Below are 111,890 nucleotides of genomic sequence, written 5' to 3' on the forward strand. Positions count from 1 at the left end.
TGGTACGGGGAGTGGACGCGGGCCGACGGCGACCCCGCCGCCTCCGGGCTCCAGGAGGCCTACGCGGCCGGCTGCGCGACCCTCGGCCGCCGGGTCAGGGCCGAGCTGCCCGGCGAGCGGACCCTGGAGGGCGAGGCGATCGCCCTGGACGGCGACGGGCGCCTCGTGGTGGCCACGGAGGGCGGCGGCACGGAGGCGGTGGGCGCGGGCGACATCGTCCACGTGCGGACGCCGGAGGTCTGACGGGCCCGGGGCGAGGGGGAGGTTCCGGTACGGGCCGGGCCCGGTCGCGGGAGGGCCCGGGCCCGGTCGTGGGGCAATTCGGGCGTCGGTCGCGGGACGGTCCGGGCCCGGTCGCGGGACGGTCCGGGCTTCGGTCGCGGACGGTCCGGGCGTCGGCCACGGGGCGGAACGGCTCGCCGTCCGGGCGTGAGCCATTCCACACCTGTCGTATCGTGGAGCGCGATCCAGGCGACAGATCGGCAGGGCAAGTGGGCAGGGAACGGGCAGGAGGCGGCCGGTGACCGTCGACGACGAGAACGCGGGCGGCGCGCCCGAGCCGTCCGCGTACCCCACCCCCCACCACGAGGTCGACCACACGGCCGAGCCGACCGACGACCCCCTCGCGATCCGCCTCGAACAGCTCATCCTCGGCGCGGACCGCCGCTACACCCCCTTCCAGGCCGCCCGCACGGCCGGCGTCTCCATGGAGCTGGCCTCCCGCTTCTGGCGCGCCATGGGCTTCGCGGACATCGGGCAGGCCAAGGCGCTCACCGAGGCCGACGTGCTCGCCCTGCGGCGGCTCGCGGGCCTCGTCGAGGCCGGGCTCCTCAGCGAGCCGATGGCCGTGCAGGTCGCCCGCTCCACCGGCCAGACCACCGCCCGGCTCGCCGAGTGGCAGATCGACTCCTTCCTGGAGGGCCTCACCGAGCCGCCCGAGCCCGGCATGACCCGCACCGAGGTCACGTACCCCCTGGTCGAGCTGCTCCTGCCCGAGCTGGAGGAGTTCCTGATCTACGTGTGGCGCCGGCAGCTCGCCGCCGCCACCGGCCGGGTCGTGCAGGCCGCCGACGACGAGGAGATGGTCGACCGGCGGCTCGCCGTCGGCTTCGCGGACCTCGTCGGCTTCACCCGGCTCACCCGCCGCCTGGAGGAGGAGGAGCTCGGCGAGCTGGTCGAGGCCTTCGAGACCACCTGCGCCGACCTCGTCGCCGCGCACGGCGGCCGGCTCATCAAGACCCTCGGCGACGAGGTGCTCTACGCCGCGGACGACGCCGGCATCGCCGCCGAGATCGCGCTCCGCCTGATCGAGACCCTCGGCCACGACGAGACGATGCCCGCGCTGCGCGTCGGCATCGCCTTCGGCACCGTGACGACCCGGATGGGCGACGTCTTCGGCACCACCGTGAACCTGGCCAGCCGGCTCACCTCGATAGCCCCCAAGGACGCCGTCCTGGTCGACAGCGCCTTCGCGAAGGAGCTGACCAGGACCGGCGAGGCGCCCGTCTCGGAGGCGGAGGCGGCCGAGGAGGCGGCCCGCGCCGAGAAGGAGGGCCGCACCCCCGCCGCGTACCGCTTCGCGCTCCAGCCGATGTGGCAGCGCCCGGTCCGCGGCCTCGGCGTCATCGAACCCTGGCTCCTGGGCCGCCGTCCCACTTAGGATCTCCTCCGTGAACGCCGGTTAACAGCCGTTAACGGGCGGAGCCGGCTGGTGGGAGGGTGTGCGGTCATGTCCGAGCAGCGTTTCGGTGAGTTCGTGGTGGTCCGGCGGGAGGGGTACGTCGCGGAGCTGGTCCTCGACCGGCCCAAGGCGATGAACGCCGTCTCCTCCGAGATGGCCCGCTCCCTCGCGGCCGCCTGCGACGCGCTCGCCGCCGACGCCGCCGTCCGCGTCACCGTCCTCACCTCCTCGAACGACCGCGCCTTCTGCGTCGGCGCCGACCTCAAGGAGCGCAACTCCTTCACCGACGCCGAGCTGGTCCGCCAGCGCCCGACCGCCCGCGCCGCCTACACCGGCGTCCTGGAGCTGCCCATGCCGACCGTCGCCGCCGTGCACGGCTTCGCCCTCGGCGGCGGCTTCGAGCTGGCGCTCGCCTGCGACGTGATCGTCGCCGACGCGACCGCCGTCGTGGGCCTGCCCGAGGTCTCCGTGGGCGTCATCCCCGGCGGCGGCGGTACGCAGCTCCTCCCGCGCCGGGTGGGCGCGGCGCGCGCCGCCGAGCTGGTCTTCACGGCCCGCCGGGTGGAGGCGCCCGAGGCCCGCGAGCTCGGCCTGGTGGACCTCCTGGCGGAGGACGCCCGCACGGGCGCCCTGGAGCTCGCCGGGCGGATCGCGGCCAACTCCCCGGTGGGCCTGCGCGCCGCGAAGAGGGCCATGCGGCTCGGCCAGGGCCTGGACCTGCGGGCCGGCCTGGAGGTCGAGGACGCGGCCTGGCGCTCGGTGGCCTTCTCCGGCGACCGGGCCGAGGGCGTGGCGGCCTTCAACGAGAAGCGGAAGCCGGAGTGGCCGGGGGAGTGACCCGGCCGGTCCGCCCGGTGCCGGTTCGCCAGTGCCGGTCCGTGCTGCCGGTTCGCCAGTGCCGGTCCGTGCTGCCGGTCCGTGCTGCCGGTTCGTGCCGCCGGTCCGCCCCGGCGATTCGCTCGATGCCGGAACACCCGGTAGCGATTTGCCCGTTTCGTGACTTTCCGTGACGCCCCGAGGGGGAAAACGGTTCAAACCTCCCTAAGCTGGAGGAATGGGTGAGGACGGGCGGCTGCGGGCCGTAGTGGCGCTGGCGCAGGGGATGGCGGCGGCGCACACTCCACGGGAGTTCTGGCGGGCGGCTGCGCTCGGGGCCCGCGACGGGCTCGACGGGAGCTTCGCCGCCCTGTCCGTCTGGGAGCGGGACCACGGGCGGCTCAAGGTCCTGGTGAACGCCGGGGAGCGGGCCGTGGGGGAGGAGGAGTTCCCGGACGCGGAGACGTACCCGGTCCACCAGTTCCCCGAGATCACCGAGTTCCTGCACGAGCGGTGGGCGGGCGGCGGCGAGCCGGACGCCTGGGTGGAGACCGCCGCCGACCCCGTCCCCACCGGCCGGGTGACCGGTCTGCGGCGGCGCGGGCGCGGCTGCTGCGTGGTCGCCCCGATCGTGCTCCACGGGCGGGCCTGGGGCGAGCTGTACGTCGCCCGGCCGCCCGAGGCGAAACCTTTCACCAGCGCGGACGCGGGCTTCGCGACCGTGCTCGCGGCGGTCGTCGCGGCGGGCATCGCCCAGGCCGAGCGCCTGGAGGAGGTCCGCAAGCTCGCCTTCACCGACCCCCTGACCGGCCTGGCCAACCGGCGGGCCGTCGACACCCGTCTGGACGAGGCCGTCGAGCGCTACCGCACGGACGGCTCCGTGGTGAGCCTGGTGGTCTGCGACCTCAACGGCCTCAAGCGGGTCAACGACACCCACGGCCACGCGGTCGGCGACCGCCTCCTCGAACGCTTCGGCTCCGTCCTCTCCCGCTGCGGCGCCCGGCTCCCCGGCGCCCTCTCGGCCCGTCTCGGCGGCGACGAGTTCTGCCTCCTGACGGTCGGCCCGACGGCGGACGAGGTGGTCGCGGTCGCCGAGGAGCTGTGCGTACGGGCGGCGGAGCTGGAGCTGGGCGAGGGCGTGGCCTGCGGGGTGGCGTCCACGGGCGACCCCATCGGGCCCCTCAAGTCGGCCCGCCGCCTCTTCCGGCTCGCGGACGCCGCCCAGTACCAGGCCAAGGCCGGGCGCTCGGCGAAGCCCGTGGTGGCGGGGCGCGACGGCACGGTGGTGCGCCTCGCGGACGCCCCGCCGGGCGCCCGCGACCGCCGCCGCTTCCGCGACGCGCCGACGGTGGAGCTGCCGGCTCCGGGCCCGCCGGACCCGGAGCCGGATCCGCGCACGGCTCCGGACCCGGCGGACCGGGGCCCCGGGGCCTGGCCCGTCGAGCCCCCGGGCGAGGAGCCGACGGAGACGGCCCTCCGGCCCGAGGAGCCCACGGAGACCGCTCTCCGGCCCGAGGAGCCCACGGAGACCGCTCTCCGCCCCGGGGAGCCCGCCGCCCGCCCCGGGGAGCCCCCGTCGGCGGACCGGTGAGACGAGGGCCGGCCGCCCGTCGGGGACCTGCGCATCGGTAAGGGACGACCCCCTGCCGGGACGGTGACGAAATCCCCTAGTGACAGGTCGGTCTTCAATCCGTAGGGTGCTGAATATGGATATGCAGACAGTCGTCCTCGGCACGTCCGGCACGACCCCGCAGGACGTCGTCGACGTCGCCCGCCACGGCGCCCGCGTCGAGCTGTCGACCGAGGCCGTGCAGGCCCTCGCCGCCGCCCGGGAGGTCATCGACGCGCTCGCCGCCAAGCCCGAGCCCGTCTACGGCGTCTCCACCGGCTTCGGCGCCCTCGCCACCCGCCACATCGGCCACGAGCTCCGCGCGCAGCTCCAGCGCAACATCGTGCGCTCGCACGCCGCCGGCATGGGCCCCCGCGTCGAGCGCGAGGTCGTGCGCGCCCTGATGTTCCTGCGCCTGAAGACCGTCGCCTCCGGCCACACCGGCGTCCGCCCCGAGGTCGCCCGGACCATGGCCGACGTCCTCAACGCCGGCATCACCCCGGTCGTGCACGAGTACGGCTCCCTCGGCTGCTCCGGCGACCTCGCCCCGCTCTCCCACTGCGCCCTGGCCCTCATGGGCGAGGGCGACGCCGAGGGCCCCGACGGGCGGGTCCGCCCCGCCGGCGAGCTGCTCGCCGAGCACGGCATCGCACCCGTCGAGCTCAAGGAGAAGGAGGGCCTCGCCCTCCTCAACGGCACCGACGGCATGCTCGGCATGCTGGTCATGGCCCTCGCCGACCTCGACCTCCTCTACAAGTCGGCCGACGTCACCGCCGCGCTCTCCCTCGAAGCCCTCCTCGGCACCGAGAAGGTCCTCGAACCCGAGCTGCACGCCATCCGCCCCCACCCCGGCCAGGCCGCCTCCGCCGCCAACATGCTGGCCGTGCTCAAGGGCTCCGGCCTCACCGGCCACTTCCAGGCCGGCGAGGCCCCCCGCGTCCAGGACGCCTACTCGATCCGCTGCGCCCCGCAGGTCGCCGGCGCCGGCCGCGACACCCTGGCCCACGCCCGGCTCGTCGCCGAGCGCGAGCTGGCCGCCGCCGTCGACAACCCGGTGGTCCTGTCGAACGGCGAGGTGCGCTCCAACGGCAACTTCCACGGCGCCCCCGTCGCGTACGTCCTCGACTTCCTCGCGATCGCCGCCGCCGACCTCGGCTCCATCGCCGAGCGCCGCACCGACCGGCTCCTCGACAAGAACCGCTCGCACGGCCTGCCGCCCTTCCTCGCCGACGACGCCGGCGTCGACTCGGGCCTGATGATCGCCCAGTACACGCAGGCCGCCCTGGTCAGCGAGATGAAGCGGCTCGCCGTCCCGGCCTCCGCCGACTCCATCCCGTCCTCCGCGATGCAGGAGGACCACGTCTCCATGGGCTGGTCCGCCGCCCGCAAGCTGCGCACCGCGATCGGCAACCTCACCCGGATCATCGCCGTCGAGCTGTACGCCGCCACCCGGGGCGTCGAGCTCCGCGCGGGCCTCACCCCGGCCCCCGCCTCGCAGGCCGTCATCGCCGCCCTGCGCGGGGCCGGCGTCCAGGGCCCCGGCCCGGACCGCTTCCTCGCCCCCGACCTGGCCGCCGCCGACGCGTTCGTGCGGGAGGGCGGGGTGGTCGCCGCCGTGGAGCCGGTCACCGGCCCGCTGGCGTAAGGACGTCGGAGCGACAGACGAGGGCCCGTCCCACCGGAGGATTCCGGAGGTGACGGGCCCTCACCCGTAAGTACGCGACGGAGGAGGGCGGTTCAGGAGGCCCGGCCCCGGCGGCGCATCGCGAGCACCACGAAGCTCGCCCCGACGCCCAGGAACGCCGTCCCGCCGAGCAGGTACGGCACCGTGTCCCGCTCCCCGGTCTCCGCGAGGCGCCCGTCGTCCACGGCGGGCCCGCCCCCGCCCACCCGCACCCCGTCGCCCCACCGGTCGGCGGCGTTCGCGGACGGCACGAACCACAGGGCGCACAGCAGCGTTCCCGCGACGGCGGCGGTCAGCAGGAGGCGTCGGGCGGCGGACACGGAGATTTCGATCCCCCTTGCGGAAACCACGAATTGATCGACGTGCAGATGCTAATGAACACAGCGGGTCGCGGGAAACCCGAGGCCCTCCGGACCCCTACGCTCCGACTCATGAACACTTCTGACACCGCACGCTATGTACGTCTTCGCGTCGATGTGGTCCTGGAGATCGACGGACCGGCCGAACTGGCCGAGGCCGCCGAGGCCCGGATCGGCGCCGACGAGTTCATGCCCGAGGAGGAACGGACGCACGCCCGCGCCGCCGCGCGCGAGGACGCCGCCGAGGCCCTCGCGTACCTCGTCGAACCCTTCGACCTGATCCGCGACGTCCCCGGCATCGAGATGGTCCAGGCGTCCTGGAGCAGCGAGGAGGTCGATTACGACCCCGATGCGCTGGAATGGGACCTCGGGGAGGAAGATGGGGCGGAGGAGGACGACGACGACCAGCCGTGAGGCCGGTGTCCTCCCTGCTCGCGGGTCCCGGGGCGCCGTCCCGGGGCCGCCGCACGCCACCGGGCGCACGGCGGGGAACCGAACGCTCCGCCGGCGCGTGTCGATCAGTGGTGTTCCCCACAAACCGTCCGGTTCCCGAACCGAACGGGTTGTGATGGGTAGGGAAGCAATCGTTCACAGGGAATCGGCGACGATGGAGAAGCGTGTGATGACGGACGGCAAGCGCCGCAGGAGCCTGGCCGCCGCGGCTGTCGTGCTCAGCGGTGTGTTGGTGCTCTCGGCGTGTGACGACGGCGACAAGGGCGGCAGCGGTGCCTCCGGAACCGCGACCCCGCAGTCGCAGGAGCAGGTCGACGAGGCGGCCGCGCAGAAGACCTCGAAGGCCAGGATCACCATCTCGCCGAAGAACGGCGCCCAGAACGCCTCCATCAACAACGACGCCAAGGTCACCGTCGCCGACGGCAAGCTCACCGAGGTCGTCATGACCTCCGCCGAGGGCGACGCGGTCAAGGGCGAGATAGCGGCCGACGGCCTGAGCTGGAAGCCGACCGTCGCGCTCAAGCGGGCCACCGTCTACAAGATCACCGCCACCGCCGCGGACGCGGGCGGCCTGGTGGCCCACGAGAACTCCTCCTTCACCACCGTCTCGCAGGCCAACAGCTTCATCGGCAACTTCACGCCCGAGGACGGCTCGACCGTCGGCGTCGGCATGCCGGTCTCGATCACCTTCAACAAGGCGATCACCGACAAGAAGGCCGTCCAGAGCGCCGTCACCGTCACCTCCAGCTCCGGCCAGGAGGTCGTCGGGCACTGGTTCAACACCCAGCGCCTCGACTTCCGCCCCGACGCCTACTGGACCGAGGGCTCGACCGTCACGCTGAAGCTGGACCTCGACGGCGTCGAGGGCGCCGAGGGCGTCTACGGCGTCCAGCAGAAGACCGTCACCTTCAAGATCGGCCGCAACCAGGTCTCCACCGTCGACGTCGCCACCAAGACCATGACGGTCAAGCAGGACGGCAAGACGGTCAAGACCATCCCGGTCTCCGCCGGCTCCCCGGAGAACCCGACCTACAACGGTCAGATGGTGATCTCCGAGAAGTTCAAGGAGACCCGGATGAACGGCGCCACCGTCGGCTTCACGGACGACGACGGCAAGGGCGAGTACGACATCAAGGACGTGCCGCACGCCATGCGCCTGTCCAGCTCGGGCACCTTCATCCACGGCAACTACTGGGGCCCGGACTCGATCTTCGGCTCCACGAACACCAGCCACGGCTGCGTGGGCCTCAACGACGTCAAGGGCGCCGGCGACCCGAACCAGTCGGCCGCCTGGTTCTACGACCACTCGCTCATCGGCGACGTCGTGATCGTCAAGAACTCCAAGGACAAGACGATCGCCCCCGACAACGGCCTCAACGGCTGGAACATGAGCTGGTCGGAGTGGAAGGCCGGCTCGGCCGTCTGACCCGCCCGGTCCGCGCACGAGAGGGCCCCTCCGGGTGGAGGGGCCCTCTCGCGTACGCGCCCGGCCCTACCGCGCGTCCACGGCCTCGTCCACGCCCCACTGCGCGAGCAGCCGCAGCGCCTCCGCCGAGGGCGTGCCCGGCTCCGCGTGGTACGTCACGAGCACCAGGTCCGGATCGTCGCCCGACACCTTCAGCGTCTCGTACGACAGCGTCATCTCGCCCACCAGCGGATGCCGCATCCGCTTCGTGCCGTGCCCCTTGTCCGCCACCGTGTGCGCCGCCCACAGCGAGCGGAACTCCTCGCTGCGCACCGACAGCTCGCCCACGAGCGCGAGCAGCAGCGGATCGTCCGGGTAGCACCCCGCGTACAGCCGCAGCACGCTCACCACCTCGGTCGCCTTGCACTCCCAGTCGAGGTAGAGCGAGCGCGCGTTCGGGTCGAGGAAGACCATCCGGGCCATGTTCCGCTCGTGCGGCTCCCAGGCGGCGAAGTCGCCGAGCAGCGCCCGCGCCATCCGGTTCCAGGCGAGCAGGTCGAGCCGGCGCCCCACGACGACGGCGGGCACCCCGTCCATCGAGTCCAGCAGGTACGAGAGCCCCGGCCGCACCTGCTGCGGACGGGAGATCGCCGCCCGCTGCCGCTTCTTCACCGTCGGCCTCGCCAGGTGCGTCAGATGCGCCCGCTCGCTGTCGCTCAGGCGCAGCGCCCGCGCGATCGAGTCCAGGACCTCCATGGACACGTTGCGGCCGTTGCCCTGTTCGAGCCGGGTGTAGTACGCCACCGAGACCCCGGCCAGCTGCGCCAGCTCCTCGCGGCGCAGCCCCGGCACCCGCCGGTGCCGCCCGAACTCGGGCAGCCCCACGTCCTGCGGCTTCAGCCGGGCCCTGCGGGAGCGCAGGAATTCACTGAGTTCGGCACTGGGGTCCATGCGACCCCATTATCGCCGCCGGGCCGGGCCCGCGGACGTACGTTCCTGACCCTGCCAGTGGTAGGCACGGCAGTCGTAGGTAGAACAGGTGTCTGGGTGACGGCGGCTTTCCCGGGCAGGCTCGGAGCCATGACCACGAACGCGACCACCGTCCCCGCCTACGCCGCACCCGCCGCCAACGCCCCGCTGGAGCGCACCACCGTGCCGCGCCGCCCGGTCGGCGAGCACGACGTCCTCATCGAGATCAAGTACGCCGGCATCTGCCACTCCGACATCCACCAGGCGCGCGACGGCTGGGGCGAGGGCATCTACCCGATGGTCCCCGGCCACGAGATCGCCGGCGTCGTCGCCGAGACCGGCCCCGGCGTCACGAAGTTCCGGGTCGGCGACCGGGTCGGCGTCGGCTGCTTCGTCGACTCCTGCCGGGAGTGCGACCACTGCCGCCAGGGCCTGGAGCAGTACTGCGTCCAGGGCGGCACCGGCACGTACAACGCCCGCGACAAGGACGGCGAGCCGACCTACGGCGGCTACTCCACCCACATCGTCGTCGACGAGAACTACACCCTGCGCATCCCCGAGGGCATCGGCCTCGACGAGGCCGCCCCGCTGCTCTGCGCCGGCATCACCCTCTACTCGCCGCTCGCCCACTGGCAGGCCGGCCCCGGCAAGAAGGTCGCGATCGTCGGCCTCGGCGGCCTCGGCCACATGGGCGTCAAGATCGCGCACGCGCTCGGCGCCGAGGTGACCGTCCTCAGCCAGTCCGAGAAGAAGCGGGAGGACGCCCTGAGGCTGGGCGCCGACCACTACCACGCGACGAGCGACCCGGAGACCTTCACCGCGCTCGCCGGCACCTTCGACCTGGTGGTCTCCACCGTCTCGGCGCCGCTCGACTTCGACGCCTACCTGAGCCTGGTGCGCACGGACGGCGCCCTGGTGAACGTGGGCGCGCCCGAGGAGCCGGTCAAGGTCAACCTGTTCTCCTTGATCGGCGGCCGCAAGACCCTCGCCGGCTCGATGATCGGCTCCATCGCCGAGACGCAGGAGATGCTCGACTTCTGCGCCGCGCACGGCCTGGGCGCCGAGATCGAGGTGATCGCCGCGGACCGGATCAACGAGGCGTACGAGCGGGTGATCGCCAGCGACGTCCGCTACCGCTTCGTGATCGACGCGTCGACCATCTGACGCGCGCACGGCAGCCGGGGCACGGCAGCCGGGGCACGACGGCCGGGGCATGACGTCGGGGGTAATCGACCCGTACGGCACGCCCCGGCACGCTGTCCCCATGACCGCCTACGCCCTCGGAAACCTGCACCCGAAGCCCGTCCTCGACGAGGAGGTCTTCACGTACATGGAGCACGTCCAGGCCACCCTGGCCCCCTACGGAGGCCGTTTCCTCGTCCACGGCGCCCCCACCCGCGAGGTCCCGGAGGGCACCTGGCCCGGCGCCCTCGTGATCATCGCCTTCCCGACCTACGAGAACGCCCGCGCCTGGTACGCCTCCGACCCCTACCAGGCCCTGATCCCCCTCCGCACCCGCCACATGACCGGCGACGTCCTCCTGATCGACGGAGTCCCGGAGGGCTACGACCCGGCGGCGACGGCGGCCGCGCTGAGGGGGGCGGCGGGGTGACGGCGGCAGACCTGCGGTCCGGGGGCACCGGTCAGGGCGCAATCCGCCGTGGTCGTGCGCGTTCGGGCGGGTCGGGTCGGGGCGTCCTGCTGGTGTGGGCCGGGAACGATCCGGGCGGGCCGCCGCCGGGATCGGCCGCGGCGCGGGCTCAGCCGTCCGCCTTCGCCACCCCGATCGGGCACGAGACGCCCGTGCCGCCGATGCCGCAGTAGCCCGCCGGGTTCTTGTCCAGGTACTGCTGGTGGTACGCCTCCGCCGGGTAGAACGGGCGGTCGTCGGCCGGCAGGACGTGGGTGGTGATCTCGCCGTAGCCCGAGCCCGTCAGGACCTTCTGGTAGGCCTCGCGGGACGCCTCGGCCGCCGCCGCCTGGGCGGGGGAGTGGGTGTAGACCGCCGAGCGGTACTGGGTGCCCACGTCGTTGCCCTGGCGGAAGCCCTGCGTCGGGTCGTGGGACTCCCAGAACAGCTTCAGGAGCGACGCGTACGAGACCTCCGACGGGTCGAAGACCACCCGGACGACCTCCGTGTGACCGGTCAGGCCCGAGCAGACCTCCTCGTAGGAGGGGTTCCGCGTGAAGCCGCCCTGGTAGCCGACGAGGGTCGTCCAGACGCCCCCGGTCTGCCAGAACTTGCGCTCGGCGCCCCAGAAGCAGCCCAGGGCGAAGTCGGCGACCTCCAGGCCCTCCGGGTACGGGCCGACGAGCGGGTTGCCGAGGACCGTGTGGCGCGCGGGCACGGAGAACTCCGGCTCGGCGCGGCCGGGCAGGGCCTGCTCGGGGGTGGGGAGGACGGGGGTGCGGGACAGGAACATGCTGCATCTCTCCTCGACGGTCGTCGGCAGTCCGCACAACACCGGCGGACCGGAAGGGATTCCCCCGTCAGCGCGGCAGCGTCAGCGGGCTGCCGCCGTTCGCCTCGTACCCCGCCACCGCCAGGTTCCGGAAGACCGTGTACTCCGCCGCCGGGTCCGCGCTCAGCGTCCACGGCACCGCGCCCACGTGCCCGTCCACCTTCACGAACTGGTGCATGGCCTCCGCCCAGCGCTCGCCCCGCACCAGGAACCAGACCAGCAGGTGGCGGACGTGCGCCGCCATCGGGTCGTCCGGGCGGGCGGAGTGCACCGCGTACAGCGCGCCCTCCACCGCCTTCGCCACCACCCGCGTACGGAAGAAGTCCTGCACGAGCACCACGTCCGGCACGTGCTCGTACACCGCGAACAGCGGCAGCGCGGCGAGCAGCGAGCCGCGCGGGGCGCGCGCCGCGGCCGTCGTCGCGAAGTGGTCGGCCTCCTCGCGCGAACCGTGCCACTTCTCGCACCAGTAGTGCAGGGCCGCCAGGTGCGCCCCCATGTGCTGCGGCGCCCGGTCGATCACCTTCGCCCACACCTGGTCGAACCGCTCGTGCCCGTAGCCCAGACCGCGCGCCACCGCGAGCCGCGTGATGTACGGGACGGGGTCGCCCGGGGCGAGCAGCGCCGCCTCCTCGGTGACCTTCAGCGCCTCCTCCAGGATGATCCGGAAGTCGTCGGTCCCGGCCGCCGAGGAGCGCCACGCCTGCTGCACCAGGAACTCCGCGTGCACCGCCGCCCCGCCCGGGTCCTTCGGCGCGTCCGCCCGCCAGGCCCGCAGCCAGGCCCCGCCGACGCCCGGCCGCTCCTGGAGCTCCAGGGACGCCGCGCCCGCGAACGCCTGCACGCGCTGCCAGCGCAGCTCGCCGTCCTCGCCGGTGCCCGCGAGGAGCTGCGAGGCCGCCTTCCAGTCCTGGGTGGCCTGCACGACGTTCAGCACGTCCAGCAGGTCCTCGTCCGCCCCCGGCAGCCGCACGTCCTGGTCCTCCTGCGGCACGAACCCGTACGCCGCCGGGTCCGCCGCGTCGGGCGCCCCCGGCGCGGCCAGCCGGATGCCGCCGCCCCTGCGGCGCAGCACGTAGGGGCCGAGGACGCCGAACAGCAGCCCGAGCGCGATGAGGAACCAGAGAATCTCCATGTGTCCATTGTCCAGGACACCCCCTGAGACGAACGCGGCACCGGAGGTCCCGCGGCACTACGCTCCTGAACCATGAGCGACCAGCACATCCACCAGAGCTTCGAGACCCGCGCGATCCACGCGGGCAACACCGCCGACCCGCTGACCGGCGCGGTCGTGCCGCCCATCTACCAGGTGTCCACGTACAAGCAGGACGGCGTGGGCGGGCTGCGCGGCGGTTACGAGTACAGCCGCAGCGCCAACCCGACCCGCACCGCCCTGGAGGAGAACCTGGCGGCCCTGGAGGGCGGCCGGCGCGGCCTCGCCTTCGCCTCCGGCCTCGCCGCCGAGGACTGCCTGCTGCGCGCCCTGCTGGTCCCCGGCGACCACGTCGTCATCCCGAACGACGCCTACGGCGGCACCTTCCGGCTCTTCGCCAAGGTCGTCGAGCGCTGGGGCGTGGACTTCTCGGTCGCGGACACCTCCGACGTCGCCGCCGTGCGGGACGCGATCAACGACCGCACGAAGCTGGTCTGGGTCGAGACCCCCTCGAACCCGCTCCTCGGCATCACCGACATCGAGGCCGTCGCGGGCGTCGCCCGCCAGGCCGGCGTGAAGCTCGTCGTCGACAACACCTTCGCCTCGCCCTACCTCCAGCAGCCGCTGGCGCTCGGCGCGGACGTCGTCGTGCACTCGCTCACCAAGTACATGGGCGGCCACTCGGACGTCGTCGGCGGCGCCCTGGTGACGGCCGACGCGGCCCTCGGCGAGGAGCTGGCGTACCACCAGAACGCGATGGGCGCGGTCGCCGGGCCGTTCGACTCGTGGATCGTGCTGCGCGGCATCAAGACCCTCGCCGTGCGCATGGACCGGCACAGCGAGAACGCCGAGAAGGTCGTCGAGATGCTGACCCAGCACCCGAAGGTGACCCAGGTCCTCTACCCGGGCCTCCCGGAGCACCCGGGCCACGAGATCGCCGCCAAGCAGATGCGGTCCTTCGGCGGCATGATCTCCTTCCGCGTGCAGGGCGGCGAGGAGGCGGCCGTCGAGGTCTGCAACCGCGCGAAGCTCTTCACCCTGGGCGAGTCCCTGGGCGGCGTCGAGTCCCTCATCGAGCACCCGGGCCGGATGACGCACGCGAGCGTCGCGGGCTCCGCCCTGGAGGTCCCGGCCGACCTCGTCCGCCTCTCGGTGGGCATCGAGAACGCCGACGACCTGCTCGCCGACCTGCGCCAGGCGCTGGGCTAGAGCCGCAAGGGAACGGCCGGGCGGGACCTCGAACGGTCCCGCCCGGCCGTTCCCCCGTCCTCAGGCCGGGACCTTCTCGTCCTCCAGCTCCTCGCGGACCATCGCCCGCAGTTCGGCGGTGTCCTCGTGGCCGTGGACGGAGACCGCGTGCTCGGCGGCGGCCCGCACCACTTCCTCCTCCTCACCGGTGATGGTGAGGGTGCAGTTCATGACGCTCGGCGTCCTGCGGCAGTCGGCGACTTTCCTGGTCATGACAGCCTCCTCGGCACCCGGTACGCGTGCCGTCTCCCCTCCAGCCTAGATCCGTCCTCACCAGGCTTCGAGCGGCGGCGTCGTCCCGGTCGGCGGGGGCTCCCACGGGCGGGCCGCCGACGCCCACACCACGAACGCGAGCAGGGCGAGCGCGGCCAGGGTCCACAGCAGGCGCCGGGTCCGCCGGGCCCTGCGGAGCCGTCTCCCGCCGAGGGCCGCCGCCCGGGTCACGAGGTCGTGGGGGACCGGCGGGTGCGGGGTGTCGAGGAGCCGCCGGACCGTCGTCTCCCGGTCCTCCCGGCGCCGCGCGGGACCGCCGCCCAGCGCGACGACCGCGCGGGCGCAGACCGCCAGGACGTGCGCCTCGGTCACCCCGAGCAGCGCCGCGACCTGCTCCTCCGCGATCCCCTCGTACAGGCGCAGGACGACGACGAGCCGCTCCTCGGAGCCCAGGGCCGCCAGGGCGCCGCCGCGGCCGCCGCGGTGGCGGCGGGCGGCGCGCGCGAAGCGGGCCGTGAGCGCGCCGCGCGCGTACGCGTACGGGTCGTCGTCGCGCATTCCGTTCTCCGCCGCGCACGTCTGCGCGAGGACGTGCGTCAGGAGGGCGCGGGCGTACGGGTTCCGGGCGCGGGTCTCGGCCGTCAGGAGGGTCGCGACGTGCAGCAGCCGCCCCGCCGCCCCGGCCGCGAACGCGTCGAACTCCCGGGCGCGCGGGGCGCGTCGGACGTCCCGGCCGCTCCGCCGCTCTTGCATCCCCTCATCCGACGACAGCGCGGGGACGGGGTCAAGGGGTCGGGAGCGAGGAGCCGGGAGCGGGGTCAAGGGGTCGGGAGCGAGGAGCCGGGGTCGGGAGCGGGGCCGGAGTCGGGGCCGGGTGGACCGGTCAGGAGGCCGGGGCCGGAGTCGGGGCCGGAGTAGGGGGCGGGAGGACCGGTCAGGAGGCCGGGGCCGACTCGCCTCCGCCGGTGGTCCCGGACTCCGCCGGCATCTGACCCGTGTGCGCCGACTGGCGTGCGGACAGGGCGGTGTTGAAGCGGGTGAGCAGGGTGCAGAAGGCCTCCCGCTCCTCCGGCGTCCAGCCCTCCGTGACCTCGACCATCAACTGGCGGCGCGAGGAGCGGACCTCCTCCAGGCGCGCGAGCCCGCGCGGCGAGAGCTGGAGGACGACCGCCCGCCCGTCCTCCGGGTGCGAGGTGCGCTTCACCAGGCCGGTGTCCACGAGCGGGGCGACCTGGCGGGTGACCGTCGACGAGTCGATCCCCATGCCCGCCGCGAGCGCCTTGACGCCCATGGGGCCCTCCCGGTCGAGCCGGTTGAGGAGGAGGTACGCGGCCCGGTCCATGGAGTTGCGGAGCTGGCCGGTGCCGCCGAGGCGGGTCTGCTCGGCCCGGCGGGCGAAGACGGCCACCTGGTGCTGGAGGGCGTCGAGGAGACCGGGGTCGAGAGCGGTCGTCATGTCCTGGGACGGGGGCATGGCTGGAGGTCTCTCTCGTGCGGGAGCGGTCGGACGGTGGGGGACAGAGTACGCGGACCCGGGGGGGTCCGTACCGGGCCCGTCCAAACCCGTTCCGACGCCCGTCCGCCGGTCGGTCATCAGGGCCGTGAGCTGCGAGACTTGCTGTCATGAGCTTCCGTACACCACACCCCTTGCACCGGCTGATGCTCGACGACGTGCGCGGGGCGCAGAAGATGCTGTCCGGGGTGGCCCGCGTGACGGCGATGGAGGGCAGCCGGCACCTGTCCTCCCTGGTGGGGGCGCCGGTCCACCTCAAGTGCGAGAACCTCCAGCGGACCGGCTCCTTCAAGCTGCGCGGGGCGTACGTGCGGATCGCCGGGCTGCGGCCCGAGGAGAAGGCCGCCGGGGTCGTCGCCGCCTCCGCGGGCAACCACGCGCAGGGCGTCGCGCTCGCCTCGCAACTGCTCGGCGTGCGCGCCACCGTCTTCATGCCGGTCGGCGCCCCGCTGCCGAAGGTCGCGGCGACCCGGGAGTACGGCGCCGAGGTCCGGCTCCAGGGGCAGGTCGTGGACGAGACGCTCGCGGCGGCGGAGGAGTACGCGCGGGAGACCGGCGCCGTCCTCATCCACCCCTTCGACCACCCCGACGTCATCGTCGGGCAGGGCACGGTCGGCCTGGAGGTCCTGGAGCAGTGCCCCGAGGTCCGCACGATCGTGGTCGGCGTCGGCGGCGGCGGGCTCGCGGCCGGCATCGGCCTCGCGGTGAAGTCGCTGCGCCCGGACGTGAAGGTGATCGGGGTGCAGGCCGAGGGCGCCGCCGCCTATCCGCCCTCGCTGGCCGCCGGGCACCCGGTGGTCGTCGAGTCGCCGGTGACGATGGCCGACGGCATCAGGGTGGGGCGCCCCGGCGACGTGCCGTTCGACCTGGTCAGGGAGTACGTGGACGAGGTCCGCACGGTCACCGAGGACGCGCTCTCCTCCGCCCTGCTGCTCTGCCTGGAGCGGGCCAAGCTGGTCGTGGAACCGGCGGGCGCCAGCCCGGTCGCGGCCCTGCTCTCCGACCCGGAGTCCTTCCGGGGCCCGGTGGTCGCGGTCCTCTCCGGCGGGAACGTCGACCCGCTGCTCCTCCAGCGCGTGCTGCGGCACGGCATGGCCGCCGGGGGCCGCTACCTGAGCCTGCGGCTGCGCGTGACGGACCGGCCGGGGGTGCTCGCGTCGCTCCTCGCGGCCCTGACGGTGGTCGACGCCAACGTCCTGGACGTCAGCCACGTACGGACCGACCCGAGGCTCGGCCTGACCGAGGCGGAGGTCGAACTGCACCTGGAGACGAAGGGCCCGGAGCACTGCCGGGAGGTGACGGAGGCGCTGCGGGACGCCGGGTACACGGTCCTGGGCTGACCGCCGTACGGGACTGGGTTCACGGTCCCGGGCCGGCCCCGTGCGCCGGGTACACGGTCCTCGGCCGATCCCCGTACGCCCCTGACCTCGGATTGTGGCGCGGATCACCTATTCGGTGGGCGCGGGCCGCCCCCCAAACCTAGGATCGGTGGGAAAAAGTCCCGATCCATGGGGAGTATCGACATGCCAGGCGCGATCTACGCCGAGGGTCTGGTGAAGACCTTCGGCGACGTACGAGCCCTGGACGGGGTGGACCTCGACGTGCCCGAGGGCACCGTCCTGGGTCTGCTCGGCCCGAACGGCGCGGGGAAGACCACCACCGTGCGCGTCCTTACGACCCTCCTGCGGCCCGACAGCGGGCGGGCCGTCGTCGCCGGGATCGACGTCCTCGAACACCCCAACGAGGTGCGCCGCTCGATCGGCCTCTCCGGACAGTTCGCGGCCGTCGACGAGTACCTCACCGGCCGCGAGAACCTCCGGATGGTCGGGCAGCTCTACCAGATGAAGGCGAAGGCGGCGAAGGCGCGGGCGGGCGAGCTGCTCGAACGGTTCCACCTCGCCGAGGCCGCCGACCGGCCCGCCAAGACGTACTCGGGAGGCATGCGCCGCCGCCTCGACCTCGCGGCCGCGCTCGTGGTCTCCCCGCCGGTCATGTTCATGGACGAGCCGACCACCGGCCTCGACCCGCGCAACCGGCAGGAGCTCTGGGAGGTCATCAAGGAGCTCGTCGCCGGAGGCACGACCCTGCTGCTCACCACCCAGTACCTGGAGGAGGCCGACCACCTCGCCCACGACATCTGCGTGGTCGACCACGGCCGGGTCATCGCGCGCGGCACCTCCGACCAGCTCAAGGCCCGGACGGGCGGCGAGCGCGTCGAGGTCGTCGTCCGCGACCGGGAGATGCTCACCGGCGCCCGGGAGGTCCTCGGCCGCTACGGCGCCGCGCACACCGGCCCCGCCGCGGGCGCGGGGCACGGCGAGGTCTCCGTCGAGGAGCACACCCGCAGGCTCACCGTCCCCGTCACCGGCGGCGCCAAGCTGCTCGCCGAGGTCATCCGCGACCTGGACGCCGTCGGCGTCGAGATCGACGACATCGGCCTGCGCCGTCCCACCCTCGACGACGTCTTCATCTCCCTCACCGGCCACGCGGCCGAGCAGGAGGAGGCGAAGGAGGACGGCGCCCCGGACCGGCAGGGCGGCCGCGGCCGCAAGCACCCCACGAAGGAGGAGGCGAAGTGAGCACCGTGACCCCCGAGGCCCCGACCCGGGCGCCGCAGCCGCGCGGGGGCGTCGCCCAGGCCGTCGGCGACTCCCTCGTCGTCGCGAAGCGCAACCTCATCCGGATGACCCGGATCCCCGAGATGATCCTCTTCGGGCTCATCCAGCCGGTGATGTTCGTGGTGCTCTTCACGTACGTCTTCGGCGGCTCCATGACGATCGGCGGCACCACCGACGCCGGCGTCTACAAGGACTTCCTGATGGCGGGCATCTTCGCGCAGACCGTCACCTTCGCCACGGCCGGATCGGCGGCCGGCATCGCCGACGACATGCAGAAGGGGATCATCGACCGCTTCCGCTCCCTGCCGATGGCGCGGGGCGCCGTCCTCACCGGCCGCACCGTCGCCGACCTCGCGCAGACCTCCGTCACGCTGGTCGTCCTCGCGGTCGTCGCCCTCCTCGTGGGCTGGCGCACCGGCTCCGCCGAGCCGACCAACGCCGGCCGGGTCCTGGGCGGCTTCGCCCTGCTGCTCCTCCTCGGCTACGCCTTCACCTGGATCGGCGCCCTGATCGGCCTCTCCGTCCGCACCCCGGAGGCCGCCACCTCGGGCGGCATCATCTGGCTCTTCCCGGTCACGTTCATCTCGAACGCGTTCGTGGACTCGGACCAGATGACCCCCTGGCTGCGCCACATCGCCGAGTGGAACCCGTTCAGCGCCACCGTGCAGGCCTGCCGGGAGCTGTTCGGCAACCCCGGCGTCTCGACCTCCGACGCCTGGCCCATGCAGCACCCGGTCTGGGCGTCGGTCATCTGGTCGGTCCTGATCATCGTCCTCTTCCGGACCCTCGCGGTCCGCAAGTACCGCTCGGCGGCGTCCTGACCGCCCGGGCCCCGCGTCAGGGCAGGTAACCGGAGACGACGAGGCCGCCGGGGAGCGGCAGGAAGGCGGCGCCCCCGGCGACCAGCGGCTCCCCGGCGACCTCGGAGGCGAAGCCGGTGGGCAGGCTCAGCCGGTAGACCGCGCCCTGCTCCCCGCCGGTGGACAGGAAGGGGCCGGCGGCCGGATAGGTCCGGACCTCGTCCTCGTCCGTGGTCACGACCCGGTCGCCCGCCAGGTGGACGCGGTCCGCGGAGACGCCCGCCACCCGCCACCGCTCCCGGCCGCTCTCCAGGTCGTACGCGAAGAGCGTGCCCTCCGCGTCGACGAGGGCGACGAGCCCCGCGGCGTTCACCGCGGGACCGGCCACGACCCCGGAGCCCAGGGTCCGCACCGTCCGCAGCGTCCGGGCGTCGAGGACCCCGACGGCCCCGTCCTGCCGGGCGGAGCAGAGCACGGTGCCGCTCTCCTCCTGCTTCTCCCGGACGACGAAGCCGCCGCAGTACTCCGCCCCGCGCGCCGCCACCTTCCCGGTGCGGGCGTCCAGGGCCACCGGCTCCGTGCCCACCGGGACGAACACCCGCCCGGCCCCCGCGACCGGCTGCTCCGGCAGGCCGTCGAGCGGCGAGCGCCACAGCTCCTTCCCGTCGCGCAGGCGCACGGCCGTGACCAGACCGGTCCGCTCGTCCCGCATGTTGACGTACGTGGAGTACAGGACCCCGTCCCGCAGGTCGGTGCCCTTCACGGCCCAGTCGCTCCCGGGCCCGGGCAGGCGCCGCCGTTCCTTCCCGTCCGCGAGCCCGTACGCGACGACCCCGTCGGGGCCCGTGACGTACGCCGTGTCGCCGACGACCGCCGGGTACTGCGGCGCGCTGCGCAGCCCCTCGCCCCGGCCCGGCACCTTCCACCGCTCCTTGCCGTCCGCCGCGCCCAGGGCGGTGACCGCGCCGCCGTCCCCCGGGCAGACCAGGACCTCCGGGGAGAGCGCGCAGGCGCCGCCGCCCGGCTCCACCTCGGCCCGCCAGGGCGACCAGCCGGCCGGGCGCGAGGCCCGGTCCGTGCCCGCCGCGCCGAAGTCGCCGGCCCGGCCCGCGCCGCCGTACGGCAGGACGACCCGGCTCAGCGAGGCCGGAACCGGGGCCGGAGCCGGGGCCGCGGTCGCGCCGGCGGAAGGTCCATCCGGAGTCCCCGGGCCGCCCCCCTGCTCGTCCGTTCGGTTCAGGAGCACCGTGCCCGCCGTCGCCAGGACGGCCACCGCCACCGCGCCCGCCGCCAGGGCGCCCCAGCGGCGCGGCCGGCCCGCCAGGGCGGCGGCCGGGGCCACCGGCCGGTCCGGCACCGCCGTGGGGGAGTACGGCACCACGGGGCCGAGCGTCGGCAGGTCCGCCACGCCCGTGCCCGAGGCCGCCGCCTCCCCGACCGCCCGGGCCGCCTCCCTGGACTCCGCGACCAGCGAAAGGACCCCGCCCGGCCACGGAAAGGGCTCCGGCGCGCCCCCGCTACCGCCGAGGAGCTCCGCAAGCTCCGCCGCCGGGGGCCGCTCCGCCGGGTCGAGCCGCAGACAGCGCTCCAGTACGGGCCGCAACTCGCCGGGAACACCGTCCAGTTCGGCCTCCGCCCGGCTGATCCGGTAGATCACGGCGGCCATCTCGTCGTCCTGGAACGGCCCCCGGCCGCTCGCCGCGAACGCGAGCACCGCCCCCAGGCAGAACACGTCCGACGCGGGCACCACCGCCCGGCTCCCCACCAGGTGCTCCGGCGCCATGAAGCCGGGGGAGCCCACCACCAGGCCGGTCGACGTCAGCGCCGTCGCCTCGAAGGCCTGCGCGATCCCGAAGTCGATCAGCTTCGGACCGGCCGCGCCGAGCAGCACGTTCGCCGGCTTCAGGTCCCGGTGCAGCACCTGCACGCCGTGCACGGCCGCCAGGGCCCGGGCGAGCGCCGCCCCCAGGGCCCGCACGGCCCCGGCGGGCAGCGGGCCGGTCCGTACGACGGCCTCCGCGAGCGAGGGGCCCGGTACGTACTCGGTCGCCAGCCACGGCGAGGGCGCGTCCGGGCCGGCGTCCACGAGCCGCGCCACCCCCGGCCCGTCCACGGTCCGCGCCGCCGCGATCTCCCGCCGGAACCGGGTCCGGAAGTCCCCGTCGACCTCCAGGTCCTCCCGTACGGTCTTCACCGCGACCATCCGGTGCGGATCGGCCGTCGGCGCGTCCGTCCGGCAGGCGAGGTGGACCTCGCCCATGCCGCCCGCGCCGAGCCGGGCGAGCAGCCGGTAGGGGCCGACGAACCGGGGCGGCCGCCCCTGGGGCAGGGCTTCCAGCACGGGACCTACTCCTTCTCTTCAGCGGCCGAACCGGCGGCGGAACCGGCGGCCGAACCGACGGCCGAACCGGCGGCCTGGCCGGGCGCCGCGCCGAGAGCCTCGCGGGGAAGCTCGACGGAGACGACGACCCCGGTGTCGTACACGACGTGGGCCACCCCGCCCAGCGGCAGCACCTGGGGCGGCCGGACCTCGCGGTCCAGGTACGCCCCGGCCGGGCGGTCGTACTCTTCCTCGGCGCGCGGTCCGGGCGCGCCCGGCACCGGCACGACCCGCTCCTTCCCGGGCCTGCCGTCCGCGCCGAGCGGCACCACCCGCAGGGCCGAGAAGTCCGCGTACACGAGCGCGCTCCCCGTGATCAGCGGGTTCGAGAGGAGCTGCCGCCGGCCGTCCGCCGAGGTGAGCGCGGGGGCCGGGTAGTGGCCGAGGGACCTGCCGGTGGCCGGGTCGAGGACGTACACCCCGGCGGGCGCGTCCGTCTTCCCCCAGTCCGTCCAGGGCAGGGGGCCCGCGTCGAGGACGACGGCGGCGCGGTCGGAGACGGCGGCCGGCCAGGCGCCCGACTCCGCGACCCCGGCGGGCACCGCGAGCCGCCCCGGACCGACGGGGGAGAGCGTCACGGCGTCCAGGCGGTGGAGCACGAGCGGGCTCTCGTTCGTCGCGTCGAGCGGCGCGCAGTACGCGTACCGGCCCCGGACGAGCAGGGCGTCGCACGCCTTGGCCTCCGAAGGCACCTGGCCGCGCTGGTCGCCGGTCTTCGCGTCGTACGCCACGAAACCGGCGTCGCTCATCGCGTACACGAGCCCGTTCGCGGCGGCGACCGGCTCGAAGTCGCGGTACTCCACCCGCGCGAGGTCGGCGTTGGTGAGCGACTTGGACCACAGCTCGCGTCCGTCGGCGAGGGCGAAGGCCGCCATCCGGCCGCCCGCGTCGTCGCCGGTCGGGACGAAGACCGTCCCGTCGGCCACGACGGGCCGGGTCGCGAGCCCGCCGCCCGACGGGCCCTCCTTCTCCCAGCGCACCGCGCCGCTCCGGGCGTCCCGGACCTGGAGGCGCCCGCCGGAGAGCAGGACGGCGTACGGGCCGTGGACGGCGGGCACGGCGGTGCCGCCCGCGACGAAGACGCCGCCGGTGGGGCCGATGAAGCTCTGGTCGTCGCGCGGGTCCTCGACCAGGTCGGCGGTCCACAGCCGCTTCCCGCCCGCCGGGTCGAGCGCCTCGTACCGGCCGTCCGTCGTCCGGCAGACGAGCGCCTGTTCGCCCGCCGAGCAGCCGAACGCCGGCGCGCCCAGCTCCGCCCGCCAGGGCTTCCACCCGGCCGGGCGCTGGGCCGCGTTCTGCGCGACGAACCCGGACCCGTCGGCCGGGCCGCGGTCGTCGACGCCCGGCACCCGGGGCCCGGCGGCCTTCGCGGGCGCCTTCCCCTCCCCGCCGCCGTCCTCCGGCCACAGCAGGTACGCGCCGGTGCCGCCGGCCGCGACCGCCAGTGCCAGGACGGCGGCGAGCAGCCGCCCCCGGCGCGGGGGACCGGTGGGCACGGCGGCCGGACTCCCGGGGGCGAGCGTCGGTACGGAGTGGAGGCCCGGGACGTCCGGGACGACGACCGGCCCGAAGCCGGCCGGCACCTCCAGGAGCGGCCCGCCCGACGCCACGAGCCGCGCCAGCTCCCCGCCGTACTCCCCGATGTGCTCCCGTACGCCCTCCGGCCACGGGAAGGCCTTCGCGGGGACCGGCCCGAGCAGCTCCGCGAGCCGCTCCGGGGCCGGCCGGTCCGCCGGGTCCGCGGCCAGACAGGCGGCGAGCGTCCCGCGCAGCTCCTCCGGGACCCGGGACAGGTCGGCATCGGCCCGCGAGACCCGGTACAGGACGGCGGCGAGGGGGCCGTCGCCGAAGGGGTCCTCGCCGGTCGACGCGTAACAGAGCAGCGAGCCGAGGCAGAAGACGTCGGAGGCGGCCGTGACGCGCCGGGCCCCGGCCACGTGCTCGGGGGACATGAAGGAGGGGGTGCCGACCATCAGGCCGGTGGCGGTCATGGCGGTGGCGGCGCTGCTGCGGGCGATGCCGAAGTCGATGAGGCGGGGGCCGTCGACGGACAGCATGACGTTCCCCGGCTTGAGGTCCCGGTGCAGCACCCCGGCCCGGTGCAGGTCGGCCAGGGCGCGGGCGATCCCGGCGCCGAGCGCGCGCACGGCGGGGACGGGCAGCGGGCCGCCGCGCCGCACGGCCTGCGCGAGGCTGGGCCCGGGGACGTACTCGGTCGCCAGCCAGGGCGTCCCGGCGTCGGCGTCCCCGCCGACGGGCGCGGCGGCGTACGGGCTGTCGACGAGCGAGGCGACCCTGATCTCCCGCCGGAACCGGTCCCGGAAGGCGGGCTCCCCGGCGACGTCCCGCCGCACGGTCTTGACGGCGACGAAGACGCCCGGGACGGGCGCGGCGGCCCCGCCGCCGGGGGCCCCGCCACCGGAGGCCCCCTCACCGGAGGTCCCGTCACGGGAGGCTCCGCCACCGGAGGTCCCGTCACGGGAGGCTCCGCCACCGGAGGCCCCCTCACCGGCCCCGGCGGCTCCCTCACCGGCGCTCCCGCCCGTACCCGCACCCGGGACGGCGCCCGGAGACCCCGTACCCGCACCCGGCCCCGTGTCCGGCAGCCCCGCCCCCCTGGCGAGGAACACCTCGCCCATCCCGCCCGCTCCGAGCCGTGCGAGGACCTCGTACGGTCCGATCCGGCGCGGCGCGTCCGCGCGCAGTGGTTCCAGCATCTCGTCGCCCCCCTGTGACGTGATCGTCGGCGCGGCCTCATCGTACGGAGGCGCGCGCACGACGGAGGGCCGGACCCCCCGGGGTCCGGCCCTCCGTGGAAGAGCGGGGGTCTCAGCCGGTGTACGGCTTCGCGCTGAGGATCTTCACCGCGGCCTTCTTGCCGTTCGGCAGCTCGTACTCGGCCTGGTCGCCGGCCTTCTTGCCGTTGACGCCGACGCCCAGCGGGGACTGCGGCGAGTAGGTCTCGACGTCACCGCTCGCGTACTCGCGGGAGGCGAGGAGGAAGGTCAGGGTGTCGTCCTCGTCGCCGTCGAAGGCGATCGTGACGACCATGCCGGGCTCGACGACGCCGTCGTCCGCCGGGGCCTCGCCCACCTTGGCGTGCTGGAGCAGCTGGGTGAGCTGACGGACCCGGAGCTCCTGCTTGCCCTGCTCCTCCTTGGCCGCGTGGTACCCGCCGTTCTCGCGCAGATCGCCCTCTTCGCGCGCGGCGGCGATCTTGGCGGCGATCTCGGTACGCGCGGGACCAGACAGGTACTCAAGCTCGTCCTTGAGCTTGTTGTACGCCTCCTGGGTGAGCCAGGTGACGTTGTCGCTGGTCTGGGTCACAGGTGCTCCTCGTAGGTACTGGGAATACAAAGCATCGCCCTACACGGGAATGCTGTGCTGTCCCGGGTGGGCGAAACCACGAGCCTAACAATGAGTGGCGGAAAGCGGGAGGACATAAACCACCGGAATGGCGTCGCCCCAGCTCACAGCGGTGACCCGCCGGGACTAGTCACCGGCTCCCTACCCACCGCTACCGGGTCGTACACCCGATCAGCTCGGCGCTCGTCGCGCGGGCGGTGGTGCGCAGGGAGAAGACCTGGTCGACCCGGGCGGCGGGGTCGTCGATCCGCACGTCCTTGCGGGCCACCTCGGTGCCGTCCTCGGAGCGCGAGCGCAGGGTGCAGACGCCCTCGACGCCCTCGTCCTTGCGGACCTCCAGGTGCACCTGGACCTCGGAGGCGCTCACCACGTCGAACTTGATCAGCTCGGCGCTGATCCTGCTGTCGACGACGTAGTACCAGCCGAACCAGCCGAGGACGGCGAGGAAGAGGACCCCGAGCACGGACCCGACGATCCTGAGCTTGCGGTCGGCCCGCTCGTCCGCGGAACGCCCGTAGCGTCCCTCGGGCGGCTGCTCTCGCACCGCGCTCATGATCGATCCTCTCGAAGCCGGGGGGTGGCGGAATTTTCGGCCCCCCGATTCCGTCACTATAGAGACCTCCCTCCGCGACCAATCACTGAGGATCGAGTCTTGACTGAGCAGCTCCGACTGATGGCCGTTCACGCCCACCCCGACGACGAGTCGAGCAAGGGTGCGGCCACCATGGCCAAGTACGTGTCCGAGGGGGTGGACGTCCTGGTGGTGACGTGCACGGGCGGCGAGCGCGGCTCGGTCCTCAACCCCAAGCTCCAGGGCGACCCCGAGATCGAGGCGAACATCCACGAGGTGCGCCGCAAGGAGATGGACGCGGCCCGCGAGATCCTCGGCGTCTCCCAGGAGTGGCTGGGCTTCGTCGACTCGGGCCTGCCCGAGGGCGACCCGCTGCCCCCGCTGCCCGAGGGGTGCTTCGCGCTCCAGGACGTCGACGAGGCGGCCGGCCGGCTGGTCCGCAGCATCCGCTCCTTCCGTCCCCAGGTCGTCACGACCTACGACGAGAACGGCGGCTACCCGCACCCCGACCACATCATGACCCACAAGATCACGATGGTGGCCTTCGACGGCGCGGGCGACCCCGAGGCGTTCCCCGAGGACGAGTTCGGCCCGGTCTGGCAGCCCCTGAAGCTCTACTACAACCAGGGCTTCAACCGCCCCCGCACCGAGGCGCTGCACCAGGCGCTCCTCGACCAGGGCCTGGAGTCCCCCTACGGGGAGTGGCTGGAGCGCTGGAAGGAGTTCGAGCGCAAGGAGCGGACCCTGACCACCTTCGTGCCCTGCGCCGACTTCTTCGAGACCCGGGACCGGGCGCTGATCGCCCACGCCACCCAGATCGACCCCGACGGCGGCTGGTTCCGCGTGCCCATGGAGATCCAGAAGAAGGTCTGGCCGACGGAGGAGTACGAGCTCAGCAAGGCGCTGGTGCCGACCTCCCTCCCCGAGGAAGATCTCTTCGCGGGCATCCGCGACAATGCCTGACATGAGCGCACACCTGGCACTGACCCAGCTTGTCCCCTTCGCCGCCGAAGAGCTGGACAAGAACAAGGTGACCCCCGGCGTCCTCGGCTTCGTCGTCTTCGCGGTCCTGGCCCTGGCGGTCTGGATGCTGATGAAGTCGATGAACCGCCACATGGGCCGGGTCTCCTTCGAGGAGGCCCCGGACCCGGCGGCCGCGCCGAAGACCCCGGCCGAGACCCCGAAGAAGTAGCGGCTCCCGGACCACCGGAGCCCCGCCCCGCCCTCCGGGCCGTACCCCCGCGGTACGCCCCGGGGGGCGTCCGCGCGTCCGGACGGTCCGCTCACTCGGTACTTTCACGCCGACGAGCGGCGAGCGGTACGGATCGGGGTACGGCCCCGGCGGGGGAGGCCCCGACGCCCGGCTCCGGTCGGAGGCCCTACGCCCCCGGCACCCCCAGCACCTCCCGGGACCGGCGGTTCGGGACCAGGCCCAGGTCCCAGGCCTGCCACGGCGTTCCCGGGGCCACGCCGCGCGCCAGGACCGCGCCGTACGCCTCGGCGCAGTCGACCAGGCGCGGGTCGCGCGCCGGGTGCCGGTCCGCGACCAGGGCCGCCAGCTCCTCGCGGGCCGTCTCCGTCCCCGGCTCCGGGGAGCCCGGGACGGCGTGCGGGAGCAGGGTGCAGCGCAGGAAGCGGGCCCAGTCCGCGCCGCGCAGGTCGCCGTACGAGGCGAACAGCGCCCGCGCCTCGTCGCACAGGCCCAGCGCCTGCGGCACGCGCGCGTTGCCCGCGTCGACGACCGCCAGCTCCAGGCAGGTCCAGGCCTCCCCGTGGGCCACTCCGATCCGGTGGTAGTCCGCCCGCGCGTCCACGAGGAGCTGCCGGGCGAAGCCCGAGTTCCGCAGGCCGCCCGTGCGGGCGGCCGCCTGGTCGCGGGTGACCCGGCCCGAGTGGTGCCGGGCGCCGGCGAGCCCGTACACGTCCCGCATCCGGGAGAACATCGTCCGCGCCCGCCCCAGCTCCCGCACCGCCTCGTCGCGGTCGCCGCGCTCCTCCAGGGCGTGCCCCAGGTGGTACAGCGTCCACGCCTCGCCCCGCGCGTCCTCCTGCTCCCGGTGGCGGGCGAGGGCGCCGCGCAGCTCCTCCACGGCCGGCTCGGCGTCCCCGGCGGCGAGCCGGGCCCGGGCCAGCTGGGTCAGCGCCCAGGCCTCGCCGCGCCCGTCGTGGATCCGCCCGTACCCGTCGAGGGCGGCCCGCAGCTCGGTCCCGGCGCCCGGCACGTCACCGCGCAGCAGCAGCACCTGTCCGTACTGGAAGTGCGCCCACGCCTCGCCGTGCGGAGACTCGTGCGCCCGGTGCAGCGCGAGGGAGCGGTCGAGGAGCGCCGCCGCCTCCGCGAGCCGCCCCCGGTCCCGCTCCACGGCCGCGAGCGCGTGCAGCGTCCAGCCCCGGTCGGCGGCGAGCGCCTCCGGCTCCTGGAGCGCGAGCGCCTCCCGCAGCCGGTCCGCCGCCTCCGCGAGCTTCCCCTGGTGGTGCAGGGTGATGCCGAGCGAGCAGAGCGCGAGGGCCGCGCCCGGGTCCTGGTGGTCCTCCCGGTACGAGGAGACGACCGAGGCCAGGGTGGTGCGCGCCTTGTCCAGCTCGCCGATCTGCCGGGCCGCGATGCCGGTCCGCCACCGCACCGAGCGCGACAGCGGCGCCTGCCCGACGGACGCGGCCAGCTCGTCGATCTCCCCGAGCCGGTAGAGGTCGCCGCGCAGCAGGCAGTAGTCGCAGAGCGCGCCGAGCAGGTCCAGGACGGCCCGCTGGTCGACGCCCCGGCTGTGCCGCAGCGCGGCCGTGATGAAGCTGGTCTCCTCGTCGAGCCAGCTCAGGGCCGCCTCCAGGGAGCCGAAGCCGTGTCCGCCGAACCGGTCGGCGCGGGTCGACATCTTGCCGTCGACCATCCGGATCACCGCGTCCGCCAGCTCCGCGTAGTTGCGGACGAGGCGCTCCTGCGCCGCCGCGGCCTCCGCCGCGTCCTCCTCGTCGAGGAGCCGGGCCGCCGCGAAGCCGCGTACGGCGTCGTGCAGCCGGTACCGCTCCCCGCGCACGTGGTCCAGGAGCCCCGCGTCGGCGAGACCGCGCAGCAGCCGCGCGCCCTCGGCGCCGTCCGCGCCGAGCAGCGCCCCGGCCGCCGCCGCGCCGAGCGAGGCCCGCCCGGCGAGCGCGAGCCGCCGCAGGAGCCGCCGGGAGTCGTCGTCGAGGTCGAGGAAGTAGCGTGCGTCCAGGGCGCGTTCGACGGGGCCGGCGCCCCGGCCGGGCCGGCCGAGCAGCCCCGCCACCTCGTCCATGGACCGCCGCCCGAGCAGGGAGCCCGCCGCCCGCAGCGCCAGCGGGAGCCCGCCGCACAGCTCCCGGATCCGCCCGGCGGCCTCCGCGTCGTACGGCCCGGGGTCGCCCGCCCCGCCCGCCGCCCGCAGCAGCTCCTCCGCCCCGGCCGCGTCGAGCGCCGCCACCGGCAGCGCGTGCACGGCGGCCGGCACGTCCGGGCCGAGGTCCAGCGGCTCCCGGCAGGTCACCAGGACCAGGCTCTCCGAGCGCCCGGGCAGCAGGGCCCGCACCTGGGCCGCGTCCACGGCGTCGTCCAGGACCACCGCCACCGGCGTCCCGGCCAGCTGCCGGTGGTACGCCTCCGTAAGTCTCTGTACTTGTTGCTCCACCGAAGCGCCCTCCCGGAAGAGCAGCCGCTCGCGCGGGGCGCCGAGCCGGTTCAGCAGGTGCAGCAGCGCCTCCCGGGTCGCGACCGGCCCCTCGCCCGCCGTGCCCGGCACGGCGGTGGCGTTCCCCCGCAGGTCCACCACGCACGCCCCGCGGAACCGCTCGCGCAGCGCGTGCGCGGCCCGGACCGCGAGCGCGGTACGCCCCGAGCCCGGCGCCCCGTGCAGCAGGACCACCGTCGGCCGGGTCTCCACCGAGGCCCTGCCCTCCCGCACCCACCCGGCGATCCGCTCCAGCTCCTCCCGGCGCCCCGCGAACACCCCGACCGGCTCGGGCAGTTGCCCGAAGGACCGCTCCAGGACGGTACGGCTCCGGGCCGCGGCACTCCGATCGACCCCCCGCAACGGCCGCGCGACGGGGGCGGGGGCGGCCGGCTCCCGCTGCCGCTCCAGGAAGGGCCGTATCCCACGGCTCTCCAGGGCCGCCAGCCACCGCGCCCGCGCCTCCTCGACGCCCCCGGGGGCCGCCGCCCGGGACCCGGACGCCGACTTCAGCACGGTCGCGGCCGCCCCGGCCACCGCCACCACGGCGCCCGCGCCGAGGGCCGTCCCCGCCGACGTACCGAGGGCCAGGTCGGCGCCGACCGCCGCGATCCCGGCGACCAGCACGGGCACACCCGCACGGGACCCGCCACCCCGCCCGCCCGCCGCCTCCGCAGCCTCCGCGACCCGCAGGAACTCCGCGTACTCCCCACCGGCCCCCGCCGCCATCGCGTCCAACTCGGCCCGCCCCCGCGCGAGCAGCGCCCCGGCGTCCCCCCGGCCCCCGCCACCGCGCACCTCCTCCGCCACGACCCGCTCCAACAACCGCTCGGCCTCGGCCCGGTGACTCTCCCTCATCCGCGTTCCCCCTCCACACGCACCCGACGAAACGACCCCAGTCTCCTGCGCGACACGCTCCGACGCGAGGGAACGGGGGAGCGCGAAGAAGAGACCGACCGGTGGCAGAGGGAGCCCGCGGCCTTTCGGCCGCCTGTGCCGGTCGGCTGAGCCAAGTAACGGCTAGTTCGCACTGTTGCCCTCATACCGGCCGCGGGGTGACGAGTTCACCACCACGGACTTTCCCGAAGCGGTTGAGACGGCCCGTGACATCCTGGCGGAGCCGGACAGCGAGTCATGTAGGCGGCCGAGCATCGATATCGGGGCGAGCTCTTTGTGCTCTGCAGGACCTTGAGATCGACCGTGAGAGAGAAAGGAACGCTGGTGAGCGGGACGTCCTGCAGGCGGACGTCGAAGTCCGTGTCGGCGTTCCGGTCCGGTCCCGCGGCGGCGTCCAGGGCATTGGCCAGGAGCCGAGCCGGCCGGTTGTGCCGCTTCGAGGCGCTCGGGCTCACGACGACCATCCCGTCCACGATCTCGATGCCGGCGCACTGCTCCTCGGACCAGGAGTCGTACTGCTCCGCGCCGATCTGCGTGCGCATCCACGCGGGCGCCACCATCTCGGCGGAGATGGTGTACCTCCTTCGAGGAGCCTCGGCAGGTCCGGCGCTACTGCGCCCAGTCTGCTGTTCGGGGATGCCGGGCCGCCCGACTCCGCGAACAGCAGGCGGGTTCGTACCGCTTCCATCGGCCGCACCAGGCGCTGTGAGAGGCTGGATCACATGAACCGGCTGGCTGGTGTGACCTCCCCGTATCTGCTTCAGCACGCTGAGAACCCGGTCGACTGGTGGCCGTGGGGACCGGAGGCGTTCGAAGAGGCGCGACGGCGCGACGTGCCCGTCCTCCTGAGCGTCGGCTACAGCGCCTGCCACTGGTGCCACGTCATGGCCCACGAGTCCTTCGAGGACGACGCCACCGCCGCCCTGATCAACGACGGCTTCGTCGCGGTCAAGGTCGACCGTGAGGAGCGGCCCGACGTCGACGCCGTCTACATGGAGGCCGTCCAGGCCGCCACCGGGCAGGGCGGCTGGCCGATGACCGTGTTCCTGACCCCGGACGCCGCCCCCTTCTACTTCGGTACGTACTTCCCGCCCGAGCCCCGCCACGGCATGCCCTCCTTCTCCGAGGTCCTGACCGGCGTCCGGGACGCCTGGGCCGGGCGGCGCGGGGAGGTCGACGAGGTCGCGGACCGGATCGTCAAGGAGCTCGCCGGCCGCTCCCTCGCGTACGGCGGCGACGGCGTCCCCGGCGAGGAGGACCTCGCCCAGGCCCTGCTCGGCCTCACCCGCGAGTACGACGCCACCCGCGGCGGCTTCGGCGGCGCCCCCAAGTTCCCGCCGTCGATGGTCCTGGAGTTCCTGCTCCGCCACCACGCCCGCACGGGCTCCGAGGGCGCCCTCCAGATGGCCTCCGACACCTGCGAGGCCATGGCCCGCGGCGGCATCTACGACCAGCTCGGCGGCGGCTTCGCGCGCTACGCGGTCGACCGCACCTGGACGGTCCCGCACTTCGAGAAGATGCTCTACGACAACGCCCTGCTCTGCCGGGTGTACGCCCACCTCTGGAAGGCCACCGGCAGCGACCTGGCCCGCCGGGTCGCCCTGGAGACCGCCGACTTCCTGGTACGGGAACTGCGCACCCCCGAGGGCGGTTTCGCCTCCGCGCTCGACGCCGACTCCGACGACGGCACCGGAAGGCACGTCGAGGGCGCCTACTACGCCTGGACCCCCGAGCGGCTCGCCGAGGTGCTCGGCCCCGAGGACGCCGCCGTCGCCGCCGCCCACTACGGCGTCACCGAGGACGGCACCTTCGAGGAGGGCAGCTCCGTCCTCCAGCTCCCGCAGGACGCGGGCGTGGCCGACGCCGAGCGGATCGCGTCGATCGCGGACCGGCTCCGCGCCGCCCGCGACGAACGCCCGCGCCCGGGCCGGGACGACAAGGTCGTCGCCGCCTGGAACGGCCTCGCGATCGCCGCGCTCGCCGAGACCGGCGCCCTCTTCGACCGCCCCGACCTGGTCGAGCGCGCCACCGAGGCCGCCGACCTCCTCGTCCGGGTCCACATGGACGAGGGCGCCCGCCTCACCCGTACGTCCAAGGACGGCAGGGCCGGCACCAACGCGGGCGTCCTGGAGGACTACGCCGACGTCGCCGAGGGCTTCCTCGCCCTCGCCGCCGTCACCGGCGAGGGCGCCTGGCTGCAGTTCGCCGGCTTCCTCCTCGACCTCGTCCTCGACCGCTTCACCGCCGAGGGCGGCGCGCTGTACGACACGGCCCACGACGCCGAGACCCTCATCCGGCGCCCCCAGGACCCCACCGACAACGCCACCCCGTCCGGCTGGACCGCCGCCGCCGGAGCCCTGCTCTCGTACGCGGCCCACACCGGCTCCGAGGCCCACCGGGCCGCCGCCGAAGGGGCCCTCGGCGTCGTCAAGGCCCTCGGCCCGCGCGCCCCCCGCTTCATCGGCTGGGGCCTGGCCGTCGCCGAGGCCCTCCTCGACGGGCCCCGGGAGATCGCCGTCGTGGGCGCCCCCGACGACGAGGCCTTCCGGGAGCTGCGCCGTACCGCCCTCCTGGCCGCCACCCCCGGCGCGGTCCTCGCCACCGGCGCCCCCGGCGGCGACGAGTTCCCGCTCCTGCGGGACCGGCCGCTGGTGGACGGGCGGCCCGCCGCGTACGTCTGCCGCCGCTTCACCTGCGACGCGCCGGTCACCGACCCGGAGGCCCTGCGCCGGAAGCTCTGAGGGCCCGGAACGGGGACGGCCCCGCCACCCCTCCGAAGAGGGGCGGCGGGGCCGCACCGGAACCGGGGCCGGAGGCTCAGCCGTTGCCGGCGCCGTTGCCGGACAGGACCGGGATGTCGCTGAGGATGTGCGACAGCGCCTCGTCACCCTTGGCCTGGGTGGAGTTCTCGACGCACTGCTGGTTCTGCGGGGAGGACAGGACGTTGATGTCCTGGACCGTGATCGGGACGAGACCGATCAGCGAACCGGCGTTGACCTTGGCCGGCAGGCCCACGCACGGCTTGTTCAGGGAGCCCTGGACCAGCGCCAGCTGCGGGCTCATGTTGCCGTAGGTGGCGGAGTTGCCGTACACCTGGCTGGCACCGTTGCCGCTGAGCGAGGTGGTGCCGGTGTCGTCGGCGATCGCGAGCGCCTGCCCGGCACCCGTCGCCGTCGCGCCGAGGACCGACGCGGCCACAGCAGCCGTAGCGAACAGCTTCTTCATCAGTTCAGGCCTTTCGAATACTGGCTCGCCGATTGCCGAGCCGCACTGATCAACAGGTCAGGGTCCCGGAGGTTCCGGGAAGTCCACCGGACGGACTACGGGCAGATGAGCGAAATCCCCTGGACCGCACCGTATTTCGACCCGCTCGCACACAGGTGCGCGACGCGACATGGAGAGGACGAATCACCCTCCCGAGGCCTTTGTGTAATGATGCGGGAATCGCAGCGGAAGGAGCGAAGATGGCGCCGGACCCCGGGAAATGGGAACGGATGGCCTTCATTCCGAAGAGCCGGTACGTGAGCGACCCGACCCCCGCCGACCGCACCCCCTTCCCCCTCTACTCCGCCCTGGTGGCGCAGTGGACGCAGGCGGGCCGCGCGGTGCCGGGGATGCCGGACCGGGAGTGGGAGCGCCTGATGGCCGCTCCGGTCTGGCCGCGCTGAACGACCCGGAGGACCGAGGACGACGAAAGGGGCCGCTCCCGAGGGAGCGGCCCCTGACGCGTGGACGGGGAACGTCAGTTGTTGCCGACGCCGTTGCCCGACAGGACCGGGATGTCCTCCAGGAGGTGCGACAGCGGCTCGTCGCCCTTGGCCTGGGTGGAGTTCTCGACGCACTGCTGGTTCTGCGGGGAGGACAGGACGTTGATGTCCTGGACGGTGATCGGGACGAGGCCGATCAGCGAACCGGCGTTGACCTTGGCCGGCAGACCGATGCAGGGCTTGTTCAGGGAGCCCTGGACCAGCGCCATCTGGGGGCTCATGTTGCCGTAGGTGGCGGAGTTGCCGAACGCCTGGCTGGCACCGTTGCCGCTGAACGAGGTGGTACCGGTGTCGTTGCTGGTGGCGAGCGCCGGGGAGGCCACGGCGGCGGTGGCGCCGACGATGGAGACGGCCGCGGCCGCGGTGGCCATAACCTTCTTGATCACGGGAGTTCCCTTCTAGAACCGGCTCCGTGCAGGGAGCGACCTGATCAACAGGGGCTCGGACGCCGGGGTTCCGCCGTGTCACCCTCATGGCGGAGCGCACGCGGCAGCGCGAAGGGAGGCGCCCTTCGAACGGGTGAAGCGCCGGAACCTAACCCTCCGAGGGCAGTTGAGCCGGGCGCATCAATCAGGTCGATTGGTGGGAACAGGAACGGAATCACCGTGATCAAGAAGATTGTGGCGGCTGCGGCTGTTGCGGCCTCCGTCGTCGGCGCTTCTGCCGCGGCGGCCTCCCCGGCGCTGGCCATCGCCGACGACACCGGCACCACCTCGCTCAGCGGCAACGGTGCCACCTCGGCGTTCGGCAACTCGGAGACCGCGGGCGACCAGAGCCCCCAGCTCACCCTGGTCCAGGGCTCCCTGAACAAGCTCTGCCTCGGCGTTCCGGTCAAGGGCAACCTCGGATCCCTCGTCGGTCTCGTCCCGATCACCGTCCAGGACGTCAACGTGCTGTCCTCCCCGCAGAACCAGCAGTGCGCGGAGAACTCCACCCAGGGCAAGGGCGACGAGGCGCTCTCGCACCTGGTGGACGACATCCCGGTCCTCTCCGGGAACGGCATCGGCAACAACTGACCGGCAGCGCGTGCGACGGGGCCGGCGGAGAACGGTGACGTTCTCCGCCGGCCCTGTTTCGTGCGGAGGATTCTGTGCGGAGGAGTTCGCGCGGGCTGTTCCGTGCGGGCTGTTCCGTGTGGGCGATTCCGTGCGGGCAATGGGGTGAAACGTTCCCCGTCCGCGTTATTCAGGTTTCCTTTGTGCGGGATGTTCGTTGTGTTGTGTACAGCGGAGGCCGGGGAGCTTTCCTCCCCGGGCATCACGAGATCCGTGAGAATTCTTCCGCCGAGGAAAGGATCCAGACGAAATGAACTGTAAGAAGGCTGCGGCCGTCGTCGCCGGAATCGTCCTGGCCATGGGTGTGGCGTCGCCCGCCTTCGCGGACGCCGACGCGGAGGGTGCGGCCGTCGGCTCGCCCGGCGTCCTGTCCGGCAACGTCATCCAGGTCCCGATCCACATCCCGGTCAACCTCTGCGGCAACAGCGTGAACGTCGTCGCGCTGCTGAACCCGGCCTTCGGCAACGTCTGCGCCAACGACTGACCCGACGCGGTTCGCGGACAGGCACGGGGTCGGCCCCGGGGAGCACCCGCTCCCCGGGGCCGGCCCTCGTCGTGCCCCGGCCGGACGTCCACCGCCGCCGCAGCGCCCCCAGGGCCTTGCGCAGCAGGTGCGCGAGCCAGGCGCGGCCCATGGCGAGCGCGGGCAGCGGGTCGTCGGCCGCGCACCAGGCCCACTCGGTCCGCCGCCGCACCCCGCCGGTCTCGGCCGCCCACCGCCGGCGCGGGACGGCGAGCAGCGAGAGCAGCGCGTAGTTCTCGGCCACGAACCGGCGCCCGTACGCGGGGGAGGGCGGGGGCACGGGGCGGCCGGTGAGGTCCAGGTGGAGCGCCCGGACCGCGTCCAGGCCGTCCTGGTCGGTGAAGAGCCGGAACTGCGCGCCGGGCCGGGGGTTGAAGTCCAGCAGGTGGTAGGCGCCGGTCGCCCGGTCGAGCCGGAAGTCCAGGTCGCACACGCCCCGGTAGCCGAGCGCGTCGAGCAGGGTCCGGGCCGCCCGGTCCACGGCCGGGTTCACGGTCCAGCGGCCCGCGGCGGTCAGCCCGGCCCCGGTGGGCCAGGCGCGTTCCTTGCGCCCGGTGGCCCCGGTCGGGCAGCGGCCCGCGGAGTCCACGTACCCCTGGAAGAACCAGTCCAGGTCGCGGCCCGCCGGGAGGAGCTCCTGGAGCAGCAGCCGGCTGCCGGCCTCGGGGGAGCGGGCGTACAGCTCCCGCACCTCGGCGAGGGAGCGCACGATCGACGTGCTGCGCAGCCCGGCACCGGCCGGCAGCAGCCAGGGCCGGCTCCACTTGGCGACCACCGGCAGGCCGAGCGCCCGGGCCATGGCGGCGGCCTCGTCGGCGTCGGTGGGGAGCGCGGTACGGGGGTGGGGCAGGCCCAGGGCCGCGCAGGTCTCGGCGAGCGCCGCCTTGTCGGCGACCCGCAGCAGCTGCGCCTCGGTCTGCTCGGGCAGCAGGAAGCGCGGGGTCAGCTCGGTGCGGCGGCGGGCCAGGGCGAGCGCGGTGACGTCGTCCAGCGGAACGGCGAGCAGCGGGGACGACGGCCCCTCGGAGATCTCGTCCCCGACCCGCAGGAGGAAGTCGGCCAGCTCCGCCGGGGAGGCGGCGGCGGGGCCGGGGCGGGCCGAGCTGAGGTGGCGGGAGCGGGCCACCGGACTGGTCCGCGATTCGACGACGGCGTGGACCGGAATTCCCGCCCGGCCCAGTGAGCGGACCGCCCCGAGGGTGCCGTGGTGAAAGGGGTTCCGGTCGAGCCGCACGAGGACGGCCGGGACGCGGGTGTCAAAACTCGGCACGGCATGCCCTTCGTCTCGGTGCACCAACCGGGCGATCAAATCCTCCAATGGACTAGCGAGCGAGGGAAAGTCGAGTTCACGGACGGCTCATTAGGAATACTTTCTGAACATCGGATTGACGATCCCTCACCTATCGTGCGACGCGGAGGAACGGCCATGAAAGCTGCGTACCGGAGAACGTCGAGGGCGTGGCTGGGGGTGTGCGCCGCCGGTCTGCTCGCCTCGGGTTCCCTCGCACTGACGCCCCTCGCCCACGCCGAGGGATCCGCGACGACGCGGGACGCACGCGGGGTGGAGGCGCGGGAAGGGGAGGCGCGGGACCCCGGGCCGTCCGTCGCCGGCGCCATGGGGGCCTTCCTCTCCTCCGGCGCGTACGGCGTCGCCCGCATCGGCGAGCTCGAACGCTGGCTCGGCGGCCGCGAGCTCCGCGTCGGCCACACCTACCTGCCCGGCGACCGCTGGCGGAACATCGAGGGACCCCCCGGCTTCCTCGACGCCTGGGCGGACTGGCGCAACGAGAAGGCCGACCGCCTCTTCGTCCTCAACGTCCCCATGATGGAGCGCAACGAGGCCCGCGTCCCCGACGCCGAGGTCCGCCGCCTGCTCCGGCTCGCCGCGTCCGGGTACTACGACCACCACTTCAGGACCCTCGCCCGGCGCCTCGTCGAGCTGAAGGCGAACGACACCGTCGTCGTCCTCGGCTGGGAGATGAACGGCACCACCTACACCCACCGGTGCGGCCCCGACCCCGAGGCCTGGAAGGCGTACTGGAACCGCATCGTCGCCGCCATGCGCTCCGTCCCCGGCCAGAAGTTCCGCTTCGACTTCAACCCGAGCCGCGGCCGCGACGCCGTCCCGTGGACCGAGTGCTACCCGGGCGACGACGTCGTCGACATCATCGGCATGGATTCGTACGACCAGCCGCCGGGAAGCAGTTTCGACGAACACGTCAACGAGCCGTACGGACTGCGGAAGCAGGTCGATTTCGCGGCCGAGCACGGAAAGCTGATCTCCTATCCGGAATGGGGCCTCTTCCGGAACGGCGACAACCCGGAATACATGCGGCGCATGCTGGAATGGATGGACCTCCACAAGCCGCTGTACCACACGATCACCGATTACTGCCCGCACGGCGTCTGGCAGTGCGACGACAACCCGAGGTCGTCGCTGGTGTTCCGTCAGATGCTGTACGGGAAGGAGCCGGAGGTCCCGACGCAGCCGGAGCCCGTACCGACGCCGACGCCCACGCCGCCGCAGCCCACACCGGTGCCGACGCCCACGCCCACGCCCACGCCGAAGCCGGAACCCACGCCGACGCCGACGCCGACTCCCACCCCGACGCCGACTCCCACCCCGACGCAGCCGGAGCCGAAGCCCGCGCCGACGACGCCGGTCCCCACGCCGACGCCGACACAGCCGACGCCGACACAGCCGACGCCGACACAGCCGACGCCGACGCAGCCGACACCGGTACCGACGCCCACGCCGACTCCCACCCCCACACCGCCGGATCCCGAGCCCAAGCCCGCGCCCACGCCGACTCCGACGTCCGAGCCCACGCCCGTGCCCCTGCCCACGCCCGTGCCCCAGGCGAACTGCCGGCCCGTCGACCTCGGGTCCTGGGTCGAGAGCTGGCTCGGCGGGCCCGTCTGCGTCCCGGAGTCCTGGAAGGAGGAGGCCGACCTCGACTGGAAGGAGGCGCTCAAGGGCGTCTGGCCCTTCTGACCGGGGCGGAACTCAGCCGCCGCGGGGCGGGCGACCCTTCACCCGGTCGAGCGCCCGCCCCGCCCAGGCCCGTTCGCGCGCCTGACGGGCCGCCCAGCTCCGCGCGCCGGCCGCGCCCGCGCGGAGCCAGAGCAGCGGGGCCGTACCGGGCCCGGCGAGGAGCAGCCGGCGGTTGCGCACGGGCTCCGGGCGCCAGTGGTGCTTGTACGCCTCGCTGCCCCGCAGCATGCTCAGCGTGGCCCGCCCGCCCGCGCTGGTCTCCCGGGCCCCGTGCCGCAGCAGCATCGTCGCCACGTCGACCTTGCGGGCCCGCAGCGCCGGATCGGCCCCGTACAGATAGCCGCCGGCCAGGCGCGGCGACATCAGCGTCAGGTCGGCGGCGACCACGTCCCCGGCCAGCCGGAACTCGGTGACCATCGCGTCCCCCCGCTCCACCATGGGCCGCACGGCCCGGTTCAGGTGCTGGGCGAACCGCTCGCTGGTGTGCTCGGCGGTGACGCCCCGGCCCTGCCACTGGAGCCGGTGCAGGGCCAGGAGCCGGTCCAGGGCGGCCGGGACCTCCTCGCCGGTCACCACGCGCGCGTCGATGCCGAGCGCGTCCAGCTTGCGCAGCTTGGCGCGCACCCGCTGGGCCTTCCCGGAGGGGATCCGTTCGAGCAGGCCCTCCATCGGGACGGCCGGCAGTTCCAGGCACAGCGAGTCGGGCAGCCGCCGGCGCGGCCCCCGCCAGTGGGCGAAGACCCGGTCGCCGGCCGCGCCCGGCCGGACCTCCCGCAGGTCGACCACCGCGCCCCGGGCGGTCCGCGCGACCGCCCGGGCCAGGGCGGGCGCCGCCTCCGGGCAGCCGTCGTCGAGGAGGACGTCCGTGAAGTCGGTGATCGAGCCGCCGAGCAGGGTGAGGACGGGCAGCGGGCCCCGGGCCCGCATCAGGGGCGCGGCGGCGACCAGTGCGCCGTCCCCGCGCCGTACGAGCACCACCCGCAGCGCACCGGGCCGCCCGTACGAGAGCCACCAGGAGTGCAGCCAGGAGTGGGACTGGAAGGGGGTGGCGGAGGAGCAGCGGCCGTACAGCGCCGTCCACTCGGCCGCGAGCCGCCCGAACCCCTCCTCGTCACGGCAGACCTCCGTCCGCAGGGCGCCCGCGGTCACACCGTCTCCGGCTGGTGCGCGCCGGACACGGCCGGGGCGGGTACCGGGGCCCCGGCCCGGCGGGAGTGGCGGGACTCGCCGCGCGCGGCGGCGCGCTTCGGGCGGACCAGCAGGGCCAGGCCGCCGAGCAGGCCGCCCGCGCAGCCGCCGACGAGCGCGGAGAGCGGCGCGGACGGGGAGACCGGGTCGACGGGCTTCGTGGCGCGGGAGAACTGCACGACCTTCACGCCCGTGCTGGCCGCCACGTGCGAGCTGTCGAGGATGAGCGCCCGGGCCACCCCGTCGGCCATGGACACGGCCTTCGCGGGCCGCTCGGCCCGCGCGGTGATGGAGATCATCGGGGCGTCCGGGGAGGTCTCCGCCGTCACCTGCCTCCGCAGCGTCGCGGCGGTCACCCCGGCCCACACCTGGGCGTCACCGGTCACCGCGATGTCGGTGGCGACCCGCCCGTACGCCTGGGCGAAGCCGAGCGCCCCCGCCGGGTCGGACTTCCCGTCCGGTACGACGATGACGTAGCTGGTCGCCGCGTACTCCGGCGTCTTCAGGGCCCCGTAGCCGCCGCCGAGCACGGCCCCGGCGAGGACGGCGGCGGGCAGCACGGCCCAGCGGCCGGGGAGGCGGAGCCCGGCGGACGGGAAGGCGCGGGACGGTGTGGTGGTCTTCATGGACGGGCTTCTCTCACTTCACGGATGCTTGGTGGTGCTGCACGGGCGACGGTGTGCCGTGGACGGCCTGGTCGTAGAGGGACATCAGCTGCCGGGCGCTGCGCGCGATGTCGTAGTGGCGGGCGGCCTCCGGGACGGGGAGGCGGCCGGGCCGGGACTCGCCGGTGCCGCGCAGGGCGGCGGCCAGTTCGGGGACGGAGCCGCCGGTCCGGCGCGCGCCCGGGGCCGCGTCCGCCGGCAGGTCCTCGATCGCCGGGCAGGCCGCGTACAGGACGGGCAGGCCCGCCGCGAGCGCCTCGACGACCGCGAGCCCGAAGGCCTCGTCCGGGGAGGCGGAGACGAAGACGTCCATCGCGGCGAGCAGGTCCGGCAGCGAGGGCCCGGTCGCGCCGGCGGGCGGCGGGTCCGCGCAGGCCCCGGTCAGCAGCACCCGGTCGGCCGCCCCGAGTGCGCGGGCGAGCCGCAGCAGCTCCTCCCGCTCGCCGCCCTCCCCGACGAGCAGCAGCCGGGCCTCCGGGACCGCCGCCACCGCCCGTACGAGCCTGTCGAACCGCTTCCCGGGGGCCAGCCGCCCCACCCCGCCGACGACGTACGCGTCCTCGGGGAGCCCGAGCGCCGCCCGGGTCCGGCGGCGGGCCGCCGGGTCGAAGGCGAACCGGCCGGTCTCGATGCCGTTCGGCACCACCCGGATGCGCTCCTCGGGCACCCCCCAGTCCGCGAGCCGGCGGGCCACGCTGGGCGACACGGCGACCGTGGAGGTGCCGAGCCGCTCGGACGCCAGGTACAGGGCGCGGGTGCCCGCCGACAGCGGCCGGCCCTCGATCTGGTGCGCGCCGAGGGAGTGCTCGGTGGCGACGATCCGGCGCACCCCGGCGATCCGGGCCGCCGTCCTGCCGTACACGCACGCCCGGTACAGGTGCGTGTGCACGAGGTCGTAGCGGCCCTGCCGGACGATCCGGGCCAGGCGGGGGAGCGCCCCGAGGTCGCGGTTGCCGGTCATGCCGAGGTGGGTGACGGGGGTGCCGTCCGCCTCGATGCCCGCGGCGACCGCGCCCGGGTTGGTGAGCGTCACCACCCGGCCCTGTACGGGGAGGTGGCGCAGCAGCAGCCGGAGCTGCTGCTCGGCGCCGCCGATGCCGAGGCCGGTGATGACGTGCAGGACCCTCATCGCGCACCCACCACGGCCGGGCCGTACGGGACGGGGACCGGCAGGTCGGCGGGCCGGCGGCGGCGCAGCGGGTGCAGCACGCGCTTGGCGGCGAGCCGCCAGGAGGTGTCGTTCTCGCCGATGTGGACGCGGGGCAGGGCGTACGCGCCGGTGTGCGGCCCCGGGTCGATCGCGCAGGCGTAGCGGTAGCCGGCCCGGCGCACGGCGCGCATCGCGCGCGGGTCGACCCGCCCGTACGGGTAGCAGAAGCCCTCCACCGGGCGGCCCGTCATCTCCTCCAGGAGCTCGCGGCTGCGCCGGGTCTCGGCGGCGAGCGTCCGGTCGTCGGCCTCGGGCAGCGCCACGTGCGTCAGGCCGTGCGAGCCGATCTCCATCCCGGCGTCGGAGATCCGCCGGATCTCCTCCCCGGAGAGCAACCGCTTGCGCGGGCCGGCCGTGTCCCAGCCGTTCTCGCCGCCGAGCCGGCCCGGCAGGACGTACACCGTGGCCGTGAAGCCGTGGCCGCGGAGCAGCGGCAGCGCCGAGTCGACGAAGTCGGCGTAGCCGTCGTCGAAGGTCAGGCCCACCAGGCCCCGGGCGCGCCCCTCGGCGGTCGCGGCGAGCAGCTCCCGCACCGACACCCCGCGCAGTCCCCGGTCGCCCAGCCAGCGCAGTTGCCGGGCGAAGCGCGCCGGGGAGACGGTCACCCGGTACGGATCATCGGCGGTGTCCGTGATCGAGTGGTACATCGCCACCCACAGGGGAGGCCTTCCCCACAGGGGCGACCCGCCCCGCGGGGGGAGGCTCCTCCGCAGGGGCGGCTTCGGCAGCAGACGGCTCAGCGCGGTGACGGCGGGCATGGGGGGTCCTCCGGTAGGCGGAGCGGGGAAGGGACGGAAGGCCGGACGCCTCGGGGGCGCAGACCAGGAAGAGCGCGAAGACGCCGGTGGCGGCGAGGGCGGCGACGGCGACGGCGGGGAGGGCGGGGCCGACCGCGACCGAGGAGACCCAGCCGGCCCCGGTGGCGCCCGCGCCGGCGGCGGTGAGCCGGAGCAGCCCCGCGCCGAGCCGGCCGGCCCGGACCGGGACGGACTGGCGGTGCGCGCCCCGCAGCAGCAGGACGGCGGTCAGGGTGATGCCCAGCGCGTTGGCGGCGGCGATGCCGACCGCCCCCCAGTGCTGGGCGCCGGGCACGCCCGCGGCGCCGGTCGCCACGAGCCCCGCGCCCATGGCCGCGGCCGGGTACCAGAGCGGGCGGGCGGCGGAGAAGTAGCAGCGGACCAGGGCCCCGACCACCGTCTGGCCCAGCAGGCCGAGGGCGTACACCCGCATGACGGCGGCGGTCGCGGTGGTGTCGGAGCCGCCGAACTCCCCCCGCTCGAAGAGGACCTCGACGATCCGGGGGGCGGCGGCGATCACCGTCGAGGCGCCGACGAGCACGACGACGGCGGCGAGCAGCAGGTCCCGCTCGACCCGGTGGCGGGCCGTCTCCGCGTCGCCCGCCGCGAGGGCGCGGGCGACCACCGGGAAGCTGACCGTGCACAGCATCAGGGAGAGGATCATCGGCATCTGCGCGACCTTCTGCGCGTAGTTCAGGTGCGAGATGGCCCCGGCGGGCAGCGGCGAGGCGAGGAACCGCTCGATCAGCGTCTGGGACTGGCGGCACAGCGAGAACGCGACGACCGGAGCGATCAGTCCGAGCACCAGGATCCGCCCGTCCTGCCCGCCCCGGGGCGCGGCCGCCCGCGGCGGGGGCACGGAGCCGGAGCGCAGCTCCCGGACGAGGGAGGGGGCCTGGACCAGGACCATCAGGACCCCGCCGACCGCGACCCCGGCGGCGGCCGACCGCACCCCCCAGGGCTCGCGGAGCACCAGGATCGTGCCGATGATCCCCACGTTGTACGCCGTGTAGATCGTGGCCGGCGGCAGGAAGCGGCCGTGCGCGCGCAGCGCGGCCGAGCAGTAGCCGACCAGGGCGAACGAGAGCACGCAGGTCGCGGTGAGGCGCGTGCAGTCGACCGCGAGCGCCGGGTCGGGGAGGCCGGGGGCGAGGGCCGCGACGAGCAGCGGGGCGGCGACGACGAGGACGGCGGCGGCGATCCCGACGGCGAGGGCGAGCCGGGGGAGCGTCCCGCGCACGAGCGCGCGCACCGGGTCGTCGAACACGCCGTCGCCGCGCCGGGCCAGGGCGCGGGAGAACGCGGGCACCAGGATCAGGGCCATCGCGTCCTCGATGAGCAGCGTCGAGGCGAACTCGGGGACCGTCCACGCCACCAGGAACGCGTCGGTGGCGGCCCCGGCCCCGAAGTACCCGGCCAGGATCTGGTCCCGTACGAGCCCGAGCACCGCCCCGACGGCGGTGAGCCCCGCCGTCACGGCCGCCGCCTTCGCCAGGAACCCCCGCCCCTGCGTCCGGTCGCCCCCGGCCACGCGCCCGCGCGCGTGGGCCCGGCGGCCGGCGCGGGGGGCGGGGGGCGTCGTCGGCGTCGTAGTCGGGTCCGTGGGCGTGGCCGTGGGCGTACTTCCGGACCGGCCGCGCGCGGCGACGCGGCGGGCCCCGGCGAGGCCGCCCGTGGGCGGGGCGCCGGCGGGGCGGCCGGGCCCGGGGGGCCGCGGAGGCTCCGTACCCCTCCGCCCGGAGGTCTCCGCCCCCGGCGGCACGACGGCCCCCGGACCCCACGGGGAGTCCGTGGGGCTCAGGGGCGAGGTCGACCAGGGGTCGGCCGGCGGGGTGCCGCAGGGTTGCCGGGGCGACCGCGACACGGGGTGCGGCCCGTCGGACCGCGGCGGGTCCACGGGCCCGGCCGGCTCCGGCCACCCCGCGTCCGTGGGCTCCGGTTCCCCGGCCCACGGGTCACGCACGTCTCGCCCCCACCAGCGACCACCAGGCCGCCAGGCCGAACACGACCGCCATCAGCACCGTCGAGGGGCCGCCGATGTCCGCGTAGAAGAAGTCGACGAGCTGCCAGACGAGCAGGCCCGTCGCGACGAGCGCGCAGTCCGCGCCGGACCCGGACCCGGGGCCGAAGCCGCCGCGCCGTCGCAGCGCGCCCACGAGGAGCGCCGTCCAGCTCCCGACCAGGGCGAGCAGCCCCACCAGGCCCTGCTCGCTCAGGACGAGCAGGTACATGTTGTGCGGGGAGAGCAGCGGCTGCCGCTGGAAGCCGGCGCCCGCGCCCGCCGTGTCGCTGCCCGAGGACAGCGCGACCGAGGCGTGCGCGTCGCGGTACTGCGGGAAGCCCTTCAGGCCGACGCCCGTGAGCGGCTCCGCGCGCCACATCTCCCCGGCCGCCGCCCACATCGTGTACCGGTCCGTCACCGACTGGTCCGGCGCCGCCGTCACCCGCGTGATGCTGGCGACCCGCTCCTCCACCAGCTCCGAACCGATCCCGAGGCCGCCCACGAGGACCACCCCGAGCGCGCCCGCCGCGAGCGCGACCCGCGCCGCCCGGCGCGGCCCCGCCAGGAGCAGCTGGAGCGCGCAGGCGAGCACGGTCGCGATCCACGCGCCCCGGCTGAAGGAGAGGACCAGCGGGAGGAACAGCAGCCCCGCGCAGACCAGGGCCGCCGTCCGCGCCCGCCCCGGACGGCGGCCGAGCGCGATCCCGGTGACGACGACGAGCCCGTACGAGACGACGGTCGCCATGCCCATCACGTCGGTCGCCCCGAACGTGCCGACCGCCCGGATGTCCTCGCCCTGGTACGAGGCGCCCGTGCCGGTCAGGTACTGGGCGACGCCCACCGCCCCCTGGAGCAGGGCGAGTCCGACCAGGGCCCAGGCGACCACGGCGAAGTCCCGCCGGTCGCGGACCGTCAGGAGCACGGCCGCCGGGACCAGGACGAAGACCTGGACGTACCGGGCGACGCCCGGCAGGCTCGACGCCGGGTCGTTCGAGGTGATCGCGGCCAGGCAGACCCCGAGGACCGGGAGGCCGAGGACGACGGCGGCGGTACGGGTCAGCGGCCGGGCCCGGCCGCGCGCCACCCGCACCAGGCAGACCAGGACGAGGAGCCCGGAGGCCGCGTCGGCGACCGTGCCCGTGCCGCCGGTGCCGCCCTGCGCGCCGCCGTCGCCGCCCGGGACGAGCAGCAGCGCGACCACGGCGAGGACCGGGGAGAGCGCCCCCGCCCTGCGGAGCAGGTCCCGCGCCCCCGGGCCGACCACGGGGAGCATCGCGGCCGTGGCCATCCTCAGCTCCCCGTGGGTCGGACGAGCTCGGCGGCCGTGCGCAGCAGGATGCAGACGTCCTGCCAGAGCGACCAGTGGTCGATGTAGTGGTTGTCGAAGCGGCAGCGGTCCTCGATCGAGGTGTCGCCGCGCAGTCCGTGCACCTGCGCGAGCCCGGTGAGCCCCACCGGCATCCGGTGGCGGGCCGCGTACCCGGCGTGGGTCTTGCTGAACTGCGCCACGAAGTACGGGCGTTCCGGCCGGGGCCCGACCAGGCTCATGTCCCCGCGCAGCACGTTCCACAGCTGCGGCAGCTCGTCGAGCGAGGTCTTCCGCAGGAACCCCCCGGCCGCGCTCATCCGCCGGTCGCCCGCCACGTTCCAGCGGGTCGCCGACTCGGTGTCGTCCGAGGGGCGGAGCGTACGGAACTTGAGCAGCGTGAAGGGGCGTCCGTGCTGGCCCACCCGCTCCTGCCGGAACAGGATCCCGGGGCCGTCGGAGAGGCGCACGGCCAGCGCGCAGAGCAGCAGCACGGGCAGCGCGAGCACGAGCGCGGGGGCGGCGAGGGCGATGTCGAGGGCCCGCTTGGCGGTCAGGCCGCGGCGCTCGTCCAGCGGGACGACGCGGTGCCAGGCGTACCCCCACATGTGCTCGCCCATCGGGCCGTCCCGGTGCCGCCCGCCGACCCGCCAGGTGGTGCAGCCGTACTGCTGGAAGAGCGTCACCAGACCCGGGTCGTCGTCCAGGAACACGGCGTCGCGCACGGCGTTCTGGATGACGGCCCGGTGGATCTCCTCGGTCGTCGTGAGCACCGGGAGACCGGCCTCCCCGGGCGTCCGGGGGACGCCCTGCTCGGGCACGCCGACGATCCCGACCGGCCGCACCCCGTACTCGGGGTGCTGGACGGCCGCCGCCGCGAACCGGCGTGCGGCCCCCGTCCCGCCGACGACCAGCGCCGACCGGGGGCGGGCCCGCGCGACCCGGCGCCGCCGGCCGAGGACGAGGGCGCGGACCGCGCAGACGAGGACGACGTGGACGGCGTACGCGGCGCACAGCCGCAGCGGCCCGATGGCCAGGTGCGCGGAGTACGCGGCGACTCCCGCCGCCGCCAGGCACCAGGCGACCCCGGCGCGGGAGGCGAGCGCGGGCAGCTCGTCCAGGGCCCGGACGTGCGCGGCCGGGCGGTGGAGCCCGGCGTGCCCGTCGAGGACCAGGACGAGCGCCAGGACCGGCAGGACGAGCCGGAGGTCGTGGTGGGCGGCGCTCAGCACCGAGGCGGCCGCGACGACCGCCAGGGCGTCGACCGCCACGAGCGGTGCCGCGCCGGACCGCGGGCGGGTCCGGGAGCGGCGCCGGCGCTGCGGCGCGAGCCGGCCGGGGGCGCCGCGGGGCGGTGCGAGGGAGGCGAGGCCGAAGGCCCGGCCCTGGCCCGCCGCGGGCCAGGGGCCCGGCGAGGAGGGGACGCTGGTGCTTTCCGTGGTCACTGTGCGATCGGCTCTCTGTGCTCGGCCCCCCGCACCCCGGCCAGCTCGCGGTAGAGGTCCGCGACGGCCGCGCCGGTGCGCCGGACGTCGAAACTGCTGAGGACGTGCTCGTGGGCCTCCCGGCCCAGGCGGTGCCGCAGCTCCGGCCTGCCGAGGAGGCGGCCGAGTGCGGCGGCGAGCGCGGCCGGGTCCTCGGGCGGGACCAGGCACAGGTGTTCGTGGGCGGGTGGCAGGCTCTCCCGGGCCCCGTCGACGTCGCTGACGACGACGGGCCGGCCGCTCGCCATGGCCTCCAGGGGCGCGAGCGCCATGCCCTCCCAGCGGGACGGCAGGACGACCACGTCGGCGGCCCGGTACCAGGGGGCGGTGTCCCCGACGGCCCCGGCGAACCGCACCGAGGGGCCCGCGGCGGCCCGCAGCCCCTCCGCGTCCGGGCCGTCGCCGACCAGGACGAGCCGGGCCGCGGGGACCTCCGCGAGGACGGCGGGCCAGGCGGCCAGCAGCACGTCCTGTCCCTTCTGGCGGCAGAGCCGGCCCACGCAGACGACCGTGGGGGCCGGGTTGCGAGGCGGGCCGTCGTTCGCGAACCGGGCCGTGTCCACACCGTTGTGGACGACCGACCAGTCCGCCTCGACCCCGGCCGCCTCGCCGGTGCGCCGCTCGGCCTCGCTCACGCAGAGGACCCGGTCGGTCCAGCGGGCGCCGAACCGCTCCCAGCTCCGGGCGAGCGCGGCGGTCGTCCCCCGCACCGCCTCGAAGGACCAGGCGTGCGGCTGGTACACCGTGGGGATCCGCCCCCGCACGACGAGCCGGGCGCACAGTCCCGCCTTGGCGCTGTGCGCGTGGACGAGGTCGGGCCCGACCGCGCGGACGAGCCGGGCCAGGGACGCCGTCTCGCGGACGAGGGCGGGGCCGGGGTCGCGGGCGGCCCGCCAGTCGTGGACCTCCGCCCCCTCGGCCCGGGCGGCGGCGGACAGGTCGGTGCCGGGCGGGCAGGCGACCGCGACCCGCAGGCCGGCGGCGCGCTGGGCGCGGACGAGGTCGACGACGACGCGGGCGACCCCGCCGTCGCCGGGCTGGACCGCGTGCAGGACGGTGACGGACCCCGGGCCCGTGTCGGATGGTGTCAGCACGTCAGCTCCGCACGTCCGCCCGGGCGGCCGACGCGCCCCGGGGCGCGTCGAGAACCGCTGAATTCCGCATACAGGTTCTCCGCTTTGATGAGAGGAGGAAGGGAAGACCCGCGAAGGCCGGGAGGGGGGAAGATGTGGTCCGCACGAAATGGATGAACGCGCGGCCGGCCCGGAAGCAACGTTCGGGAAAGTTATAACCCCGAAGCGGGGCGATAGTAAGCATGAGATGACCGGTATCGCTAACTCCCGTATCTCCGTGGCCCGTTCCTCGTTGTGCGTGTTGCGCCATTTCGCGCCCGGACCCTCGAACGACCCCCTTACGGCCCAAAGGACGGCCGGGCGTCACCCGTTCGGGAGAGCAACCGATGGAAATCGGAGGCGTTGTTGAGGGAGTCGGACCGTTCAGTCCGCGCAGTCCGAGCCGTATGAATTCGATCGAGGAGCACATCTCCATGTCCCGTATCGCCAAGGCCGTTGTCCTGACCGCGAGCGCCGCCGCGGCCGTCGCCGGTACCGCGGGTGCCGCCGTCGCCGACGCCGGCGCCGAGGCCGCGGCCGTGCACTCCCCCGGCGTCCTCTCGGGCAACATCGCCCAGGTCCCGGTCCACATCCCGGTCAACGTCTGCGGCAACACCGTCGACGTCATCGGCCTCCTGAACCCGGCCTTCGGCAACGTCTGCGCCAACGACTGATCCGGCACGTCCGTTCGGTCCTTTCGAGGCCGGTGCGCCCGCCCCCACCAGGGACGGGCGCACCGGCCTTTTCCTCGTCGTCGGGGGGCGGCACTCGCTCGGGCGCACTTCCGCGCGCCGCCCGGTGCAACGGCGTACGCCCCTCTCCGGGGCAGGGCGGGAGGGTGGATTCACCCGAACGGATGCGTGGCGCTCAGTAGTTCTCCGGTCGCGGAGGGCTATAGCCGCAGGCCCTCCGCGGTGGCGGTCCGCCGGTCCGCACGGAGGGGGAACGCGTGTGCGGTCGGCGCGCGGAACCGGTCTCATCGATCGGGTGCAGTGTCGAGAAATCCCTCCTCCCGGAGTTTCCGGAAAGCCGACTTCTCGTTACAGGAAGAGAACGGCGCACGGGATTCACCCAAGAACCTTGTGCGAGAAGTGACTTGAAAAACAGAGGAAGGATTCACCCCATGAAGCCCACCAAGGTCGCCGCGGTCGTCGCAGGTTCGCTGATGGCCCTGGGTGCCGCCGCGCCCGCCATGGCCACGGAGGCGCTCACCCCCACCAGCCTGAACGGCGGCCTGGAGGCGATCGCCGCCAACGGCCTGAAGACGGACGTGCTGAGCAGCACCACCGAGGGCTCCCCGGTGAAGTCCGTCACGGACGCGGCGGGCCAGCTCAACGAGGTCACCAAGGGCGCTCCGCTGCTCGGCGGCCTCCCGGTCGCCGGCGCCCTCCCGCTGGGCGGCTGACGACCCTTCAGCAGGGCTGTTCCCAGGGGCATTCCCGGAGGCCAGCGCGCCCCGTTCCTCACGGTCGGCTGATCGAATGATTTTCAGATCATCTGCCGTGTGGCCCATGCTCCGCACCCCGCTCCGACTCCTACTCTCTCGCCAGTCCCACGCGCACGTCAGTGGGTACCGGGCCGGTCGGAGCGAGGGGGGAGCCTCGTCGGCCTCTCCTTTTCTCAGAGGAAGAGCGGTATGCGGTCCATCATCAGCAGGAAAGTACTCACCGCGGCGGCAGCGACCGGAATCCTGTCGCTGAGCGGCGGATTCGCCCTTGCCGCGAGCTCCCCCACCGGCACGGGCGACGGACCGGGCCCGAGCACGGCCGGCCACGTCCAGGCCCCCCTGTCGGCCGGCGTCTGCGGCAGGCTCGCGGAGAAGGGCGGCGCCGCGGCGGCGGCCGCCGGGAACCTCTGCGGCCACGCGGGAGTCCAGGACGACGGCTACAGCCAGGACGACGGCGGTTACGGCGAGGACGACGACGGAGGTTACGGCGAGGACGACGGAGGTTACGGCGAGGAGCCCTCGCACCCGCCGACGAAGCCCCCGACCACGCCTCCCACGCACCCGCCGACCACGCCCCCCACCACCCCGCCCACCACCCCGCCGACGACGCCCCCCACGACGCCGCCGACGACCACTCCGCCCACCACCCCGCCGTCGTACCCGCCGAAGCCGGGGGACTGCGAGCACCCCGAGCCCGGTCGTCCGAAGCCGAGCTGTGGTCCCACGACGCCGCCGACGAAGCCGCCGACCACCCCGCCGACGAAGCCGCCGACGACGCCTCCCACCACGCCGTCCACGACTCCGCCGACGACCGTCCCGCCCACGACCACGCCGCCCGCGACGCCTCCCGCCACCCCGCCGACGAAGCCCCCCACCACCCCGCCGCAGCTCCCCGAGACCGGTAGCGAGTCCGCGCTCGTGGGAGCGGCCGCGATCAGCGCCGCGCTCGTCATCGGCGGTGCGGTGGTCCGCGTCCGCGGCGGACGGGTCGCCCGCCGCCACTGATCCCGGTCACCGACCCCCGTCACCGCCGACCGCGCGGGTGAAGGGACGGTCCCTCCCGCCACCCCGGGGGCCGTCGATCGTTGCAGGAGAAGGCTCGTCGCATGGCCGCGGCCCGCGGACCGGAGCCGTCCCGTCGTATCCGGCGGCGGACGGAATTCCGGTCCGCGGGCCATTTTTTCTTTTTTCCTTCTTCCCGTTCGGCCCAATGGCCGTGACCCGTAACGGCGCACGGCGTTGAACGGGTATGACGGCCGTGATTCCTGCGGTCGCTTTCCACGTCCAAGGAGTTCTTGATGTCTCGCATCGCGAAGGCTGCCGCTGTTCTCGCCGGCACGGGTGCCGTGGCCCTCAGCGGAGCCGGCCTGGCCGTCGCCGACGCCGGCGCCGAGGCCGCGGCCGTCGGCTCGCCCGGTGTCGCCTCCGGCAACGTCCTGCAGGTCCCGGTCCACGTCCCGGTCAACCTCTGCGGCAACACCGTCAACGTCATCGGCCTGCTGAACCCGGCCTTCGGCAACACCTGCGCCAACGTCAGCGACGGCGAGGACGACCGTGACGAGGACGGCGGCTACGGCGGCTGATCCTCCGCTTCCCCCTCGCTTCCCCGCGTGTCCCCCCGCTCCAACCGGACCGGGGGGACACGTGCGTACGGGCCCGTGCGCGGCGGATCAGGCGTACGTGTAGATCCGGCTGTGGTCGAACATCGAGGCCGGGGTCACCCCCCACGGAGCCATCGCCTGGTGCCGGGCGACCACCTTGCGGTACTGCCCGTCGCCGAGCGGCGGCGGCTCCGCCGGGAGGTAGGCGGCCCCGGGGTTCCGCTGCTGCCAGCGCGACCAGACCAGGTCCACGAAAGCGTGGTGCAGCCAGAAGACCGGGTCGTTCACCGAGCCGCCGCCGAGCATCAGGCCGCCGACCCAGCGGTGCACCCGGTTGTGGATCCGGAAGCGGTCGTTGCCCTGCCCCGACGACCAGCCCTCCAGGCGGTTGCGGAAGCCGGACGGACTCGTCGAGTTCCAGGGCGTCACGTCGTACACCCGCTCCCGCATCACCTCCTCCAGCTGGGCCTGGGTGGGGAGCGTGATCGGATCGCGGGGGCGCCCGAAGTCCCTGGTCAGGAAGCGTCCCTCGGTCATCGACTGGGTGATGCTCCAGCGGCCGGAGGAGTGCGCGAAGGGGCCGGTCATCACCTGGAGGTCGGACCGGCGCCCGTTGCCGCCCATGAAGTCCTCGCCCCAGATCGACGAGGCCGGGCTGTTGTCCCGGGTCCAGTCCCAGTACGGGACGGTCACCCTGGAGTCGATCCGGCGCAGCGCCGTCTCGAACTCGAGCAGGAACTTCCGGTGCCAGGGCAGGAAGCTCGGCGTCATGTGCGCGACCCGCAGCCCGCCCTCCCCGTCGGCCACGTAGTGGTCGATGTGGGTGCGGACGAAGCGGTCGTACGCCCCGGTGCGCTTGAGCTCCAGGACGGCGGCGACGAACGTGCGGCGCTCGGCGCCGGTCAGGTCGCGCTGGTTCTTACGCGTGTACACCACGCGGGCTCCCTCCCGTCGGGTCCGTGGACGTGCCGTGGGCGCCCGCCAGGGGGGAGAGCGGGGCGGTGCCCAGCTCGTCCACGGCCGCGCGGACCGCGGCCAGCGGCGTCGGACAGGACTCGTAGTGGTCGATCGGGGTGACGTAGCCGCCGTCGGCGCAGCGCATCAGGTGCAGCGGCCGGCCGTCGACGAAGGCCGTCGGCCCGCCGTCGGGGCCGGAGAGGCCCAGGAGCCGGCGGCCCCGGTACATCTCGTCGAAGGCGTGGGGGTCGGCCGGCCCTCCGGCGGGGGCGCGGAGCGCGACACGGCCGAGGGCGCCGCCCGTGAAGGCGGTGACGGCCAGGGCGAAGAAGGACCGCAGGGCGACCCGGCGCGGGACGATCATCGGTGATCTCCAGGTGGTCGGCTGGGGGTTCTCCCGCCACGGGCAGGGGGAGCCCTCAGGGCACAACGAGGAAATCCCGGGTTCGTTGCGCCGGAAGGGCCAGTCGCGTGAATGTCGGCCGTTCGGGTGAAGGGGGCGCGGGGAAAGGGGGGTTGGAGCACTAGCATCCGATTCATGACCACTTCCAACGTCGTTTCCTCGGCGCGCAGCGCCTCTCCGCTGGGAACCCTCACGGTGATCCCGTGGTCCAGCGAGCCCTCCGCCGAGTCGGCGGGCACGCCGTTCCTCATGGCGTACTCGCTCGGCGACGGCCGGGACGGACCGGAGGCCGGTCAGCAGGCGATGCGGACCGCCCTGGAGACCATGGGCCTCTCGGTCGGCGACCGCCTCTTCGACCTGGAGAAGGACGCCGGGATCAACGCCTCGCTGCTCGTCGAGGGCGGTTCGGCCGTGCTCAGCCTGCCGTTCCTGAAGGTGCAGTGCCCGGTGCCGGACGAGTGGCAGGCGGCGGCCCGCGAGAGCGGCAAGGTCTATCTGATCTGCTCGGTGCGGCCCTGGCCCGAGGCGGTCCCCGGCCGGCCCGTCGACGAGGCGCGGCTGCGGGCCTTCGTCTCCGACGAGGAGATGCTCGGGGAGAGCGCCCACGTCCTGATGCCGGTCCGCCGCGTCCAGGCCTGAACGGAAGAACCGGGAAGAGGGGTCGCGCCATGGCGACGGTGGACGTACGGGGCGGGGTGCCGGGGCAGCGGCGGGAGGAGGCCTCCCGGGAGGCCGGCGGCCCGGTCGGCGCGGGCCGGGCCCTCGCCTGGCTCCTGGTGGTCACCGGCGCGGCGGGCGTCCTGGCCGGCTGGGTGATCACGCTCGACAAGTTCCTGCTCCTGGAGGACCCCGGCTTCACCCCGGGGTGCAGCCTGAACCCGGTGGTCTCCTGCGGCAGCGTCATGAAGAGCGAGCAGGCGGCGGTGTTCGGGTTCCCCAACCCGATGCTCGGGATCGCGACGTACGCCGTCGTCGTCGCGATCGGGGCCGGGCTGCTCGCCGGGGCCCGCTACCGGGGCTGGTTCTGGCTCGGCCTGAACGCCGGGACGCTCTTCGGGGTCGGCTTCTGCACCTGGCTGATGCACCAGTCGCTGTACGAGATCAACGCGCTCTGCCTGTGGTGCTGCCTGGCCTGGGTCGCGACGCTCCTGATGTTCTGGTCCGTCACCGCGCACAACGTGCGGACCGGGGTGCTGCCCGCCCCGGCGGGGGTGCGGACCTTCTTCGGCGAGTTCGCCTTCGCCCCGCCCCTCCTGCACGTCGGGATCATCGGGATGCTGGTCCTGACCCGGTGGTGGGACTTCTGGACGAGCTGACGTGAGTCCCCTTCCCTTCCGGCCGCGAGCCGCACTGACCGTGCTGCTCGCGGCCGTTCTCGTCCTCCTCCTGCCGTACGACCGGCTCGCGCCCGGCGGGCGGCACGTCGGCGAGCGGCCGTCGCCGGGGGTGCCCTCGGGGTTCTTCACCGGCTCCGACGAGGCCGGGGTGCGCCGGATCGCCCAGGTGCAGGCCTGGCTCGGCGGCGCGGCGCTGACCGTCGGGCACACGTACCTGCCGGGGGACCGGTGGTCCAACATCGAGGGGCATCCGGCGCTCTTCGGTCCGTGGGCGCGCTGGAAGGAGGAGCGGCCCGGGCGGCTCTTCGTGCTCAACGTGCCGCTGCTCGACCGCAGCGAGGCGGGCCTGCCCGACGCCGAGGTGCGCGACGGGCTGCGGCGGGGTGCGGAGGGCGCGTTCGACGGGCACTTCCGGACGCTGGGGGAGCGGCTGGTGGAGCACCGGCTCGGGGACGCGGTCCTGGTCCTGGGCTGGGAGATGAACGGCACCACGTACAGCCACCGCTGCGGCCCGGACCCGGAGGCGTGGAAGGCGTACTGGCGGCGGACGGTGGAGGTGCTGCGGGCGGTGCCGGGGCAGCGGTTCCGCTTCGACTTCACGCCGAGCCGGGGGCGCGACGCCGTGCCGTGGCCGCTCTGCTACCCCGGGGACGACGTCGTCGACGTCATCGGCATGGACGCCTACGACCAGCCCGAGGGCCTCTCCTTCGAGGGCCAGGTGGACGAGGAGTACGGCCTCGCCCACCACGTCCGGTTCGCGGCGGAGCACGGCAAGCCCGTCTCGTACCCGGAGTGGGGCCTCTTCCGCAACGGCGACAACCCGGCGTACGTCCGCGGGATGCTCGACTGGTTCGCCGTCCACCGGCCGGTCTACCAGACGGTGACGGACTACTGCCCGCACGGGGTGTGGGAGTGCGCGGACAATCCGGAGTCGGCGCGGGTGATCAGGGGCGCGTGGGGAGTGCCGGGCCGCCCTTGAGGGTGTCGAGGGTGCGGTCCAGGAGGGACACGAGGTCGTCGGTGCGGCCGTGTTCGGCCCAGTGGACGGTGGTCTCGCGCAGGGCGCCGAGGACGGCGGCGGTGAAGACGCGGACCTCCAGGGCGTCGGGGGCGCGGCCGGTGCGGTCGGCGAGGACGCGGGTGAGGCGGCGGCCGGTCTCGGCGGTGGTCTCGGTGAGGCGGGCGCGCACGGCGGGGATCTCCACCATGAGCCGGGCGCGCAGCCGGGTCTCCTCCGGCTCCTCCGCGAGGGCGGTGCGGACCGCTTCGAGGAGGACCGCGCGCAGGGACTCCAGGGGGTCCTCGCCGGCGGGGCGGGCGCGCAGCCGGGCTTCGAGGAGGTCGTCGTCCTCGTCGGTGAGGAGGATGTCCTCGCGGACCGGGAAGTAGCGGACGACGGTCGAGGGGGAGACCTCGGCCGCCGCCGCGATCCGCTCGGTGGTGGCCGCCTCCCAGCCGTGCTCGGCGGCGAGCCGGTAGGTGGCCCTCCGGATCGCCGCGCGGGTCTTCGCCTTCTTGCGTTCGCGGAGGCTGGGGCGGGTGGGGACGTCGGCGGCCATGCCGCCATTCTCCCGGGTCAGGCGTGCTGGTACGCGACCAGCGAGATGCCGACGTAGTGGACGATGAAGGCCGCCAGGGTCAGCGTGTGGAAGACCTCGTGGAAGCCGAACCAGCGCGGGGAGGGGTTCGGGCGCTTGATGCCGTAGATGATCCCGCCCGCGCTGTAGAGCAGGCCGCCGACGACGACCAGGACGAGGACGGCGATGCCGCCCGTGCGCAGGAAGTCGGGCAGGAAGAAGACGGCGGCCCAGCCCATCGCGATGTAGCAGGGGGTGTAGAGCCAGCGGGGCGCGCCGACCCAGAAGACGCGGAAGGCGATGCCGGCGAGGGCCGCCGCCCAGACCGCCCACAGGAGCGGTTTCGCCGTGGAGTCGGGGAGCAGGAGCAGGGTGAGCGGGGTGTAGGTGCCCGCGATGATCAGGAAGATGTTGGCGTGGTCGAGGCGCCGCAGCACGGCCTCGCCGCGCGGGCCCCAGGTGCCGCGGTGGTAGAGCGCGCTGATGCCGAAGAGCAGGCACGCGGTCAGGACGTAGATCCCGCAGGCGACGCGGGCGCGGGGGGAGTCGGAGAGGGCGACCAGGACGAGGCCCGCGACGATCACGGCGGGGAACATGCCCGCGTGCAGCCAGCCTCGCAGCAGGGGCTTCAGCGGGAGCGCCGGGGAGGGGTCGACCGGGGTCACTTCCGGAGGAGCTGCAGTCATGGGGGAATCGTACCTACGGGCCCGTAAGTCCCGGGTGTGAGTGGCGATGCTCACATGTGCGGCCCTCTGGACATATGGGCGGATCCATCGGATGATCAAATGAGTGCGGTCGGCACCGGATGAGCAAGCTACGAAGCATCCGGGTCGCGGCCCCCACGGGGCAAACATCTAAAAAACCCCTCAAAAGGAGCAATCGTGGCGCGCGACAACGCGGCTCCCACCACCGTCCCCACCCAGCACCAGGAGCTCGTCTCCTGGGTGAACGAGATCGCCGAGATCACCCAGCCGGACACCATCGTCTGGTGTGACGGCTCCGAGGCCGAGTACGAGCGCCTGTGCGAGGAGCTCGTCGCCAAGGGGACGTTCAAGAAGCTCGACCCGACCCTGCGCCCGAACTCCTACTACGCCGCCTCCGACCCCTCCGACGTCGCGCGCGTCGAGGACCGCACCTTCATCTGCTCCGAGAAGGAGGAGGACGCGGGCCCGACCAACCACTGGAAGGCCCCGGCGGAGATGAAGGACGTCTTCGCGGGCGAGGACGGCATCTTCCGCGGCTCGATGCGCGGCCGCACCATGTACGTCGTGCCCTTCTGCATGGGCCCCGTCGGCTCCCCGCTCTCCGCCATCGGCGTCGAGATCACCGACTCCGCGTACGTCGCCGTCTCCATGCGCACCATGACCCGCATGGGACAGGCCGTCCTCGACGAGCTGGGCGACGACGGCTTCTTCGTCAAGGCCGTCCACACCCTCGGCGCCCCCCTCGCCGAGGGCGAGCAGGACGTGCCGTGGCCCTGCAACTCCACCAAGTACATCTCGCACTTCCCCGAGACCCGCGAGATCTGGTCGTACGGCTCGGGCTACGGCGGCAACGCCCTGCTCGGCAAGAAGTGCTACGCGCTCCGCATCGCCTCCGTCATGGCGCGTGACGAGGGCTGGCTCGCCGAGCACATGCTGATCCTCAAGCTGACTCCGCCCCCCTCCACCTCCGGTCGGGTTGAGCCGAAGTACGTCGCCGCCGCCTTCCCGTCGGCCTGCGGCAAGACCAACCTGGCCATGCTGGAGCCCACGATCTCCGGCTGGACCGTCGAGACCATCGGCGACGACATCGCCTGGATGCGCTTCGGCGAGGACGGGCGGCTCTACGCCATCAACCCCGAGGCCGGCTTCTTCGGCGTCGCGCCCGGCACCGGCGAGCACACCAACGCCAACGCCATGAAGACCCTCTGGGGCAACTCCGTCTTCACCAACGTCGCCCTCACCGACGACGGCGACGTGTGGTGGGAGGGCATGACCGAGGAGGCCCCGGCCCACCTCACGGACTGGAAGGGCAACGACTGGACGCCCGCGTCCGAGGCGCCCGCCGCCCACCCCAACGCCCGCTTCACCGTCCCCGCCGGACAGTGCCCGACCATCGCGCCGGAGTGGGAGGACCCGAAGGGCGTGCCGATCTCGGCCATCCTCTTCGGCGGCCGCCGCGCCTCCGCCGTCCCGCTGGTCACCGAGTCCTTCGACTGGAACCACGGCGTCTTCCTCGGGGCCAACGTCGCCTCCGAGAAGACCGCCGCCGCCGAGGGCAAGGTCGGCGAGCTGCGCCGCGACCCCTTCGCCATGCTGCCCTTCTGCGGCTACAACATGGGCGACTACATGGCCCACTGGGTCAAGGTCGGTGCGAACGCGGACCAGGCGAAGCTGCCGAAGATCTACTACGTGAACTGGTTCCGCAAGAACGACGCCGGAAAGTTCGTCTGGCCCGGCTTCGGCGAGAACAGCCGCGTCCTCAAGTGGATCGTCGAGCGCCTCGACGGCAAGGCGGAGGGCGTCGAGACCCCGATCGGCATCCTGCCGACCGCGGAGTCCCTCGACACCGACGGCCTGGACCTGCCGGCCGAGGACCTGGAGTTCCTCCTCAAGGTCGACCGTGACGTGTGGCGCGAGGAGGCCGCCCTCGTCCCCGACCACCTGAACACCTTCGGCGACCACACGCCGAAGGAGCTGTGGGACGAGTACCGCGCGCTCGTGGAGCGCCTGGGCTGATCCCTCCCCCCGAACTCGTGGTGGGTTGCCCCGAAATTCCGCCCTGACCAGTGGGGTCACGACGGCCCACCACGATCCGCCCGGCCCCCGGAGCCCCCTCAGGCCCCGGGGGCCGGCGCATTCTCCCGGTCAGCCGCGCCCCCGGTCCTCCAGATAGCGGGTGTGCGTCCGCTGCCGGAGCTCCTCCGCCTCCTGGAGCGCGGCGGCGATCCCGGCCGCCTCCGCGTGCAGCGCGTCCACCTGGCGCTCCAGGTGCCGCTCCGGCGGCTCCGTGCCCGGCGCCACGCGCGACCACCACCGCGTCCGTACGAAGGTGTCGACCGCCTCCGGAACGTCCTGGCGGACCGCGCGGGCCAGCACGTGCAGATGGTCCGGGTCGCTCACCCAGCCCGGTTCCAGGAGCGCTTCGAGCAGCGCGTCCAGGGCGTCGAGCCGCTCGCGGGCGGCGGCCGGCAGGTCCACCTCCGCCAGGTACGCCCGCAGGGTCGCGAAGTCCGCCCGCAGCGAGTCGAGCCGCTCGCCCCCGTCCTCGAAGTCCGGCGCGTCCGGCCGCTCGGGCGGGGCGATCAGCGCCCCCGCCCCGTACAGGCCCGCCACGACCAGCGGCCAGAGTCCGCCCGCCGCGCCGGTGAGGGCGATCCCCACGCCGGCCAGGCCGCCGAGGCAGCCCGCCAGGTTCTTGCGGGACTCCGCGTACCGCAGCAGGCGCTCACTGGTAGCCACGGATCTCCTCGAAGGCGCCGTCCAGGGAACCCCCGGTGGCGTCGAAGAGCTTCCCGCCGGTCAGCTCCGCGATCCCCTCCAGCTCGGCGCGGTCGGAGTCCCCGAAGAGGATCGGGAAGACCGGAGTGCGGCGCTGGTCGGCCGGGAGGGAGCGGTGGAAGGCGTCGAAGGCGGCGGCCGTGTCGCCGTCGGTGTTCTCGCCGTCCGTCATCAGGACCACCGAGGTGAAGGTGTCGCCCGGCGACCGCCCGAGGAAGCGGTAGGCCTCCTGGAGACTGGAGTAGATCGCCGTGCCGCCGGAGGCCGAGAGGTCCGCCGCCCCGGCCCTGATCGCGTCGAGCGCCGCCTTCGGGGACGCCGGGTCGACCGTGTGCGTCCGCACCTCCGACCGCTTCACCGAGGAGCCGAACGGCATCAGGGTGACCTCCTCGCGGTCCCGGAAGTCCCCGGTCAGCTCGGTGAGGGCCGCCTTGAGGCGGTCGAGCCGCCCACCCCGCATGGAGCCCGAGGTGTCGAGCACGTAGACCGTGCGGGAGGGCCTGCGCAGGGTGTTGTCGTACGCGTCGAGCAGCCCGTCCGCGACGGCCCGGCTGCCGGGGAAGGGGAGCTCGCGGCGCTGGTCGCGGGCGAGCGCGGGGGCCGGGGCGACCCCGGCGACGACCGGGCGGCGCAGGGTCGTCTCCGTGATCCGCCGCTGGACGTCCGGGGTGCGCAGGTGCGCGGTGAGCTTCCCGGCCGCCTCCTTCGCCTCCGGGCGGGCGGAGGCGAGCAGGGTGAGCGGATAGTCGGCGGTGACGACGCCGTCGGCCGGCCGGATCACGGTCAGCTCCCCGGCCGGGAACGAGGAGAGCAGCACCGACTCGTAGTTGACGAGCGCGTCGACGTCGGTGCGGCGGCCGTAGGCGGTGGCCAGCCAGCCCGAGGAGCCCGAGGTCAGCTTCTGCCCGGTGAAGAACTCCTTCAGCTTCGGGGTGGCCCGGCGCACGTCCTCGCCGGTCAGCGCGGACTGGGCCCCCGAGAGGCCGGAGGCGACCGAGACGAGGGCGGAGAAGCCGGAGTTGGAGCGCTTCGGGTCCGTCATGCCGTACGTCAGCCTGCCGTCGGCGACGGCCCGGTGCAGTTGCGACCAGGTGACCTCCGCCGGGTCCCAGCCGAGCCGGGAGAGGGCGGCGGGCCGTATCCCGAGTGCCACCGGGGAGGTCATGACCGGGGTCTCACCGGTGATCCTCCTCGCGGTGTCGGGGCGCAGTCGCAGGTAGTCGTCGGAGGAGAGCCAGACCGCGTCGAAGTCCTTCCCGGCCTCGCCGGACGCGATCCGTTCGACGGCGTCGAGGGTGCCGGCGTAGGTGGGGCGGACGGTGATCCCGGTCGCCTTCCGGGCCTCTTCGAGGACCGGGGCCATGTCGGCCAGTTCGGAGGAGGCGAGGACGCGGAGGGTGCCGGGCTGGAACGCCGTGGCCCCGTCGTCCTTCCCGGGCCGGTCGCCGGGCCCGCAGGAGCCGCCGGTGGCGGTGACGAGCAGGGCGAGGGCGAGGGCGGCGAGCGCGCGCCGCAGGGGGCGGGGGGAGCGGGTCACGAGGAGGCCCCGCCTTCCGGCGCGTTCGCGCGGCGGCTGCGCTCCAGGTGGGCGCTCGCCTCCTGGAGCTCCGCCGTCAGGGACCCGACCGTCGCCGCCATCGTCTCCGTCGCCCGCGCCTTGTACGCGTCGATGGCGTCGAGCGTCCGGTGGATCTGCTGGAAGGCGGTGCGGAGCGTCTCCGCGCCCACCGCCGGGTCCGCCGCGATCCGCTGGATCTCGCCGGCCTGGGTCGCCAGCATCTCGGCGTTGCCCCGGACCAGGTCCTCGGTGGTGGAGCGCAGCACGTTCACCTGCTCGGTGACCTTGCGCTGGTTCTCCAGGGCGGAGGCGAGCATCACCGCGATCCGCAGCGCCGACAGGGTCGTCGTCGCGGCCCGCTCCACGCCCTTGATCAGCTCGTCGTTGTTCCGGCGGACCACGTCCATCGCCAGGTACCCCTGGGCGCAGACGGCGAGCTGGGTGAGGAGGTCCTGGTGCTTCTGCCGGACCGGGAAGAGCAGGTCGGCGCGGAGGGCGTCCGCCCGGGACGGGTCGGGGGTGCGGACGATCCGCTCCTCCACGGCCGCGTCGAGGGCCTCGGTGAGCACCGCGTACTCCTGGAGCCCGGTCATGGTCTCCCACAGCCGGGTCCGCTCGGTCTCCAGCGCGGCGTTGTCGCGGCGCAGTTCGTCCTGGCCGCCGCGCAGCGCGCCGACGATCCGGTTCAGGGTGGCCTGCGAGGAGGCGTACGCGGCGACGTGGTCGCGCAGCCGGTTGCCGCCGGGGAGCTTCGCCAGGAGTCCCTTGAACCCCTTGGCGGGGGTGTCGCGGGGGTCCAGGTCCTCGACCGCGCGCCGGAGTTCGACGAGGGAGGAGCCGACCCGGGTCTGCGGGTCGCCGCCGGGGGCCCCGCCTCCGAGGGAGCGGACCGTGCGGTCCAGCATGCGGTTCGTCTGCTGGGCGGCGGAGCGCATCTCGCCCGCGCCGAGCGCCGTGATCTCGCCGACGCGGCCCGCGAACTCGGGGGAGCGCGGGTCGAGTCCCTCGATCGAGCCGACGTACTCGGCGGCCCGGCGGGCCGTCTCCGTACGGACCGACTCGTCGAGCGGCACGAGGCCGGAGGCCTGCGCGGCGCGGACGGGCGGCACGGGGGCGGGCGGGGTGAGGACGAGCGGGGTGTCGTGCTCGGCCGGTGTCGGTGCGGGTGTCAGGGCCATGGTGCGTCTCGGGTCCTCTGGCGTCGTCATGCGGTGTCCCCCTGGTCGCGGGCCCGCAGCGCCATCTCGTGCAGCACCTCGCCGGTGGGCACGGGCGCCTGGCGGACTCCGCTCAGCGTCTGGTTGAGGTAGGCGGTGTGGCCGTCGGTCGCGGCGGTGAACTCGCTCGCCGCGCCCTGCGGCCGGAAGCCGTGGCGGACCGCGAGCCGGCGCAGCTCGGGGTCGCTGGAGAGGAGTTCGCCGAGCGCCCGGCCGTTCTCGGTGAGCGGTACGAGGGTGTGGTCGCTGTTGACCGTGGTGTCCGGGTAGAGGACGACGAGGTCGCCCATGGGCCGCCCGGCCAGGAGCTGCGCGGCGACCTGGGACTCGTACACCAGGACCAGCGGGTTGCCGACGCCGCTGACGAAGTCCCGGAAGGGGGCGTCGGAGCCGGACTGCTGGGCGCCCTGGACCTGGATCAGCTTGCGCAGGAGCGGGGCCGTGCGGGCGACGGCGGCCTCGTCGCCCGCGACCCGCCCGCCGTCGGCCACGTAGCTCGCGGCGGCCAGGTAGAGGGCGCCGGAGCTGGAGGCGACCGGGTCGGTGGAGGTGACGAAGAGGGTGCCGCGCAGTTCGGCGTGGCCCTCGGCCCCCTTGAGCTGCTGCCAGGTGCGGTCGGCGCGGGCCGCCGCCAGATAGGCCTCCATCCGCAGGGTGCCGCTGGTGCCGCGCGGGCCGAGGGCCGCCAGGCCGTTGGAGGCGAGGATCCGGGCGGCGGTGCTGTGGGCGACGACGACGAGCGGCGAGTAGAAGGGCCGCAGCGGGGCGGTGACCGCCCTGTCCTTCACCCGCCCGGCGGCCTTCGCGCGCAGGCCGTCGGCCGGGGCCTTCGAGGACGGGAAGGCGAAGTCGTAGCCGTCGAGGGGCAGTTCCTCCATGTCCCAGGACCCGGAGGTCTCGGTGCCCACGGTGAAGCCCCGGGCGGCCAGGGCCTTCACCACCTGCGGATCGGCGAAGAACTCGGCCTTCTCCGATCCGATGACTCCCCGCACGGTCTTCGTCGCCGTGCCCGTGTCCTTCTCGCCGCCCGTCACGAGGACGGTGGCCACGCCGCCGAGGAGCAGGACGGCGAGGACGATTCCCAGGATGCGTCTCACGCGGGAAGCGTGCTCGCGGAAGTCCACGTTCCGGGGCGGGGCGGGTGGACGGGGGGTGAAGGAGCGATCCCGGTACCGAACCGGAGGAACCGGTACCGCGGCTTCCCCGGACCGAGGGGGGTGGTTGGCGCCCGGTCCGCGCGGTTCGTGCCGCGCGGACCGGGGCCGTCAGGGGGTGGCCGTGGCCAGGGTGGGTTCCCCGGCCAGCGCCGCGGTGTGCGCGTCCATCCGCTCGGCGGAGAGGATCGCGGCGGCCGTGTCGGCCCGGGAGGCGGCGACGACCAGGGCGCGGCCCGCGAGGGCGTGGGCCTTTCCGTGCAGCTCCCGCGCGGACGCGCCGCTGAGGGCCGCGTGCCGTGCGGGCGGTGCGCCGCGCAGCCGTGCCACCTGCCGGGCGATGAGCTCGCCGGCCTCCGTGTCGCCCAGCTCGTCGGTGACGGCGAGCAGGGCCGCGAGGTGTCCGGCGAGCTGGATGTCCAGCTCCTCCTCGCGGGAGCGGTGCGGATACGCGTCGTGGGCGTCGTCGGCCATCCGGTGGACCGACTTGGTGCGGATCGGTTCGTACATGGGACGGCCTCCTGAGTGCTCTGGAGCCATCCTAGCTTAGATCGTGTCTAAAGTTGAGTCGGGTCTCGTGTGCGGGGGGCTACGGCTGGCTGTAGCCGTCCAGGAACCGCCCGATCCGCGTCACCGCGTCCGCCAGGTCCGCCGCCGCCGGCAGCGTGACGATCCGGAAGTGGTCCGGCTCGTGCCAGTTGAAGCCCGTCCCGTGCACCACCATGATCTTCTCGGCCTGCAGCAGGTCCAGGACCATCTGCCGGTCGTCCTTGATCTTGTAGACGTTCGGGTCGAGCCGCGGGAAGAGGTACAGCGCCCCCTTCGGCTTCACGCACGTCACGCCCGGGATCCGCGTGAGCAGCTCGTACGCCGTGTCCCGCTGCTCCAGGAGCCGCCCGCCCGGCAGCACCAGGTCCTCGATCGACTGCCGGCCCTGGAGGGCGGCGGCCACCGCGTGCTGCGCCGGCATGTTCGCGCACAGGCGCATGTTGGCGAGGATCGTGAGGCCCTCGATGTACGAGGACGCGTGGTGCTTCGGGCCGCAGACCGCGAGCCAGCCGGAGCGGAATCCGGCCACCCGGTAGTTCTTGCTCATCCCGTTGAAGGTGAGGCAGAGCAGGTCGGGGGCGATGGCGGCGGTCGGGGTGTGCGTGGTGCCGTCGTAGAGGATCTTGTCGTAGATCTCGTCCGAGCAGACGACCAGGCCGTGCCGCCGGGCGATCTCCGTCAGGGAGCGGAGCATCTCGTCGTCGTAGACGGCGCCCGTCGGGTTGTTCGGGTTGATGATCACGATCGCCTTGGTGCGGTCGGTGATCTTCCGCTCGATGTCCGCGAGGTCCGGCATCCAGTCGGCCTGCTCGTCGCAGCGGTAGTGCACGGCCGTACCGCCCGCGAGCGACACCGAGGCCGTCCACAGCGGATAGTCCGGGGCCGGGACGAGGACCTCGTCGCCGTCGTCGAGGAGCGCCTGCATCGCCATCTGGATCAGCTCGGAGACGCCGTTGCCGAGGTAGATGTCCTCGACGGAGAGCGGGATGCCCTTGGTCTCGTAGTGGCTCATCACCGCCCGGCGGGCCGAGAGCAGGCCCTTCGCGTCGCCGTAGCCGTGCGCGTCGGCGAGGTTGCGCAGCACGTCTTCCAGGATGGCGGGCGGGCACTCGAAGCCGAAGGCGGCCGGGTTGCCCGTGTTGAGCTTGAGGATGCGATGACCCGCGGCTTCGAGCCGCATCGCCTCTTCGAGCACCGGACCCCGGATTTCGTAACAGACGTTGGCGAGCTTCGTGGACTGGATCACCTGCATGACGAGAGCTTACGGCCGGGGCGGCCGGGACGCTTCGTGTTTTGGGCCACGTCGGGGGTGGTGCGGTTCCGGGCGGCCGGGTGCGGTGCGGGCCGGCGGGGCCGGATAGGTTGGCACGCCATGTGGGTCTTCAGTGCCTCCGGATGCCGGTGGCTGGGTGCGGGCGGGTCGCTCGCCGTCGCCGTGGGCGGATGGTTCGCCGGGACGCTGCCGGTGCGCGGCGGCGGGGGACCGTGGGAGCGGCACGGCCCGGCGCCCACGGCCGCCGGGGCCCTCCTCGCGTACCTCGGCCTGACCCTGCTCGTCGCCGCGTGGGGGCGGTACGGGGTGCTGCTCGTCCGGGGCGACGGGGCCGCGCGGGACGGGGTCCTCGGGACCCTCGTCCGCTGGACCGCGCCGCTGCTCCTCGCCCCGCCGCTGCACAGCGCCGACGTGTACAGCTACGTCGCCCAGGGCGCGATGGTCCTCGAAGGGCACGACGTGTACGGCGCCGGGCCCTCCGTCCTCGGCCCCGGCGACCTCGGCGCCGAGGCGGCGGCGAGCGTCGGCGGGCACTGGACCGACACCCCCGCCCCGTACGGCCCCGCCTTCCTGCTCCTCGCGGCGGCCGTCGTGAAGCTCACCGGCGGCGCCGTCGTGCCCGCCGTCCTCGGCATGCGCCTGATCGCCCTCGGCGCGCTCGCGCTCACCGCGTGGGCGGTGCGGGGACTCGGCGGCGGGCCCGGCGGCCGGACGGGCGCGCTCTGGCTGGCCGTCCTCAACCCGCTCTTCCTGATCCACGTCGTCGGCGGCACGCACAACGACGGCCTGATGATCGGCCTCGTCCTCGCCGGCGTCCTGCTCGCGACGCGGGGCCGGTGGGTGCTCGGCTGCGTCCTCGTCGGCTGCGCCGTGATGGTGAAGTCCCCGGCGGCGGTCGCCCTGCTCTTCATCGGGATCCTCGTCGCCCGCCGGGCCGGGGGCGGCGCCCGGGGCCTGGCGAAGGGCCTCGTGCTGCCCGGGGCCGTCGCGGGGGCCGTGGCGGCGGGGGCGACGGTGCTCGCCGGGACCGGGTTCGGGTGGCTGCGCACGCAGAGCGTCGCCGGGACCATCCACACCGCCCTGTCCGTCACCAGCGACCTCGGACTCGGGCTCGGGCTGCTCCTGGGGGACGACCCCGGCCCGGTCAAGGACCTCGTGCAGAAGCTGGGCCTCGCCGCCGCGCTCGTCCTCATCGCGGTCCTCGCGTGGCGCGCGTGGCGGGGGCTCCTCGACCCGGTCCTCGGCCTCGGCCTCTCCCTGGTGGCCCTGGTCGCGCTCTCGCCGATGGTCCAGCCCTGGTACCTGCTGTGGGGGACGGCCGTCGTCGCGTCGGCGGCCTGGTACGGCCGGGCGGGGCAGGTCCTCGCGGTCCTCTCGGCGGCGCTCGTGTACGAGACGGCGCCATCGGGGCGGACGCCCTGGTACGGGTTCGTGCTGGCCGGGGTCGTGGCCGCGCTCGGGCTGCTGTGGGCGCGGCGGGACCCGTGGCGGGCCGGCGCCACCGGGAGCGCCGACCCCGTGGGCGCGCCTACCGGCCCACCGGCGTCCGCCTGATCGCGCGCCCCGCCAGCACGTCCGTCCGGCTGCCGTCCTCGATCACGAACCTCCCCCCGACCAGGACGTGCGGGATGCCCGTCGGGAGGGTCCTCGGGTGCTCGTACGTCGCGCCCGCGGCGACCGTCGCCGGGTCGAAGAGGACCAGGTCGGCCACGTACCCCTCGCGGACCAGGCCCCGGTCGGGGAGGCGGAGGCGGGCGGCCGGGCGGGAGGTCAGGTGGGCGACGCACTCCTCCAGGGAGAGGACGCCCAGCTCGCGCACGTACCGCCCCAGGTACTCGGGGAACGTGCCGTACGCGCGCGGGTGCGGCTTGAGGCCCTGGAGGATGCCGTCCGAGCCGCCGGTGTGCACCCGGTGGCGCATGATCGTCCGGACGTTCTCCTCGTGGCCCACGTGCTGGAGGATCGTCGTGCCGAGCCGGTCCTCCAGGAGGAGCCGGCGGGCCGTGGCCCAGCCGTCGACGCGGCGGCCGACGAACTCCGCGAGCGCGGGCCCGTTCACCCCCGAGACCTCGATCGTGTCCCAGTCGACGGGGACGCCGTGGCAGCCGTCCGAGCCGACCTCCTCCAGGTCGTGCCTGATCCGCTCGGCCGTCGCGTCGTCCCGGAGCCGCGCGAGCACCGCCTCCGGGCCGCCCTCGCTCGCCCAGCTCGGCAGCAGGGCCGCCAGGGTCGTGCAGCCGGGGGTGTACGGGTACGTGTCGAGGCTGATGTCCGCGCCGGCGTCCAGGGCCCCGTCCAGGAGGGCGAGCAGCTCGGGGGCCCTGCCCGCGTTCACGCCGAAGTTCATGCCGGCGTGGGCCAGGTGCAGGGCGCACCCGGCCTCGCGGGCGAGGTCGATCATCTCCGCGTACGCCTCCAGGGCCCCGGCCCCGTACGAGCGGTGGTGCGGGCAGTAGTAGCCGCCGTACTCCGCGACGACCCGGCACAGCTCGGTCAGCTCGGCGTCCGACGCGTACATCCCCGGGGTGTAGGTCAGGCCGGAGGACATGCCGACCGCGCCCTGCTCCAGGCCCTCGGCGACGAGCCGCCGCATCCGCTCCAGCTCGGCCTCCGTCGCCGGGCGGTCCTCCCAGCCGACCACCTGCGCCCGGACCGTCCCCTGGGGGACGAGGTAGGCGGCGTTGACGGCGACGCCCCGGCCGCCGTGCGCGCCGTCGAGCCGGTCCAGGTACTCGCCGACCGTGCGCCAGTCCAGGTCCGGGCCGGAGCCGTCGCCGTTCCAGCCGGTGATCGCCCGCCGCACCTCCGCGAGGGTGCGGTCGTCGACCGGGGCGTACGACAGGCCGTCCTGGCCCAGGACCTCCAGGGTCACGCCCTGCGCGGCCTTCGCGGAGTGGTCCGGGTCGCGGAGCAGCGCGAGGTCGCTGTGGGCGTGCATGTCGACGAAGCCGGGGGAGAGGACGAGCCCCTCGGCGTCCAGGATCCGGCGGCCGGTGGGCCGCTGGCAGCCCGCGGCGGCGGCCTCCCGGACGATCGTGGTGATCCGGCCGTCCTCGACGCCGACGTCGGCCCGGTAGGAGGGGCCGCCGCTGCCGTCGACGACCTCGGCGTCGCGGATGACGAGTTCCATCACTGTCCCGACTCCCCGGTGCCTAGAAGAACGTGCGGATGTGGTCGACCACCGTGCCGTCGGCCTCGACGAGCGGGATGAGCTGCCACTTGTCGAACGACGTGCACGGGTGGGAGAGGCCCATCCCCACCCAGTCCCCGACCTCCAGGTCCGCCCCCGGCTCCGTGCGGAGCCAGGCGTGCTGGTCGGAGAGGCCCGTCACGCGGATGCCCCCGGCGGCCCGGACCTCACCCGTGCGGGCGTCGCGGACCACCTGCGCCTCCGGGAGGTCCAGGTCGTGGGCGGCGTCCCGCTTGCCCGCGTTGGTGAAGGCCTGCTCGCCGGTGGGCCGGGAGACGACCTGCGACCAGAGGCGGAACGCGGGCTGGAGCGCGCCCTCCTCGGGAACCCGGTTGAAGGGGGTGAGGTCCCGGTAACGGCCGTCGTCGTGCGAGACGTACGCGCCGGAGCGCAGCAGCTTCAGGACCGGGAGGGAGAGCGCGGGGATCTCCGCGAAGACCCCGGCGACCGCGTCGAACCAGGCGCTGCCGCCCGCGCTCACCACGATCTCGCCGATGCCGGCGTCGAAGCGGCCCTCCGCGTCGAAGGCGGCGGCGAGGCCGGTGAGCCGCAGCAGCCAGTCCCGGACCCGCTCCGGGTCCGCCTCCGGCACCTCGCCCTCGTACCCGGCGACGCCGACGAGCCGCAGGGTGGCGGTGGCGGCGACCGCGTCCGCGACGGCGGCGCACTCCGCCTCCGTACGGACGCCGGTGCGGGCCCCCTCGCCCGCGCCCAGCTCGACGACGACGTCCACCGGGCGCCCGGCCCCGGCGGCGCGCAGGGCCTCGTCCATCAGCTCGACGCCGCGCACGGAGTCGACGTAGCAGACGAGGCGGAAGTCCGGGTCGGCGTCGAGCTCGGCGGCGAGCCAGCGCAGGGCGACGGGGTCGACCAGCTCGTTGGCGAGGAAGATCCGGGCGATGCCGTGGGCGCGGTAGACGCGGGCCTGGTGGGGCACGGCCGCGGTGATGCCCCAGGCGCCGTGCGCGAGCTGCCGTTCGAAGAGCCGGGGGGCCATGGAGGTCTTGCCGTGCGGGGCGAAGGCGAGGCCGTGGCGCTCGGCATACGTCTCCAGGAGGCGCAGGTTGTGCTCGACGGACTCGGCGGAGAGGGCGAGGACGGGGGTGGTGTAGCCGCCGGTGAAGAGGTTGCGGCGCTGGGCGGAGAGCTCGCCGACGGTCAGGCCCTCGGCGTCCGGGGGGAGGGCCTTGAAGCGGTGGTCGACGCGTTCGGCGGAGAGGTCGGGGATCTCGCGCTTCCGCGGCGCGTTCTCCCGCGCGGGCGTCTCGTTCACCGGCTCGGGCACGGGGCCTCCTCCTCATAGGTGTTGCAGATTGCGCAACGCTCATTGCGCACCTTGCTCACGGCTGTCTAACATCCGGGCCAAGGCCGGGTCAATGGACCCGTGGGAGTCGCAGGGAGCACGAGAGTGAGCGGACACGCGATCCCGGACGTCGTCCGCGCCGTGGACCCCGTGGACCCCGTGGACCCCGTGGATCCCGTGGACGTCGTCTGCCTCGGCGAGTCCATGGTCACCTTCCTGCCCTCCCGGCCGGGCCGCCTCGCGGACGTCCCCTCCTTCACGCGGGCGATCGGCGGCGCCGAGACCAACGTCGCCTGCGCCCTCGCCGCCGCCGGGCACCGCGCCAAGTGGGTCGGCCGCGTCGGCCGCGACGGCTTCGGCGACCACCTGGTCGAGGTCGTCGGCGGCCACGGCGTCGACGTCACGGCCGTCGGCCGCGACCCGCACCGGCCGACCGGGATCTACTTCCGCACGGACGAGGACCGGGCCGCCGACGCGCACGAGGTCGTCTACTACCGGGCCGGTTCCGCCGCCTCGGCCATGTCGCCCGCCACCGTCCCGTACGAGAGCGTCGCCGGCGCCCGGATCCTGCACCTCACCGGCATCACCGCCGCCCTCTCCGGGGACTGCCTGGCCCTGCTGCGGGAGCTCACCGCCCCGCGCCCCGGCCGGCCGCTGGTCTCCTTCGACGTCAACCACCGGCCGGCCCTGTGGCGCGACGGCGACGCCCCCGGCGTGCTGCTCGGCCTGGCCCGCCGCGCCGACGTCGTCTTCGTCGGCGCGGACGAGGCGGAGCGGCTGTGGGGGCTGGGGGACGCGCGGGCGGTCTTCGAGGCCCTGCCCGAACCGGGAACGGTCGTGGTCAAGCTGGGCGGTACGGGAGCCGTGGCCGTCGAGCGCGGCGGCGCGGACCGCGAGGGAACCGCGACCTCCGTCCCCGCCCCCCGCGTCGACGTCGTCTCGCCGATCGGCGCCGGGGACGCCTTCGCCGCCGGTTTCCTCTCCGCGACCCTCCGCGGCCTCGGCCTCCGCGGCCGGCTCCGCCACGGGCACCTGACGGCCGCCGCCGCCCTCACCGTCCCCGGCGACCTGGCCGTCCCGCCCCGCCGCGACCTGGCCGACCGCCTGGCCGCGCTCGACGACGCGGCCTGGGGGACACTTCACCTCGGCCCCGGCTGGACGGAGGCCGACGAGAAGGACCCCGGGCGGACGGGCGACGGCCCGGAGGGCCCCGGCCGCGCGGGGGACGACCAGGAGGTACGCACGCCATGAGCCAGACCGTCGACCGGGCGCTCAGCATCCTGCCGCTGCTCGCGCGGGGCCCCGCCGACCTCGGACAGGTCGCCGAGAGCCTCGGCGTCCACAAGTCCACGGCCCTGCGGCTGCTGCGCACGCTCCACGAGCACGGGCTCGTCCACCGCCAGCAGGACCAGCGCTACCGCCTGGGCGCCCGGCTCTTCGCGCTCGCGCAGGAGGCCGTCGAGAACCTCGACGTCCGGGAGATCGCCCACCCCTACCTCACCGCGCTCAACGAGCGGACCGGGCACACGGTCCACCTCGCGGTGTACGAGGAGGGCGAGGTGCTCTACATCGACAAGGTCGAGAGCCGCTACCCGGTCCGCATGTACTCGCGCATCGGCAGGCCCGTCGCGATCACCGTCGCCGCCGTCGCCAAGCTGCTCCTGGCCGACCTGCCCGAGGCCGAGCGGCGCGCGGTCGCCGCGAAGCTCGACTACCCCCCGTACACGCCCCGTTCGACGCCGAACGCCGCCGCCTTCCTCAAGGAGCTGGCGACCGTGCGCGAGCAGGGGTGGGCCACCGACCTCGGCGGCCACGAGGAGTCCATCAACTGCGTCGGCGCGCCCGTCCGCGGCGCCGACGGGCGGGTCGTCGCCGCCATGTCGGTCTCGGCGCCCAACGTGGTCGTCACGGCCGAGGAACTCCTCGCCCTCCTCCCGCAGGTGCGCCGCACCGCGGACGCCATCAGCCGGGAGTACTCCGGCACCGCACCGACCAAGGACACCGCATGAGCGACCAGCCGACCGCGCAGACGTTCCCGCAGCCCGTCGAGAAGACCGCCCTGACCCCGGCGACCCACACCGCCCCGCCCGCGAAGTTCTCGCACGGCGTGAGGAAGGGCAACATCCTCCAGGTCGCAGGCCAGGTCGGCTTCCTGCCGGCCGTCGAGGGACAGGCGCCGACCGTCGCGGGCCCGACCCTGCGCGAGCAGACCCTCCAGACCTTCGCCAACGTCAAGGCGATCCTGGAGGAGGGCGGCGCGACCTGGGACGACGTCATGATGATGCGCGTCTACCTGACGGACGTGGACCACTTCGCCGAGATGAACGAGATCTACGACCGGTACTTCGAGGAGCAGAACCTCAAGGCCCCCGCCTCCGCCCGCACCACCGTCTACGTCGGCCTCCCGGCCGGCCTCCTCGTCGAGATCGACGCGCTGGCGGTGCTCGGCTGACGAAGCGCCCCGGCCGGTGGTTCCGGCCGGGGCGCTCCGTCACGGGTGGCGGGTCAGGCCGCGCAGTACTGCCCCTGCTTGCCGATCGAGCGGTACATGCAGTCCGCGTTCTCCAGGAGCTGGAGCACCGCGTCCCGGTTGCGGGCCGTTTCGCGTTCGATGACCTCGTCGGGCGGGTAGAAGCCGCCGCCGGAGGACGAGGACGGGTACATCTCGAAGGTGTACGCGAAGACCTTCTGGGTGCCCCACAGGTAGTCGTCGATCGAGCCGTCCGTGACGTACAGGTCGCTGGACTGCTCGGGGGTGTAGCCGTTGCTCGCGGCCATCTTCCTGCCCACGGCCGCGAAGGCGTCCCGGTCGTCCTTGGTCATGCCGGTGGTGGTGTCGGCGGTGGTCCAGCCGAAGGGCCAGAGGACCAGTTCGCTGTACGTGTGGAAGTCGATGGCCGCCTTGACCTGCTGCTTCCCGCCGACCACCCGGGAGCGGACGAAGTCGGCGACGACCTTCACCTCGGGGGCCGACTCGGGGGCCGCGCCCCGGTAGGTCTCGGAGCTCTTGGTGCCGGAGGAGCCGCCGCAGCAGCCCCACTTGTAGTTCCAGTTCCGGTTCAGGTCCGTGCCGACGTACGAGGAGCCGGAGTTGGGCTGCCGGTTCTTGCGCCAGCTGCGGTAGGAGCCGGACGCGATGTCGTACTCGCCGCCGTCGGGGTTGAGGTCCGGGACGATCCAGATCTCGCGCCCGTTCACGGCGTTGGTGACCCTGCTGTCCGTGCCGTAGCCCGCGCCGAGTTCGCGCAGCAGGTAGAGCGCCATCTCGACGGTGAGGTGCTCGCGGGCGTGCTGGTGGTGGGTGAAGAGGACCTCGGGCTCGTTCTCGTCGACGGCCACGTTGTCGCTGACCTTGATCGCGACGATGTCCCGGCCCTCGTGCGACTTCCCGATCACCCGCTTGCTCATGATCGAGGGGTACTGGGCGAGCCGCTGGTCGATCTCCGCGTTCGCCTCGGCGTAGTTGTGGTAGCGGGAGTCCGCCGACGGGAAGTCCAGCGGGCCGAGCGCCGACCGGGCGGCCTCGCCCCGGTCCGGCGGGGCCGGCAGGGCCACCGGCTTATATCCCAGGGCCCTGAGGCGCCCGAGCTGTTCGGCGTTCGCGCTGACCACGACCGCGCGGGCGTCGACCTCGTCGATCGAGACCCCGGTGGCGGCGAGCGCGGTGCGGGCGGCCGGGGTGGAGGGTCCGGCGACCTCGTACTGCCGGATCACCTCCCCGGCCGTGGAAGAGCGGGCGGCGGTCGGCGCCGGGTCGGCCCCGGCGGGTGTCGCGAGCGCGGAGAGGGGCGCCGCGAGGGCGAGCGCCACGAGGGCCGCGAGGGTGGCGGACCTCTTGGCGGACCTCCTGGCAGGCCTCCTGGCGGGCCTCCCGGCGCGGAGGGAACGTCGCATGGTGTCTCCTGGGTGGGGAGTGTGGGGGGTGCGACAACGACGAAAACGACGAAGCGGAACGGAGGGTGCGGGGGCGTACAGGTCGTGCGGGGTGTTCCGGTCATGGTGAGGGCATGTCATGGACCGGTCAAGATGCGGACTTCGGCCATACTGTCCCGCGTGGGGACCCTCATCGGCAGATACGTCATCGAGCACAAGCTGGGCGAAGGCGGCATGGGCACCGTCTACCTTGCCCGATCGCGCGGCGGACGCGCCGTCGCCGTCAAAGTGGCGCGGCCGGAACTCGCCTCTGATCCCTCGTTCCGCGCACGCTTCCGCGCCGAGGTCGCCGCGGCCCGGCGGGTCGGCGGCTTCCACACCGCGCAGGTCGTCGACGCCGACCCCGACGCCGAGGCGCCCTGGCTCGCCACCGCCTACGTGCCCGGCCCCACCCTCGCCGGACTCGTCACCGCCGAGGGCCCCATGGACGAGACGCGGCTGCGCGCCCTCGGCGCCGCGCTCGCGGAGGCCCTGGAGGCCATCCACGCCTGCGGGCTCGTCCACCGCGACCTCAAGCCCGGCAACATCGTCATGGCGCCCGACGGGCCGCGCGTCCTCGACTTCGGGATCGCCCGCGCCCTGGAGTCGACCCGGCTCACCGCCACCGGCTCCGCCTTCGGCACCCCCGGCTACCTCGCCCCCGAACAGGCCCTCGGTGAGGAGGTGACGGGCGCCGCCGACGTCTTCGCCCTCGGCGCCGTCCTCGTCGCCGCCGCCGGTGGCCGCCCCTTCGGGGACGGCACGCCGATGGGCCTCATGTACCGCTCGGTCCACGAGGCCCCGGACCTGACCTCCGTCCCGGCGGCGCTGCGCGGCCTGGTGGCCCGCTGCCTCGCCAAGGACCCGGCCGAACGGCCCACGCCGGACGAGATCCTGGACGCGCTGGGGGAGGGGGTGCCGGGGGCGGGCGAGCGGCCGCCCGCCACGGTGGTCGTGCCCGCGCCCGCCCACCCCTTCGGCCCCGCGGCACCCCCCGTACCGCCGTCCGTGCCGCCCTCCGCCCTCCCGACCGCGCCCGCCCCCGGGCCCCCGGGGTACGCGCAGGGGTACGCGACGCCGCCGGGTCCCGGCTTCGGCCCCCCGGGCGCCTTCGCCGTACCGCCGCCGCCCGCCGTGCCGCCCGGGTTCGCAAGGGAGTTCGTGGCCACCGACCGGGTGTCCGGGATCGTCGTCGACGGCTCCGGCGTGCACCTCCAGCTCTACGGCGAGGAGGTGGACTTCGACTGGGAGGAGATCTCGGGCGTGGACCTCCTGCGGACCCGCCGGGGCCGGGGCCTGAACGTCGTGGTCTCGCTCCACGAGGGCGGCGCGTACACCTGCGAGCTCGACGGCCGCCGCGCCGCCCGGGTCGACGAGTGGATGGCCCGGCTCGACCCGGTCCTGGCCGGATTCCTGCCCCGCCGCTGAGCGCGCGGCCCGGCCCCGTCCCGGGAACGACGCAGCGCCGCCGGGGGAGCGGCGGCGCTGCGGAGCCCGTACGGGAAGGGGGACCGGTTACGGGAGGCCGTGCACGTGCGGGCCGACCGCGTTCGACCAGGCGTTGCCGGCCGTCGCGTCCCAGTTGGTGGACCAGGTCATGGCGCCGCGCAGGGACGGCCAGGCCTGGGCCGGCTTGAAGGTGCCGCAACCGGTGAGCTTGGTCAGGCAGTCGAGGGCGTTCTTCACGATCTGCGGGTCGACGTAGCCGCTGCCCGCGCCCCGGGTGGAGGCGGGGACGCCCAGACCGACCTGGGACGGGTCGAGACCGCCCTGGATCTGGATGCAGGCGAGCGCGGTGAGGAAGTCCACCGACCCCTGGCTGTAGACCTTGCCGTCGCAGCCCAGCATCGAACCGCTGTTGTAGTACTGCATGTTGACGACCGTCAGGATGTCCTTCACGGCCAGCGCGGTCTTGAAGTACTCCGTGCCCGTGCTCTGCATGTCGATGGTCTGCGGGGCCATCGTCAGGACCAGGCTCGAACCCGCCTTCGCGGAGAGCTGGCGCAGCGCCTTGGTGAGGTACGTGGAGTTGATGCCGTGTTCGAGGTCGATGTCGACGCCGTTGAAGCCGTACTCCTGCATCAGGGCGTACGCGCTGTTCGCGAAGGCGGTCGCGCTCGCGTCGCTGTTGATCGTGACGTTGCCCTTCTCGCCGCCGATCGAGATGATCACGGACTTGCCGGCCGCCTTCTTGGCCGCGACGTCGGCCTTGAAGTCGGCGGCCGAGGCGTAGCCGACGGCCGGGTCGAGGTTGAAGGTGATCTGGCCGGGCGTGGTGGTCGAGTCGGCGAAGGAGACGGCGATGATGTCGTACGCCGCCTGCACGTCCCGCAGCTTCTGCTTGGCCGCGCCGTTGTCGAAGTTCTGCCAGTAGCCGGTCACGGCGTGCTTGGGCACGGACGGGCCGGGGCCGGTCTGGTTCTTGGCGGTGCGCGCCGACACGGCGGCGGACTTGGCGGACTCGCCCGCCGCGTTCGTCGCGGAGACCTGGAACTGGTAGGCCGTGTCGGCGGTGAGCCCGGTGACCGTGGCGGAGGTGCCGCTCACGGTCTGCGGGCCGGCGCCGTCCCGGTACACCTTGTAGCCCGTCGCGCCGGAGACCGCGCCCCAGCTCAGACTCACGGAGGAGGAGGTGACGGTGCCCGCCGCGAGACCGGCCGGGGTGGACGGGACGACCGGGTCGGGGTCCGGGACGCCGCCCCCGTCGGGCCCGTACACGCTCACGTCGTCGACGAGGTAGGGGGAGGTGCCGTACCAGCCGTGGGTGTAGATCTCGACCGAGGTGGTGGAGGCGCCCGTGGTGAAGGTGGTGGTGAGCTGCTTCCAGGACGGGGAGTCCGGCGTCCAGGTGGAGACCGAGCCGGTGCCGGTCCCGGTGTTGTTCGCGCCGAGGTAGGCGTAGCCGCCCTGGACCCAGGCGCTCAGCGTGTACGTCGAGTTGGGCTTCACGGTCACGGTCTGCACGCACTTGGCGTTGTCGAGGCCGGCCGGGCTCGCCTTGAGGGCGCCGGTCCCGGTGCGGACCGGCGAGGAGACGGCGGCGCCGCTCCCGGCGGAACAGGCCCAGTTGGCGAGGCCGTTCTCGAAGCCCGCGTTCTTGGCGACGTTGACGTCCGCCGCCTGCGCGGTGCCGGCTCCGCCGACGAGGACGATCCCGGAGCCGACGGCGAGCGCGAGGGCTCCACCGAGCCATCTGCGTCCGCTCGGGCGGGTGGTGGTGCGGTCCACGTGCATCCTCCGTGGGGGAGTTGGGGATGTGGAGGTGCCGTACGTCGTCGTACGGAGGGGGTTCGTACGGGGGTACGAGGCGGTACGAGGCGGTACGGGTTCGGACGGTGGCCACCGCTGAAGCTACAAGTTGGTCCAGACCAATTCACTTGTCAAGACCTCTGGCACGGAAGGGAGTCGGGGAGGGGGCCCCGGACCCGCGACCGGAGTTTGGGTCCGGCCGTGGGTCCACGGGCCCACGATCCCCGGCCGTGCGCCCCCTAAGGTGCCCTGACGAACACCGGGCGGGCGGCGGGGAGGCGGCGGCGATGCGCGGAACGGACGGGCCCCCGTGGGCCGGCGGGGCAGGGCGGGACACGGCGCGTGAGGACGGGGGGACCGCCGTCCTCGTCCGCGCCTGGGCCGCAGGCCTGATCGTCCTGCTCCTCGCCGAGTACCTCCAGGTCACCTACGTCTACGGGACGTTCGCCGACGCCGAACGGCTGGGGAGCTTCGGCGGCCGGCTGCTCCTGGTCCACCTGCCGAACGCGCTCTGCGTCGCCCTGGCGGTCGGGGTGTCCGGCCGGCTCCACCGGGAGCCGTTCCGCTCCTCGCCCGCCCGCCACGCCGCCGCGCTCTTCGCCGTCCCGCTGTTCGCCCAGGTCGTCAGCCTCGCGCTCCAGTGGGAACGCGCCTCGGTCGAGGGCCTGTCGATGTCGTGCGCCGTCGTCGTGGTCGGCGCCTTCTGCGGCCACGCCGCGGACCGGCTCCAGGAGGGGGACCGATGAGGGACGGCCGGCGGGGGAGAACGGACCGCGGCGCGGGCGCGCTCGAATACGTGGGAGCCGTGGTCCTCGTCGTGGCCCTCCTGCTCGCCCTCGCCGCGACGGGCGTGGCGGGCACCCTCGGCGAGCGGTTCGCCTGCTCGATCGCCTCGCTCTGGGGCGGCGGCTGCGCCCCCGGCAGGGGCCCGGGGGGCACGGCCGCGCGCGACGCCGACTACGAGCCGCCGCTGTGCACGATATCCACCGTCACGGACAAGGCGGGCGCCAAGGTCGAGGTCGGCTGGTTCGAGTGGGGCAACGAGTACGGCTTTCAGGACCAGGTGCACCAGGCCAACTACGACGTCGACGGCGACGGTGAGGTCGACGGCGGCGACCAGCTCGTCCACACCACCTTCACGGACTCGGCCTCGATCGGCGCCACTGGCGGCTTCGGCGGGAAGATCGGCAAGCTGGGCAAGGGATCGGTGGACCTCGGCGGCGGCATCAAGGTCAACAACGGCGACACCTGGGTCTTCGAGAGCCGGGCAGAGGCCGACGCCTTCCGCGGGGACCTGGAGAAGCTCAGGATGTACGAGATCCGGCGCACCTCCCCGGGCGGCGCCGAGGCGAGCATGGGCGACGGCATCCTCGCGATCTTCGGCAAGGGGCCGCTGGTGGAGGAGGACAGGCTCCGCGAACGGATCGAGGGCCGGCTCAAGGACCGCCACATCAGCTACGGCTCCGTCGGCGTCCACGGCAGCGTGGAGGGCGGGCTCTCGGTGAACCCGGGCGACGACCGGACCATCGCCGCCGGGATCGAGGGAAGCGCCAGGATCAACGCCGACGTCATCCTCACCAAGGACGACTACCGCGGCACCAAGTCGTACACCTACTCCGTCAAGGCCGACGGCCAGTGGGGCAGCAGGCTCGGCGCCGGCGGCTTCGACACCGGCGACCACGCGCAGGCCGCCCGCTCCGCCACCGTCACCGTCACCCGCGACCAGAAGACCGGCGAACTCCTCCGGATCGACTTCACCCAGACCACGGAGTCCGACGACGTCGGCACCTCCGACGGCGCGGGCGGCCACAACGGCAAGGAGGGCGAGGACAACAGGGGCGGCCGCGTCGGCGCCGTCGACAACTCCGGGAAGAGCAGGACCGAGGTCTTCACCAACACGGTGGCCTTCCCCAAGGGCCCGGACGGCGACGCCGACCGCGCCGTGGCGCAGCGGTGGCTGGACGGCAACGGCGACGGCGGCGCGGTCTTCTCGTACCTCCTGAACAACCACGCGCCCACCACCCGGCCGGGCGCCGACGACCCCTTCGGGCAGCTCCTCTTCGACCGGGGCAGGTCCAGCAGGACCGGGTACGACGTCATGGCCGACGCCCACGAGTACGGGTTCGAACTGAACCTGGGCCTCTCCCTCGGCGCCTCCGTCGAACTGTCGAACAAGGCCCAGACGCTCCGGAACGCCCGGTTCCTCGGGGCGCCCCGGGACGGGAAGCGGGAATACGTCCCCTACAGCTACTGCGCCCGATGACGCACAGTACGTCCGTGCGCGCGGACGCGTACGGGGAGACGACCGGCGGCGGGAGCACCGCCCGGGACGAGCGAGGGGAGTCGGGGATGAACGGGAAGCCGGGGCGCGGCCTTCGCGCGGCGGTGGCGGCGGGAGCCGCCGGACTGCTGCTCACCGCCTGCGGGAGCGGCGGGACGGCGGGCACCACCCCCGAGGGCTGGGGCACCCTGAGGACCGAGCGGCTCACCGTCGCCCACCCGGCGGCCTTCGAGGAGGTCGCCCCCGACCGGGGCAACACCCACGAGGTGGCCCGGGCGACCCTCACCGAGGGCGGCGTCCTGGTCGGGGCCATGAGCGTCGAGTTCGACCACGGCAGCCTGAACACCGTGGAGATGGCGGCCGTCGGGGCGGAGGCCCGGATCCAGCTGGGCGCCACCCCGGCGAAGACCACGGAGATCCGGGTGGCCGGGCCCGGCGGGCGCGAGGAGGCCCGGAAGATCACCTACACCTTCACCTCCCGGGGCAGGGCCGGCACACCGCCCGCGGGCACCCGGCTGGAGGGCGTGATGGTGACCGGCGTGGACGCGCGGTCGCGCCCGTACCTGATCACGGTGAACTCCGAGGAGGGCACGCTCTCCGACCGGGACGTCACGGCGATCGTCGAAAGCGTCACGCTCACGGTGACGGAGAAGTAGGCCCCGGCGCGGGACACGACCGGTCCCCTTCGGCGATCCCCCGACACCCCGTCTCCCGCCCCTCGTCCTTTCCGAATTCAACGATTCCAGGGGTTTGAACACGGGGTGCGCCCGTGAAGGGAATCCGTGGGCCGTCGTGTGTCACGGAAGGGTGTTCTCTGCCGTGTAGGGCACGGATAAGCTGCCGATGTGGTCAGATGACGGGGGAAGGGCCTGCGGCCGCCGGGGAAACCGGGACCGGAGCGAAACGGGGATCTTGGTGTCGACAGCAATCGCGGTCACGAGCACCGACTTGGTGCTCCCACTGCTCGACCAGCACACGCCCACCGCGGCCGTACTGCGGGCACCCGAGGCGCAGTCCCTGGAAGCCGCCCTCCTCGACATGCGCGTGACGCTCGATCAGCACGGTTACGTCGTCGTCCTCTATCCCGCGACCCTTTCCCGGGCCTTCGAACGGCGGCTCCACGCCGTCCGCGCCCTCCTGGAGAGCGACCGGGTCGCCTTCCTCCGGTCGGACCTCCCCCCGCTCGGCCTGGCCGTGCTCGTCCGCCAGCTGCGCCAGCTCTCCGTCTGCGACTTCAGCGCGGGGGTCCTCGCGTCGGCGGCGCGGCTGCTCTCGTACTACATCCACTGCGGCGCGCTGCTCGGCTCGGTCGCGAAGCTCGACCGGGTCCCGGTGAGCCTCACGTCGCACGCCAGGTCCTGGATCCCGGGCTCGCAGTTCGGCGTCGTGGCCGGCCCGGAGCCGCAGCTGGTCAAGGTGGGCGGCGGCACGCTCGCCGGGCCCGAGTACGACACCCGACTCCTGGTGGCACGCGGCCAGTTGCAGTCGGACTGGGTGACCGGCACGCTCGCCCCCGACTGGAAGGTGCAGGGGGTCGAGGAGACCGACCTGCCCGCCGATTCCCCGCGCTGGTGGGGCACCGGCAAGCTGATCGAGTTCGCCGCCCACATCCCGGACCTCTCCGTGCTGTACCAGCTGGTCGCGAGCGTGCGCCGCGAGTGGTGCCACTGGTGCGGCATGGAGCTCATCGGCGACCGCTGCGGCTTCTGCGCGGCGCCCCTCTCCACGGGCGAGAGCCGGGCCCTGCCCCCCGGCGTCACGACCGAGGGGTGACCGCCCGTGCCGCCCGCCGCCGACTCCGCGTCCCGTCCCGTCCGTTCGCCCCACGTCCCCCAATGAGGTTGTCCGGCCCATGAATTCCCGTCAGCGCCGTGGCGTCATACTCCTGCTCCTCTCCGTTCTGTGCGCCTTCGGCGCCTTCGTCGGGGTGCTCTCCGTGATCGGCGACGTGAATTCGAAAGTCGGTCCCGAGGTCTCGGCGTATCAGATGAAGGTCGACGTCGCCCCCTACACCAGCCTCAAGGAGAGTCAGTTCGAGAAGATTTCCCTTCCCAAACGCTGGCTTTCGGCCAATGCGATCACGGATCTTTCCGAGATCGACGGAAAAATCGCTGTCACCCAGCTCCGCAAGGGTTCTCTCCTGCAGAGCGACATGATCGTCAAGCGGCCCGCCCTCCAACCCGGCGAGCAGGAGATCGCGATCATGATCGACGCCGCCACGGGCGTGGCCGGAAAGATCACCCCGGGTTCCAAGGTGAACATCTTCGCCACCTTCTCCGGCGAGAACGACAAGACCGCTCCGACGTCGAAGATCATCGTGTCGAACGCCAAAGTCCTCGACGTCGGCAAGCTCACCTCCCTGGAGCCGACCCGGGGCGAGGGCTCCCGCTCCAACGAGGCCGTACCGATCACCTTCGGCCTGAACACCCTGGACGCCCAGCGCGTCGCCTACGCGGAGTCCTTCGCCGAGCACGTCCGCCTCGCCCTCATCGCCCCGGGCAGCGACACCTCCCTCCGTCCCGGTGAACGCACCTACGAAATCGGCAAGGACAAGTGAGATCCGGATGACGACCAGGATCCTTCCGGCCGTCGGTGACACCGACGCCGCCCGGTCCATCACCACTCTGCTCAGCCAGCTCCCGGAAGCGGAGCCCGCGACGCCGGTCGGTGACTCCACACAGCTCGTCGACACCCTCGCCCAGCTCGCCGGCGAGTCCCTCGACGAACTGCCCGAGGTCGTGCTCGTGCACGAACGGATCGGTCCGGTGCCCGCCCTGGAACTGATCCGCGAGGTCGCCCTCCGCTTCCCCGCGGTCGGCGTCGTCCTCGTCACCGCCGACGCGAGCCCCGTCCTGTTCGCCGCGGCCATGGACTCCGGCGCCCGCGGCCTGGTCGCCCTCCCGCTCAGCTACGAGGAACTGGCCGGCCGCGTGCAGGCCGCCGCCGTCTGGGCCACCGGCGTGCGCCGGCACCTCGGCAACGGCGGCGAGGTCGTGCGCGGGGCCGGCGGCAGGGTCGTCACGGTCAGCGGCGCGAAGGGCGGCGTCGGCACCACGCTGATCGCCGTCCACCTCGCCCTGGCGGCCCGCGCCTCCGGCATGAGCACCGTCCTCGCCGACCTGGACCTCCAGGCCGGCGACGTGGCCTCGTACGTCGACGTCCAGCACCGCCGCTCCGTGGTCGACCTGACGGGCATCCAGGACGTCACGCCCCGCGTGCTCCAGGACGTCGTCTACTCCGGCGACCAGAGCAAGGTCGGCGGGCTCTCCCTGCTGCTCGCGCCCGCGGAGGGGGAGCGGGCCGAGGAGGTCGACGACCGCGCCGTACGCCAGACGGTCAGCGCGCTCCGGCACAAGTACGAGGTCGTCGTCATCGACTGCGGCACCGCGATGAACGGCGCGAACGCCGCCGCGATCGAGATGGCGGACACCGGCGTCCTCGTGGCCACGCCCGACGTGATCACCGTACGGGCCGCCAAGCGCATGGTCCGGCTCTGGGAACGGCTCCAGATCCGCAAGGCGGAGGAGACGGTCACGGTGGTCAACCGCTACGCCCGGAACACCGAGATCCAGCCACCGCTCGTCGAGCGGATCACCGGGACCCGGGTCGCGCGGACCACCGTCCCGTCCCACTTCAAGGAGCTGCAGTCCGTCGTGGACGCGGGCCGGATACAGGATCTGGAGGCCAAGTCGGCGGTGAAGCAGGCGATATGGGCGCTGGCCGGCGAACTGGGCCTGGTGAAGCCCGCGGCGGGCGAGCGCGGGGGACGGGGACGCGGCGACCGGGACCGGGGGTCGTTCGGCCTGCGCAGGTCACGGACGTGACGACGGAGACGTGAACGGGCGGGGACGTGGGCGGGCACCCGAGCGGGCAGGGATGTCGGTGGACGGAGACGTGGGCAACGGAACCGAGGGGGAACGGCGAACCATGGAAGTGGCGGAGATACGGCGGCGGGACCGCGTCCACGACGACCGCGGCCAGCTCAGCGTCGAGTTCACGGGCACCTTCCCGCTGATCCTGCTGACACTGGTCGTCCTCTGGCAGTGCGCCCTCGTCGGCTACACCTTCATCCTGGCGGGGAACGCGGCGGACCGGGGGGTGCGCGCGTACGCGGCTTCCCGTGACGTGGCGGACTGCCAGTCCGTCGGTCAGGAAGATCTGCCCCAGGAGTGGCGAGGAGCCAAGATCTTCTGTTGGGCGGAGGGGGAGCTCGTGAAGGCCACGGTCTCCGTCGACGTGCCGATCCTGTTTCCCGGCGGCCCGAGCCTCCCGATCAGTGTTGACGGCCGCTCCGCGGCGGCGAAGGAGGGGACTGAGCCGTGAGCATCCGTGCGTACACCCGTCCACGGAAGGACGACCGGGGCCAGGCGGCCCTGGAGTTCCTCGGCTGGCTCCCCGTCCTCCTCCTCGTCGGCCTGCTCGTGGTCCAGCTCGGCCTCGGCGCCTTCGCCGCCCAGCAGGCCGGCACGGCCGCCCGCGCCGCGGCCCGCGTGGTGGCGGCCGACCCCGACGCCGGGATGAACGCCCGGCAGGCCGCCCAGGAGGCCGTGTCCGACTGGCTCGCCGACGGCACCGACGCGGACAAGAACGACTGGGGCGACGGGGTCACCGTCACCGTCACGGTCGAGGTCCCGTCGGTGATCCCCGGCATGAAGAACTTCGGCATCGCCGAGAAGAGCGCCACGATGCCCGCCGACTGACCCCCCACCCCGCACCACCGGTCCCGGAACCCGTGACGGACCGCCCGTACGCGGGCGGTGGAAGCCCAGAGAAGCCGAGGAGTCGACGACATGAGCTTGAGGGCACGCATCAACAGCCCCGAGCCGCACAGCGGCCACGACGAGGGAGACGTCCTCGTCGGCGTCTACCGCGCCAAGCTCCTGGAGGAGATCGACCTCGCGGAGATGTCCGCGCTGGCCGCCGCGGACCGCCGGATCCGTCTGGAGCGCGTCCTCGGCCACATCATCAGCCGCGAGGGCCCGGTCCTCTCCACGGTCGAACGCGCCCAGCTCATCCGCCGCGTCGTCGACGAGGCCCTCGGCCTCGGCATCCTGGAGCCCCTGCTCGAAGACGCCTCCGTCAGCGAGATCATGGTCAACGGCGCCGACCAGGTCTTCGTCGAGCGCGGCGGCCGGCTCGAACAGCTCCCCCTGCGCTTCTCGTCCAACGAGCAGCTCATGCAGACCATCGAGCGCATCGTCTCCACCGTCAACCGGCGCGTGGACGAGGCGAATCCGATGGTCGACGCCCGGCTCCCCTCCGGCGAGCGCGTCAACGTCATCATCCCGCCGCTCTCGCTGACCGGCCCCATCCTCACCATCCGCCGCTTCCCCCGCGCCTTCACCCTGGCGGAGATGATCGGCCTGGGCTCGCTCGACGAGCAGATGATGCTGCTGCTCGCCGGCCTGGTCCGGGCCAGGTTCAACGTCATCGTCTCCGGCGCCACCGGCACGGGGAAGACCACCCTGCTCAACGCCCTCTCCGGCCTCATCCCCGAGGGCGAGCGCATCGTCACGATCGAGGACTCCGCCGAACTCCGGCTCCAGCAGTCCCACGTCATCACCCTGGAGAGCCGGCCGGCGAACGTCGAGGGCAAGGGCCGCATCAGCATCCGCGACCTGGTCCGCAACTCCCTGCGCATGCGCCCCGACCGCATCATCGTCGGCGAGGTCCGCGGCGGCGAGACGCTCGACATGCTCCAGGCGATGTCGACCGGCCACGACGGCTCCCTCGCCACCGTCCACGCGAACAGCGCCGAGGACGCCCTGATGCGGCTCCAGACCCTGGCGTCCATGTCCGAGGTGGAGATCCCCTTCGTGGCGATCAAGGACCAGATCAACAGCGCCGTGGACGTCATCGTCCAGCTCACCCGGCACGCCGACGGCTCCCGGCGCGTCACCGAGATCGCCGTCGTCGACTCCCACGGCCGCGAGGACTACCGGATCGTCTCGGTCTGCCGCTTCAACGCCCAGCCCCTGGCCCCCGACGGCCGGGTGTACGGCTCCTTCGCCTACCACCCGCTGCCGCTCCGCATCGCCGAGCGCCTCTACATGAGGAGCGAACCCATCCCCGCCGCGTTCGGCGTCGCCCGGTCGGACGACCAGCTCGCCGTACGGAGGTCGCCGTGACCGGCCCACCGCCGCGTTCCTCTGTGACCGGCCCGCCGCCACCCTCCCCGTAAGCCGGCCCCCCGCCGCCGCCCCGTCCGCCGCCCACCCAGAAGGTTCCCGCCCGACATGGACAATCTCCCGCTCCTGACGATCGGGGTCACCCTGCTCGCCTGTGTGCTCACCGTCATCGGCGTGCACAGCTTCTCGTCGGGCAGGGCCCACCAGGAGGAGCTCTACCGGCGGATGTCCCAGACGGGGCCGGCGGAGGGCCGGGGACGGCACCGGCGGTTCACCGTCGTCGACCGGCGGCTGCGCAGGACCACGCTCGGCCGGAACATCGAGCGCAAGCTGGCCGCGACCGGCCTCGACCTCACCCCCGGCGAGTACGCCGTCTACGTGGCGGGCGCGCTCCTCGCCGTGTACTTCGTCACCACGACCGTCTTCGCCCCCTTCTTCGGCCTCCTCGCCGTCGTCATCGGCGTCTGGGGCGGCAACGCGTTCCTCAACGCGCAGATCCAGAAGCGGACCGAGGCGTTCATCAACCAGCTTCCCGAACTCACCCGGCTCCTCGCCAACGCCACCCAGGCCGGCCTGGCGCTGCGCACCGCCCTCGCGATGGCCTGCGAGGAGCTGGAGGACCCCGCGCGGGAGGAACTCCGCCGCGTCGCCGACCAGCTCGCCGTCGGCCACTCCCTGGAGGACGCGCTCAACGAGCTCGGCGAACGTCTGCCGTCGCGCGAGCTCACCGTGCTGCTCACCACCCTCATCCTGTCCAGCCGGGCGGGCGGCACGATCGTCACCTCCCTGCGCAACCTCACCGACACGCTGGAGGAGCGCAAGGAGACCCGGCGCGAGGTCAGGACGATCCTCTCGCAGGTCAGGATGACCGCGATCATGGTCCCCGTCCTCGGCGTGGGCTTCCTCCTCGTCATCAACGGCATGCGGGCGGGAGCCCTGGACGACATGACGGCCGCGACCGGCGGGAAGATCGCCGTCGTCGTCTCCGCCGGCCTCTACGGGCTCGGCTTCTTCCTCATCACCCGACTCACCAAGATCCGCACCTGAAGGGCGGGGACACCACCATGGATCTGCTGCTCTCCCTGCTCTTCGGCCTCGGGGTCTGGGGCGTCTTCCAGGGCGTACGGATGTACCGGGCCGACGCCAAGCTCCCCTCCGACCTCGTGGTGGCCCTGGAGTCCGGCGCCTCGCGCACCACCGCCACCGGCTCCGCCATCGACCGGATGGGCATGCGGCACGCGCCGCGCGTGCTGAGGATGATGGGCCCCAAGCGGGTCGACGCCATGCGGCGCAAGCTCGACCTCGCCGGGAACCCGAACGGCATGACCGTCGACCGCTACGCCGCCCGCAAGGCCGTCTACACGGTCTTCGGCGGGGCCGCCGCGTTCTCCATGCTGGCCAACGGCCAGGTCGTGCTCGCCGTCGTGTTCGCCGTCTACGGCTTCTTCTGGACGGACGCCCTCATCCGCTTCGCCATGCGGAAGCGGAAGGAGGACATCGAGCGCACGCTCCCCGACTTCCTCGACGTCCTCGCCGTCGTCGTCTCCGCCGGACTCGGCTTCCGCCAGGCGATGGAACGCGTCGCGGAGAAGTACCAGGGCCCCTGGGCGGACGAACTCAGGATCACCCTGCGCCAGATGGACATGGGCATGAGCCGCCGCCAGGCGTTCGACGAGCTGCGCAGGCGGAACGACTCCGAGCAGGTGTCGATGTTCGTCTCCGCCCTCCAGCAGGGGGAGGAGCTCGGCGCCCCCATCGTCGACACCCTCATCCAGATCGCGACCGACATGCGCCGCACCGACGCGCAGGCCGCCCGCCAGAAGGCGTCCAAGGCCGTGCCGAAGGCCACGCTCCTCGTCACGAGCTTCATGCTCCCCGCGACCATGATCCTCATCGGGGTGGGCTTCTACTACGCCTCCGAGGTCGACTTCGGCACCCTCTTCGGGGGCTGACGACGGTGCCGGGACGAGAGCGGGGACGAGAGCGAGGGGGAGGGGGCGGCGACGATCGCATGACGCTCCACCTGGGTGGCGTCGGCGCGGGCGTGGACGCGGGTGCGGGCGTGGACGCGGGCGCGGGCGCGGGGCAGTGGGGCGACGGCGGGGTCGTGCGGCAGCGGGGCGACGGCGGGGCCGGGCGCCGGCCCGCGGACCCCCCGCCCGGCATCCCGATCCAGATCAACGCGCTCCAGGCGCTGTGCCGGCAGCTCTTCGGCTTCAGGCTCGCCATGACCGCCCTGGCCACCCCCTTCGCCCTCGCCAAGGCCGCGGAGGGGCCCGGGAGCTGGATCATCGGCGCGGCCGTCCTCGTCACCGTCATGGTGTCCTACGCCCTGCTGCGGGACTGGGAGCGGTTCGGGCCCTTCCTGCTCCGGCACCCGTGGCTGCTCGCGCTCGACATGCTCTTCGGCGCACTGCTGCTCTTCGCGGCCTCGCCGAACTCCACGCTCGCGTACGTCACGATCTGCACGCCGCTCCTCGCCGGCCTCGTCTACAGCTGGCGGGGCGGGGCCGTGTTCGCCGGCTGCCAGGTCGCCCTCCTCGGGGCGGCCTACGCCGTGAGCACCGCCGAGGCCGACGCGTCGGCGCTGCTGCTCGTCGGCCTGTGCCTGATGGCCGGTGCCGTCGGCGCCAGCCTGCGCGGGTTGCTCCTCCGCTTCGGCGCCGCGTCCACCGCCCTGACCGAGACCCGGGCCCGCCTCGCCGTCCACGAGGCGGTGGAGGAGGAACGGGCCCGGCTCGCCCGCGAGATGCACGACTCCGTCGCCAAGACGCTGCACGGACTCGCGATGGCCGCCGACGGACTGGCCGGCTCGGCCGAGCGGGTGGACCCCGCCACGGTCAGGCACCAGGCCGGTCTGGTCGCCCGCTCGGCCCGCCGCGCGGCGGCCGAGTCACGGGAGCTGCTCTCGGACCTGCGCCGCGAGTCGGGCCTCGACGGCGGAGTGGACGTACTGTCCGAACTGGAGGCGCGGACCGCCGACTTCTCGCGCCGGTGCGGCGGGGTCGGCGTGACCTTCCGCCGTCTCGGCGCCGCCGCCGTCCCACCGGTGCCGCACGCCGTCGCCCGCCACGTGCTGACCATCGCGAGCGAGGCCATGGAGAACGCCCACCGGCACGCCCGCCCGACCCGGCTGGAGGTCTCGGCCGGCGTCGTCGGCGACGTCCTGAGGATCAGCGTGTACGACGACGGGGTCGGCCTGCCCGCCGGGACCACCCTCGACGACCTCGGGCGGGCCGGCCACTTCGGCCTGGTCGGCATGGTCGAGCGGGCCGCGTCCATCGGCGCCCGCATCCGGATCGGCCGGGGCCGTGCCGCGCGGGGCACGGAGGTACGACTCGAACTCCTCGCCTCCGCCCTGGGCCCCGCGGCGCCCGGGCCGCTCGCCCCGCAGAACGCGTCCGCACCTTCACCTTTCCCGACGTCCCCCGCCCCCTGAGAGAGGAGGCCGCGACCATGCCCGACGACACGACCGGCTCAGGCCCCATGCCCGCGCCGGAGGGGTTCCCCGCCCTGCCGGACCGGCCGCCCGCCGCCACGACACCGCTGCGGGTGGTCGTGGCCGACGACAACCCCGTCGTACGGGCCGGTCTGAGCGTCCTGCTCTCCGGACGGGACGACATCGAGGTCGTCGCGGAGAGCGCGGACGGCCGCCAGGCCTACGAGGCCACGGTCCGGCACCGGCCCGACGTCGTCCTCCTGGACGTCCGCATGCCCGGCGTGGACGGCATCTCGGCCCTGCCGCACCTGGTGCGGCTCGCCCCGGTGCTGATGATGACGTACAGCCGGGAGAGCGAGATCGTCCACGAGGCCCTGCGCCTGGGCGCGGGCGGCTACCTCGTCCACGGCGAGTTCACCGCCGACCAGCTGGTGGAGGCCGTCCGCGACATCAGACGGGGCCGGGCCCACTTCACGCACTCCGCCTCCGCCGCGCTCCTGGAGTCGCTGCGGGGAGGCGCGCCGGGGGCCCGGGCCCCCGGGCAGCCCCTGCCGGAGGGCTTGGGGAGGGCGTTCACGAGCCCCGACCAACCGTCTGCACCCGCATACGCGCAGGAGCAGCAGCAGAGGTCGAATGCTTCACCAATGCACACTGAACACCGGGGAGTTGCTCCTCCTCAGCCCGGACCGAAATCTCCCCAAAACCATTCGCTTCTGCAAGCGAATGTGGGACAGTCTTCCCTGGGCCCCCAGACCGACGGGACCGTACTGTCCGAGCTGAGCCGGCGGGAGGTGGAGGTGATGGACCTGATCGCGTCGGGCATGACCAACCAGCAGATCGCCGCCACCTGCTTCATCAGCCAGAAGACCGTCAAGAACCACATCAACCGCATCTTCGCCAAGCTCGACGCCGGAAGCCGGGGCGAGGCCATCGCCCGCTGGAACGGCATCGCCCGGAGAGGGGCGCCGCGCCATGACTGAGCACCCCGGAGACCCGCGGGCCCACCCGGTCGCTTGGGACCGTACTTGGGCCCTGGGGCCCATGCCCGGGGACGTCGCCCCGGCGTACGTTCCTCGTGTCGGAAGCGAGACCGGCCGCGGGCCGGCCGAACCGGGAGGGGAACATCATGAGCGACACCACTCTGAAGGCCGCCACCACCGCCAAGGTCTACGTCGGCTCCTGGGTGAACACCCGCGTCGACGCTCTGCAGAAGCGCCGGGACCGGGGACAGGGCGCGATGGAGTACGTCGGCATCACGATCCTCGTGGTCGCGATCCTCGCGGCACTGCTGGCGACGGACATGGGCACCACGATCGCCAACACGTTCAAGGAGAAGATCAACAGCGTCATCAAGTGACGCCTCGTCCTTACGACGAGTCAGGGCAGGCCGCACCGCTGTACATCGCAGCGGTGGTCGGCCTGCTCTTTCTCGCGTTGATGTTCTTCGCGTTCGGGCAGGCGGACGTCAGGCGCAACGAGACGCAGACAGCGGCCGACGCCGCGGCGCTGGCCGCCGCCAAGGAGTCCCGGGACGGCCTGGAGGACACCCTCCGCCTGCACATCCTCGATCCGGAATGGCTCAAGGACCTCATCGACGGAGACGTGTGGAATCCCGAGGCCGGGTGCGCCGAAGCCTCGCGCTTCGCCGCGGAGAACGATGCCCAGCGCATCGGTTGTGCCCCTCTCGCGGACGGGCGCTGGGGCGTCACGGTGAAGGTCAAGTCGGAGAAATCGGTGGGCAAAAGCATCGTCGAGGGGACCGAGGGGAAGTACGCGGAGGCTACGGCGACGGCCGTGGTCGAGACCCGGTGCAGCTTCGAGCCCAACGAGGCCACCGAGGCGCCACCCACGGACGGCGAGGACGAGGACCCCGATGAGGAAGAAGAGAAGCCCTCTCCGGGCCAGTTCTTCTGTGACGGCGAGAAGTGGGTCATCGACCCGACAAGACTGGATCTTCTTCCGGACATGGCGGACCTGTTCGACGTCCACCTGGCCAAGGACTGACCGCGAACGAACGCAAAGGAATCACCACTCATGAGCATTCGGCATGTGAGGACGACGCGCCGAGCCGGCGCAGCCGCCCTGTTGGCGGCGGCCCTGACCTTCTCGCTCGCGGCCTGCGGCGACGAGGACGGGAAGGGACAAGGGCAGGGGAACACCTCTTCCTCGGCCCCGACTCCCGGGAAGGAGGAGCCGACAAAGAGCGACGACGGCAAAACCTACCCGGACACCAGCACGGTCCTCGCCACCTTCAAGGGTGAGAAGGGCCTTGAGATGGTGGTCCATGAAGCGAAGCGCGACTCCGGCGGCTTCCTCACGGTCACCGGCGAGTTCAAGAACACGGGTGGTGACGGCTACACCACGCCTGTTCAGTGGAACGGTTTGGAGCAGGATGTCGCGCTGACGGGCAGCTCCCTCGCGGCGATGACTCTGACGGACTCCAAGGATAAGAAGCGCTACTACGTGCTGCGCGACACGGATAACCGCCCGCTGACCACCACGAAGTACACCTCTCTGATCAAGGCCGGCGAAACACTGCCTTTCTTCGCCCAGTTCCCGTCCCCCCCGAACACCACCACCGAAGTAGGCCTCACCTTCCCCGGCTTCACCACCGGCACGATTGAGATCTCCTGATGACCGTGACCCTGACCCGCGGCCGGCGGTCCGCCGCGCGTGCGGCCGGTGTCGCCCTCACCGGAACGCTCGCGTTCGGCCTCTTCACACCGCCCGCGGCGGCGGACGACAACCCGTACCCGTCGGCCTCCAGCGTGCCCAGCGTGGAGATCGACGCGAGCGACCCCGATCTCAAGATCCCCGACGGGGCCGAGCTCGCCCCGCCCAAGGTGCTCGACATCAAGTCCATCGTCGAGGACCTGGAGGGCACCGAGCGCCGCGAGGACACGAACACGGACATCAAGTTCGCGCTCCAGGCGGAGGTCCTCTTCGGCAAGGACAGCGCGAAGCTGTCCGCCGTCGCCAACGCGCGCATCGCCGCCATCGCGGCCGAGATCAAGAAGCAGGACGCCAAGAGGGTCCGTGTCTTCGGTTTCACCGACGACCTCGGCTCCTCGGCCCACGGCGACGTGCTCTCCAAGCAGCGCGCCCAGGCCGTGCACACCGTCCTCGAACAGCAGCTCGCCGCCGCGGGGATCACGTACGAGATCCGTGGCTACGGCGAGCAGTACCCGATCGCCAGCAACAGCACGGAGGAGGGCCGCAAGAAGAACCGTCGTGTGGAGGTCTCCTTCCTGCGCGCCCAGGGTTCATAGCCTTACGGTCGGGGCCGCGCCGGAACGATCCCGGTGCGGCCCCGCCGGCCGGTTCACACGGAGAGCGTGAGCCGGACGCCGGGCACCAGTCCCCAGCGCGCCATCGCCCCGGCCTCCGCCTCCAGCACGTGCCGGGCCCGCAGGCTGATCCGGCCCATGCGGCCCGGCCTCATCGTCTTCACGGCGACGACGTTCAACGTCCGGTCCAGGTAGGCGACATCGATCGCGAAGCGCATCCGGAAGGTGTGCACGCTGTTGCACGGGGTGATCAGCAGCGCCCCTTCGACGCCGTCCCTCCCGAGCAGCCCGCGCCGCCGGGCCCCGTACGAGGCCGCCACCTCCAGGGGGATCGTCCCGTCCCGGCCCGGGACGCCCAAAGTGCCTCTGCCGTCACGCCATTTCCCCATGGCCCGAGACCGTAGCGCCCCCGCCCCGGGCCCCGCTCTGGGCCCCCGGCCCGGAACAGTGGGCCCCTGGGCCCATGCCCGGCGTCCGCGCCCCGCCCTAGGGTCGACCGCGTGGACGCCACGCTGATCGCCCTCGCCGCCCTGTGGGGCGCCGCCACCGGCCTGCTCGTGCCGCGCGCCGCGTACCGGCTCTCCGTGGAGCCCGAGGAGGCGTGGCGGGACGCCTGCCCGCAGGGCCACACCCTGCTGGGCCCCGCCCGCGGCTGGCTCGGCGGGACGCGGTGCCGGACGTGCGCGCTGACCGTCCCGGCCACGACCGCTCCGGCACCCGGACCGCGTGACGTGATCACGGCCGACGCCGAAGCCGACGCCGACGCCGAAGCCGACGCCGACGCCGAAGCCGACGCCGACGCCGACACCACGGCCGAGGGAGATCCCTCCCCGGAGCCCGGCGTTCCGTTGCGCGCCGCGCCCGCCGTCCCGCTCGTCCTCGCCGCGGCCTGCGCCGCGCTCGCCGCGTCGGCCGGGTTCCGGCCGGAGCTGGGGGTGTGGCTGCTCTGCGCGCCCTTCGCCGTGCTCCTCGCGACGGTCGACCTGCGCGTCCACCGGCTCCCCGACCGGCTCACGCTGCCGCTCGCCGTGCTGGTTCCCCTGCTGCTCGGGGCGGCCGCGCTGCTGCCCGGCGCGGCGGGCTCGTTCGGGCACGCGCTGCTCGGCGGACTCGTGCTCGGGGCCGCGTACTTCCTGCTCTTCGTGATCAACCCGAACGGCATGGGCTTCGGCGACGTCAAGCTCGCGCTCCCGCTGGGCGCCCTCCTCGGCTGGTACGGCTGGACCGTCCTCTTCGCGGGCGCCTTCGCCGGATTCCTGCTGGGTGGGGCGTACGGACTCGGTCTCGTCCTGCTCCGCAAGGCGGACCGCAAGTCCGCGATCCCGTTCGGACCGTTCATGATCGGCGGCGCCCTGCTCGGCCTGCTGCTGGGGGCGCCCTGAGGGCCGGGTCCGTGGCGGTGGCCATCGCGTCGACGGCGCACTCACGGCCGGTGCAGGTCTGCCTTCCGACGCGGCGCCCGCCCCCCCCGACCCGTACACCCTTCCGATCGGCCACGAAAGAGGGACAGTCCACCCCTCTCCGGGAAAAACCCGGCGAAAGGTGTTTCCAGGAAAGCGTAAAGGTGGCGGGACGCGGTCGTCGGGCAGGAGCATTCTGGACAGATGACGACGACGCCGAGCGTGACGCCGGGTGTGCAGTTGGTCAGTGACCTCGTCGCCCGGATCCCGGAGTTCCGTGAGGCCTACGAGACCCATGTGCTCCACCAGGGCGGGGTGCTGCCGCACGTGTTCTTCTGGGAGGTCGTCCAGGACACCGTCCGTTCCTTCCTCGGCGAGGACCCGGCCGCGCCCGACTGGCGCCGCACGCTCGCCTTCCTGGAGGAGGAGAGCCGTCGCGGGGTCCTCGGCGTCGACGAGGTCATCGTCACCTCCTTCCTCGGCGACCTGCCCTCCCCGCAGGAACCCGGACACGCCCTCGTCCACCGGCTCGGCCCCGTCATGGCCGGGAAGTTCGCCCGCATGAGGCCGCTCGGCTGATTCCTGGACCCGGCCTCCCCGCCGGCCTTCCCGCGCCTCCCCGCTGGCCTCCCCGCGCCTCCCCGCCGGCCTCCCCACGCCTCCCCGTGTTATTTAACTCGCCTTCCTCCCAAGGCACTTGGGTATCGTTCCATGGACACGCCGAGGCCGACCCGCTCCGGCGTGGACCGGGGGTGGGGGAAGCGTGCTGAGCGACGAGGACGTCCTGGCGGCCGTGCGGCGCCGGGTCGAGGAGCAGGACGGGCCCGGTCAGGCGCCCCCGGGCGGGGCGGACATCACCCGGCACCTCCTGATCGAAGGGCGGATCCTGCGCTCCCTGGAGACCCGTACGGAGGAGGAGCGGTTCCACCAGGGCTTCATCGACCTGTCGGACCGGCCCGTGTACGGCTCCAGCCTCCACACGTACCGCATACCGCCCCCCGAGGACCCCGCGACCGAGACGACGCTGCGACTGGTGCGACGCGGTTCCGTGGACGACCGGGCCTGCGACTGCGGCAACGGCCTGGTGGCCTGTGAGCGCTGCAAGGGCGGCGGCGAGCTGCCGTGCGCCCCGGCCAAGGCCTGCGGCGACTGCCACGGGATCGCCGCCTGCCTGTGGTGCGACGGCACCGGTCGCCGCAGCCGTCCGTCGCGCGACCGGGGGACCGCGGGGCACGTGGGAAGGCAGGGGCGCGTCACGTGCGGCCAGTGCGGCACCAGGGAGGCCGCGTGCGCCGGATGCGCCGGACGCGGCAAGAACACCTGCACCCGGTGCGGCGGGTCGGGCTCCCGCGCCTGCCCCGACTGCGACAGGGCGGGCACCGTCCCCCACCGGCGCTGCGGGGGCACCGCGAGGACCGTGACATGGACCGAGGGCGTCGTCACCAGGAGCCCGTTCGTCGTGAAGGTCAAGGTCTCCTCCCCCGTCCTGCCGTACGGGGCGTGGAGGACCGCCCGTGACCACGGTGACTGGACCGACGTCCGCGTGGTCGGCCCGCGCTCCTCCCTGGCGCGCGACACCGACGGGGAGGTGGCCGGGCTCCTGGAGTCCTGGCTCCTCCCGCACGAAGGAGAGATAAGCCGCCGGATCACCCTGCGCCACCTCCCCCTGGCGCGCGTCGTCCTCGCCTCCCACCCCCACCGGGTGTTCTTCGTCGTTCCCGGACGCGGCGGACCGCACGTCGCCGTGTGGCCCTCCAAGGAGCGGGCCCGGCTGCTCGCCGCCGTCGCACTGGCGGCACTGGTGACCCTCGTCGTCGTGTACCGCCTCCTGGCCTGAGCCCGGGCCGGACCCACCCCGTCCCGACCGGCCGCGATAATCGAACCCATGCTCCCGTCCCGGCCCGGCCGCCCCGGCCGTCCCGTCCTCCTGGCCCTCGGCGGCTACGCCGCCACCCGCGCGCTCGGCCTCCTCGGCCTCGCGATCGCCGCCGCCGCGACCGGCGAGGACGGGCTGCACCGGCTCAAGGGCCGCTGGGACTCCGTCTGGTACGTGCGGATCGCCGAGCACGGCTACGGGTACGAGACCGCCCTCCCCAGCGGCGCCGTCCACTCCGACCTGGCCTTCTTCCCGCTCCTCCCGGCCCTGGAGCGCGGCCTGTCCGCCGTCCTGCCCCTCGACGCCGCCGGCGCCGGACTCCTCGTCTCCTGGACCGCCGGGCTCGTCGCCGCCGGGGGCATTCACAAGTGCGGCGCCCACGCCTTCGGGCCGAGGACCGGGATCGTGCTCGCCGTCCTGTGGGGCGTGTACCCGACCGCGTTCGTCCAGTCCATGGCGTACACGGAGACCCTCTTCACCGCCCTCGCCGCCTGGTCCCTGTACGCGGTCCTGCGCGACCGCTGGATCCTGGCGGGGGCCCTCTGCGTCGCCGCCGGACTCACCCGGCCGACGGCCGCCGCCCTGATCGCCGCGCTCGGGACCACCGCCCTCGCCGCCCTCGTACGGGACCGCCGGCTGCCCGCGCGGACGGTGGCCGGCGTGCTGATCGCGCCCCTGGGCTGGCTCGGGTACGTCGTGTACGTCGGCGTACGGGAGGGCAGCCCCACCGCCTACTTCGAGGTCCAGGCCGCCTGGGGCAACTCCGTCGACGGCGGCCTCGCGCTCGCCCGGTTCATCGCGGGCCTGCCCTGGCCCGCCGCCCTCGGCCTGACCGCGGCCCTCGCCCTGCTCGCCCGGCTCGTCGTCCTCTGCGTACGGCAGCGGCAGCCCCTGCCCCTGCTCGTGTACACGATCGGCGTCGTCCTGGTCTCCCTCGTCGGCGCCGCCTACTTCGGCTCCCGGCCGCGCCTGATGATGCCCGCCTTCGGACTGCTGCTCCCGCCCGCCGCCGCCCTCGCGCGCCTCGGGACCCGCACCGCCGCCCCGGTCCTCGCCGGCCTCGCCCTCGCCTCCGCCGCGTACGGCGCCTTCACCCTCCTCGGCCCGGGCCCTCCGTAGGACCTCCACGCGTGCGCGCGTAGGCCCCCCACGCGTACGCGTGCCCCGCGTCAACGTCGCGCCCCCGCCCCCCGGTCCCCCCTGGGAGGGACGGAACCCCGCCGCCACGCCGGGGCGTAAACCCGCCACGAGGCCTCACAGCCCTTGTCCCGCACGGGGTCCGGGGGATTCCGGGCGGGACTTCGGGCGTACGTGGCGCGCGGGACGACTATCGAAGGGTTATGGTGGAAACCCCCCCTCGGGCCGGTCCGTATCCCCCCCACGGACCGGCCCGTTTTCTTTCCCTCCGGAGAAGGGGGACGTCAGCCCCGGCCGGCCCAGATGTTCGTGCCCGCCGTGTCCACCGCGAACGAGTCGATCTCCGTCAGCTCCTCGTCCGTCAGGGGAGCGCCGGCGAGCGCGGCCACGTTCTCCTCCAGCTGGGCGACGCTGGACGCGCCGATCAGGGCCGAGGTCATCCGCGGGTCCCGCAGCACCCACGACAGCGCGAGCTGCGCCAGGGACTGGCCGCGCCGCTCCGCGATGTCCGCGAGGCCGCGCAGGCGCCGCAGGACCTCGTCGGAGAGCAGGTTCGGGTCGAGGGACTTGCCCTGGGTGGCCCGGGAGCCCTCCGGGATGCCCTTCAGGTACTTGTTGGTGAGCAGGCCCTGCGCCAGCGGCACGAAGGAGATGCAGCCCATGCCGGCCGCCTCCAGGGTGTCGAGGAGGCCGTCCTCCTCGGTCCAGCGGTTGATCATCGAGTACGAGGGCTGGTGGATCAGGGCCGGGACGCCCATCTCCCTCAGGATCCGCGCGGCCTCGGCGGTCTGCTCACCGGTGTACGAGGAGACGCCGACGTACAGCGCCTTGCCCTGCTGGACGGCGGAGGCCAGGGCCCCCATCGTCTCCTCCAGGGGGGTCTCCGGGTCGAAGCGGTGCGAGTAGAAGATGTCGACGTGGTCGAGGCCCATCCGGTCCAGGGAGGCGTCGAGCGAGGACAGCAGGTACTTGCGGGAGCCCCACTCGCCGTACGGCCCCGGGTGCATCAGATAGCCGGCCTTGGTCGAGATGACCAGTTCGTCCCGGTAGGGGGCGAAGTCCTGGGCGAAGAGCTTGCCGAAGTTCAGCTCGGCCGAGCCGGGCGGCGGTCCGTAGTTGTTCGCCAGGTCGAAGTGGGTGACGCCCAGGTCGAAGGCGCGGCGCAGGATCGCGCGCTGGGAGTCCAGCGTGCGGTCGTCGCCGAAGTTGTGCCAGAGGCCGAGCGAGACCGCCGGCAGCTTCAGGCCGCTGCGGCCCGTGCGGCGGTACTCCATGGTGTCGTAACGGTCCGCGGAAGCGCGGTACAGGGGGGAATCAGTCACGTATCTCTGCTTATCACGGACTTGTGACCGTCCCGGGCTGGGAGCCCGCAGCCCCGGCGCAGTACTGTGGCCGCCTGCGGACCGCCGATGCCTGGGGTCCGTCGCTGCACAGAGGGGTAAAGAACGGTGAACCTGCGCGACCTGGTGTACGGGCTCTACGCACGCCGGGTGGAGGGCCGTCTCGACCACGCCCAGGTGCCCAAGCACATCGGGGTCATCCTCGACGGGAACCGGCGCTGGGCCAAGGCGTCCGGCGGGACCCCCGAGCAGGGACACAAGGCGGGCGCGGACAAGATCCAGGAGCTGCTCGGCTGGTGCGCCGAGACCGACGTCGAGGTCGTCACGCTCTGGATGCTCTCCACGGACAACCTGAACCGGCCCGAGGAGCAGCTCGTCCCGCTGCTCGGCATCATCGAGAACGCCGTGCGCGCGCTTGCCGCCGACGGGCGCTGGCGGGTCCACCACGTCGGCACGATGGACCTGCTGCCCTCCCGCACCCAGTCCGTGCTCAAGGAGGCCCAGGAGGCCACCCGGGACAACACGGGGATACTCGTGAACGTCGCCGTGGGCTACGGCGGCCGCCAGGAGATCGCCGACGCGGTCCGCTCGCTGCTCCTGGAGCACGCCGAGCGCGGCACCAGCTTCGAGGAGCTCGCCGAGATCGTCGACGTCGAGCACATCTCGGAGCACCTCTACACGCGCGGCCAGCCCGACCCCGACCTGGTGATCCGCACCAGCGGCGAGCAGCGGCTCTCCGGGTTCATGCTCTGGCAGAGCGCCCACTCGGAGTACTACTTCTGCGAGGTCCACTGGCCGGCCTTCCGCAAGGTCGACTTCCTGCGGGCGCTGCGCGACTACGCCGCCCGGCACCGGCGCTACGGGACCTGACGCCGGGGTTTCGCCCCGCCCGTACGGGTCATACGGAATCCGTCACCCGGTCCGCCGTCCGGCCCGTCACCCGGCCCGTCACCCCCGGTCGGAACCGATCACCTCGTGTTCACGAACACGTCGTCATATGCCCTGGCATGGCCGAGGTCGTTCGAGGGCATATCCCTGGTGAAGTGAGCGGCACGGAGACCGCCACCCGGGAGGCCCCTTGCACCAGGACGACCGTGCGGGACACGCACGGGAGACGTGGAGGGCCGTGGTTCGGCCCGTGCATCGTGGCCTGAACCCGGTCCCATCCCGCAGCGACACCGGTTCCGTCGCGCCCCGACCTCGCAAGGGTCTTCAGAGGGGGTCTGTCCTTCCGTGGTGACCAGCACGAAGCGCCGCCTTTCCGACCGGCGCACCTATGTTCTCGACACCAGCGTCCTGCTGGCCGACCCCAACGCCGTGTCCCGTTTCGAGGAGCACGAAGTGGTGCTCCCGATCGTCGTGGTCACGGAGCTGGAGGCCAAGCGGCACCATCCGGAGCTCGGCTACTTCGCCCGGCAGGCCCTGCGCCTGCTCGACGACTTCCGGGTCCGGTACGGACGCCTCGACGCCCCGCTCCCCGTCGGGGACCTGGGCGGCACCCTGCGTGTCGAACTCAACCACTCCGACCCCGGCGTCCTGCCCGCCGGCTACCGGTTGGGGGACAACGACTCACGGATCCTCGCGGTCGCGCGCAACCTCCAGGCCGAGGGGTACGACGTCACGGTCGTCTCCAAGGACCTGCCGCTGCGCATCAAGGCCTCCTCGGTCGGGCTCCTCGCCGAGGAGTACCGGGCCGAGCTCGCCATCACGGACGCCAACGGCTGGACCGGGATGTCCGAGCTCGCCCTCTCCGCCGACCAGGTGGACCTGCTCTACGACCAGGAGACGCTGTACGTGCCGGAAGCCGCCGAGCTCCCGGTCCACACGGGCCTGGTGCTCCAGTCCGAGCGCGGCAAGGCGCTCGGCCGGGTCACCGCCGAGGGGAACGTACGGCTCGTCCGGGGCGACCGGGAGGCCTTCGGGCTTCGCGGCCGCAGCGCCGAGCAGCGGATCGCGCTCGACCTGCTCCTCGACCCGGACGTCGGCATCATCTCCATGGGCGGCCGGGCCGGCACCGGCAAGTCCGCGCTGGCCCTCTGCGCGGGCCTGGAGGCGGTCCTGGAGCGCCGTCAGCACCAGAAGGTGATGGTCTTCCGCCCGCTGTACGCGGTCGGCGGCCAGGAGCTCGGCTACCTGCCGGGCAGCGAGGCCGAGAAGATGAGCCCGTGGGCGCAGGCCGTCTTCGACACGCTGTCCTCGGTCGCGAGCCGCGAGGTCGTCGAGGAGGTGCTCGGCCGGGGGATGCTGGAGGTCCTGCCCCTCACCCACATCCGGGGCCGCTCCCTTCACGACGCCTTCGTCATCGTGGACGAGGCCCAGTCCCTGGAGCGGAACGTCCTGCTGACCGTTCTGTCCCGGATCGGGGCGAATTCGCGGGTCGTGCTCACCCATGACGTCGCCCAGCGCGACAACCTCCGGGTGGGCCGGTACGACGGAGTCGTCGCCGTGGTCGAGAAACTGAAGGGGCATCCGCTCTTCGCCCACGTCACCCTCACCCGCTCCGAGCGCTCCCCGATCGCCGCGCTCGTCACGGAGATGCTGGAGGACGTTCAGGTCTGACCGTTTCGCACCTTTCTGTACAGGTGCGGAAGTTGACGCCGCCCGGCAGAGCGCAGGAGCTTAGCCGGGCGGCGTCGCCGTGTCCGCAACATCCGCCAAAACACCTGCCTCTTTCGCGATGTGAGCTTTCACACGCAACACAGAATTGCCTTGCGGCATCGTCGTCCGGCAAAGTCTTGCTTCCGTCAGGCCCCGCATACGGCACCCGTGCACCCTCCGGGGAGCGCACCGCGAACAACTCAACAGCCGTCCGCCGTATGCCGCCCACAGCACCACGGGCCCGTGTCTCCTGTGACCCCGTACGTCGGAGACCAGTGCCAGGGGCAAGATTTCGCCCGTGTGGTCACCTGTGCGGGCGATGCTGGAAGGAAACCGTGTGAGCCGGATCTCGGTCCGGGGATTCGCGGTGGCTTCGGCCACTGCGGTCACCACCGTCGGCGCCGTCGTCGGCGTCGCCTCGGGCAATGCCGCGCAGCCCGCCGACGACAACTTCGAGGCCACCGCCGCCGACACCACGCTGCTCGCGGACATCCCCGCCGGCGAGCAGGCGCAGGTGCAGGTCTCGTCCCTCGCGGAGCAGGCCTCCGTGCAGGCCGCCGCGGCCGACTCGGCCGCGAAGAAGTCCGCGGAGGAAGCGGCCCGCGTCCGCGCTGCCAAGGACGCCGAGGCCAAGAAGGAAGCGGCCGTCAAGGCCGAAGCCGAGGCCGAGGCCGAGGCGAAGGCCAAGGCCGAGAAGGAGCGCAAGGAGAAGGAGGAGGCCGAGCGCGCCAGCCGTTCCTCGGCCCGCGACATCTCGTCCTTCACCGCCCAGGGCTCCTACACCGTCGCCGAGGTCAAGGCGATCGCCCGCCAGATCGTGCCGGCCGCGCAGTTCCAGTGCTTCAGCAACATCGTGGACCACGAGTCCAGCTGGAACTACCGCGCGACCAACGCCTCTTCGGGCGCCTACGGCCTCGTCCAGGCCCTGCCGGGCACCAAGATGGCCTCGGCCGGAGCCGACTGGCAGACCAACCCCGCCACCCAGATCAAGTGGGGCCTCAACTACATGGACGACCGCTACGGCAGCCCGTGCGGCGCCTGGTCCTTCTGGCAGGCCAACCGCTGGTACTGAGACGTGGTCCGCGACCTGCCCGAGGGCGGGTCGCGGCACGGATGCCGGGTGTTCCGAAGCGGTCGCGCACAGACGCGGCCGGTCCGGGGCGCCCGGCTTCGTCGTTTCCGCGGCCGTGACGGATACGCGGTCGTGACGGGTCCGGGCGGACGCGTCGCCGACGCCCCCCGTCAGGGGCACCGCCCCTCGTGGAGGCCGACCCGCTCGATGGACCGGATCAGCCGGTAGTCCTCCTCGACCCCGGGCAGCCCCCACCGTCCCGTCACCGCGGTGAGGGGCTTCTCGCGCGCGGACGTGTAGGTTCGGGGATCCAGGGGCACCCGGGGAGCCATCGGGAAGAGTGCGGGGGAAGAGGGAACGACATGTCGAGAGTGCCAGGGTGGCTGAACCGGCTGGGCGAGGGCCTGAGCCGCGCGGGGCGACGTCTCGACGAGCGCCGGGCCGAGGCGGAGCGGGACGACGAGCTCGACCTGCCGTACGGGAGACCCGGGGACCGTCCCCGCGCGGCCGTCCCCGCACGGCCCGGGGTCGACCCGGACACCGCCGCGCCCCTCCCGGACCAGGAGGACCCGGGGGACGCCTCCGGGAGCGGTGCGTCCGCCGAGTCCGGCCTCTCCGTCCCCGCGCCCCCCTCGTACGCGCCGGCCGTCGCCGCGCGCCCCGACCCCGCCGCCGCGATCCCCTGGGGGATGCGCGTGGCCGCCGAGGCGGGCTGGCGCCTGCTCGTCCTCGCCGGGACCGTCTGGGTCCTGATGAAGGTGATCAGCTCCGTACAGCTGGTCGTCCTCGCGTTCGTCGCCGCGCTCCTCGTCACCGCCCTGCTCCAGCCCACCGTGGCCATGCTGCGGCGCAGGGGCCTGCCCCGCGGCCTCGCCACCGCCGTCACCGCCGTCTCCGGCTTCGTCGTGATGGGCCTGGTCGGCTGGTTCGTGGTCTGGCAGGTCATGGACAACATCGACAACCTGTCCGACCAGGTCAAGGACGGCATCGAGGAGCTCAAGCGCTGGCTCCTCAACAGCCCCTTCCACGTGACCGAGCAGCAGATCAACGGCATCGCCCAGAACCTCAGCGACTCCGTCGGCGCCAACGCCGAGCAGATCACCCAGGTCGGCCTCCAGGGCGTCACGGTCGTCGTCGAGACGATGACCGGCATCCTCCTCGCCATGTTCTCGACGCTCTTCCTGCTGTACGACGGGAAGAAGGTCTGGGAGTGGACGCTCAGGCTGGTGCCCGCCCAGGCCCGCCCGGGCGTCGCGGGCGCCGGTCCGCGCGCCTGGCGCACCCTCACCGCCTACGTGCGGGGCACGGTCCTCGTCGCCCTCATCGACGCCGTCTTCATCGGCATCGGCCTTTACTTCCTCGACGTGCCGATGGCCGTGCCGCTCGCCGTCTTCATCTTCCTCTTCGCCTTCATCCCGCTGGTCGGCGCCGTGGTCTCCGGAGCCCTCGCGGTCGTCGTCGCCCTCGTCACCAACGGGGTGTTCACCGCCCTCATGGTGCTCGTCGTCGTCCTCGCCGTGCAGCAGATCGAGGGCCACGTCCTCCAGCCGTTCATCCTCGGCCGCGCGGTGCGGGTCCACCCGCTGGCCGTCGTCCTCGCGGTCGCCGCCGGCGGTCTGACCGCCGGCATCGGCGGCGCCGTCGTCGCCGTCCCCCTGGTCGCCGTCACCAACACGGCGGTCGGCTACCTGCGCGCGTACAGCACCGAGCAGGCCCTGCGCAGCACACCGGAGCCGCGCGGGGCGACCGCGTACGAAGTGGCCCCGACGCCGGCCCCCGGCTCGGCGCGGGGCAAGGGGGAGAACGGGTGATATCGGAACCGGAGCTGGTGGGCGGCGCGGACTTCGAAAGGTCCGAGGTGCTCACCGAGACCCCGCCGCCCGGCCCGCCGCGGGCCCGCCGCCCCTGGCTGTGGGCGCTCGGCGGCGCGGTCGCGGCCTCGGCGGTCTGGGGCGCCGGGCTCTACGCGTACGAGCGGGAGGAGCCGGCGGGGCTCGATCTCCAGGGGTACCGGCAGGTGGACGACCTCTGCGAGGTGGTGCGCCTCGACGCGCTCGGCGACGCCCTGGGCAAGCGGCGGGACACCGGGTCGTCCCCCGTGGTGGACGAACCGGCGATCAGCGAGGTGTCGTGCTCGATCGGCTTCGGCGCGGAGGAGGGCGGGCAGAGCGTCGACATCACGTACACCCTGCACAAGGCGGTCGACCCGGGGCCGGAGTTCGAGGCCCGCGCACAGCAGTTCAATCTCCTGAAGAAGATCGACGGCATCGGCGAGCAGGCCTTCTTCGACGACATGGGGGAGCAGGGGGGCCGGCTCCGGGTCCTCGACGGCCCGGCCGAGTTCCAGATCGACATCCTCAGCCAGGACTACATGCTGAACGGGGAGATGGTCTCCACCGGGACGTCGGCCGACCTCTCCGGGATCGACGTCCCGATGATCCAGGACCTGCTCGCCCTGATGGCCGCGCTCAAGAAGTGACCGAAGGGCCCCGGGGCGGAAAGCCCCGGGGCCCTTCTCGTACGGTCCGCGGTCAGGCCTGCTCGGCGAGGACCGCTTCCGCGTCGAGGGTGGCGCCGACCGCCTGGATCACGGCGGCGATCTTCACGGCCTCCTGGATGGTGGCGCGGTCGAGACCGGACTGGCGCAGGACCTGCTCGTGCGAGTCCAGGCACTGGCCGCAGCCGTTGATCGCGGAGACGGCCAGCGACCACAGCTCGAAGTCGACCTTCTCCACGCCCGGGTTGCCGATGACGTTCATCCGCAGACCGGCGCGCAGCGTCCCGTACTCGGGGTCCGACAGCAGGTGCCGGGTCCGGTAGAAGACGTTGTTCATCGCCATGATCGCGGCGGCGGACTTGGCGGCCTGGTACGCCTCGGGCTTCAGGTTCTCCCGGGCCTCCGGCTCCAGCTCCCTGAGCACCTTCGGCGAGCGCGAGGCGATCGCGCAGGCCAGGACGGTGCCCCACAGCTGCTGCTGCGGGAGGTCGCTGTTGCCGATGACCGAGCCCAGGTTGAGCTTCAGGTCCTTGGCGAAGTCCGGTATGGCGGCCTTGAGTTCATCGAGAGCCATGTCGGATCACTCGCCCGAGAGGAGCTTGACGGGGTCGAGCGTGGTCTCGCCCTTGCTCCAGTTGCACGGGCACAGCTCGTCGGTCTGCAGGGCGTCCAGGACCCGCAGGACCTCCTTGGGGTTACGGCCGACGGAGCCGGCGGTCACCATGGTGAACTGGATCTCGTTGTTCGGGTCCACGATGAAGACGGCGCGCTGGGCGAAGCCGTCCTCACCCTCGACGCCGCAGTCCCGCATCAGGTCGTGCTTGGAGTCCGCGAGCATCGGGAAGGGCAGGTCGCGCAGGTCGTCGTGGTCCTTGCGCCAGGCGTGGTGCACGAACTCGGAGTCGCCGGAGACGCCGAGGATCTGGGCGTCGCGGTCCGCGAACTCGTCGTTCAGCTTGCCGAACGCGGCGATCTCGGTCGGGCAGACGAAGGTGAAGTCCTTCGGCCAGAAGAACACCACGCGCCACTTGCCCTCGTAGGACTTGTGGTCGATCTGCTCGAACTCCTTGCCGCTCTCCAGCGACACGCAGGCGGTCAGGTCGTAGGTGGGGAACTGGTCACCGACAGTGAGCACGCGCTCTCCTTGCAGCGGGGAAGCGCCCTTTTTGGGGGGCTTCCATGGGGGTTGGACGGATCACCAGCATGGCACGGAGTGCATTGATCAGGGAAATAGCTAGAGTGGGTCGTGTTGATCGAAGGTGGTTATCAGTGGCATCCCCGTACAGCCCTCCGCACGGCCCGCACCGCACCAAGCAGCCAAGCCTCTCCCAGCTCAGAGCGTTCGCGGCGGTCGCCGAGCATCTGCACTTCCGCGACGCGGCGGCGGCCATCGGCATGAGCCAGCCCGCGCTCTCGGGCGCGGTTTCGGCACTCGAAGAGGCACTCGGTGTCCAGCTCCTCGAGCGTACGACGCGGAAGGTGCTGCTCTCGCCCGCGGGGGAGCGGCTCGCGGCGCGGGCCCGGACGGTCCTCGACGCGGTGGCCGGGCTGATGGAGGAGGCGGAGGCGGCCCGGGCCCCGTTCACCGGGGCGCTGCGGCTCGGGGTGATCCCGACCGTCGCCCCCTATCTGCTGCCGACCGTCCTGCGCCTGGTCCACCGGCGCTACCCGGAGCTCGACCTCCAGGTCCACGAGGAGCAGACCTCCTCGCTCCTGGAGGGGCTCGCGGCCGGACGGCTGGACCTGCTCCTGCTCGCCGTACCGCTCGGGGTGCCGGGCGTCACCGAACTCCCGCTGTTCGACGAGGACTTCGTCCTGGTCACCCCGGCCGGGCATCCGCTGGCCGGGCGGGACGACATCCCGCGCGAGGAGCTCAAGGAGCTCCGGCTGCTCCTCCTGGACGAGGGGCACTGCCTGCGCGACCAGGCCCTCGACATCTGCCGCGAGGCCGGGCGCTCGGACGGCGCCGAGGTCACCACCACCGCGGCCGGCCTCGCCACCCTGGTCCAGCTCGTCGCCGGGGGGCTCGGCGTGACCCTGCTGCCGCGCACCGCCGTCACGGTCGAGACCGCCCGCAACTCCGCCCTGTGGACCGGTCTCTTCGCCGAACCGGCCCCCTCGCGCCGGATCGCCCTCGCGATGCGGACGGGCGCGGCCCGGCAGGCCGAGTTCCAGGAACTGGCGGAGGCGCTGCGGGGAGCGATGAGGGGACTGCCGGTACGGGTGGTGGGCGGCGGTTCCTGAGGCTCCCCGGCATCGGGTACGGGTGGTGGGCGGCGGTTCCCGAAGCCCCCCGGCATCGGGAACCGCCGCCCGCGCACGTACACGCGATCGACGGGTTACTCCGTGCGCAGCCCGTCCGCGCGCATCAGCCGCCACAGGGCCGGCATGCTCACCAGCGTCACCAGCGCGATCAGGGCGGCGCCGATGCCGACCACGGGCAGGAACACCCACCAGTCCTGGACCGGTTGCCCGCCCGTCTTCAGCAGGACGACCCCGAGGCCGAGCCCGCCCGCCACGGCGAGCGCGAGGCCGAGGGCGATCGGCACCGCCGTCTGCCACAGCACCGACAGGGCCAGGGTGGAGCGGCGGGTGCCGAAGGCGACGAGCGAGGAGAGCAGCCGCTTGCGGTCCCTGAGCTGCTCCAGGGTCGTGACCAGGAGCGAGGCCGCCACCAGGAGCATCGTCAGGGCGGAGCCGACGAGGATGCCGGTGCGGACGCTGGAGAAGGCCGCGTCGCGCTCGGTCTCCTTCAGGTCCTTCACCCAGGCGGTCGGGTCGATCGCCGCCGCCGTGTTCCGCGCGCGGTCGGCCGCGTCGGGCACGGCCGGGTCGAGCCGGATCATGTTCTGCGCGTAGGACTCGCCGAGCAGGCCGGTGTCGATCGCCGACGGGGTGGCGAGGACGCCGTACTGGTACATGCCCGTCGGGTCGGGGCGGGAGTCCACGGTCTTCGCGCCCGCGGGGATCCGCCACTGCGGCAGCGGGCCGTCCGCGGGGCGCTCCGGCCCGTCCTCCGGCGGGTGCGGGTCGCGCAGGGCGACCGTGGCGCCCGCCCGCGCGACCTCGGTGATCCGCGCGTCGTCCGGGCCGCCCTGCGCGCCGTGCGCGAGGAGGACGAAGACGTCGCCGTCCCGGCAGGAGGGCAGGGTGGCGAACTCCCGGAGGGAGGGGCAGTCGCCGACCCTGAGCGGGGCCATCGGGGCGAAGTCCCTGCCCTTCTCCAGCGGGCCGGGCCGCCACACGTGCGCCTCGACGACGGCCATCGCCTCGGCGACGCCCTCGGTCCGCGCGAAGCGGGCCGTGACGGCGCGGGCCTCGTCGGAGGTCTTCCCGTGGAAGCCGACGGCGATCTGGGCGCGGGACGAGTCCGCGCCGGTCGGCAGCGTGAAGTCCTTCTCCATCGCCTGGAAGAGCATCTGGAGCGCGATGGCGCCGGTGGCCGCGACGACGATGCCGCTGACCGCGCGGGCCGCCGTGCCGCTGCTCAACTGGAGCCTGCGGACGGCGAGCTGCCAGGCCACCGGGCCCGCGTGCAGCCGCTTCACCCCGGCCTCGACCAGCCAGGGCAGGAGGGTGGTCAGGCCGATCAGGAAGAGGGCGGTGCCGGTCACGACGGGCACGGTGTCGATGCTGGTCTCGGTCACCGACACCCGGCCCATGAGCGGGGCGAGCAGGGCGGCGCCCGCCGCCAGGAGCAGCAGCCGCCACCACAGCCGGCGGCGGCGCGGCGCGGCGGCCCGGACGACGCCGAGCGGTTCGATCGCCACCCCGCGCAGCGCGACGAGGGTGACCACGACCGAGGCGACCGGGACGGTCACGAGGGCGAGGGCGGCGAGGGCGGGCAGCGGCACGACGTCGGAGGGGAAGGCGTTGACGTCCCAGAGGGTGAAGGAGCCGGCGAACCGCCGGGCCGCCGCGAAGAGTCCGGCACCGACCAGGAGGCCGAGGAGCGCGCCCGCGAGGGACTCGCCGGCCGCGATCCGCCGGGTCATGGGGACGTCCGCGCCGACCAGCCGGAACGCCGCGAGCCGCCGGTCGCGCTGCTCGCCGCCGAAGCGGACGGCGGTCGCGACGAAGACGAGCACGGGCAGGAGCAGGACGACGCAGGCGACGACCACGAGGAGGAGCAGGAAGGCGTTCATCGGCTCCTCGGGCACCGACCAGCCGAAGCGTTCGCCGCGCCCGTCGAGGTTGCTGGTGTCGAGGAAGTCGACGTGGGCGACGTACCGCAGGTCGGCCGGGCCGATGAGCCCGTCCTTGCCGAGGGTCCCGGCCACCTCGTAGGGGAGCCGCTCCCTGAGCAGGGCGCCCTCGGGGGAGTCGAGCAGGTCGCGGAGCGCGGGGGAGACCAGCATCTCGCCGAGCCGGGGGAACGCGGTCGCGCCCGGGGGGGAGCGGGGGCGCGTCGCCGTCGGGTTGCAGCAGCAGCCCGGAGACGACGTCGTCCCGGTAGACGGTGGCCCGGTCGAAGTGGAGAAAGGTGTGGGGCCCGGGGGCGGTGATCTCCCGGCTCCCGTCGACGGCGCGGACCGCCTCCCGCACCTCCCGCTGGGCGAGCATGTTCGGCAGGGAGGCGGCGAGCAGCAGCAGCGCCACGCCGAAGCCGACGCCGGTCGCGGTCAGCAGGGTGCGCAGCAGACCGGGACGCCCGCCGGTGACGGCGAACCGGGCGCCGAGGGCCAGGTCGCGGGCCCGGGCGCGGAGCTTCATGCCGCCCACTCCGCGTCCCGCACGCGCCCGTCGCGCACGACGATCTCGCGGTCCGAGTAGGCGGCGACCCTGGCCTCGTGGGTGACGAGGACGACGGCGGCGCCGGTGTCCCGGGACGCCTCGGTGAGCAGGCTCATGACCCGTTCGCCGTTGAGGGAGTCGAGGGCGCCGGTCGGCTCGTCGGCGAAGATCACCCGGGGGGCGGTGACGAGCGCGCGGGCGACGGCGACGCGCTGGCCCTGGCCGCCGGATATCTCGCCGGGGCGCTTGGCCGCGACCGTGTCGACCTCCAGGCGGGCGAGCCACTCGACGGCCCTGGCTTCGGCGGCCTTGCGCTTCTCGCCGTTGAGACGCAGCGGGAGGGCCACGTTCTCCACGCAGGTCAGCTCGGGGACGAGCCGGCCGAACTGGAGGACGAAGCCGAAGTCGGTGCGGCGCAGGGAGCTGCGCGCGCGGTCGGAGAGCGCGGTGAGTTCGCGCCCGTCGTAGGCGATGGTGCCGGCGTCGGGGCGGACGATCCCGGCCAGGCAGTGCAGCAGCGTGGACTTGCCGGAGCCGGAGGGGCCCATGACGGCGACGACCTCGCCGGCCCGCAGCGCGAAGTCGGCGCCCGCGAGCGCCGGGGTCGGCCCGTAGGCCTTGTCGAGGCCGGTGGCCCTCAGGAGGGGTGCGGAGGTCATCGGCGGGCCGTCCTCTCCGCGTGTCCCGGGAGGCGCGTGGTCATCGGCGGACCTCCTCGGCGAGCCGGTCGAGCCGGGCGGCGGTCAGCTCCAGCCAGCGCAGGTCCGCCTCCAGGTGGAACAGGGCGTGGTCGCAGATGAGCTGGTCGGCGAGGTCGCCGTCCTTCTTGCGCCGGGTGAGCTCGCGCATCAGGCGCAGGTGCTCGGAGCGCTGGGTGTCGAGGATGCCGTCGGCCCCGCGTCCGGTCAGCAGGGCGAGGACGACCTTGGTGTAGAGCGTGGACTGGAGGTACGGCTCCGGCTTCTCGGGGGTCGCGAGCCACTGGGCGACGTCGGTGATGCCGGCCTCGGTGATGGCGTACCGCTTCCGCTCGGGGCCGCCGCCCGCCTCGACGCCGTCGACGACCACGAGGCCGTTCTTCAGGAGCCGGGACATGGTCGAGTAGACCTGGCCGTAGTGGAGCGGCCGGTCGTGGCCGAATCTGTCGTCGAAGGCGCGCTTGAGGTCGTAGCCGTGGCGCGGGCCGGACTCCAGGAGCCCGAGGAGGGTGTGACCGATGGACATGCCGGTCACTGTACACGGCGTGTATACGCGCGATGTATAGCGCCGCGCGACAAGCGGAATGTCCTCTTCACGCAACCGTTCGAAGCGCGTGGGCGTCGGTTCCTCTGGGCGTGGGTGCTGATTCTCACGTCCTGAAAAGACGTGATCGGTCTCCTTTGTCCGCCCTGTCGGTGTTAGCTTGCTGAGCTGATCCGGCGCGCGCGGGCACGCGCCGGAGCGCCGGGACACACGACGAGCGGAGCGACGGGACACATGGGCCGACCTGACACGGGCAAGGCGAAGAAGAGCGGCATACGCCGGCTCTTCTCCTGGAAGAAGCTCCTGGGCACCTTCTTCGTGTGCTGCCTGCTCGGCATGGGCGCCCTGTACGTCGTCTACCTCATGGTCCCGGTGCCGACGGCCAACGCCGAGGCGACGATGCAGAGCAACATCTACAAGTACGCCAACGGCAAGATCCTCGCCCGCACCGGCGAGATCAACCGCGAGATCGTCGGCCTCGACAAGATCCCGCAGAAGGTCCAGCAGGCGTTCGTCGCCGCCGAGAACAAGAGCTTCTACAAGGACCACGGCGTCGACATCAAGGGCACCACCCGCGCCGCCTGGTCCACCCTCACCGGCAAGGGCAAGCAGGGCGGCTCGACCATCACCCAGCAGTACGTCAAGAACTACTACCTGAGCCAGGACCAGACGGCGACCCGCAAGCTCAAGGAAATGGTCATCGCCATCAAGGTCGATGAGAACATGAGCAAGAACGCGATCCTCGCCGGATACATGAACACCAGCTACTACGGGCGCAGCGCCTACGGCGTCCAGGCCGCCGCCCGCTCGTACTACGGCGTCGACGCCTCCCGGCTCACCACCGCCCAGGGCGCCTACCTCGCCGCCCTGCTCCAGGCCCCCAACCAGTACGACTGGACCGCCGCGAACGCCACCGGCCGCAAGCTCGTCGAGGAGCGCTGGAACTACGTCCTCGACAACATGGTCGAGGAGGGCTGGCTGTCGCCGTCCGAGCGCGCCGGCACGAAGTTCCCCGTGCCGCAGAAGCCCAGGCCCCTGCCCGGCATGGAGGGCCAGACCGGCTACATCGTCGAGGCCGCCAACCAGGAGCTGATGCGCCAGGGCGTCAGCGAGGAGGACATCAAGGCCGGCGGCTGGACGATCACCCTCAACATCGACGAGAAGAAGCAGAAGGACCTCGTCGCGGCCGTGGACGAGGAACTGGAGTCCGAGCTCGACCGCAAGGGCGACAAGAAGCACGCCGTCGTCCAGGCCGGCGCCACCTCCGTCGACCCGAAGACCGGCGCGGTCGTCGCGATGTACGGCGGCGTCGGCGCCACCGAGCACTGGATCTCCAACGCGACCCGCCGCGACTACCAGCCCGCCTCCACCTTCAAGCCGCTCGTCCTCGCCTCCGCGATCGAGAACCACGCGAAGACCCAGGACGGACGGCACATCGGCCTCGGCACGATCTACGACGGCACCAGCAAGCGCGAGGTCGTGGGCAGCGACATCCCCTTCGCCCCGGAGAACGAGGACGACGACGACTACGGCCCCGTCACCGTCCAGCGGGCCACCAACAGCTCGATCAACTCGGTCTACGCCCAGATGATCGTCGACGTCGGCCCGGACAAGGTGAAGAAGACCGCCCTGGCCCTCGGCATGAAGGACGGCAAGGACTTCCCCGAGGCCCCCGCCATCTCCCTCGGCGTCATGAACGCCTCGACCCTGGACATGGCCGGCGTCTACGCCACCCTCGACAACCACGGCAAGCGGGTCTCCCCGACCCTGGTGAAGTCCGCCGAGCACCGGGACCGCACGGTCCGGACCCCGGACCCGATCGGCGGCCAGGTCATCACCCGCGAGGCCGCCGACACCGCCACCAAGGCCATGACCGGCGTCGTGCGCAGCGGCTCCGGCACCCGCGCCGCCGGGAACTACGCCGCCGCCGGCAAGACCGGCACCTCCGAGAACAACCGCTCCGCCTGGTTCGTCGGCTACACCCCCGAACTCGTCACCGCCGTCGCCCTCTTCGGCGAGGACGCCAGGGGCAACCAGGTCACCCTGACCAACACCATCAACCCGGGCCGCGCCAACGGCGGCCGTACGCCCGCCCGGATCTGGGGCGAGTACACGACCCGCGCCCTGGACGGCGGCTCCGACGCGCGGTTCGACCTGGAGACCGACGGTACGGACGCGGTCGAGCCGGCCCCGGAGCCCACCGCCACCAGCGAGGCCCCCGAGGAGCCGACGGACGAGCCGACCACGGCCACGCCGAGCACCACGGCCACGCCGACGACCGAGCCCGCCACCACCCCGCCGACCGCGACGAGCGACCCGGCCACCACCCCGCCGACGCCCACCGAGGAGCCGACGACCCGGGAGCCGTCCCCGCCGCCCTCGATCGACCCGCCCGACGGCGGAGGCGGCACCGACCCCGGGTCGGACGGCGACGGAACCGGCAGGCCCGTCGGCCCGACGGCCCAGCGGCAGTAGCCGCACGGAGACGCCGAAGACGCCGAAGACGCCGAAGACGCCGGAGACGCACGGAGACGTGGGGGGGGGGGGGGCCCCCCCCCCCCGGGGGGGGGCCCCCCCCCCCCGCCCCCCCCCCCCCGGGGGGGGGGGGGGCCCCCCCCCCCACCCCCCCGCCCCCACCCCCCCCGGGCGGCCCCCCCCCCCCCCCC

The 111,890-nt window shown here is 73.6% G+C and carries 105 protein-coding genes and 2 pseudogenes (1 of these 107 only partly in view); 61 read left to right on the forward strand and 46 right to left on the reverse strand.

Annotated elements, in window-relative coordinates; translation table 11 throughout:
- From ACIP5O_RS13810 to hutH, 5 genes and pseudogenes are all read left to right on the forward strand, one after another.
- Positions 1-243 carry the 3' portion of a biotin--[acetyl-CoA-carboxylase] ligase gene (locus ACIP5O_RS13810; protein WP_401292480.1) on the forward strand. Its footprint begins 612 nt before the window's first position, so the window shows 243 of its 855 coding nt (coding positions 613-855); its start codon lies beyond the left edge, outside the window; it ends in the stop codon at positions 241-243.
- Between the two features lie 277 nt (positions 244-520).
- Positions 521-1,660, forward strand: a complete 1,140-nt coding sequence (locus tag ACIP5O_RS13815) for an adenylate/guanylate cyclase domain-containing protein (protein WP_401292483.1) — start codon at positions 521-523, stop codon at positions 1,658-1,660.
- A 69-nt stretch (positions 1,661-1,729) separates the two neighbouring features.
- Positions 1,730-2,518 carry an enoyl-CoA hydratase/isomerase family protein gene (locus ACIP5O_RS13820; RefSeq protein WP_401292486.1) on the forward strand — a complete coding sequence of 263 codons (789 nt, stop codon included), beginning with the start codon at positions 1,730-1,732 and terminating at the stop codon, positions 2,516-2,518.
- A 217-nt stretch (positions 2,519-2,735) separates the two neighbouring features.
- A pseudogene (locus ACIP5O_RS13825) lies at positions 2,736-3,833 on the forward strand (diguanylate cyclase domain-containing protein); the annotation flags it as partial.
- A 376-nt stretch (positions 3,834-4,209) separates the two neighbouring features.
- Complete coding sequence (gene hutH, locus ACIP5O_RS13830) at positions 4,210-5,751, forward strand: histidine ammonia-lyase (RefSeq protein ID WP_401292722.1); 1,542 nt, start codon at positions 4,210-4,212, stop codon at positions 5,749-5,751.
- Positions 5,752-5,843: 92 nt separating this feature from the next.
- Here hutH and ACIP5O_RS13835 read toward each other — a convergent pair whose 3' ends face one another.
- Positions 5,844-6,110 carry an LPXTG cell wall anchor domain-containing protein gene (locus ACIP5O_RS13835; RefSeq protein WP_356541561.1) on the reverse strand — a complete coding sequence of 89 codons (267 nt, stop codon included), beginning with the start codon at positions 6,108-6,110 and terminating at the stop codon, positions 5,844-5,846.
- A gap of 111 nt (positions 6,111-6,221) precedes the next feature.
- On the opposite strand from ACIP5O_RS13835, the gene ACIP5O_RS13840 reads away from it, so the two are divergent.
- Together ACIP5O_RS13840 and ACIP5O_RS13845 are read left to right on the forward strand one after the other, a co-directional pair.
- Positions 6,222-6,563, forward strand: coding sequence for a hypothetical protein (locus tag ACIP5O_RS13840; protein WP_401292489.1), 342 nt, complete (start codon positions 6,222-6,224; stop codon positions 6,561-6,563).
- A gap of 193 nt (positions 6,564-6,756) precedes the next feature.
- A complete protein-coding gene (locus ACIP5O_RS13845) occupies positions 6,757-8,028 on the forward strand; it encodes an Ig-like domain-containing protein (protein ID WP_401292492.1) in 1,272 nt (423 codons plus the stop codon).
- 66 nt (positions 8,029-8,094) lie between these two features.
- Here the strand turns inward: ACIP5O_RS13845 and ACIP5O_RS13850 are convergent, their stop codons facing one another.
- Positions 8,095-8,958, reverse strand: coding sequence for a helix-turn-helix transcriptional regulator (locus ACIP5O_RS13850; RefSeq protein WP_356541566.1), 864 nt, complete (start codon positions 8,956-8,958; stop codon positions 8,095-8,097).
- A 129-nt stretch (positions 8,959-9,087) separates the two neighbouring features.
- Here ACIP5O_RS13850 and ACIP5O_RS13855 point away from each other — a divergent pair, with 129 nt between their 5' ends.
- Both ACIP5O_RS13855 and ACIP5O_RS13860 read left to right on the forward strand, forming a co-directional pair.
- A complete protein-coding gene (locus ACIP5O_RS13855; protein ID WP_401292495.1) occupies positions 9,088-10,140 on the forward strand; it encodes an NAD(P)-dependent alcohol dehydrogenase in 1,053 nt (350 codons plus the stop codon).
- Positions 10,141-10,240: 100 nt separating this feature from the next.
- On the forward strand, positions 10,241-10,588 hold the full coding sequence (locus ACIP5O_RS13860; RefSeq protein ID WP_401292497.1) for a DUF1330 domain-containing protein: 348 nt from the start codon (positions 10,241-10,243) through the stop codon (positions 10,586-10,588).
- Positions 10,589-10,736: 148 nt separating this feature from the next.
- On the opposite strand, the gene msrA is transcribed toward ACIP5O_RS13860, so the two are convergent.
- Both msrA and ACIP5O_RS13870 read right to left on the reverse strand, forming a co-directional pair.
- Positions 10,737-11,399, reverse strand: a complete 663-nt coding sequence (gene msrA, locus ACIP5O_RS13865; protein WP_401292499.1) for a peptide-methionine (S)-S-oxide reductase MsrA — start codon at positions 11,397-11,399, stop codon at positions 10,737-10,739.
- A 67-nt stretch (positions 11,400-11,466) separates the two neighbouring features.
- Positions 11,467-12,573, reverse strand: coding sequence for a hypothetical protein (locus tag ACIP5O_RS13870; RefSeq protein ID WP_401292501.1), 1,107 nt, complete (start codon positions 12,571-12,573; stop codon positions 11,467-11,469).
- A 72-nt stretch (positions 12,574-12,645) separates the two neighbouring features.
- Here ACIP5O_RS13870 and ACIP5O_RS13875 point away from each other — a divergent pair, with 72 nt between their 5' ends.
- Positions 12,646-13,800 carry a cystathionine gamma-synthase gene (locus tag ACIP5O_RS13875; protein ID WP_356541576.1) on the forward strand — a complete coding sequence of 385 codons (1,155 nt, stop codon included), beginning with the start codon at positions 12,646-12,648 and terminating at the stop codon, positions 13,798-13,800.
- Between the two features lie 60 nt (positions 13,801-13,860).
- Here the strand turns inward: ACIP5O_RS13875 and ACIP5O_RS13880 are convergent, their stop codons facing one another.
- The 3 genes from ACIP5O_RS13880 to ACIP5O_RS13890 form a co-directional block, all read right to left on the reverse strand.
- On the reverse strand, positions 13,861-14,052 hold the full coding sequence (locus ACIP5O_RS13880) for a DUF1059 domain-containing protein (protein ID WP_401292504.1): 192 nt from the start codon (positions 14,050-14,052) through the stop codon (positions 13,861-13,863).
- A 57-nt stretch (positions 14,053-14,109) separates the two neighbouring features.
- Complete coding sequence (locus ACIP5O_RS13885; protein ID WP_401292506.1) at positions 14,110-14,805, reverse strand: hypothetical protein; 696 nt, start codon at positions 14,803-14,805, stop codon at positions 14,110-14,112.
- 181 nt (positions 14,806-14,986) lie between these two features.
- Positions 14,987-15,526, reverse strand: a complete 540-nt coding sequence (locus tag ACIP5O_RS13890) for a MarR family winged helix-turn-helix transcriptional regulator (RefSeq protein WP_401292508.1) — start codon at positions 15,524-15,526, stop codon at positions 14,987-14,989.
- 149 nt (positions 15,527-15,675) lie between these two features.
- On the opposite strand from ACIP5O_RS13890, the gene ilvA reads away from it, so the two are divergent.
- The 3 genes from ilvA (at position 15,676) to ACIP5O_RS13905 (ending at position 19,004) form a co-directional block, all read left to right on the forward strand.
- Positions 15,676-16,905 carry a threonine ammonia-lyase gene (ilvA, locus tag ACIP5O_RS13895; RefSeq protein ID WP_401292510.1) on the forward strand — a complete coding sequence of 410 codons (1,230 nt, stop codon included), beginning with the start codon at positions 15,676-15,678 and terminating at the stop codon, positions 16,903-16,905.
- Between the two features lie 183 nt (positions 16,906-17,088).
- Positions 17,089-18,144 (forward strand): ATP-binding cassette domain-containing protein, encoded by a 1,056-nt coding sequence (locus ACIP5O_RS13900; RefSeq protein WP_401292512.1) that lies wholly within the window; start codon positions 17,089-17,091, stop codon positions 18,142-18,144.
- A gap of 5 nt (positions 18,145-18,149) precedes the next feature.
- Positions 18,150-19,004, forward strand: coding sequence for an ABC transporter permease (locus ACIP5O_RS13905; protein WP_401292724.1), 855 nt, complete (start codon positions 18,150-18,152; stop codon positions 19,002-19,004).
- Positions 19,005-19,020: 16 nt separating this feature from the next.
- On the opposite strand, the gene ACIP5O_RS13910 is transcribed toward ACIP5O_RS13905, so the two are convergent.
- The 4 genes from ACIP5O_RS13910 to ACIP5O_RS13925 all read right to left on the reverse strand — a co-directional run bounded on the left by ACIP5O_RS13910 (position 19,021) and on the right by ACIP5O_RS13925 (position 25,282).
- Complete coding sequence (locus ACIP5O_RS13910; protein ID WP_401292515.1) at positions 19,021-21,324, reverse strand: protein kinase; 2,304 nt, start codon at positions 21,322-21,324, stop codon at positions 19,021-19,023.
- Between the two features lie 5 nt (positions 21,325-21,329).
- The gene (locus ACIP5O_RS13915) at positions 21,330-24,080 is read right to left on the reverse strand and encodes a PQQ-binding-like beta-propeller repeat protein (protein ID WP_401292517.1); all 2,751 of its coding nucleotides are present in this window, start codon (positions 24,078-24,080) and stop codon (positions 21,330-21,332) included.
- A gap of 112 nt (positions 24,081-24,192) precedes the next feature.
- A complete protein-coding gene (gene greA / locus ACIP5O_RS13920; protein ID WP_356541592.1) occupies positions 24,193-24,690 on the reverse strand; it encodes a transcription elongation factor GreA in 498 nt (165 codons plus the stop codon).
- 190 nt (positions 24,691-24,880) lie between these two features.
- On the reverse strand, positions 24,881-25,282 hold the full coding sequence (locus ACIP5O_RS13925; RefSeq protein ID WP_401292519.1) for a DUF4307 domain-containing protein: 402 nt from the start codon (positions 25,280-25,282) through the stop codon (positions 24,881-24,883).
- A gap of 99 nt (positions 25,283-25,381) precedes the next feature.
- Here ACIP5O_RS13925 and mca point away from each other — a divergent pair, with 99 nt between their 5' ends.
- Both mca and ACIP5O_RS13935 read left to right on the forward strand, forming a co-directional pair.
- Positions 25,382-26,263 (forward strand): mycothiol conjugate amidase Mca, encoded by an 882-nt coding sequence (gene mca / locus ACIP5O_RS13930; RefSeq protein ID WP_356541595.1) that lies wholly within the window; start codon positions 25,382-25,384, stop codon positions 26,261-26,263.
- Position 26,264: 1 nt separating this feature from the next.
- Positions 26,265-26,492: a hypothetical protein gene (locus ACIP5O_RS13935; protein ID WP_401292522.1), complete on the forward strand. Its 228-nt coding sequence runs from the start codon at positions 26,265-26,267 to the stop codon at positions 26,490-26,492.
- 187 nt (positions 26,493-26,679) lie between these two features.
- On the opposite strand, the gene ACIP5O_RS13940 is transcribed toward ACIP5O_RS13935, so the two are convergent.
- Both ACIP5O_RS13940 and ACIP5O_RS13945 read right to left on the reverse strand, forming a co-directional pair.
- The gene (locus ACIP5O_RS13940) at positions 26,680-29,841 is read right to left on the reverse strand and encodes a tetratricopeptide repeat protein (RefSeq protein ID WP_401292523.1); all 3,162 of its coding nucleotides are present in this window, start codon (positions 29,839-29,841) and stop codon (positions 26,680-26,682) included.
- A 338-nt stretch (positions 29,842-30,179) separates the two neighbouring features.
- Positions 30,180-30,452: pseudogene (locus tag ACIP5O_RS13945) on the reverse strand (Uma2 family endonuclease); the annotation flags it as partial.
- A 150-nt stretch (positions 30,453-30,602) separates the two neighbouring features.
- On the opposite strand from ACIP5O_RS13945, the gene ACIP5O_RS13950 reads away from it, so the two are divergent.
- Positions 30,603-32,621 (forward strand): thioredoxin domain-containing protein, encoded by a 2,019-nt coding sequence (locus ACIP5O_RS13950; protein WP_401292526.1) that lies wholly within the window; start codon positions 30,603-30,605, stop codon positions 32,619-32,621.
- 76 nt (positions 32,622-32,697) lie between these two features.
- On the opposite strand, the gene ACIP5O_RS13955 is transcribed toward ACIP5O_RS13950, so the two are convergent.
- Complete coding sequence (locus ACIP5O_RS13955) at positions 32,698-33,105, reverse strand: rodlin (protein WP_125667799.1); 408 nt, start codon at positions 33,103-33,105, stop codon at positions 32,698-32,700.
- Between the two features lie 296 nt (positions 33,106-33,401).
- Between ACIP5O_RS13955 and ACIP5O_RS13960 the strand changes: the two genes are divergently transcribed.
- A complete protein-coding gene (locus ACIP5O_RS13960) occupies positions 33,402-33,548 on the forward strand; it encodes a hypothetical protein (RefSeq protein ID WP_185893586.1) in 147 nt (48 codons plus the stop codon).
- Between the two features lie 74 nt (positions 33,549-33,622).
- Here the strand turns inward: ACIP5O_RS13960 and ACIP5O_RS13965 are convergent, their stop codons facing one another.
- Positions 33,623-34,033: a rodlin gene (locus tag ACIP5O_RS13965; RefSeq protein ID WP_401292528.1), complete on the reverse strand. Its 411-nt coding sequence runs from the start codon at positions 34,031-34,033 to the stop codon at positions 33,623-33,625.
- A 219-nt stretch (positions 34,034-34,252) separates the two neighbouring features.
- Between ACIP5O_RS13965 and ACIP5O_RS13970 the strand changes: the two genes are divergently transcribed.
- Both ACIP5O_RS13970 and ACIP5O_RS13975 read left to right on the forward strand, forming a co-directional pair.
- Positions 34,253-34,663 carry a rodlin gene (locus ACIP5O_RS13970; RefSeq protein WP_401292531.1) on the forward strand — a complete coding sequence of 137 codons (411 nt, stop codon included), beginning with the start codon at positions 34,253-34,255 and terminating at the stop codon, positions 34,661-34,663.
- Positions 34,664-34,952: 289 nt separating this feature from the next.
- Positions 34,953-35,186, forward strand: coding sequence for a chaplin (locus ACIP5O_RS13975; protein WP_401292532.1), 234 nt, complete (start codon positions 34,953-34,955; stop codon positions 35,184-35,186).
- Here the strand turns inward: ACIP5O_RS13975 and ACIP5O_RS13980 are convergent.
- A complete protein-coding gene (locus ACIP5O_RS13980) occupies positions 35,110-36,495 on the reverse strand; it encodes an ATP-grasp domain-containing protein (RefSeq protein WP_401292535.1) in 1,386 nt (461 codons plus the stop codon). The two genes, ACIP5O_RS13975 and ACIP5O_RS13980, sit on opposite strands and share 77 nt — an antisense overlap.
- Before the next feature lie 156 nt (positions 36,496-36,651).
- Here ACIP5O_RS13980 and ACIP5O_RS13985 point away from each other — a divergent pair, with 156 nt between their 5' ends.
- A complete protein-coding gene (locus ACIP5O_RS13985) occupies positions 36,652-38,220 on the forward strand; it encodes a glycoside hydrolase family 26 protein (RefSeq protein ID WP_401292536.1) in 1,569 nt (522 codons plus the stop codon).
- Between the two features lie 12 nt (positions 38,221-38,232).
- Here ACIP5O_RS13985 and ACIP5O_RS13990 read toward each other — a convergent pair whose 3' ends face one another.
- From ACIP5O_RS13990 to ACIP5O_RS14025, 8 genes are all read right to left on the reverse strand, one after another.
- Positions 38,233-39,369: a GNAT family N-acetyltransferase gene (locus tag ACIP5O_RS13990; RefSeq protein WP_401292539.1), complete on the reverse strand. Its 1,137-nt coding sequence runs from the start codon at positions 39,367-39,369 to the stop codon at positions 38,233-38,235.
- Complete coding sequence (locus ACIP5O_RS13995; RefSeq protein WP_401292542.1) at positions 39,366-40,034, reverse strand: lipopolysaccharide biosynthesis protein; 669 nt, start codon at positions 40,032-40,034, stop codon at positions 39,366-39,368. Before ACIP5O_RS13995 ends, ACIP5O_RS13990 begins: the two co-directional genes overlap by 4 nt.
- A 13-nt stretch (positions 40,035-40,047) precedes the next feature.
- Positions 40,048-41,202 (reverse strand): glycosyltransferase, encoded by a 1,155-nt coding sequence (locus ACIP5O_RS14000; protein ID WP_401292545.1) that lies wholly within the window; start codon positions 41,200-41,202, stop codon positions 40,048-40,050.
- The gene (locus ACIP5O_RS14005; protein ID WP_401292547.1) at positions 41,199-41,930 is read right to left on the reverse strand and encodes a polysaccharide deacetylase family protein; all 732 of its coding nucleotides are present in this window, start codon (positions 41,928-41,930) and stop codon (positions 41,199-41,201) included. The genes ACIP5O_RS14000 and ACIP5O_RS14005 overlap by 4 nt, the downstream gene beginning before the upstream one ends.
- The gene (locus tag ACIP5O_RS14010; protein ID WP_401292548.1) at positions 41,899-43,557 is read right to left on the reverse strand and encodes a lipid II flippase MurJ; all 1,659 of its coding nucleotides are present in this window, start codon (positions 43,555-43,557) and stop codon (positions 41,899-41,901) included. Before ACIP5O_RS14010 ends, ACIP5O_RS14005 begins: the two co-directional genes overlap by 32 nt.
- A 478-nt stretch (positions 43,558-44,035) precedes the next feature.
- Positions 44,036-45,370, reverse strand: coding sequence for an O-antigen ligase family protein (locus ACIP5O_RS14015; RefSeq protein WP_401292551.1), 1,335 nt, complete (start codon positions 45,368-45,370; stop codon positions 44,036-44,038).
- Positions 45,371-45,372: 2 nt separating this feature from the next.
- Positions 45,373-46,833: a sugar transferase gene (locus tag ACIP5O_RS14020; protein WP_401292554.1), complete on the reverse strand. Its 1,461-nt coding sequence runs from the start codon at positions 46,831-46,833 to the stop codon at positions 45,373-45,375.
- The gene (locus ACIP5O_RS14025) at positions 46,830-47,966 is read right to left on the reverse strand and encodes a glycosyltransferase (RefSeq protein WP_401292557.1); all 1,137 of its coding nucleotides are present in this window, start codon (positions 47,964-47,966) and stop codon (positions 46,830-46,832) included. Before ACIP5O_RS14025 ends, ACIP5O_RS14020 begins: the two co-directional genes overlap by 4 nt.
- Positions 47,967-48,418: 452 nt before the next feature.
- Between ACIP5O_RS14025 and ACIP5O_RS14030 the strand changes: the two genes are divergently transcribed.
- The 4 genes from ACIP5O_RS14030 (at position 48,419) to ACIP5O_RS14045 (ending at position 51,014) form a co-directional block, all read left to right on the forward strand.
- Positions 48,419-48,658, forward strand: coding sequence for a chaplin (locus ACIP5O_RS14030; RefSeq protein ID WP_356541629.1), 240 nt, complete (start codon positions 48,419-48,421; stop codon positions 48,656-48,658).
- Between the two features lie 449 nt (positions 48,659-49,107).
- Entirely contained in the window at positions 49,108-49,389 is a 282-nt protein-coding gene (locus tag ACIP5O_RS14035; protein ID WP_356541631.1) for a hypothetical protein, read from the forward strand.
- Positions 49,390-49,620: 231 nt separating this feature from the next.
- Positions 49,621-50,436: a hypothetical protein gene (locus ACIP5O_RS14040; protein ID WP_401292561.1), complete on the forward strand. Its 816-nt coding sequence runs from the start codon at positions 49,621-49,623 to the stop codon at positions 50,434-50,436.
- Between the two features lie 293 nt (positions 50,437-50,729).
- Positions 50,730-51,014, forward strand: coding sequence for a chaplin (locus ACIP5O_RS14045; RefSeq protein WP_401292564.1), 285 nt, complete (start codon positions 50,730-50,732; stop codon positions 51,012-51,014).
- 87 nt (positions 51,015-51,101) lie between these two features.
- Here the strand turns inward: ACIP5O_RS14045 and ACIP5O_RS14050 are convergent, their stop codons facing one another.
- Together ACIP5O_RS14050 and ACIP5O_RS14055 are read right to left on the reverse strand one after the other, a co-directional pair.
- A complete protein-coding gene (locus ACIP5O_RS14050; protein ID WP_401292567.1) occupies positions 51,102-51,968 on the reverse strand; it encodes a tyrosinase family protein in 867 nt (288 codons plus the stop codon).
- Positions 51,952-52,353 carry a tyrosinase family oxidase copper chaperone gene (locus tag ACIP5O_RS14055; protein ID WP_401292570.1) on the reverse strand — a complete coding sequence of 134 codons (402 nt, stop codon included), beginning with the start codon at positions 52,351-52,353 and terminating at the stop codon, positions 51,952-51,954. Before ACIP5O_RS14055 ends, ACIP5O_RS14050 begins: the two co-directional genes overlap by 17 nt.
- 174 nt (positions 52,354-52,527) lie before the next feature.
- Between ACIP5O_RS14055 and ACIP5O_RS14060 the strand changes: the two genes are divergently transcribed.
- From ACIP5O_RS14060 to ACIP5O_RS14070, 3 genes are read left to right on the forward strand one after another with little or no spacing between them, the layout of a single operon-like run.
- Entirely contained in the window at positions 52,528-53,031 is a 504-nt protein-coding gene (locus ACIP5O_RS14060) for a DUF5949 family protein (RefSeq protein WP_401292573.1), read from the forward strand.
- A 29-nt stretch (positions 53,032-53,060) separates the two neighbouring features.
- Positions 53,061-53,708: a vitamin K epoxide reductase family protein gene (locus ACIP5O_RS14065; RefSeq protein WP_401292575.1), complete on the forward strand. Its 648-nt coding sequence runs from the start codon at positions 53,061-53,063 to the stop codon at positions 53,706-53,708.
- Position 53,709: 1 nt separating this feature from the next.
- On the forward strand, positions 53,710-54,708 hold the full coding sequence (locus tag ACIP5O_RS14070; protein WP_401292578.1) for a glycoside hydrolase family 26 protein: 999 nt from the start codon (positions 53,710-53,712) through the stop codon (positions 54,706-54,708).
- On the opposite strand, the gene ACIP5O_RS14075 is transcribed toward ACIP5O_RS14070, so the two are convergent.
- Both ACIP5O_RS14075 and ACIP5O_RS14080 read right to left on the reverse strand, forming a co-directional pair.
- A complete protein-coding gene (locus tag ACIP5O_RS14075) occupies positions 54,674-55,288 on the reverse strand; it encodes a TetR family transcriptional regulator (RefSeq protein ID WP_356541645.1) in 615 nt (204 codons plus the stop codon). The genes ACIP5O_RS14070 and ACIP5O_RS14075 overlap by 35 nt on opposite strands.
- 17 nt (positions 55,289-55,305) lie before the next feature.
- Positions 55,306-55,992 (reverse strand): hemolysin III family protein, encoded by a 687-nt coding sequence (locus ACIP5O_RS14080; RefSeq protein WP_125665743.1) that lies wholly within the window; start codon positions 55,990-55,992, stop codon positions 55,306-55,308.
- 195 nt (positions 55,993-56,187) lie between these two features.
- On the opposite strand from ACIP5O_RS14080, the gene ACIP5O_RS14085 reads away from it, so the two are divergent.
- Positions 56,188-58,026 carry a phosphoenolpyruvate carboxykinase (GTP) gene (locus ACIP5O_RS14085; protein WP_401292580.1) on the forward strand — a complete coding sequence of 613 codons (1,839 nt, stop codon included), beginning with the start codon at positions 56,188-56,190 and terminating at the stop codon, positions 58,024-58,026.
- A gap of 129 nt (positions 58,027-58,155) precedes the next feature.
- On the opposite strand, the gene ACIP5O_RS14090 is transcribed toward ACIP5O_RS14085, so the two are convergent.
- The 6 genes from ACIP5O_RS14090 to ACIP5O_RS14115 all read right to left on the reverse strand — a co-directional run bounded on the left by ACIP5O_RS14090 (position 58,156) and on the right by ACIP5O_RS14115 (position 64,518).
- Positions 58,156-58,749, reverse strand: coding sequence for a hypothetical protein (locus ACIP5O_RS14090; protein ID WP_401292583.1), 594 nt, complete (start codon positions 58,747-58,749; stop codon positions 58,156-58,158).
- Positions 58,736-60,325, reverse strand: coding sequence for a substrate-binding domain-containing protein (locus ACIP5O_RS14095; RefSeq protein ID WP_401292585.1), 1,590 nt, complete (start codon positions 60,323-60,325; stop codon positions 58,736-58,738). The genes ACIP5O_RS14090 and ACIP5O_RS14095 overlap by 14 nt, the downstream gene beginning before the upstream one ends.
- Positions 60,322-61,554, reverse strand: coding sequence for a toxic anion resistance protein (locus tag ACIP5O_RS14100; RefSeq protein ID WP_401292587.1), 1,233 nt, complete (start codon positions 61,552-61,554; stop codon positions 60,322-60,324). Before ACIP5O_RS14100 ends, ACIP5O_RS14095 begins: the two co-directional genes overlap by 4 nt.
- Complete coding sequence (locus tag ACIP5O_RS14105) at positions 61,551-62,687, reverse strand: hypothetical protein (RefSeq protein WP_401292590.1); 1,137 nt, start codon at positions 62,685-62,687, stop codon at positions 61,551-61,553. The genes ACIP5O_RS14100 and ACIP5O_RS14105 overlap by 4 nt, the downstream gene beginning before the upstream one ends.
- 141 nt (positions 62,688-62,828) lie before the next feature.
- A complete protein-coding gene (locus ACIP5O_RS14110) occupies positions 62,829-63,227 on the reverse strand; it encodes a hypothetical protein (RefSeq protein WP_401292592.1) in 399 nt (132 codons plus the stop codon).
- A 79-nt stretch (positions 63,228-63,306) separates the two neighbouring features.
- Positions 63,307-64,518, reverse strand: coding sequence for a pyridoxal phosphate-dependent aminotransferase (locus ACIP5O_RS14115; protein ID WP_401292595.1), 1,212 nt, complete (start codon positions 64,516-64,518; stop codon positions 63,307-63,309).
- A 120-nt stretch (positions 64,519-64,638) separates the two neighbouring features.
- Here ACIP5O_RS14115 and mptB point away from each other — a divergent pair, with 120 nt between their 5' ends.
- Positions 64,639-66,093 (forward strand): polyprenol phosphomannose-dependent alpha 1,6 mannosyltransferase MptB, encoded by a 1,455-nt coding sequence (gene mptB / locus ACIP5O_RS14120; RefSeq protein WP_401292598.1) that lies wholly within the window; start codon positions 64,639-64,641, stop codon positions 66,091-66,093.
- On the opposite strand, the gene ACIP5O_RS14125 is transcribed toward mptB, so the two are convergent.
- Positions 66,068-67,669, reverse strand: coding sequence for an amidohydrolase family protein (locus tag ACIP5O_RS14125; protein ID WP_401292599.1), 1,602 nt, complete (start codon positions 67,667-67,669; stop codon positions 66,068-66,070). The genes mptB and ACIP5O_RS14125 overlap by 26 nt on opposite strands.
- Positions 67,670-67,691: 22 nt before the next feature.
- Positions 67,692-68,957, reverse strand: a complete 1,266-nt coding sequence (locus ACIP5O_RS14130; RefSeq protein WP_401292726.1) for an alanine racemase — start codon at positions 68,955-68,957, stop codon at positions 67,692-67,694.
- A 279-nt stretch (positions 68,958-69,236) separates the two neighbouring features.
- Between ACIP5O_RS14130 and ACIP5O_RS14135 the strand changes: the two genes are divergently transcribed.
- From ACIP5O_RS14135 to ACIP5O_RS14145, 3 genes are read left to right on the forward strand one after another with little or no spacing between them, the layout of a single operon-like run.
- The gene (locus ACIP5O_RS14135) at positions 69,237-70,283 is read left to right on the forward strand and encodes a sugar kinase (protein ID WP_401292729.1); all 1,047 of its coding nucleotides are present in this window, start codon (positions 69,237-69,239) and stop codon (positions 70,281-70,283) included.
- A complete protein-coding gene (locus tag ACIP5O_RS14140) occupies positions 70,280-71,041 on the forward strand; it encodes an IclR family transcriptional regulator (protein WP_365545893.1) in 762 nt (253 codons plus the stop codon). Before ACIP5O_RS14135 ends, ACIP5O_RS14140 begins: the two co-directional genes overlap by 4 nt.
- Positions 71,038-71,484, forward strand: a complete 447-nt coding sequence (locus tag ACIP5O_RS14145) for a RidA family protein (protein WP_401292602.1) — start codon at positions 71,038-71,040, stop codon at positions 71,482-71,484. The genes ACIP5O_RS14140 and ACIP5O_RS14145 overlap by 4 nt, the downstream gene beginning before the upstream one ends.
- Before the next feature lie 53 nt (positions 71,485-71,537).
- Here ACIP5O_RS14145 and ACIP5O_RS14150 read toward each other — a convergent pair whose 3' ends face one another.
- Positions 71,538-72,926 carry a M14 family metallopeptidase gene (locus ACIP5O_RS14150; RefSeq protein ID WP_401292605.1) on the reverse strand — a complete coding sequence of 463 codons (1,389 nt, stop codon included), beginning with the start codon at positions 72,924-72,926 and terminating at the stop codon, positions 71,538-71,540.
- Positions 72,927-73,058: 132 nt separating this feature from the next.
- On the opposite strand from ACIP5O_RS14150, the gene ACIP5O_RS14155 reads away from it, so the two are divergent.
- Positions 73,059-74,372, forward strand: a complete 1,314-nt coding sequence (locus tag ACIP5O_RS14155) for a serine/threonine-protein kinase (RefSeq protein WP_401292607.1) — start codon at positions 73,059-73,061, stop codon at positions 74,370-74,372.
- A gap of 87 nt (positions 74,373-74,459) precedes the next feature.
- Here ACIP5O_RS14155 and ACIP5O_RS14160 read toward each other — a convergent pair whose 3' ends face one another.
- Entirely contained in the window at positions 74,460-76,172 is a 1,713-nt protein-coding gene (locus ACIP5O_RS14160) for a chitinase (RefSeq protein WP_401292609.1), read from the reverse strand.
- Positions 76,173-76,480: 308 nt separating this feature from the next.
- Between ACIP5O_RS14160 and ACIP5O_RS14165 the strand changes: the two genes are divergently transcribed.
- The 17 genes from ACIP5O_RS14165 to ACIP5O_RS14245 all read left to right on the forward strand — a co-directional run bounded on the left by ACIP5O_RS14165 (position 76,481) and on the right by ACIP5O_RS14245 (position 91,310).
- Positions 76,481-76,939: a hypothetical protein gene (locus ACIP5O_RS14165; RefSeq protein ID WP_401292611.1), complete on the forward strand. Its 459-nt coding sequence runs from the start codon at positions 76,481-76,483 to the stop codon at positions 76,937-76,939.
- Positions 76,936-78,456, forward strand: a complete 1,521-nt coding sequence (locus ACIP5O_RS14170) for a hypothetical protein (protein WP_401292613.1) — start codon at positions 76,936-76,938, stop codon at positions 78,454-78,456. Before ACIP5O_RS14165 ends, ACIP5O_RS14170 begins: the two co-directional genes overlap by 4 nt.
- Positions 78,453-79,130 carry a hypothetical protein gene (locus ACIP5O_RS14175; RefSeq protein ID WP_401292614.1) on the forward strand — a complete coding sequence of 226 codons (678 nt, stop codon included), beginning with the start codon at positions 78,453-78,455 and terminating at the stop codon, positions 79,128-79,130. Before ACIP5O_RS14170 ends, ACIP5O_RS14175 begins: the two co-directional genes overlap by 4 nt.
- Before the next feature lie 259 nt (positions 79,131-79,389).
- Complete coding sequence (locus ACIP5O_RS14180) at positions 79,390-80,247, forward strand: hypothetical protein (RefSeq protein ID WP_401292616.1); 858 nt, start codon at positions 79,390-79,392, stop codon at positions 80,245-80,247.
- A gap of 79 nt (positions 80,248-80,326) precedes the next feature.
- Positions 80,327-81,031, forward strand: coding sequence for a Flp pilus assembly protein CpaB (cpaB, locus tag ACIP5O_RS14185; RefSeq protein ID WP_401292618.1), 705 nt, complete (start codon positions 80,327-80,329; stop codon positions 81,029-81,031).
- A 7-nt stretch (positions 81,032-81,038) separates the two neighbouring features.
- Positions 81,039-82,298, forward strand: coding sequence for a CpaE family protein (locus tag ACIP5O_RS14190; RefSeq protein ID WP_401292620.1), 1,260 nt, complete (start codon positions 81,039-81,041; stop codon positions 82,296-82,298).
- Positions 82,299-82,401: 103 nt separating this feature from the next.
- Entirely contained in the window at positions 82,402-82,797 is a 396-nt protein-coding gene (locus ACIP5O_RS14195; protein WP_401292623.1) for a TadE family protein, read from the forward strand.
- Entirely contained in the window at positions 82,794-83,174 is a 381-nt protein-coding gene (locus ACIP5O_RS14200; RefSeq protein ID WP_401292626.1) for a TadE/TadG family type IV pilus assembly protein, read from the forward strand. The genes ACIP5O_RS14195 and ACIP5O_RS14200 overlap by 4 nt, the downstream gene beginning before the upstream one ends.
- Before the next feature lie 90 nt (positions 83,175-83,264).
- Positions 83,265-84,602: a CpaF family protein gene (locus ACIP5O_RS14205; protein ID WP_365545928.1), complete on the forward strand. Its 1,338-nt coding sequence runs from the start codon at positions 83,265-83,267 to the stop codon at positions 84,600-84,602.
- Positions 84,603-84,710: 108 nt separating this feature from the next.
- Entirely contained in the window at positions 84,711-85,649 is a 939-nt protein-coding gene (locus tag ACIP5O_RS14210) for a type II secretion system F family protein (RefSeq protein ID WP_401292628.1), read from the forward strand.
- Between the two features lie 17 nt (positions 85,650-85,666).
- Positions 85,667-86,554 carry a DUF5936 domain-containing protein gene (locus ACIP5O_RS14215; protein WP_401292633.1) on the forward strand — a complete coding sequence of 296 codons (888 nt, stop codon included), beginning with the start codon at positions 85,667-85,669 and terminating at the stop codon, positions 86,552-86,554.
- A 59-nt stretch (positions 86,555-86,613) separates the two neighbouring features.
- A complete protein-coding gene (locus tag ACIP5O_RS14220; RefSeq protein WP_401292636.1) occupies positions 86,614-88,041 on the forward strand; it encodes a sensor histidine kinase in 1,428 nt (475 codons plus the stop codon).
- A 17-nt stretch (positions 88,042-88,058) separates the two neighbouring features.
- On the forward strand, positions 88,059-89,021 hold the full coding sequence (locus ACIP5O_RS14225; protein WP_401292639.1) for a response regulator: 963 nt from the start codon (positions 88,059-88,061) through the stop codon (positions 89,019-89,021).
- Positions 89,022-89,167: 146 nt separating this feature from the next.
- On the forward strand, positions 89,168-89,398 hold the full coding sequence (locus tag ACIP5O_RS14230) for a hypothetical protein (protein ID WP_401292642.1): 231 nt from the start codon (positions 89,168-89,170) through the stop codon (positions 89,396-89,398).
- The gene (locus ACIP5O_RS14235; protein WP_401292645.1) at positions 89,395-90,045 is read left to right on the forward strand and encodes a pilus assembly protein TadG-related protein; all 651 of its coding nucleotides are present in this window, start codon (positions 89,395-89,397) and stop codon (positions 90,043-90,045) included. The genes ACIP5O_RS14230 and ACIP5O_RS14235 overlap by 4 nt, the downstream gene beginning before the upstream one ends.
- 30 nt (positions 90,046-90,075) lie before the next feature.
- Entirely contained in the window at positions 90,076-90,675 is a 600-nt protein-coding gene (locus ACIP5O_RS14240; protein WP_401292647.1) for a hypothetical protein, read from the forward strand.
- A complete protein-coding gene (locus tag ACIP5O_RS14245; protein WP_401292650.1) occupies positions 90,675-91,310 on the forward strand; it encodes an OmpA family protein in 636 nt (211 codons plus the stop codon). The genes ACIP5O_RS14240 and ACIP5O_RS14245 overlap by 1 nt, the downstream gene beginning before the upstream one ends.
- A gap of 53 nt (positions 91,311-91,363) precedes the next feature.
- Here ACIP5O_RS14245 and ACIP5O_RS14250 read toward each other — a convergent pair whose 3' ends face one another.
- On the reverse strand, positions 91,364-91,717 hold the full coding sequence (locus ACIP5O_RS14250) for a DUF192 domain-containing protein (protein ID WP_401292652.1): 354 nt from the start codon (positions 91,715-91,717) through the stop codon (positions 91,364-91,366).
- A 111-nt stretch (positions 91,718-91,828) separates the two neighbouring features.
- On the opposite strand from ACIP5O_RS14250, the gene ACIP5O_RS14255 reads away from it, so the two are divergent.
- The 4 genes from ACIP5O_RS14255 (at position 91,829) to ACIP5O_RS14270 (ending at position 95,723) form a co-directional block, all read left to right on the forward strand.
- Complete coding sequence (locus ACIP5O_RS14255) at positions 91,829-92,710, forward strand: prepilin peptidase (RefSeq protein ID WP_401292655.1); 882 nt, start codon at positions 91,829-91,831, stop codon at positions 92,708-92,710.
- Between the two features lie 222 nt (positions 92,711-92,932).
- A complete protein-coding gene (locus tag ACIP5O_RS14260) occupies positions 92,933-93,307 on the forward strand; it encodes a hypothetical protein (RefSeq protein WP_401292657.1) in 375 nt (124 codons plus the stop codon).
- A gap of 184 nt (positions 93,308-93,491) precedes the next feature.
- The gene (locus ACIP5O_RS14265) at positions 93,492-94,565 is read left to right on the forward strand and encodes a hypothetical protein (protein WP_401292660.1); all 1,074 of its coding nucleotides are present in this window, start codon (positions 93,492-93,494) and stop codon (positions 94,563-94,565) included.
- Between the two features lie 48 nt (positions 94,566-94,613).
- Entirely contained in the window at positions 94,614-95,723 is a 1,110-nt protein-coding gene (locus ACIP5O_RS14270) for a hypothetical protein (protein ID WP_401292663.1), read from the forward strand.
- A 302-nt stretch (positions 95,724-96,025) separates the two neighbouring features.
- On the opposite strand, the gene mgrA is transcribed toward ACIP5O_RS14270, so the two are convergent.
- Entirely contained in the window at positions 96,026-97,063 is a 1,038-nt protein-coding gene (gene mgrA, locus ACIP5O_RS14275; protein WP_356541709.1) for an L-glyceraldehyde 3-phosphate reductase, read from the reverse strand.
- A 126-nt stretch (positions 97,064-97,189) separates the two neighbouring features.
- Between mgrA and ACIP5O_RS14280 the strand changes: the two genes are divergently transcribed.
- From ACIP5O_RS14280 to ACIP5O_RS14290, 3 genes are all read left to right on the forward strand, one after another.
- The gene (locus ACIP5O_RS14280) at positions 97,190-97,951 is read left to right on the forward strand and encodes an isoprenyl transferase (protein WP_401292666.1); all 762 of its coding nucleotides are present in this window, start codon (positions 97,190-97,192) and stop codon (positions 97,949-97,951) included.
- A 363-nt stretch (positions 97,952-98,314) separates the two neighbouring features.
- Entirely contained in the window at positions 98,315-99,640 is a 1,326-nt protein-coding gene (locus ACIP5O_RS14285; protein WP_401292669.1) for a PhoH family protein, read from the forward strand.
- A gap of 358 nt (positions 99,641-99,998) precedes the next feature.
- Positions 99,999-100,751, forward strand: coding sequence for a transglycosylase SLT domain-containing protein (locus ACIP5O_RS14290; protein WP_401292671.1), 753 nt, complete (start codon positions 99,999-100,001; stop codon positions 100,749-100,751).
- Between the two features lie 170 nt (positions 100,752-100,921).
- Here ACIP5O_RS14290 and ACIP5O_RS14295 read toward each other — a convergent pair whose 3' ends face one another.
- The gene (locus tag ACIP5O_RS14295) at positions 100,922-101,071 is read right to left on the reverse strand and encodes a hypothetical protein (RefSeq protein ID WP_401292673.1); all 150 of its coding nucleotides are present in this window, start codon (positions 101,069-101,071) and stop codon (positions 100,922-100,924) included.
- A gap of 42 nt (positions 101,072-101,113) precedes the next feature.
- On the opposite strand from ACIP5O_RS14295, the gene ACIP5O_RS14300 reads away from it, so the two are divergent.
- Both ACIP5O_RS14300 and ACIP5O_RS14305 read left to right on the forward strand, forming a co-directional pair.
- On the forward strand, positions 101,114-102,562 hold the full coding sequence (locus tag ACIP5O_RS14300) for an AI-2E family transporter (protein WP_401292675.1): 1,449 nt from the start codon (positions 101,114-101,116) through the stop codon (positions 102,560-102,562).
- Positions 102,559-103,230, forward strand: a complete 672-nt coding sequence (locus ACIP5O_RS14305; protein WP_401292677.1) for a hypothetical protein — start codon at positions 102,559-102,561, stop codon at positions 103,228-103,230. The genes ACIP5O_RS14300 and ACIP5O_RS14305 overlap by 4 nt, the downstream gene beginning before the upstream one ends.
- 52 nt (positions 103,231-103,282) lie before the next feature.
- Here the strand turns inward: ACIP5O_RS14305 and ACIP5O_RS14310 are convergent, their stop codons facing one another.
- Together ACIP5O_RS14310 and ACIP5O_RS14315 are read right to left on the reverse strand one after the other, a co-directional pair.
- Positions 103,283-103,822 (reverse strand): alkyl hydroperoxide reductase, encoded by a 540-nt coding sequence (locus ACIP5O_RS14310; protein WP_356541717.1) that lies wholly within the window; start codon positions 103,820-103,822, stop codon positions 103,283-103,285.
- Between the two features lie 6 nt (positions 103,823-103,828).
- Positions 103,829-104,383 carry a peroxiredoxin gene (locus ACIP5O_RS14315; RefSeq protein ID WP_062752446.1) on the reverse strand — a complete coding sequence of 185 codons (555 nt, stop codon included), beginning with the start codon at positions 104,381-104,383 and terminating at the stop codon, positions 103,829-103,831.
- 134 nt (positions 104,384-104,517) lie between these two features.
- On the opposite strand from ACIP5O_RS14315, the gene ACIP5O_RS14320 reads away from it, so the two are divergent.
- Complete coding sequence (locus ACIP5O_RS14320) at positions 104,518-105,492, forward strand: LysR substrate-binding domain-containing protein (RefSeq protein WP_401292680.1); 975 nt, start codon at positions 104,518-104,520, stop codon at positions 105,490-105,492.
- A gap of 95 nt (positions 105,493-105,587) precedes the next feature.
- On the opposite strand, the gene ACIP5O_RS14325 is transcribed toward ACIP5O_RS14320, so the two are convergent.
- The 3 genes from ACIP5O_RS14325 to ACIP5O_RS14335 all read right to left on the reverse strand — a co-directional run bounded on the left by ACIP5O_RS14325 (position 105,588) and on the right by ACIP5O_RS14335 (position 109,206).
- Positions 105,588-107,606 (reverse strand): FtsX-like permease family protein, encoded by a 2,019-nt coding sequence (locus ACIP5O_RS14325; protein ID WP_401292682.1) that lies wholly within the window; start codon positions 107,604-107,606, stop codon positions 105,588-105,590.
- 351 nt (positions 107,607-107,957) lie between these two features.
- Positions 107,958-108,641 carry an ABC transporter ATP-binding protein gene (locus tag ACIP5O_RS14330; protein WP_401292684.1) on the reverse strand — a complete coding sequence of 228 codons (684 nt, stop codon included), beginning with the start codon at positions 108,639-108,641 and terminating at the stop codon, positions 107,958-107,960.
- 40 nt (positions 108,642-108,681) lie between these two features.
- Complete coding sequence (locus ACIP5O_RS14335) at positions 108,682-109,206, reverse strand: PadR family transcriptional regulator (protein WP_381397163.1); 525 nt, start codon at positions 109,204-109,206, stop codon at positions 108,682-108,684.
- Between the two features lie 252 nt (positions 109,207-109,458).
- On the opposite strand from ACIP5O_RS14335, the gene ACIP5O_RS14340 reads away from it, so the two are divergent.
- On the forward strand, positions 109,459-111,699 hold the full coding sequence (locus ACIP5O_RS14340; protein ID WP_401292688.1) for a transglycosylase domain-containing protein: 2,241 nt from the start codon (positions 109,459-109,461) through the stop codon (positions 111,697-111,699).
- Positions 111,700-111,890 lie beyond the last annotated feature (191 nt).

It is taken from the genome of Streptomyces sp. NPDC088915 (genome assembly GCF_044749825.1).
Taxonomy (GTDB): domain Bacteria; phylum Actinomycetota; class Actinomycetes; order Streptomycetales; family Streptomycetaceae; genus Streptomyces.

Bases quoted from the DNA above. Each gene is read 5' to 3' on its own strand.
- ACIP5O_RS14330 (WP_401292684.1), bottom strand. From the start codon at position 108,641: ATGACCTCCGCACCCCTCCTGAGGGCCACCGGCCTCGACAAGGCCTAC.
- hutH (WP_401292722.1), top strand. From the start codon at position 4,210: ATGCAGACAGTCGTCCTCGGCACGTCCGGCACGACCCCGCAGGACGTC.
- ACIP5O_RS14245 (WP_401292650.1), top strand. From the start codon at position 90,675: ATGACCGTGACCCTGACCCGCGGCCGGCGGTCCGCCGCGCGTGCGGCC.
- ACIP5O_RS13915 (WP_401292517.1), bottom strand. From the start codon at position 24,080: ATGCTGGAACCACTGCGCGCGGACGCGCCGCGCCGGATCGGACCGTAC.
- ACIP5O_RS13845 (WP_401292492.1), top strand. From the start codon at position 6,757: ATGGAGAAGCGTGTGATGACGGACGGCAAGCGCCGCAGGAGCCTGGCC.
- ACIP5O_RS14075 (WP_356541645.1), bottom strand. From the start codon at position 55,288: ATGGCCGCCGACGTCCCCACCCGCCCCAGCCTCCGCGAACGCAAGAAG.
- ACIP5O_RS14040 (WP_401292561.1), top strand. From the start codon at position 49,621: ATGCGGTCCATCATCAGCAGGAAAGTACTCACCGCGGCGGCAGCGACC.
- ACIP5O_RS14035 (WP_356541631.1), top strand. From the start codon at position 49,108: ATGAAGCCCACCAAGGTCGCCGCGGTCGTCGCAGGTTCGCTGATGGCC.
- ACIP5O_RS13850 (WP_356541566.1), bottom strand. From the start codon at position 8,958: ATGGACCCCAGTGCCGAACTCAGTGAATTCCTGCGCTCCCGCAGGGCC.
- ACIP5O_RS14325 (WP_401292682.1), bottom strand. From the start codon at position 107,606: ATGCTGGTCTCCCCCGCGCTCCGCGACCTGCTCGACTCCCCCGAGGGC.
- ACIP5O_RS14045 (WP_401292564.1), top strand. From the start codon at position 50,730: ATGTCTCGCATCGCGAAGGCTGCCGCTGTTCTCGCCGGCACGGGTGCC.
- ACIP5O_RS14225 (WP_401292639.1), top strand. From the start codon at position 88,059: ATGCCCGACGACACGACCGGCTCAGGCCCCATGCCCGCGCCGGAGGGG.
- cpaB (WP_401292618.1), top strand. From the start codon at position 80,327: ATGAATTCCCGTCAGCGCCGTGGCGTCATACTCCTGCTCCTCTCCGTT.
- ACIP5O_RS14215 (WP_401292633.1), top strand. From the start codon at position 85,667: ATGGATCTGCTGCTCTCCCTGCTCTTCGGCCTCGGGGTCTGGGGCGTC.
- ACIP5O_RS14060 (WP_401292573.1), top strand. From the start codon at position 52,528: ATGACCACTTCCAACGTCGTTTCCTCGGCGCGCAGCGCCTCTCCGCTG.
- ACIP5O_RS14110 (WP_401292592.1), bottom strand. From the start codon at position 63,227: ATGTACGAACCGATCCGCACCAAGTCGGTCCACCGGATGGCCGACGAC.
- ACIP5O_RS13955 (WP_125667799.1), bottom strand. From the start codon at position 33,105: ATGAAGAAGCTGTTCGCTACGGCTGCTGTGGCCGCGTCGGTCCTCGGC.
- ACIP5O_RS13885 (WP_401292506.1), bottom strand. From the start codon at position 14,805: ATGCAAGAGCGGCGGAGCGGCCGGGACGTCCGACGCGCCCCGCGCGCC.
- ACIP5O_RS13935 (WP_401292522.1), top strand. From the start codon at position 26,265: ATGAGCGCACACCTGGCACTGACCCAGCTTGTCCCCTTCGCCGCCGAA.
- ACIP5O_RS13840 (WP_401292489.1), top strand. From the start codon at position 6,222: ATGAACACTTCTGACACCGCACGCTATGTACGTCTTCGCGTCGATGTG.
- ACIP5O_RS14340 (WP_401292688.1), top strand. From the start codon at position 109,459: ATGGGCCGACCTGACACGGGCAAGGCGAAGAAGAGCGGCATACGCCGG.
- ACIP5O_RS13995 (WP_401292542.1), bottom strand. From the start codon at position 40,034: ATGAAGACCACCACACCGTCCCGCGCCTTCCCGTCCGCCGGGCTCCGC.
- ACIP5O_RS14170 (WP_401292613.1), top strand. From the start codon at position 76,936: ATGAGGGACGGCCGGCGGGGGAGAACGGACCGCGGCGCGGGCGCGCTC.
- ACIP5O_RS13890 (WP_401292508.1), bottom strand. From the start codon at position 15,526: ATGCCCCCGTCCCAGGACATGACGACCGCTCTCGACCCCGGTCTCCTC.
- ACIP5O_RS13950 (WP_401292526.1), top strand. From the start codon at position 30,603: ATGAACCGGCTGGCTGGTGTGACCTCCCCGTATCTGCTTCAGCACGCT.
- ACIP5O_RS14125 (WP_401292599.1), bottom strand. From the start codon at position 67,669: ATGGAACTCGTCATCCGCGACGCCGAGGTCGTCGACGGCAGCGGCGGC.
- ACIP5O_RS13860 (WP_401292497.1), top strand. From the start codon at position 10,241: ATGACCGCCTACGCCCTCGGAAACCTGCACCCGAAGCCCGTCCTCGAC.
- ACIP5O_RS14270 (WP_401292663.1), top strand. From the start codon at position 94,614: ATGCTCCCGTCCCGGCCCGGCCGCCCCGGCCGTCCCGTCCTCCTGGCC.
- ACIP5O_RS14015 (WP_401292551.1), bottom strand. From the start codon at position 45,370: ATGGCCACGGCCGCGATGCTCCCCGTGGTCGGCCCGGGGGCGCGGGAC.
- ACIP5O_RS14230 (WP_401292642.1), top strand. From the start codon at position 89,168: ATGAGCGACACCACTCTGAAGGCCGCCACCACCGCCAAGGTCTACGTC.
- ACIP5O_RS14150 (WP_401292605.1), bottom strand. From the start codon at position 72,926: ATGCGACGTTCCCTCCGCGCCGGGAGGCCCGCCAGGAGGCCTGCCAGG.
- ACIP5O_RS14080 (WP_125665743.1), bottom strand. From the start codon at position 55,992: ATGACTGCAGCTCCTCCGGAAGTGACCCCGGTCGACCCCTCCCCGGCG.
- ACIP5O_RS14055 (WP_401292570.1), bottom strand. From the start codon at position 52,353: ATGATCGTCCCGCGCCGGGTCGCCCTGCGGTCCTTCTTCGCCCTGGCC.
- ACIP5O_RS14195 (WP_401292623.1), top strand. From the start codon at position 82,402: ATGGAAGTGGCGGAGATACGGCGGCGGGACCGCGTCCACGACGACCGC.
- ACIP5O_RS14190 (WP_401292620.1), top strand. From the start codon at position 81,039: ATGACGACCAGGATCCTTCCGGCCGTCGGTGACACCGACGCCGCCCGG.
- ACIP5O_RS14030 (WP_356541629.1), top strand. From the start codon at position 48,419: ATGTCCCGTATCGCCAAGGCCGTTGTCCTGACCGCGAGCGCCGCCGCG.
- ACIP5O_RS14165 (WP_401292611.1), top strand. From the start codon at position 76,481: ATGCGCGGAACGGACGGGCCCCCGTGGGCCGGCGGGGCAGGGCGGGAC.
- ACIP5O_RS14135 (WP_401292729.1), top strand. From the start codon at position 69,237: ATGGTCACCTTCCTGCCCTCCCGGCCGGGCCGCCTCGCGGACGTCCCC.
- ACIP5O_RS14290 (WP_401292671.1), top strand. From the start codon at position 99,999: ATGCTGGAAGGAAACCGTGTGAGCCGGATCTCGGTCCGGGGATTCGCG.
- ACIP5O_RS14210 (WP_401292628.1), top strand. From the start codon at position 84,711: ATGGACAATCTCCCGCTCCTGACGATCGGGGTCACCCTGCTCGCCTGT.
- ACIP5O_RS14005 (WP_401292547.1), bottom strand. From the start codon at position 41,930: ATGTACCACTCGATCACGGACACCGCCGATGATCCGTACCGGGTGACC.
- msrA (WP_401292499.1), bottom strand. From the start codon at position 11,399: ATGTTCCTGTCCCGCACCCCCGTCCTCCCCACCCCCGAGCAGGCCCTG.
- ACIP5O_RS13880 (WP_401292504.1), bottom strand. From the start codon at position 14,052: ATGACCAGGAAAGTCGCCGACTGCCGCAGGACGCCGAGCGTCATGAAC.
- ACIP5O_RS14220 (WP_401292636.1), top strand. From the start codon at position 86,614: ATGACGCTCCACCTGGGTGGCGTCGGCGCGGGCGTGGACGCGGGTGCG.
- ACIP5O_RS14205 (WP_365545928.1), top strand. From the start codon at position 83,265: ATGAGCTTGAGGGCACGCATCAACAGCCCCGAGCCGCACAGCGGCCAC.
- ACIP5O_RS14100 (WP_401292587.1), bottom strand. From the start codon at position 61,554: ATGACGACGCCAGAGGACCCGAGACGCACCATGGCCCTGACACCCGCA.
- ACIP5O_RS13925 (WP_401292519.1), bottom strand. From the start codon at position 25,282: ATGAGCGCGGTGCGAGAGCAGCCGCCCGAGGGACGCTACGGGCGTTCC.
- ACIP5O_RS13975 (WP_401292532.1), top strand. From the start codon at position 34,953: ATGAACTGTAAGAAGGCTGCGGCCGTCGTCGCCGGAATCGTCCTGGCC.
- ACIP5O_RS13870 (WP_401292501.1), bottom strand. From the start codon at position 12,573: ATGGAGATTCTCTGGTTCCTCATCGCGCTCGGGCTGCTGTTCGGCGTC.
- ACIP5O_RS13820 (WP_401292486.1), top strand. From the start codon at position 1,730: ATGTCCGAGCAGCGTTTCGGTGAGTTCGTGGTGGTCCGGCGGGAGGGG.
- ACIP5O_RS13985 (WP_401292536.1), top strand. From the start codon at position 36,652: ATGAAAGCTGCGTACCGGAGAACGTCGAGGGCGTGGCTGGGGGTGTGC.
- ACIP5O_RS14240 (WP_401292647.1), top strand. From the start codon at position 90,076: ATGAGCATTCGGCATGTGAGGACGACGCGCCGAGCCGGCGCAGCCGCC.
- ACIP5O_RS14000 (WP_401292545.1), bottom strand. From the start codon at position 41,202: ATGAGGGTCCTGCACGTCATCACCGGCCTCGGCATCGGCGGCGCCGAG.
- ACIP5O_RS14175 (WP_401292614.1), top strand. From the start codon at position 78,453: ATGACGCACAGTACGTCCGTGCGCGCGGACGCGTACGGGGAGACGACC.
- ACIP5O_RS14335 (WP_381397163.1), bottom strand. From the start codon at position 109,206: ATGTCCATCGGTCACACCCTCCTCGGGCTCCTGGAGTCCGGCCCGCGC.
- ACIP5O_RS14155 (WP_401292607.1), top strand. From the start codon at position 73,059: ATGCGGACTTCGGCCATACTGTCCCGCGTGGGGACCCTCATCGGCAGA.
- ACIP5O_RS13875 (WP_356541576.1), top strand. From the start codon at position 12,646: ATGAGCGACCAGCACATCCACCAGAGCTTCGAGACCCGCGCGATCCAC.
- mptB (WP_401292598.1), top strand. From the start codon at position 64,639: ATGTGGGTCTTCAGTGCCTCCGGATGCCGGTGGCTGGGTGCGGGCGGG.
- ACIP5O_RS13900 (WP_401292512.1), top strand. From the start codon at position 17,089: ATGCCAGGCGCGATCTACGCCGAGGGTCTGGTGAAGACCTTCGGCGAC.
- ACIP5O_RS14300 (WP_401292675.1), top strand. From the start codon at position 101,114: ATGTCGAGAGTGCCAGGGTGGCTGAACCGGCTGGGCGAGGGCCTGAGC.
- ilvA (WP_401292510.1), top strand. From the start codon at position 15,676: ATGAGCTTCCGTACACCACACCCCTTGCACCGGCTGATGCTCGACGAC.
- ACIP5O_RS13855 (WP_401292495.1), top strand. From the start codon at position 9,088: ATGACCACGAACGCGACCACCGTCCCCGCCTACGCCGCACCCGCCGCC.
- ACIP5O_RS14140 (WP_365545893.1), top strand. From the start codon at position 70,280: ATGAGCCAGACCGTCGACCGGGCGCTCAGCATCCTGCCGCTGCTCGCG.
- ACIP5O_RS14250 (WP_401292652.1), bottom strand. From the start codon at position 91,717: ATGGGGAAATGGCGTGACGGCAGAGGCACTTTGGGCGTCCCGGGCCGG.
- ACIP5O_RS14145 (WP_401292602.1), top strand. From the start codon at position 71,038: ATGAGCGACCAGCCGACCGCGCAGACGTTCCCGCAGCCCGTCGAGAAG.
- ACIP5O_RS14065 (WP_401292575.1), top strand. From the start codon at position 53,061: ATGGCGACGGTGGACGTACGGGGCGGGGTGCCGGGGCAGCGGCGGGAG.
- ACIP5O_RS14310 (WP_356541717.1), bottom strand. From the start codon at position 103,822: ATGGCTCTCGATGAACTCAAGGCCGCCATACCGGACTTCGCCAAGGAC.
- ACIP5O_RS13940 (WP_401292523.1), bottom strand. From the start codon at position 29,841: ATGAGGGAGAGTCACCGGGCCGAGGCCGAGCGGTTGTTGGAGCGGGTC.
- ACIP5O_RS14260 (WP_401292657.1), top strand. From the start codon at position 92,933: ATGACGACGACGCCGAGCGTGACGCCGGGTGTGCAGTTGGTCAGTGAC.
- ACIP5O_RS14115 (WP_401292595.1), bottom strand. From the start codon at position 64,518: ATGCAGGTGATCCAGTCCACGAAGCTCGCCAACGTCTGTTACGAAATC.